At 54.4% G+C, this 84,779-nt stretch carries 76 protein-coding genes and 1 pseudogene (1 of these 77 cut by a window edge); 18 read left to right on the top strand and 59 right to left on the bottom strand.

The window, feature by feature from the left end:
* Together WBG83_RS04570 and WBG83_RS04565 are read right to left on the bottom strand one after the other, a co-directional pair.
* Nucleotides 1-671 (bottom strand): NTTRR-F1 domain (locus tag WBG83_RS04570; RefSeq protein WP_336743099.1); only part of this gene is annotated, 671 nt, incomplete at its 3' end.
* A 347-nt stretch (nucleotides 672-1,018) separates the two neighbouring features.
* On the bottom strand, nucleotides 1,019-2,314 hold the full coding sequence (locus tag WBG83_RS04565; RefSeq protein ID WP_336743097.1) for an NTTRR-F1 domain: 1,296 nt from the start codon (nucleotides 2,312-2,314) through the stop codon (nucleotides 1,019-1,021).
* Between the two features lie 322 nt (nucleotides 2,315-2,636).
* Here WBG83_RS04565 and WBG83_RS04560 point away from each other — a divergent pair, with 322 nt between their 5' ends.
* From WBG83_RS04560 to pseG, 5 genes are all read left to right on the top strand, one after another.
* On the top strand, nucleotides 2,637-3,641 hold the full coding sequence (locus WBG83_RS04560) for a polysaccharide biosynthesis protein (protein ID WP_336743095.1): 1,005 nt from the start codon (nucleotides 2,637-2,639) through the stop codon (nucleotides 3,639-3,641).
* The gene (locus WBG83_RS04555) at nucleotides 3,641-5,095 is read left to right on the top strand and encodes a CDP-glycerol glycerophosphotransferase family protein (RefSeq protein WP_336743093.1); all 1,455 of its coding nucleotides are present in this window, start codon (nucleotides 3,641-3,643) and stop codon (nucleotides 5,093-5,095) included. The genes WBG83_RS04560 and WBG83_RS04555 overlap by 1 nt, the downstream gene beginning before the upstream one ends.
* Before the next feature lie 61 nt (nucleotides 5,096-5,156).
* Nucleotides 5,157-6,299 carry a UDP-4-amino-4,6-dideoxy-N-acetyl-beta-L-altrosamine transaminase gene (pseC, locus tag WBG83_RS04550; protein ID WP_336743091.1) on the top strand — a complete coding sequence of 381 codons (1,143 nt, stop codon included), beginning with the start codon at nucleotides 5,157-5,159 and terminating at the stop codon, nucleotides 6,297-6,299.
* A 6-nt stretch (nucleotides 6,300-6,305) separates the two neighbouring features.
* A complete protein-coding gene (locus WBG83_RS04545) occupies nucleotides 6,306-7,013 on the top strand; it encodes a glycosyltransferase family protein (protein WP_336743089.1) in 708 nt (235 codons plus the stop codon).
* The gene (pseG, locus tag WBG83_RS04540) at nucleotides 7,010-8,053 is read left to right on the top strand and encodes a UDP-2,4-diacetamido-2,4,6-trideoxy-beta-L-altropyranose hydrolase (protein WP_336743087.1); all 1,044 of its coding nucleotides are present in this window, start codon (nucleotides 7,010-7,012) and stop codon (nucleotides 8,051-8,053) included. Before WBG83_RS04545 ends, pseG begins: the two co-directional genes overlap by 4 nt.
* Before the next feature lie 142 nt (nucleotides 8,054-8,195).
* On the opposite strand, the gene WBG83_RS04535 is transcribed toward pseG, so the two are convergent.
* From WBG83_RS04535 to WBG83_RS04510, 6 genes are read right to left on the bottom strand one after another with little or no spacing between them, the layout of a single operon-like run.
* Nucleotides 8,196-8,858 carry a class I SAM-dependent methyltransferase gene (locus tag WBG83_RS04535; RefSeq protein WP_336743085.1) on the bottom strand — a complete coding sequence of 221 codons (663 nt, stop codon included), beginning with the start codon at nucleotides 8,856-8,858 and terminating at the stop codon, nucleotides 8,196-8,198.
* A gap of 26 nt (nucleotides 8,859-8,884) precedes the next feature.
* Nucleotides 8,885-9,544: a class I SAM-dependent methyltransferase gene (locus WBG83_RS04530; RefSeq protein ID WP_336743083.1), complete on the bottom strand. Its 660-nt coding sequence runs from the start codon at nucleotides 9,542-9,544 to the stop codon at nucleotides 8,885-8,887.
* A 26-nt stretch (nucleotides 9,545-9,570) separates the two neighbouring features.
* Nucleotides 9,571-10,620, bottom strand: coding sequence for a pseudaminic acid synthase (gene pseI, locus WBG83_RS04525; RefSeq protein WP_336743081.1), 1,050 nt, complete (start codon nucleotides 10,618-10,620; stop codon nucleotides 9,571-9,573).
* 32 nt (nucleotides 10,621-10,652) lie between these two features.
* Nucleotides 10,653-11,345 carry a WbqC family protein gene (locus WBG83_RS04520; RefSeq protein ID WP_336743079.1) on the bottom strand — a complete coding sequence of 231 codons (693 nt, stop codon included), beginning with the start codon at nucleotides 11,343-11,345 and terminating at the stop codon, nucleotides 10,653-10,655.
* 15 nt (nucleotides 11,346-11,360) lie between these two features.
* Entirely contained in the window at nucleotides 11,361-12,533 is a 1,173-nt protein-coding gene (locus WBG83_RS04515; protein WP_336743077.1) for a glycosyltransferase, read from the bottom strand.
* 29 nt (nucleotides 12,534-12,562) lie between these two features.
* The gene (locus WBG83_RS04510) at nucleotides 12,563-12,964 is read right to left on the bottom strand and encodes a fascin domain-containing protein (RefSeq protein WP_336743075.1); all 402 of its coding nucleotides are present in this window, start codon (nucleotides 12,962-12,964) and stop codon (nucleotides 12,563-12,565) included.
* 184 nt (nucleotides 12,965-13,148) lie between these two features.
* Here WBG83_RS04510 and WBG83_RS04505 point away from each other — a divergent pair, with 184 nt between their 5' ends.
* A complete protein-coding gene (locus WBG83_RS04505; RefSeq protein WP_336743073.1) occupies nucleotides 13,149-13,844 on the top strand; it encodes a class I SAM-dependent methyltransferase in 696 nt (231 codons plus the stop codon).
* Between the two features lie 87 nt (nucleotides 13,845-13,931).
* Here the strand turns inward: WBG83_RS04505 and WBG83_RS04500 are convergent, their stop codons facing one another.
* On the bottom strand, nucleotides 13,932-14,654 hold the full coding sequence (locus WBG83_RS04500) for a protein kinase domain-containing protein (RefSeq protein WP_336743071.1): 723 nt from the start codon (nucleotides 14,652-14,654) through the stop codon (nucleotides 13,932-13,934).
* A 207-nt stretch (nucleotides 14,655-14,861) separates the two neighbouring features.
* Between WBG83_RS04500 and WBG83_RS04495 the strand changes: the two genes are divergently transcribed.
* From WBG83_RS04495 to WBG83_RS04475, 5 genes are all read left to right on the top strand, one after another.
* Nucleotides 14,862-15,548, top strand: coding sequence for a glycosyltransferase family 2 protein (locus tag WBG83_RS04495; RefSeq protein WP_336743069.1), 687 nt, complete (start codon nucleotides 14,862-14,864; stop codon nucleotides 15,546-15,548).
* 5 nt (nucleotides 15,549-15,553) lie between these two features.
* Nucleotides 15,554-16,294, top strand: a complete 741-nt coding sequence (locus WBG83_RS04490) for a hypothetical protein (RefSeq protein ID WP_336743067.1) — start codon at nucleotides 15,554-15,556, stop codon at nucleotides 16,292-16,294.
* A 203-nt stretch (nucleotides 16,295-16,497) separates the two neighbouring features.
* Nucleotides 16,498-17,400 (top strand): UTP--glucose-1-phosphate uridylyltransferase GalU, encoded by a 903-nt coding sequence (gene galU, locus WBG83_RS04485; protein ID WP_336743065.1) that lies wholly within the window; start codon nucleotides 16,498-16,500, stop codon nucleotides 17,398-17,400.
* Between the two features lie 2 nt (nucleotides 17,401-17,402).
* Nucleotides 17,403-18,362 carry an NAD-dependent epimerase/dehydratase family protein gene (locus WBG83_RS04480; protein WP_336743063.1) on the top strand — a complete coding sequence of 320 codons (960 nt, stop codon included), beginning with the start codon at nucleotides 17,403-17,405 and terminating at the stop codon, nucleotides 18,360-18,362.
* Nucleotides 18,363-18,404: 42 nt separating this feature from the next.
* Nucleotides 18,405-19,787, top strand: coding sequence for a UDP-glucose dehydrogenase family protein (locus WBG83_RS04475; protein WP_336743061.1), 1,383 nt, complete (start codon nucleotides 18,405-18,407; stop codon nucleotides 19,785-19,787).
* Here WBG83_RS04475 and WBG83_RS04470 read toward each other — a convergent pair whose 3' ends face one another.
* From WBG83_RS04470 to WBG83_RS04395, 16 genes are all read right to left on the bottom strand, one after another.
* Complete coding sequence (locus tag WBG83_RS04470; protein ID WP_336743059.1) at nucleotides 19,788-20,933, bottom strand: glycosyltransferase family 61 protein; 1,146 nt, start codon at nucleotides 20,931-20,933, stop codon at nucleotides 19,788-19,790.
* Between the two features lie 262 nt (nucleotides 20,934-21,195).
* Complete coding sequence (locus tag WBG83_RS04465; protein ID WP_336743057.1) at nucleotides 21,196-22,683, bottom strand: glycosyltransferase family 61 protein; 1,488 nt, start codon at nucleotides 22,681-22,683, stop codon at nucleotides 21,196-21,198.
* A 35-nt stretch (nucleotides 22,684-22,718) separates the two neighbouring features.
* Nucleotides 22,719-23,975: a glycosyltransferase gene (locus WBG83_RS04460; RefSeq protein ID WP_336743054.1), complete on the bottom strand. Its 1,257-nt coding sequence runs from the start codon at nucleotides 23,973-23,975 to the stop codon at nucleotides 22,719-22,721.
* Nucleotides 23,976-23,993: 18 nt separating this feature from the next.
* The gene (locus tag WBG83_RS04455; RefSeq protein WP_336743052.1) at nucleotides 23,994-25,019 is read right to left on the bottom strand and encodes a mannose-1-phosphate guanylyltransferase; all 1,026 of its coding nucleotides are present in this window, start codon (nucleotides 25,017-25,019) and stop codon (nucleotides 23,994-23,996) included.
* On the bottom strand, nucleotides 25,016-26,479 hold the full coding sequence (locus WBG83_RS04450; RefSeq protein ID WP_336743049.1) for a glycosyltransferase: 1,464 nt from the start codon (nucleotides 26,477-26,479) through the stop codon (nucleotides 25,016-25,018). The genes WBG83_RS04455 and WBG83_RS04450 overlap by 4 nt, the downstream gene beginning before the upstream one ends.
* Nucleotides 26,480-26,570: 91 nt before the next feature.
* Nucleotides 26,571-27,812: a glycosyltransferase gene (locus WBG83_RS04445; RefSeq protein WP_336743047.1), complete on the bottom strand. Its 1,242-nt coding sequence runs from the start codon at nucleotides 27,810-27,812 to the stop codon at nucleotides 26,571-26,573.
* Between the two features lie 194 nt (nucleotides 27,813-28,006).
* Nucleotides 28,007-28,312 (bottom strand): hypothetical protein, encoded by a 306-nt coding sequence (locus tag WBG83_RS04440; protein ID WP_336743045.1) that lies wholly within the window; start codon nucleotides 28,310-28,312, stop codon nucleotides 28,007-28,009.
* A gap of 20 nt (nucleotides 28,313-28,332) precedes the next feature.
* A complete protein-coding gene (locus WBG83_RS04435; protein ID WP_336743043.1) occupies nucleotides 28,333-29,505 on the bottom strand; it encodes a CgeB family protein in 1,173 nt (390 codons plus the stop codon).
* Between the two features lie 100 nt (nucleotides 29,506-29,605).
* Complete coding sequence (locus WBG83_RS04430) at nucleotides 29,606-30,712, bottom strand: CgeB family protein (protein ID WP_336743041.1); 1,107 nt, start codon at nucleotides 30,710-30,712, stop codon at nucleotides 29,606-29,608.
* On the bottom strand, nucleotides 30,684-31,817 hold the full coding sequence (locus WBG83_RS04425; RefSeq protein ID WP_336743039.1) for a CgeB family protein: 1,134 nt from the start codon (nucleotides 31,815-31,817) through the stop codon (nucleotides 30,684-30,686). Before WBG83_RS04425 ends, WBG83_RS04430 begins: the two co-directional genes overlap by 29 nt.
* 45 nt (nucleotides 31,818-31,862) lie before the next feature.
* A complete protein-coding gene (locus WBG83_RS04420) occupies nucleotides 31,863-32,591 on the bottom strand; it encodes a sugar phosphate nucleotidyltransferase (RefSeq protein ID WP_336743037.1) in 729 nt (242 codons plus the stop codon).
* 38 nt (nucleotides 32,592-32,629) lie between these two features.
* Nucleotides 32,630-33,355 (bottom strand): glycosyltransferase family 2 protein, encoded by a 726-nt coding sequence (locus WBG83_RS04415; RefSeq protein ID WP_336743034.1) that lies wholly within the window; start codon nucleotides 33,353-33,355, stop codon nucleotides 32,630-32,632.
* 14 nt (nucleotides 33,356-33,369) lie between these two features.
* Nucleotides 33,370-34,551, bottom strand: a complete 1,182-nt coding sequence (locus tag WBG83_RS04410) for a glycosyltransferase family 2 protein (protein ID WP_336743032.1) — start codon at nucleotides 34,549-34,551, stop codon at nucleotides 33,370-33,372.
* Nucleotides 34,551-35,432 carry a glycosyltransferase family 2 protein gene (locus WBG83_RS04405; protein WP_336743030.1) on the bottom strand — a complete coding sequence of 294 codons (882 nt, stop codon included), beginning with the start codon at nucleotides 35,430-35,432 and terminating at the stop codon, nucleotides 34,551-34,553. Before WBG83_RS04405 ends, WBG83_RS04410 begins: the two co-directional genes overlap by 1 nt.
* 230 nt (nucleotides 35,433-35,662) lie before the next feature.
* Nucleotides 35,663-41,572: a WIAG-tail domain gene (locus WBG83_RS04400; protein WP_336743028.1), complete on the bottom strand. Its 5,910-nt coding sequence runs from the start codon at nucleotides 41,570-41,572 to the stop codon at nucleotides 35,663-35,665.
* A gap of 375 nt (nucleotides 41,573-41,947) precedes the next feature.
* Complete coding sequence (locus tag WBG83_RS04395) at nucleotides 41,948-43,279, bottom strand: glycosyltransferase family 4 protein (protein ID WP_336743027.1); 1,332 nt, start codon at nucleotides 43,277-43,279, stop codon at nucleotides 41,948-41,950.
* Nucleotides 43,280-43,787: 508 nt separating this feature from the next.
* On the opposite strand from WBG83_RS04395, the gene WBG83_RS04390 reads away from it, so the two are divergent.
* From WBG83_RS04390 to WBG83_RS04380, 3 genes are all read left to right on the top strand, one after another.
* Nucleotides 43,788-45,008, top strand: a complete 1,221-nt coding sequence (locus tag WBG83_RS04390; RefSeq protein WP_336743025.1) for a YheC/YheD family endospore coat-associated protein — start codon at nucleotides 43,788-43,790, stop codon at nucleotides 45,006-45,008.
* A 412-nt stretch (nucleotides 45,009-45,420) separates the two neighbouring features.
* On the top strand, nucleotides 45,421-45,981 hold the full coding sequence (locus WBG83_RS04385; RefSeq protein ID WP_336743023.1) for a GNAT family N-acetyltransferase: 561 nt from the start codon (nucleotides 45,421-45,423) through the stop codon (nucleotides 45,979-45,981).
* 393 nt (nucleotides 45,982-46,374) lie between these two features.
* Nucleotides 46,375-48,081 carry a proline--tRNA ligase gene (locus WBG83_RS04380; protein WP_336743021.1) on the top strand — a complete coding sequence of 569 codons (1,707 nt, stop codon included), beginning with the start codon at nucleotides 46,375-46,377 and terminating at the stop codon, nucleotides 48,079-48,081.
* A gap of 235 nt (nucleotides 48,082-48,316) precedes the next feature.
* On the opposite strand, the gene WBG83_RS04375 is transcribed toward WBG83_RS04380, so the two are convergent.
* The 4 genes from WBG83_RS04375 to WBG83_RS04360 all read right to left on the bottom strand — a co-directional run bounded on the left by WBG83_RS04375 (nucleotide 48,317) and on the right by WBG83_RS04360 (nucleotide 51,428).
* On the bottom strand, nucleotides 48,317-49,414 hold the full coding sequence (locus WBG83_RS04375) for an MraY family glycosyltransferase (RefSeq protein WP_336743019.1): 1,098 nt from the start codon (nucleotides 49,412-49,414) through the stop codon (nucleotides 48,317-48,319).
* Nucleotides 49,415-49,647: 233 nt separating this feature from the next.
* Complete coding sequence (locus WBG83_RS04370; RefSeq protein ID WP_336743017.1) at nucleotides 49,648-50,778, bottom strand: hypothetical protein; 1,131 nt, start codon at nucleotides 50,776-50,778, stop codon at nucleotides 49,648-49,650.
* A gap of 118 nt (nucleotides 50,779-50,896) precedes the next feature.
* Nucleotides 50,897-51,124: a DUF1450 domain-containing protein gene (locus tag WBG83_RS04365; protein ID WP_336743015.1), complete on the bottom strand. Its 228-nt coding sequence runs from the start codon at nucleotides 51,122-51,124 to the stop codon at nucleotides 50,897-50,899.
* A gap of 4 nt (nucleotides 51,125-51,128) precedes the next feature.
* Entirely contained in the window at nucleotides 51,129-51,428 is a 300-nt protein-coding gene (locus tag WBG83_RS04360) for a HesB/IscA family protein (protein ID WP_336743013.1), read from the bottom strand.
* Nucleotides 51,429-51,566: 138 nt separating this feature from the next.
* Between WBG83_RS04360 and WBG83_RS04355 the strand changes: the two genes are divergently transcribed.
* Complete coding sequence (locus tag WBG83_RS04355) at nucleotides 51,567-52,658, top strand: AI-2E family transporter (protein WP_336743011.1); 1,092 nt, start codon at nucleotides 51,567-51,569, stop codon at nucleotides 52,656-52,658.
* 292 nt (nucleotides 52,659-52,950) lie between these two features.
* Here WBG83_RS04355 and WBG83_RS04350 read toward each other — a convergent pair whose 3' ends face one another.
* From WBG83_RS04350 to WBG83_RS04305, 10 genes and pseudogenes are all read right to left on the bottom strand, one after another.
* The gene (locus tag WBG83_RS04350; RefSeq protein ID WP_336743009.1) at nucleotides 52,951-53,667 is read right to left on the bottom strand and encodes a SanA/YdcF family protein; all 717 of its coding nucleotides are present in this window, start codon (nucleotides 53,665-53,667) and stop codon (nucleotides 52,951-52,953) included.
* A gap of 17 nt (nucleotides 53,668-53,684) precedes the next feature.
* Complete coding sequence (locus WBG83_RS04345) at nucleotides 53,685-54,911, bottom strand: FAD-dependent monooxygenase (RefSeq protein WP_336743007.1); 1,227 nt, start codon at nucleotides 54,909-54,911, stop codon at nucleotides 53,685-53,687.
* Between the two features lie 173 nt (nucleotides 54,912-55,084).
* Nucleotides 55,085-55,348 (bottom strand): annotated as a pseudogene (locus WBG83_RS04340) (GNAT family N-acetyltransferase); the annotation flags it as partial.
* A 33-nt stretch (nucleotides 55,349-55,381) separates the two neighbouring features.
* Nucleotides 55,382-56,074, bottom strand: a complete 693-nt coding sequence (locus tag WBG83_RS04335; protein ID WP_336743005.1) for a prolyl oligopeptidase family serine peptidase — start codon at nucleotides 56,072-56,074, stop codon at nucleotides 55,382-55,384.
* 161 nt (nucleotides 56,075-56,235) lie between these two features.
* The gene (locus WBG83_RS04330) at nucleotides 56,236-57,162 is read right to left on the bottom strand and encodes an aminoglycoside phosphotransferase family protein (RefSeq protein ID WP_336743003.1); all 927 of its coding nucleotides are present in this window, start codon (nucleotides 57,160-57,162) and stop codon (nucleotides 56,236-56,238) included.
* Nucleotides 57,163-57,338: 176 nt separating this feature from the next.
* Entirely contained in the window at nucleotides 57,339-58,433 is a 1,095-nt protein-coding gene (locus tag WBG83_RS04325; protein WP_336743002.1) for a saccharopine dehydrogenase family protein, read from the bottom strand.
* Between the two features lie 33 nt (nucleotides 58,434-58,466).
* A complete protein-coding gene (locus tag WBG83_RS04320) occupies nucleotides 58,467-59,177 on the bottom strand; it encodes a class I SAM-dependent methyltransferase (RefSeq protein WP_336743001.1) in 711 nt (236 codons plus the stop codon).
* Nucleotides 59,178-59,196: 19 nt separating this feature from the next.
* Nucleotides 59,197-59,898, bottom strand: coding sequence for an ABC transporter ATP-binding protein (locus WBG83_RS04315; protein WP_336743000.1), 702 nt, complete (start codon nucleotides 59,896-59,898; stop codon nucleotides 59,197-59,199).
* The gene (locus WBG83_RS04310) at nucleotides 59,874-60,650 is read right to left on the bottom strand and encodes an ABC transporter permease (protein ID WP_336742998.1); all 777 of its coding nucleotides are present in this window, start codon (nucleotides 60,648-60,650) and stop codon (nucleotides 59,874-59,876) included. The genes WBG83_RS04315 and WBG83_RS04310 overlap by 25 nt, the downstream gene beginning before the upstream one ends.
* On the bottom strand, nucleotides 60,625-61,566 hold the full coding sequence (locus tag WBG83_RS04305; protein WP_336743120.1) for an ABC transporter substrate-binding protein: 942 nt from the start codon (nucleotides 61,564-61,566) through the stop codon (nucleotides 60,625-60,627). The genes WBG83_RS04310 and WBG83_RS04305 overlap by 26 nt, the downstream gene beginning before the upstream one ends.
* A gap of 211 nt (nucleotides 61,567-61,777) precedes the next feature.
* On the opposite strand from WBG83_RS04305, the gene WBG83_RS04300 reads away from it, so the two are divergent.
* The gene (locus WBG83_RS04300) at nucleotides 61,778-62,869 is read left to right on the top strand and encodes a helix-turn-helix transcriptional regulator (RefSeq protein WP_442955789.1); all 1,092 of its coding nucleotides are present in this window, start codon (nucleotides 61,778-61,780) and stop codon (nucleotides 62,867-62,869) included.
* A gap of 241 nt (nucleotides 62,870-63,110) precedes the next feature.
* On the opposite strand, the gene WBG83_RS04295 is transcribed toward WBG83_RS04300, so the two are convergent.
* From WBG83_RS04295 to pyk, 16 genes are all read right to left on the bottom strand, one after another.
* On the bottom strand, nucleotides 63,111-63,662 hold the full coding sequence (locus WBG83_RS04295) for a DUF420 domain-containing protein (RefSeq protein WP_336742994.1): 552 nt from the start codon (nucleotides 63,660-63,662) through the stop codon (nucleotides 63,111-63,113).
* Between the two features lie 103 nt (nucleotides 63,663-63,765).
* Entirely contained in the window at nucleotides 63,766-64,086 is a 321-nt protein-coding gene (locus tag WBG83_RS04290) for a hypothetical protein (protein WP_336742992.1), read from the bottom strand.
* A gap of 360 nt (nucleotides 64,087-64,446) precedes the next feature.
* Nucleotides 64,447-64,989: a hypothetical protein gene (locus tag WBG83_RS04285; RefSeq protein WP_336742991.1), complete on the bottom strand. Its 543-nt coding sequence runs from the start codon at nucleotides 64,987-64,989 to the stop codon at nucleotides 64,447-64,449.
* A 40-nt stretch (nucleotides 64,990-65,029) separates the two neighbouring features.
* The gene (locus WBG83_RS04280; protein WP_336742989.1) at nucleotides 65,030-65,482 is read right to left on the bottom strand and encodes a GNAT family N-acetyltransferase; all 453 of its coding nucleotides are present in this window, start codon (nucleotides 65,480-65,482) and stop codon (nucleotides 65,030-65,032) included.
* A 581-nt stretch (nucleotides 65,483-66,063) separates the two neighbouring features.
* Complete coding sequence (locus tag WBG83_RS04275) at nucleotides 66,064-66,873, bottom strand: phosphodiester glycosidase family protein (RefSeq protein ID WP_336742987.1); 810 nt, start codon at nucleotides 66,871-66,873, stop codon at nucleotides 66,064-66,066.
* Nucleotides 66,874-67,004: 131 nt separating this feature from the next.
* The gene (locus WBG83_RS04270; RefSeq protein ID WP_336742985.1) at nucleotides 67,005-67,514 is read right to left on the bottom strand and encodes a DUF6886 family protein; all 510 of its coding nucleotides are present in this window, start codon (nucleotides 67,512-67,514) and stop codon (nucleotides 67,005-67,007) included.
* 13 nt (nucleotides 67,515-67,527) lie between these two features.
* Nucleotides 67,528-67,866, bottom strand: a complete 339-nt coding sequence (locus tag WBG83_RS04265) for a hypothetical protein (protein WP_336742982.1) — start codon at nucleotides 67,864-67,866, stop codon at nucleotides 67,528-67,530.
* 65 nt (nucleotides 67,867-67,931) lie between these two features.
* Nucleotides 67,932-68,372: an NUDIX hydrolase gene (locus WBG83_RS04260; RefSeq protein WP_336742980.1), complete on the bottom strand. Its 441-nt coding sequence runs from the start codon at nucleotides 68,370-68,372 to the stop codon at nucleotides 67,932-67,934.
* 102 nt (nucleotides 68,373-68,474) lie between these two features.
* Nucleotides 68,475-68,993, bottom strand: a complete 519-nt coding sequence (locus tag WBG83_RS04255; RefSeq protein WP_336742979.1) for a hypothetical protein — start codon at nucleotides 68,991-68,993, stop codon at nucleotides 68,475-68,477.
* A gap of 396 nt (nucleotides 68,994-69,389) precedes the next feature.
* Nucleotides 69,390-70,217 carry a LutC/YkgG family protein gene (locus WBG83_RS04250; RefSeq protein WP_336742977.1) on the bottom strand — a complete coding sequence of 276 codons (828 nt, stop codon included), beginning with the start codon at nucleotides 70,215-70,217 and terminating at the stop codon, nucleotides 69,390-69,392.
* Nucleotides 70,214-71,710, bottom strand: coding sequence for a LutB/LldF family L-lactate oxidation iron-sulfur protein (locus WBG83_RS04245; RefSeq protein ID WP_336743118.1), 1,497 nt, complete (start codon nucleotides 71,708-71,710; stop codon nucleotides 70,214-70,216). Before WBG83_RS04245 ends, WBG83_RS04250 begins: the two co-directional genes overlap by 4 nt.
* 19 nt (nucleotides 71,711-71,729) lie before the next feature.
* Entirely contained in the window at nucleotides 71,730-72,473 is a 744-nt protein-coding gene (locus WBG83_RS04240) for a (Fe-S)-binding protein (RefSeq protein ID WP_336742975.1), read from the bottom strand.
* A 242-nt stretch (nucleotides 72,474-72,715) separates the two neighbouring features.
* Nucleotides 72,716-73,426, bottom strand: a complete 711-nt coding sequence (locus tag WBG83_RS04235; RefSeq protein WP_336742973.1) for a FadR/GntR family transcriptional regulator — start codon at nucleotides 73,424-73,426, stop codon at nucleotides 72,716-72,718.
* Nucleotides 73,426-73,683 carry a hypothetical protein gene (locus WBG83_RS04230; RefSeq protein ID WP_336742971.1) on the bottom strand — a complete coding sequence of 86 codons (258 nt, stop codon included), beginning with the start codon at nucleotides 73,681-73,683 and terminating at the stop codon, nucleotides 73,426-73,428. Before WBG83_RS04230 ends, WBG83_RS04235 begins: the two co-directional genes overlap by 1 nt.
* Before the next feature lie 305 nt (nucleotides 73,684-73,988).
* Nucleotides 73,989-75,191, bottom strand: coding sequence for a M14 family zinc carboxypeptidase (locus WBG83_RS04225; RefSeq protein WP_336742969.1), 1,203 nt, complete (start codon nucleotides 75,189-75,191; stop codon nucleotides 73,989-73,991).
* 349 nt (nucleotides 75,192-75,540) lie between these two features.
* Nucleotides 75,541-76,956, bottom strand: coding sequence for a pyruvate kinase (pyk, locus tag WBG83_RS04220; protein WP_336742967.1), 1,416 nt, complete (start codon nucleotides 76,954-76,956; stop codon nucleotides 75,541-75,543).
* A 136-nt stretch (nucleotides 76,957-77,092) separates the two neighbouring features.
* Here pyk and WBG83_RS04215 point away from each other — a divergent pair, with 136 nt between their 5' ends.
* A complete protein-coding gene (locus WBG83_RS04215; RefSeq protein ID WP_336742965.1) occupies nucleotides 77,093-78,055 on the top strand; it encodes a helix-turn-helix domain-containing protein in 963 nt (320 codons plus the stop codon).
* Between the two features lie 321 nt (nucleotides 78,056-78,376).
* On the opposite strand, the gene racE is transcribed toward WBG83_RS04215, so the two are convergent.
* A complete protein-coding gene (racE, locus tag WBG83_RS04210) occupies nucleotides 78,377-79,186 on the bottom strand; it encodes a glutamate racemase (protein WP_336742963.1) in 810 nt (269 codons plus the stop codon).
* A gap of 87 nt (nucleotides 79,187-79,273) precedes the next feature.
* The gene (locus WBG83_RS04205; protein ID WP_336742961.1) at nucleotides 79,274-80,266 is read right to left on the bottom strand and encodes a polysaccharide deacetylase family protein; all 993 of its coding nucleotides are present in this window, start codon (nucleotides 80,264-80,266) and stop codon (nucleotides 79,274-79,276) included.
* 205 nt (nucleotides 80,267-80,471) lie between these two features.
* On the opposite strand from WBG83_RS04205, the gene WBG83_RS04200 reads away from it, so the two are divergent.
* Nucleotides 80,472-80,762: a DUF3817 domain-containing protein gene (locus WBG83_RS04200; RefSeq protein ID WP_336742959.1), complete on the top strand. Its 291-nt coding sequence runs from the start codon at nucleotides 80,472-80,474 to the stop codon at nucleotides 80,760-80,762.
* A 264-nt stretch (nucleotides 80,763-81,026) separates the two neighbouring features.
* Here the strand turns inward: WBG83_RS04200 and WBG83_RS04195 are convergent, their stop codons facing one another.
* Together WBG83_RS04195 and WBG83_RS04190 are read right to left on the bottom strand one after the other, a co-directional pair.
* Nucleotides 81,027-81,692: a pectate lyase gene (locus WBG83_RS04195; protein WP_442955787.1), complete on the bottom strand. Its 666-nt coding sequence runs from the start codon at nucleotides 81,690-81,692 to the stop codon at nucleotides 81,027-81,029.
* Between the two features lie 660 nt (nucleotides 81,693-82,352).
* Nucleotides 82,353-84,779, bottom strand: the 3' portion of a protein-coding gene (locus tag WBG83_RS04190) for a bacterial Ig-like domain-containing protein (protein ID WP_336742957.1). The gene runs 3,612 nt beyond the window's last position; only the last 2,427 of its 6,039 coding nucleotides appear in the window; its start codon lies off the right edge, out of view — the gene reads right to left on this strand; the stop codon is at nucleotides 82,353-82,355.

Below are 84,779 nucleotides of genomic sequence, written 5' to 3'. Positions count from 1 at the left end.
CCGGTCGAGCCTACCGCGCCAGTCGCACCTGTGGCTCCGGTTGCTCCCGTCGAGCCTACTGCGCCCGTGGCTCCGGTGGAACCTGCCACTCCAGTCGCTCCTCTCGCGCCCGTGGCTCCTGTTGCTCCCGTGGCTCCCGTCGAACCAGTAGCCCCGAAAGATCCAGTTGCCCCTGTAGCACCTGTGGCGCCTCCGCCTGCTGCCTGTACAACAACAACCGAGTCCAAAACCGCCGCCGCTCCGCCAGAAACCGGAAATGCACCAATGAACAAATACCCGAAAACCGCCCCTGCGGGAGCCGCTTCTGTTACATCAAACACAGACAACCATGCTCCGTCATTTCCATTAGGCAATTCATTAACAGAACCGACCAAGCCGTAGCTAAGAAAATTATTGCTGCCATCGTAATATTGAATTGAAAAGGCAACGGGTGATGTGGCCGCCCCTGAATCCTTGCTCACCGAAAAGCTCAACTGGTAGCTTTCACCAGGCGAGACAAGAAACTGCTGGGATACAATAGAACGGTTTGTAATTGGTTTCAACAGACAAGCATACGTATCCGTGTTGACAATGGTTGTAATCACCGTTGCCGCGTTGCCTGAATTTACCCAAGGCGACAAGGTGCCCGTTTCGAAGCCTCCGTTTTGGATTAAATTCTTAAACACAATCACTACATGGTTCCTCCCCACTATATACGGATATCTAAAGAAGCATTCGTTTTTTTGATACTGGATTTGCTCTATCTCTATTTATATGAAACTTTTACCGATCCGCTTGTTTCTTGGCCTATAGGAAACAAAAAAATCCAATTCCCCTCCTTTTCCCATGCAAGCTGCACCTTCACACGCCTTGATGGAGCCAAGCGTTTGGAATTTTGACCCCTCACCGGGTAGTGCCACCGAGTCAGGCCGTCTATGGGACGATCTTCAATACAAATAACCAGAACCCGGTTAGAAACCAGACCCTGGCCATAAGCTTTTTGTCAAACGTCTGATTCCTGGAGACGGCTAGCGCTGTATTACGTCAAACGGTGTACAGACCAGACAATGCCTTCAGAATCAGCGCCTCCTAAATTCAGACCAAGGGTTAAACCGTCCGCCAAATAGAAAAGACCGATTGTATTTCCTGCAGTCAGTTGAACATCTCCAGCCAGAGTAACCGTTCCATCCCCCAATATAACCCTTAAGTTCAAGACGATTGCGTTGACGTTCAGAATAGGGAACAACCCGGTAATCAAATTTGTGTTAGGGGGAGTAGCATTAATGATCTGAACAGCAAATGATGGCGAAGCCGAAGGGATAGCTGCATTAATAACTGCTGTAGTAGAGTAATTGATTGTAGCCGCGATGGCATATTTTCCGGTAGCCGGGACGGTAAATGTGCCTGTCATAGCATTAAAGCCTAGCGATCCATAGTACGGGCTGGTTACAGTCCAGTTTGCAATTTGGGTTGATTCGGTAACCCCCGTTGCGTTGGTGAAAGCCGAGAAGCCTTGATCAGCCAGACTATTAGCCGGTCCTGTAGCACCTGTTGCCCCGGCAGCGCCCGCGGCTCCCGTTGCGCCTGTCGCTCCGGTTGCCCCGGCAGCGCCCGCGGCTCCCGCTGCGCCTGTCGCTCCGGTTGCCCCGGCAGCGCCTGCGGCTCCCGCTGCGCCTGTCGCTCCGGTTGGCCCATCATTACCTTGAATCCCTTGAATCCCCTGTGGACCTTGCGGGCCTGTCGGGCCTTGAATCCCTTGGATGCCCTGAATCCCTTGAATCCCCTGCGGACCGGTTGCGCCCGTCGCCCCTGTCTCGCCAGGAGGTCCTCCAGCTGGTCCGGTTGCGCCGATACCCTCAGCCTGCACCACGACAACAGAATCCAGCACGACTGCCGATACTCCCGCTGCCGGGAATGCCCCAATATACAAGTACCCGAAGGCAGCCCCCGGAGGTGCAATCCCAGTAACATCGAATACTGACAGCCAGGAGCCTTCATTGCCGTCTGGCAAATCATTGGCGCCACCGACTAAGCCATAGCTGAGGAAATTGTTGCTAATGTCGTAGAATTGAATGGAATAGGCAAATGGCGCGCTCGGCAGCGCAGCAGAGAACTTGCTTACGGAAAAGCTTAATTGATAGCTTTCGCCAGGGATGACTGCAAACTGCTGTGACACGATTGATTTGGTTACAGTGGGTGTCAGCAGGCAGGCATAGGCACCGGTGTTCACCACAGAATCAATGACGGCTGCGGCAGCTCCTAGATTCACCCACGGCGACAAGCTCCCTGTTTCAAAACCACCGTTTTGAAGAATGTTATTAAAACTGATGACCACATGAATTCCTCCTTTCTACCTCTATTTATATGAAACTTTCAACCCGTTGCTTGTTTGGTGGCCTATCGGAACAAAGAAAACGGATAGCTTGACTTCGTTCAGGCTTATCCGGCCTCAAGCGGGACCCTTCAAATTCCCGCTGTTCCCGTACCGGACAGGAGTCTAATTTTTGCTATATAGCCGAGTGCCTACGTGTATACGGGATAACTCGAATATGATAAATAACCCCTACAAGACACCGCGACAATAATTACAGCGGTTAGCGGATTCCCCCGGGGATCTATGGAAAGCAAGATATTATTTGATCAGGGAGGGCTCCATCATGTTTCAAGGCCGTACCATCCTGGTTACAGGAGGAACCGGCTCGTGGGGCCAGGAGCTTGTGAAGAAGCTGCTGGAATATAACCCGGCCGAGATTCGCATTTTTTCCAGGAACGAGTTTGCCCAGGTGAATATGCAGCAGCAATTCAGGCAGCATCCGCAGCTGCAGTTTATAATAGGCGACGTCCGGGACTATTCGGCTGTAGCGGATGCATGCAGAAATGCGGATATTGTATTCCATCTGGCCGCATTAAAGCATGTGCCCATCTGTGAATTACAGCCCGGAGAAGCAATCAAAACGAACATTCAAGGCACGGAAAATATCATTCGGGCCAGTATTGCCCAAGGCGTATCCAAGGTGATCGACGTCTCCACCGACAAAGCGGTAGATCCGATTAATTTGTACGGCATGACCAAGGCCATTGGCGAGAAATTAATGATCCGGGCCAACGAGCATAGCGAAAAAACCCGCTTCATTTGTGTACGGGGCGGCAACGTGCTTGGCACCAATGGGAGCATCGTCCCGCTGTTCAAAAAACTGATTAAACAGCAGCAGCCTGTTCCGCTCACCTCTCATCACATGACCCGTTTTTTCCAAACGCTGCCGAAAACGATTGACCTGCTTCTGAAAGCGGCGGAAGAAGCGATTGGCGGGGAAACATTCGTCATCAAAATGAAATCGTGCCGCATTGCGGATTTAGCCCATGTGATGAAAAATGTATTATCCGCACAGCAAGTCAGTATGAAGGAAATCGGCATCCGGCCGGGGGAAAAGCTGCATGAGGTGCTTGTTTCGGTTTATGAAACGCCGCATACGTATCATTTTCAGGAGCAATATCTGGTCATTCTTCCCTCGCATCCGGGTCCCTTGCTGCTGAGCCGCTACGAGCACCTGCAGCGTGTCGAGTTTGACAGCTACGCTTCTCAGCATTATTTGATGACGCAGGAGGAGATCACAGAAATGCTGCTGGAAAGCAAAATGCTGCTTGAGGAAGAGGCGCCCTGATGGATCGCTATCTGCGCAATTATTGGTCGTTATTTCTGGAATTCATCGATTTGTTCGACGGCCTGAAATTCCATGGCATCCCTCTGCCGCTTGTCACCACATTTCATCATTATTTAAGCGAGCAAGCGATCGAATGTATGAAGCAGCCTCAGTTTGAGACGTTATTACGATCCCCTGTCCGCTCCAAACAGGAGCTGCAGCCTGCCTTCGACCGGTATTTGGAGCCGCTTCGGGCGCCTCTGGAGCCTAAGCCGCAGCATGGAGCGATTCTGGTTTATGACGGCGAGCTCAGGTTTAGCACGGAAACCTATAGCAGCTTTTTTGCTCAGGATACGTTGTTGTATATACCCAGCCATAATCCGGGCTTTCTAAACCTGTTCGATATGCACGATTTAACCGAACCTGTCACCCGGTTTACCGCACGCGCCAGACGTACCCTGCATGCTTTACGCGGGCATCCTATTTTTGGAGACGTGTATTTTCAGGCGATGTTTCTGCAGCAGATCCCCCACATCATGGACATATTGAACAAGGCGTTTCTCTGCTTCTCGGCTATACCGGTGCGCTGTGTACTGCTTGGGCATACCGAATATGCAATCAGCCGCTGTCTGGCGGCAGCCGCTGCAGCCAACGGAATTCCCAGCATTTGCATGCAGCACGGCCTTATCGGAATGGAGGAAGGCTATTTTCCGATATTCGCCGCCAAGCAAGCGGTATACGGGAGCTATGAGCAGGACTGGTTCTTAGAAAGAGGGGCGAGCAGACAGCAAATTGAAATCGTCGGACATCCCCAATTCGATGCTATCTTCACGACCTCTTTTATGAATAACAGGACGTTCAGACAATCCCTCGGGATTCGCTCCGATCAACACATCGTACTTATTGGCTGCTCAAACTATATGGACCTCTGCCTGCTCCAGAGCGTCGTTGCGGAGCTGGCGCAAGACCCGTCCATCTATGTACTGATTAAAGCCCATCCCTCCGAGCCGGCGGAGCGGTACACCATGCTCACGGTTTATTACGATAACGTTCAAATGCTGAAAGGGACCCATGATTGGTCTTACGAAAGCCTGCTATCCGATGCGCTTGCCAACGCAGACGCCGTCATTGTGGATTATTCGACGGTTGGCCTTGCCGCCATGCTGCACGACAAGCCCGTGTTTATCTGGAAAATGAGCTATTACGATCCGAAGGGGTGCTATAGAGGCTCTACAGCCTATATGGATCGTCTGAAGGAGCTGCTGAATAGAGACTACGATTACTTCGACAGCCTGCAGGGAATGGTGCATACGGACCCGGAATCGCTCGCTCATGCCGTCAAGGAATACCTTCGCGGCTGCGCAATGACGGCTGCAGATGCAGATCTGCTCCGCCGGCAGTTTGTAGCTCGCAATTATCCGGAGCATTCCTCCGGGAACAAGCTGCACGATCTGCTGCGCCAGCTATCCGGATAATTCCGCCCAGGTCCCTGTCCAGAAGGAAGCAGCGTAATCCAGCAAAAAGTGAGGGAAGTTTATGGAGCATCTTCCGTACGGAACGCAGTGGCTGGATGAGGAGGACATCCAGGCATTAGTTGAAACAGCCCGATCCCCCCGAATCACTTCCGGTCCGAAAACAAAGGAATTCGAACAGCGGCTCTGTGAGCGGACCGGCGCCAAATTCGCGGTCGTCATGAATTCCGGCACCTCCGCGCTGCACGGCTCCTACTTCGCTGCGGGAGTACGGCCCGGGGATGAGGTTATTACCTCTCCGATGACATTTGCCGCTACGGCAAATGCAGCCTTGTACTTGGGGGCTAGGCCTGTATTCACGGATATACACTACATCTCCGGCAATATGAATCCGAATTTGCTGGACAAAGCCATTACGAACAAAACAAGAGCGATCGTGCCGGTAGATTATGCCGGCAGACCCGCGGACCTCGAACCGATCATCGAGCTTGCACGAAATTACGGCCTGCCGGTCATTGAGGATGCGGCTCATTCGCTGGGTGCGACCTACAAGGGCAAAGCCGTCGGCGCTATCGCCGACATGACGATTCTTAGCTTTCATCCGGTCAAGCATATTACCACAGGCGAAGGCGGGGCTGTTCTGACGGACAATGAGCATTTCTACCGGAAGCTGCTTGCCTTTCGCAGCCATGGAATTGTAAAGGACCCCGCCGTAATGACCGAAAATCATGGGCCGTGGTATTACGAGATGCATTCACTCGGCTACAATTACCGGATGACCGATTTGCAGTGCGCCCTCGGAATCAGCCAGCTCGGCAAGCTGGACTCCTTCCTCGACAAGCGGCGGGCGCTAGCCCGGGAGTATCATCAACAGCTCTCCATGCTTCGGGATTTCATCGATCTTCCCGATATGAGCCAGCTATCCGCCTCATCGTGGCACTTGTTCGTCATTAAAGTGAAGAAGGGGGCCCGGGAGCGGAAGCGGCTATTCGAAGCGCTGCAAGCGGAGCGCATCGGCGTTCAGGTTCACTATATTCCGGTGTATTGGCATCCCTTTTACAGACACATGAATTATCAGAAAGGCATATGTCCCGTGGCTGAAGCATTGTATGAGCGGGCCATCAGCCTGCCCCTCTTCCCGAAAATGACCGCACGGGATCTGGAGCGTGTCGTGTCCGTCCTGGTCAACTTTTTTTCAGGAGGGTAATTCCGCATGACCATACACAAGGGGAAAAAAATAGCCGTGATCCAGTCCAGGATCTCCTCCTCCCGCTTGCCGGGCAAAGCGCTTCTGGACCTGGGAGGCAAGCCGCTCATCGAATGGGTGATCGAGCGTTCAAGCATGTCCCGGCTGGCCGATGAGGTGTGGCTTGCTACCTCCACGGAGCCGGAGGATGACATTCTGGAGTGGATTGGCAAGCAATGCGGCATTCGCGTATACCGGGGCAGCCTGAAGGATGTGCTGAACCGGTTTTGCGGTGTTGTGGAGGCCTCCGGGGCGGACATTGTCGTCCGGATTACAGCCGACAATCCTTTGTCCGAGCCCCGCTTCATCGATGACTGCATCGAAGCACTGGCAAGCGGAGCATACGATTATGTTTACAACGACAGCATTCCGCATGGAACCGGAGTCGAGGGTGTCCGGGCGGAGCAGCTGCTCGCGCTGCAGAAGCGAACCGCAGACCCTGCCGAGCGGGAGCACGTCACGCTTCATTTCTATAACCATCCGGAGCTGTTCAGCGTAAAAGCCCTTCCGCCTTCCGGTATGCTACACCGTCCGGAAATCCGGGTAACGGTTGATACGCTGGAGGATTACGTCCGGTTATACCGGATTCTGCGTCAATGCGGCGAAGCCGACAGCCGCTGCCTGACGCTGGAGCAGATCATCTCCTGCTATGATCAGGGGCACTGGCGCGGATGAACATCCTGATCCGGGCCGACGCTTCGCTGCAAATCGGTACAGGGCACGTGATGCGCTGCCTGACACTTGCCGACGCCCTGCGTCTTGGCGGCTGCGGCGTTTCCTTTATTTCCCGCGAATGTCCCGGGAGCCTGTGCGACTGGCTGGAGGAAAAAGGATATGCTGTGAAGCGCATTTCCGAACCGGCTGAAGGGGAAATCGAGGCCGCGGCTCGTATCCTGAGCGAGGCCGATAAGCCCGTGGATTGGCTTGTCACCGATCATTACGGGCTGGACGCGCGATGGGAGGAGGCCATGAGAGGTCTGGTCCGCCGTATGATGGTTATTGATGATTTGGCGAATCGCCCGCATGATTGCGATGTGCTGTTAAATCAGAACCTGCTTCACCCTGCAATGGCCCGGAGGTATGAACAGCTCACCCCGGCCAGGTGCATCCGGCTGCTCGGACCCGAATACGCGCTATTGCGGCAGCAATTTACAGCCGAACGCCGGAACAGCCGGTACAGAACGCGAGACGGCCGAATCGGCCGCATTCTACTTTTTTTCGGCGGTACGGACTGGACGAATGAAACGGCAAAGGCATTGCAAGCCGTACGGCCGCTGCTTGATGCCCGTCCCGGGGTCAACGTGGACGTCGTGGTCGGCCAGGCAAATCCGCACCGGGAGCATATATACGGGCTGTGCCGGGCCATGCCGGGCGCGACCTGCCATACTCAGCTTGACAATATGGCCGAATGTATGGCGCAGGCCGATCTTTTCCTCGGCGCAGCCGGATCAACGACCTGGGAGCGCTGGTGCATGAGGCTGCCGGGCATTCTGATCGCTGTGGCGGGCAATCAAATTGCAACGGCTCAAATGGCTCAAAGCGCCGGTGTGGATATGTATCTCGGCATGTCCGAAGACGTGACGCCTGAAGCGATAGCCCTTGCCCTTGACCGGGCTTTCCATCACCCGGATGCGCTGCTGAACGCAGGAGCCATCGCCGGAGAATATGTTGACGGCCAAGGGGCTGCGCGCGTTGCCGCTGTCCTTAGGCGATAAAAGAAGCCTCCAGCCTCACGCTTTGCGGCTGACGCGGCTCCCGCAGGCTCGTAGAGGAATCTGCAAGCGGAGCAGAGCCAGCGCTTCACGCGGCGTGCTGGAAGCTTGTTTTTGCAGCAGCTTCGCTGTGCATTAGCGGTCTTTATTTGATCAGTGTAATCAAATAATCGGAATTGAATGCCGTGAGCGAGTTCATGCTTTCCTCTTCAAAGCCAATCTCGATCGCGGTGAAGGCGGAGAACAGCTCCCGGATACGACCCGGGTCCATGAAATGTATCACCATATCCTTCTCGTTCGTCCGATTGTCCGTCATCCGGAATGTATGCGGCGCCACCTCTTCGCCCCGGCCATACCGTTTATCATGAACGCTGCGGACCACAAGGAACGCTGTGCCCCCTGGTTTGAGACAGCGGTAGATTTCCTGCGCCGCCGTTGTTAAGTCAGCCGGGACAAGATAACACAGGACCCCGTAGGAGATTATGCCGTCAAATGCAGCAGCGCCGAACGGCAGCTCAAGAATTGACCCTTGCACCAAGGCCGCTTCAAGCCCTTCCTCCGCGAGCCGCTGCCGGGTATGCGCAAGCCCTTCCCCCGACAGATCGATTCCCGTTACATCAAAGCCTTCCCGGGCCAAGCACACCGTGTGCCGTCCCGACCCGCACCCCAAATCGAGTATATGCCTGTCCTGCGGTACAGGGAAATGCTTGCGGATAAAGCGGATGATCGACTCACTTGGAAACCGGGGTCTGAACGTGTTCAATTGATGAAGCTCATTCCATCTGTCCTGATGCTTGTCAATATACACCGGTTGTCTCCTTCCCGCAGCCGATTTTATTTCATCAGCGTAACTAAGTAGTTCGAATTGTACGCAGTAAGCGAGCCCAAATCGTCGTTGGCAAACCCGATTTGTATACCGGCAAATTCGCTGAACAAGCCGGTCGAAATTTCCTCGGCGGTAAAATAATGCACAACGAAATTTTCTTCATTTAAATTATTCATCCGGAAGGTGTGCGCCTCGATTTCCTCGCCTAATCCGTACCGTTTATCATCTGTGCTGCGCACGACAATGAATGCTTTACCGCCCGGCTTCAGCACCCTGTGCATCTCTTTAGCGGCGGCTCGAATATCGTCCGGCATGAAATAGATCAGGACACCGTAGGCTATAATGCCGTCAAATGACGCATCCTCAAATGGAAGCGGCAGAATGGAGCTATGCACGAGCTTGGCGTGCAGCCGCTCTTGGGCAAGCTTGGCCCGGGTCAGCTCCAGGCCCTCCAGCGAGAAATCGATTCCCGTCACCTGATACCCTTCCTTCGCGAGAAAAACAACATGACGGCCCGCTCCGCAGCCCAGATCCAGAAGATGTGTCCGCTCCGGCTCGGAGAAAGCCGATTTCACAAACCGGACGACCGATTCCGTCGGGTAAAGGGGATTAAATACACTCATCTGGTGCAATTCGTCCCACTTCTCCTTATGGTTCTCCATGTACATGGGAACAGCTCCGTTCTATCTTCATATTAATCAAGCAAGCTCCACCGCACGGGTGTTCCAGGCGATACGTCACAGCCAACCTTCCTGCCTAGGAGCAGGTCGTAGAACTTCGGCGGCAATCCCGCTCCCGGCCGAATCGCCCGCAAATTGTCCTTGGTGAAGACGTCTCCCCGTTTCATCTCCTTGCTCACATAGAGAGAACGCCGGTATTGTAACGATGCTTTCTCGTCTTCATCGGTCCCGTAGCGGATTTGACCGATCGCCTGCGAGGCGATGCGGCATTCGGTTACGAGACTGCGCAGCTCGTCAGGCTCCAGCGAAAAAGCCGCATCGACTCCGCCGTCGCTGCGCGACAGTGTCAAATGCTTTTCAATCACGGAGGCTCCAAGTGCGACGCCAGCCACAGCCGCCCCGATCCCTAACGTATGATCGGATAAGCCTGCTTCACAGTGAAACAGCTCCCTCATATGCGGAATCGTCAGCAAATTGCTATTGGCCGGGGAAGCCGGATAGGTGCTTGTGCATTTGAGCAGGATTAACTGCCGGCAGCCGGCCTCTCTGGCGGCGCGCACGGTGTCATCCAGCTCCGCCAGGCTCGCCATGCCGGTCGAAATAATAAGCGGCTTGCCTGTTGCGGCGGCCATGCGGATGAGCGGAAGGTCCGTATTTTCAAACGAAGCGATTTTATAGCAGGGCACATCGAGTGACTCCAGGAACGCTACCGCCGTTTCGTCAAAGGGGGTGCTGAAGCCGATGATGCCGAGCTCCCGGCAGCGGTCAAAAATCGGTTTATGCCACTCCCAGGGCGTGTAGGCCTGCTGATACAGCTTATACAGCGTGTTGCCCTGCCATAGACTGGCCGGATCGCTAATCAGGAAATCGCCATGCTCCAGATTCAGCGTCATCGTATCCGCCGTGTACGTTTGGATTTTGATCGCATCCGCCCCGGCCCGGGCAGCTGCTTCTACAATGGCCAGCGCTCTGTCCAGCGATTGATTGTGATTGCCGGACATTTCCGCAATGATGAAGGGCCGGCTGTTGTTCCCAATCGTCCTGTCCTCAATCGAAATATGCATGTTGGCCTTCCTCTCGGCATTATGCCGGTTTTTTAAGCCAGACCAATATAGCTCCTGGTCTTGTCGAGCCCTATATTGGCGATTACGTCCACAATGGACAGATGTGAAATGTAATGCGGCGTATGCTTTTGCGGGTATGGTGCCGGGGTGAAGGCTTGATATTCCACCTTGACCCGGCTTTGTTGAAACACGGCTTCCGCCTCAATATACGCCCGGGCGCCCGGCGGGCTGAGATACGTATCGGCTCCTACGAAGTGACACAGCTTCAGCAAATAATCGGATTTCCTCCCCTGTACCGGGATTTCGCTTGATTTGTATATCGGGGTATCCAGGCCAAGCCTGTGCCGGATGCCGTGAATCATTGCCATGTTCAATGCAGCCAGGCTGGAATCGCTGCCTTCTATACAATTCGTAACAAATGGAATAATCTCAGAGCCGAATTCATGCTTCCCATAAGCATGCAGAAGCGTCCGGCGATGGCTTTTGCGCCATGGCTGGCTGTCGTCGGTTTGAGCCTCATGAAGCAGTTGGCCGCGTTTATTTTTGGTCCGGACAGGAACCGTCAGGAAGCGCTCCGAGCCGTCCAGCACAATCCGGTTTCTTTGCTGCCATGACCGGCTGTCGAATTGCACATCGTCCAAAAACAAAAAAACATCGGCCCTCGCCATTAACTGAAAATACCCGGACCATGGCAAAAAAGTCGGCTGCATGATCACACATTTCATAACCGGTCCCCTTCACTAACCACGGCTGGAGAACGACAAAACGGATCTTGCGATTTCTCTGGCTCTGTTCAGCCAGGTATGCTGCTGCTTCACAATCTCTTTTCCCTGATTCGAGATATATTCCAGTTTATCTGTATCTGTTAATAACAGCTCTACCTTCTCGGCCAAATCCGGATCGGAAGCATCATACATCACTAAATGCTCTTCCTGGATGAAATGCTCCTCCAGAAACAAATTCCTTTCCGTCAACGCAACCGCTCCCGACATCATGGAATTAAACAACCGGTCATGGCCGCCATAGATGACATAAGGAAATACATTTAATGCAAGCTTCGTATCTCCGTACAGTTGGAATAGCTTCGAATAATCGACCGCAGGACAGAAACGGATGTGCTTTCCCGCTATCTTGCGGTTGCGGCAATCAGAGTAAACCTGTATGGGGAAATCAGCCAGGCGCTCCAGCACTTCATTTCGCCGTCGGCCCCGCAAATAAAACTCCAGCTGCACCAAGAGTTCCCTTACTCTTTTATTCCTGCGGTAGTCAAAAGAAATTCCTTGCCGGTGAAATACGTTCTCCGCGATCGTCAACAGGGATTCCTTGTATTGGTAAAGACCGGCTTCCATAATCTCTTCCATCAGCGGCTTATAGTACGGGTCCGCTAACCACTCGTTCCGGCATGCCTCGACATCCGTATAACTGCCCGCGAATAAAATAGCGGTCTTCCGGTCCGCCACCCGGCAAGGCTGAAGGAATGGATGCGTATTGTGCGAGGCCGCATGAGGAATAAATGCCGTACGATGCGCTGGATTGAAAAACTTGGCCAAATCGCTTGCATGGGTTTGGTCTACACAAGAAACGATTAAATTGGGGAAGCTGGAGAAGAAATTGAAAAACTTGACATGGTGCATCGGATGATCGACCAAATACGCGAAAAAGGGAGCCGGCATATGGCCGAAGTACAGCCTTTCATACAGCTGCTCTATCCCCATTCCATTCATCCCGACGAGAAAGGACAGGACGTTCTGGTCCAGAAGCTGTTCCAGCTTCTCCCTCGCCTCCGCCTGAACATAGTCAATCGTATGCACAACAAAGCCTAGGCTGCGGAAGGCGCTCACCAGATCGAGGGAAAAGTTGCGGATAGCGCTGTAGGAGCCCCCGGCATTATAAATCACGGCAATATGCTGCATACACATCCCCCCGGCCCGGACAGCGTTCCTTACACAATCTCAATCATGAACGTCTCCCAAGGTCCCGGCTGATCCCGATTTGCAATGACCCGCCCCCCGCCGCCGCCATCGGCACAAACATACATCCCGTTATGTGCTCGCAGCGTAAATTGCCGGTGGCCGACATTCGTTATTTTAAATTGCTCCCACGCCCCGAATTCCTTCCGATCTGCTGTCAGGATACCGTTTTGGCTGGCATCCGCACATAAATAGTAGCCTCCGTCTAACGTCTGGATCGCGATAATGCTGTCCGAAGGATGGATGAAGGTCAGCCAGAACGTTTCCCATGGACCGCGAGTTTCGCGATTGGCAACGAGCTCTCTGCCTCCGCCGTTTTCTGCGCATACATAATATTTTTCGTTCAAGGTTTTCATGGCCACCTGAATCGGCAATGACATCTCCTCATTTCATTCAAATGAAATCCTGATTACCGCCATTACCAATTTATGTTTCGCTCACCTGAAAGGTGCGGAATCGTTCTTTGCAATCTCCGGTTCGGCAGCTTCCGTAAATTAGGTTTGCGTGTATACCGCAAGCTATTGATATAGAATAGATTGTTCTATGGAGGTGTAGCTGATGTTTGTTTTTTTCGATAAAGTCATCCTGCCCTTGCTTAAATGGGCTAAGCCCCAACAAATTATTGAGATCGGCTCCGATACGGGAAAAAACACGTTTCAGCTGCTCCAGTACTGCCAAGCTTCAGGCGCCCGCTTAATTGCTATCGATCCGGCTCCAAGCTTCGATGTAACGGATTATCGCCACCTGTTCCAGCATCATTTCCACATGATTTGCGATTACAGCCTGAACGCGCTTCCTTTTATTGGAGCATCTGATTTTATTCTGATCGATGGCGATCATAATTGGTACACCGTCTACCACGAGCTCAAAATGATTGAGAGCATGGCTTTGGCGAAGGGAAGATTCCCTGTTATTATCCTGCATGATACGAGCTGGCCTTACGGACGGCGGGATATGTATTACTTCCCGAAGTCGATTCCGCCGAAATATACGAAGCCGTTCGAAATAAAAGGGGTTGCTCCCGGAGTATCCGGGCTGGTGAACGGCGGGTTTAACAATGACTATTGTCATGCCGTATATGAGTATGGGGAACGTAACGGGGTGCTCACCGCAGTGGAAGACTTCTTGCAGGAATCGGAAATCAAGCTTGAATTTCTTCAGCTTTATACCCATCATGGCATCGGCATCCTCTTCCCGTATCATGAGTCCGGCAGCAGAGAAGTCAAGGAGATACTTCTTGCGTCGAGCATGTAGAGGGATGGGGGAGCGCATAAAGCATACAAGGACGAGGGACCGGGGCATTAGCATTTCCCCGTTTCTTTCTGCTGTTACACCGAGGTCCTACGTGTGGCTATAACGGAATGTATTGAGCTGCGACAGCAGCTTGGCGTATTTGTCAGGGGAGCGCCAGTAGCAGTCGGCATCGATCATGTGTGCGATAATCAGGAAGGAGTAGGCATCATCCCAGGTGAGATCATCCGGCTTATAGCCGTCACCCAATGTGGGCAGCAGCTCACCGGCTATAAGAAAAGGCAGCTCCGGCAGATCAAGCGGTGCAAGCCCTAACGAAAATCCAAAATCGATTAAGGTCAGCTGCAGCTTCCCCGCTTCGCCGGATTGAAACATGATATTTGCCGGCCGGATATCCCGGTGAATGACATTGGCTTGACGCAGAATGGTTGAAATCTCAGCCATTTGCCGCACCATCTCCTGCTTTTGCTTCGAAGGAAGCGACCGCCTCTGCGCCATCAGCTGTGCCAGCGAGATGCCCTCGATGAATTCAAGCGCGACAAAGGGATACCGTCCTTCAGCATCGTATGCAATCAGATTGGGGAAATACCCGCTTCCGGTATGGGGCTGAAGCAGCTGGAGCAAGGCCGCCTCCCGAGCGCTGGCCTCTCCGCCGGTCCGATCCAGTTTTACAAAAACAAGCTTCTTCCTGGCAGCTTCCATGCCGATAAAAAAATAATTCGAGATTCTATCGAAAGGCTTATAGGCGAAGAAAACGGTAATGCCATAGTTCTCCTTCAAGTGCTCATAAATCAGGCGCTCCTTCCGGCTCATTCCGCTCCCCCTTCATTCATGCAGCCAATACTGCCTTGAGCTTCCTGCTGCATTTGTAATGGTTAATTTATTCTATGAACTCTCTTACAAAAAGGCATAGACCAATATCTCCGAAACGATAATCTTGATCCGCCCACGGCGGTGCATCGCTTTTTTTGGGTACACCAACAACGCCAATCTGAAATAAATTATAGGGGGGGTGATGGAATGAAATACATGATTGGGACAGGATATGCTGCACGTCCCGACCTGCTCTACAGAGCAATGTACAGCATAAAGCCCTACTGGAGCAGCACAGTTATTATTGATAATTCCGAGAGCGATTTTTTGACAAAAGAGCCTTTTGGGGCCGATTCCGTTACGATTTATACCCCGCCGGTTCCACTGAGATATCCGCAAATGATGAATCTGATGCAGAAATTCGGCATGGAAGCTGGCTGCGATATCATCCTGTTTATGCACAGTGATGCAGAGATTCATCCGGGCACGATGGATCAATTGCTCTCTAAGGTGGAGTTATTGAACCGGCACAATGTCCGCTGGGGAGCCGCTTTTACCAATTACGATGTGCTGGTTGCATATCCTATGGAGGCCATACGGGAGATTGGTCCGTGGGATACGGTTTTTTATGATTATCATTCCGATATGGATTATTACCGGCGATTGCAGCTCGCGGAATATGAGCTGATTTATACCAATCTTGGGGTCACTCATTTGGGAGGCGGTTCGAATACGGGCAAATCGAGCCGTTTTCTGCAGCACTTGACATTCGAGGTGACCTTCCCCTTGTTTTTGACGTACTACGAAAAAAAATGGGGCGGTCCGATCGGAAAGGAACTGTATGACAAGCCCTTTGACAAATTCCCTTTGAACCCGAAAAAGGCCCGGTGGTGACTGCAATGGACCTCGCACAATTCGTGTCGGGCATCCGATTCCGGCACATTCAGCCGGATACTCCTATCCCGATGGTGATGAAGCCATATCCCCATGTCCATCATTACGTCCAGCAGCTGCTGCAGGAGATGGAAAACGCCCAGCTGCCGGACGATCAAGACAGGCTGTATACCAATATGGCAGCCATCTGGAGCGTTCCCAGGCGATCCTCTTTCGTCAATGGCGCCATCATAAACTATATCGTTTCCCGGCTGCGCCCCGGTGAAGCGTTCGTCCATGCAGGTACGCTGAACTCCTTTATGGTCAACAGCTACCACTTTTTTGCCGGTCTCATTAACAATCCGGATAAGCGGTGTATCGGCGTCGATCATTTCAGCCGTTTCGGCAACTGCTGCGACAAGTTTTTTACTTTTTTTATGCTGCTGAAAAGCCCCCATCATCATTTCTACGATCTGGACTACACGACCTATTTCTCCGATGTTCACGACGGGCCGATTGGATGCTATGTGCTGGATGGCATTCATGATTATAAGCTGCTCATGGACGGCTTACAGCAGGCAGAGCCGCATTTCGCCAAAGGCTGTGCCATTGTCGTCCCGGATATAAACTGGCCGGAAACAAGGCAGGCCGCCCTGGACTTCATTCATAGGAATCAAGGGGCCTACACCCTCCTGCTGAACAGCACCACTTCTAGCAACTTCCATCCGACATTTGGAAACGGACTGCTCCTTTTTCAAAAAAAATAGGTATCGCAGGGCCTGCTTGTCAGGGCTCTGTTTTCTTTCATGCCGCAAGGCCCGACGAACTCCCGTTCCAGCAGCTAGTCATGTACCTCTTTGATGGCAGGTAATGAATTCGTTTAGTCCGTCCCCTACTCTTCAACATATAGTATTCCATGAGTAGACACGAGAGGATAACCTACAGTCTAGCAAGAGAGGGGCGTTTGCGAATGAAGGCTGGCAAAGTCAAAAAGGCAATCATCCCGGCCGCAGGTCTGGGAACCCGCTTCCTTCCCGCTACCAAAGCGGTACCAAAGGAAATGTTCCCGCTGCTGGATAAACCGGCCATTCAATATATTGTCGAGGAAGCGGTGGATGCCGGCATTGAATCGATTCTTATCGTGACCGGCAAGCATAAACGGGCGATTGAGGACCATTTCGACAAAAACAATGAGCTCGAATGGAGTCTGCAGGAAAAGCAAAAAGAAGCCGCCCTGCGAACGCTGCAGGAGACAAACCGGTTCGTCAATATTCATTTCGTGCGCCAGCAGGAATTGCTGGGGCTCGGCCACGCCATCCATTGCGGCAGTCCATTCGTCGGCGGCGATCCGTTTGCCGTTCTGCTGGGGGATATTGTAACGGATGCTGAACGGCCGGCGTTAAAGCAGTTAATCGCGTGCTACGAAGCGGAACAATCGCCCGTTTTGTCCGTCAAGCCCGTCGCTTGGCAGGAGGTCAGCCGATATGGCGTTGTCAGCGGCCCGCTCCTTGACCGGAATATGCTGGAAATCCGGAAGCTGATTGAGAAGCCGCAATTTCGCCCGGAGAGCAATTTGGCGATTATGGGCCGGTATATTTTGGACCCCGGCATTTTTAACGTTTTACAGCAAACCGGGCCGGGCGCCGGAGGCGAAATTCAGCTGACGGACGCTCTGCAGGTGTTATCCGTACAGCAGCGTCTGCTCGCTTGCATTTATGACGGGCCTATGTATGATGTCGGAGACAAGCTGGGTTATTTAAAAGCCTCCATTCAACTGGCATTAAAGCATGAAGGCTTGAAGGAGCCGTTATCCGAATTTCTTCGGGATGTGTTGACTGAGCAAGATACTGACTCCGCCAAAGAAGGTGAGTAGGTTTGTCTACCAAAACCGTGATTACGGGAGCTGCAGGTTTTTTAGGCAGCCACCTGGCCCGTAGGCTGATAGATCTGGGACATCGTGTCATTGGCATCGACAACTGGGCAACGGGAACAAGGGAAAATGTGGCGTATTGCCTTACCAAGCCGAGCTTCACGATGCTTACGATGGATGTAAGCGCGCAGGACATCATCTCCCATCCCCTGCTGAGCGATGCAAATGAGCTATATCATCTTGCCTCCCCTGCTTCTCCGAAATTTTATCAGGCGGCCGCGCTGGACACCATTGCCGTGAATACGATCGGGACGCGCCATATGCTGGAGCTGGCCAGAAGGACCGGCGCCAAGCTGTTATTCACCAGCACAAGCGAAGTATACGGCGACCCGGAAATTCACCCCCAGAGCGAGTCATACCGCGGCAATGTCAACACGTGGGGCCCTCGGGCTTGCTACGATGAAGCCAAACGGCTCGGGGAAGTGTACTGCTATGAATATTGGCAGCGTTATGGCGTTCCCGTACGGGTAGCGCGGCTGTTTAATACGTATTCCGCAGGACTTCGCAGTGACGATGGCCGGGTTATTTCCAATTTCGTCACCCAGGCTTTATCGGGCGCCGATCTGACAGTGTACGGGGACGGCAGCCAAACCCGCTCGTTCTGCTACGTGGATGATACGATAAGGGCGTTAATGATGATGATGGAGAAGGAAGCAGCAGCCGGAGAAATTATAAATATCGGCAATCCCGCCGAATATACCGTTCTGGAAGTCGCGCAAAAGGTAATCCGGCTGTCCGGCGCAGCAAGCCGAATTACGTTTCACCCCCTCCCGGCCGATGATCCGAAGCAGCGCCGGCCGGTCATCCGCAAAGCTCAGGAGCTGTTAGGCTGGGTGCCGGAGATCCACTTGGATGAAGGCCTGAAGCGTACCATTGAAGTATACAGCGAACAACGTAAGCGGTAACCGTGTGTAATCCGGGTACACATACTGAAAGGAGACCTGGACATGAGAATTGTGTGTATTGGGGCCGGTTATGTCGGAACGGTCACAGCCGCTGCCTTTGCGGCGCTGGGACATGAAACGATCCTAGTGGATGTGGATGAGCGGAAGCTGCAGGCCATTCAGCAGGGGCGCAGTCCCATCTATGAGCCCGGACTGGATCAGCTGCTGGAATATGTCGTCACCCGCCATTTGACCGCCACCGCTTCCATGGAAGGAGTAGCCGAAGCAGACGCCGTTTTCATTTGTGTAGGCACACCGGAAAATGCGGACCACTCTGTCAATTTAAGCTACATCAAGCAGGCGGCCATTCAAATCGGGAACCACCTCAACCCCCGCCGTTTCACCGTAATTGTAACCAAATCAACCGTTCCGGTAGGCTCCGCGGATTTGGTCTCTTCCCTGATCGAAGCTCATTCCCGCACCAAATCCGGGAGCTGCTTCACCGTCGTCAGCAATCCGGAGTTTCTAAGAGAAGGCAGTGCGCTAACCGATGTGTTCTTCCCCGACCGCATCGTTATCGGCTCTGCCCATCCGAGAGGAAGCACGGTGATGAAGCAGCTGTACCGTAATTTTATGAAGCGGACCTTCGATCCTCTCGTCATGGACATGATCAAGGGCAAGGAGTATAGGCTGAAGCCGAAGCCGGTTTATTTGGAAACGGACCCGAAGAGCGCGGAGCTAATTAAATACGCCTCCAACGCTTTTTTGGCCGTCAAAATCAGTTATATCAACGAGATTGCCAGGTTATGCGAGGCACTCGGAAGCAACGTGTCCGAGGTGGCCAAAGGCATGGGGCTGGATCATCGTATCGGAAGCCAGTTTCTGGAGGTTTCCAGCGGCTGGGGCGGGAGCTGCTTCCCCAAGGATACTGCGGAGCTGCTCGCTACCAGCACCAAATACGACCGGGAGCTGACAATTGTGCGGGCAGCGGTAGAAGCCAATCAGCGAATGATGGAGCATGTAGTATCCAAGCTCAAGCAGCGCATGAAGACACTTCAGGGGAAAACCATTGCGGTGCTCGGACTTACCTTCAAGCCGAATACAGATGATATCCGGAACAGCCAGGCCATTGTCATCATTCGCATGCTGGAGGAGCTCGGGGCATTCGTGCAGGCCCATGACCCAAAAGGGATGCCTGGCTTCCGCAAGCTGCATCCGGAGTTATCCGTCCGGTATTGCGAGCATGCGGAAGAGGCGGCTGCACATGCAGACGCCTTGCTGCTGCTAACGCATTGGGAGGAATATCGCACATTGCCCTGGGAGCGCATTCGGGCCAGCATGAGACGGCCGTATATATTGGATACGAGGCGGCTGTGGTCCGGTGTAGGGCTGCCCCGGCTTGGCTTCCGTTACGAGACCCTCGGCGCGGACCACGATGCCGGATAACTAGGCAAGCCCCGCATTCTTCAGGATGGCCAGCAAATCCGTCTCGGATATGTTATAATCCGGAGCTTCATTCGGCAAGCCGAGCAGCTCATAATAATCCAGTCCCGCATAACCGGCGATTCTCCAGAAGTAATCCGGCGTGTAGCCATTCTCAAACAACTCAATAACCTTGGTGCCGGGAGCGCAAAATGTTAGATTCGTGAGCCCGGCACCGTGCGGGGCAACAATTGCTTTTGCACAGGCAAACATTTGAACCTGCTGAAGGAAGCTCATGTTTTCGAGCCGGACGGCAGTGAACCCGTGGTCCTTGAGAAGCTGGAGCACGGCCTCTTCATTTATTACGCCCCTGTGGGTTCTGCGAATATAGATTCGTTCAGGCACGTGAAACGACTCATCCCGAAGCGGCAGGAAGGAATTACGGAGAAAATTAAAGGAGCACTTCGGAAATCCGGAGCGCCAGGTATGAGACGGCACGACGAGCCGGGCGGCTTGCAAATGGAACTGCTCATGCGTTTCAATCCGTTTCTCGGGAGGAATTCCAAGCAGCTGCAGCGTTTCCTCCTGAAACGGCTTTCTGCCGTTCCGGTTGACGATGTATTTGTCAATGGCCACACCGCTCTCTTTGAGCCAGCCCAGGCGGGCAATGACGTCATAGAGCCAGTGGTAGTAGTTTTCACTATAGTTCAGCGTGAGCACGGCAACCGTTTCTTCCGTGACGCTTAGCGGATGAGATTCCCAGCGGTGAAAAACGGAATGCTGCGCATCGTCAACAATATCGGCCGAAACGTCCATCAGCAGCCGGTTGTCGTTCGTAATGACAAATCCGTATTTCCCCCACACTCTTCCCGCCGGAATGACCGCCACCGAAACCGTATGCTGAGGGATCGTCCTCTCCGGGAAGCTCGCTTTTCCATGAATGCTTTTGCTTTGCGGCAGATGGAAGGGCGGGTCAAAATAAAACTCCGTATATTCCGCGCCCGGGACTTTCCCGGCCTCTGTCTCCGACCATTCCTTCGCTGTAACGTATTTTCCAACGGGCTGAGCCGAGGTCGGAAGGAATGCCGGGAGCTTTTCCTTCTCCGGCTTCGCTGGCTCAGGCGGCTCGACAACGGAAAGCTTCGCTGTTTGCAGATCCTTATCGCTCATAGATGCAGGCTGCTCCGGCTGCGCCGCTCGAGGCCGCGCCCGACGAGCTTTCTTCTTGCGGAGGCGCCTCGTTTTTTTAGACAGCCTGATCGTGGTTTGGCCTCTTCCGCCCTTCCCGCCCTTTCCGCGCCTTCTTTGCGCCCGTTTGCGTTTTGCCGCGCTTCCGGTGAGCAACCGGCGTCTTTTAACGAGTCTTTTTTTGATTTTTGCTTTTTTTCTCAATTGTAGCACCTCTCCCATCTGAATCTGCTCATCGTCTAAATCAGGTTAACCCGGCTCGCTCAAGCAGGGCGAGCAGCAGGTCAGGAGCAATCAGCATATCATCCTCTTTGGCCTGACGGCTTCCCGGACCCGAATAAGACGCGCCTAGCAAGTAATAATAATCCAGCTCCGCATAATTACTGATCGTCCAGAAATATTCGGGAATATAGCTGTCGGCAAACAGCTCGATCACCGTAGTACCAGGAGAACAAAAGGTCAAATTGGTCAGTCCCGCGCCGTGCGGTGCCACAATCGCCCGTGCGCCCGCAAACAGCTGAATTTGCTGCCTGACGGTCATCGTTTCCAACCGGAACACCTGGAATCCGTATTTCTCCAGGAACAGAAGAATTTGCTCTTCATTTAACAGTCTGCGCACGGAGCCGGCTCTGCTTATATAAATCCGTTCGGCGGATGCAAATGACCGGTCGCGCAAAGGCAGAAATGACCGGCGAATAAAATCAAATGCGCATTTCGGATTATCCGAGCGCCAGGTATGGGAAGGAACAATGAGGCGGGAGGCCTGTAAATGAAAGCGCTCATCCGTCTCGATCCGCCGCTCGGGAGGAAGGCCCAGCAGCTGCAGCGTTTCTTCCTGAAACGGCTTCTGACCGTTCCGGTTTACAATGTACCGATCGATAGCTGCACCGCTTTGCTCCAGCCAAGCCAGCCTGGCCAATATATCGTACATCCAGTGATAATAATTCTCACTATAATTTAACGTAAGCACTGCAACCTTCTCATCGGTCCTCATGAGCGGATACGATTCCCAGCGATGGAACACGGCATGCTGCGCATCCTCCACGATGTCGGCGGAGACCTCCATCAGCAGCCGATTGTCTTCCGTGAGGACGAAGCCGTATTTCCCCCATGCCCTCCCGTTCGGAATAACCGATACGGAGACAGGATGCTGCGGGTGTTCTCTTGCTGGAAAATAATCGCCCTCCCCCAAGGTCTTGCCCTGCCTGAAACGGACTTCCGGGTGGTAAAACAGAGGGATGAATTCGGCGCCCGGCACCGTGCCGATCGCCGTCTCGGCCCAATCTGCAGCCGTGTTATACTTTCCTTCCGGCTGGGGGAATTCGGCTTCAACCTGGACCAAATGCTCCTCTACAAATGGCGGAGGGGGCTCAGGAGGGTCCGGTGCAGGCACGGCCTCCGGCTCAACCGGGCTTTCGGCGGAAGGCTCGCTTGCCGGGACGGTGCCATGCTCTGCGGCATGATTTCCTTCCTTCAACTCCAGCGGCTTCTGAAGATCTGCTTCCCCGATGTGAGGGGCTGCTGTTTCCGGCGCGGTTCGTTTTTTGTTCCTGCTTTTTTTGCGCTCCACGAGCCGGCTTTGTTTCATGTTCCGTTTCTTGTTGCCTGCTTTCCTGAACAGCCCTGACTTGTTCAATCCGGAAGCGCGTTTCCTTCTCCTGATCCGGATCGTCTTGAGCCTTGCGGCGGTCGGTGAACGGGAGGATGCCGCACGCTTGATTTTTTTGAGCATATCCGATCCCTTCCTTGTTCAAAGTTGAAGCTCCTCTAAGCGATGACTCCGATTCGTTTCAGACGGTTCACGGCTATCCGGCCGCAGGCTTCCGGAGAATAGTTTATCCGAATCGTTTCCTGCCCTTTGGCGGCAATTTGCTTGCGCCAGCCGTCATCCTGCAGCAGTCTGCGCATATAATAAGCCGCATGCTCAATATCCGGATTCGCCCACATCTGATGGGCCTCGTATGGCCCGATGTCTTGACCGACCTGGACCCTATTGTAATGGACAGGACAGCTGTTCATCTGGTCCATAAAATCTCTTGTGGAAGACCAATCTGTTCCAATGACCGGCTTGCCGAGGAACATGCCCTCCGCCAGCGGAAGACCAAAGCCCTCCGAACGATGAAGAGATACCACGGAATCACAGACTTGCAGCAGGCCGTTTACCTCCGCCCTGCTTAACGTCTTTTCAATCAGATAAATATTGGGCCAGCCCTCGATTTGCTGCTTCAGCTTCTCCCTCTCCTGCGGCGCATGGTCAATTCCATTCACTTTCACGACCAGGCCCGCCGACTTGTCGGATGCCGAATAGGCCTTCTGAAACGCCGCTACTGCCCCCATCGGGTTTTTACGGGCTTGCTGGCTGCGCATGTCGTACATGGTCAGGAACAAGAACGTATGGTCCGGCAAGGAAAAGAAGCTGCGGGTAAAGGGGACGGACGTGTCCACGAACACCGGCGTAGGAATACGCACAACCGGTACAGGGGAACACCGGGAAACCGAGTCCAGCACGAAGTTGGACGGTACCCAAATCTCCTGCAGGACTTCGAATCCGGAGTAAAATTGCGCCGGGAATTCCGGCAGCTCCCAATGCCAGTAGCCGATATTGTACCTGCCTTGAAAAACCTCCGGACCAAGCTGCTTCACGGCATATGGCATCATGTCGGGATTAAATACAAACAGATTGGTGCCGTATTGGGGATGCATAATTTCCTTATGCGCCCAGCTTGTATCCTCCATGCGGCCCGGATTTCCTTCATGCACGTGAATGAGCCCGAACGGCACCTGGGCCGACTGAAGCCCGCGGGCAATTTGCCGGCAGGATTCACCGAGCCCCATCTCGGCACGGGGGAAGCCGATCAGGTTCATCCCGTGCAGCTGCAGCACCGGCGATGCGGGCAGGCTAGGGACAAGCTGCCTTTTTCGCAGTCCCCGACGTGAAAAAAGACGCTTAGCGCCGCTCTTACGGCGCTTTGGCCGAATTTTGGATGAGAATACCAGGATTCGTTTTCTCTTTTTTATCTTCATCGGACGCTCCTTTTTCGTCTACGCTTCCAAGGTGTGTATGTCCTTAATCGCGTTTTTTAACTGCTGCTCCTCCGCTTTGCGGCAAATCAGCAGACCATGATCGGTGGACACGACGATTAAATCTTCAACTCCAATTACCACAGTCTGGTTATGCCCGGAGACGATAATGTTATTGCTTGCCTGCCTGGCCAGCACACGGCCCTGAATCAAATTCCCGTCGGCGTCCGGCTGAAGCACCCGTTCCAGAGCTGACCAGGAGCCGACATCATCCCAAACGAAATTCACCGGAATCGTATAAATTTCATCGGCCTTCTCCAGAATGGCATAATCGACAGAAATGCTGGGCAGCCGCGCATACGCTTCAGCGAGATCCGGACCGCTGTCCAGCAGCGCCTGCCACATCTGAGGCTGATGCTTCTCGACATAGTACGCGATCGTGGACGGCTTCCAAATAAACGTTCCGCTATTCCAATACACGCCCGGCTGGCACAGCAGCTCTTTGGCCGCTGCAGCCGAGGGCTTCTCGATAAAAGAATGCACCGGCCGGATGCCGGGAAGCTCCGGCTGCTCAGTGCCTGACCGGATATACCCGTACCCTGTCTCAGGACGTGTCGGAACAATGCCCAGCGTCACGATGGCCCGCCCCCGCATGGCCGCCTGCTCCGCTTGCAGAAGGGCTGCTTGCAGGGAAGCACTATCCGGCATATAATGATCCGACGGCGTCATGACCAGCACCTCGTCGTCGTTCCTTTTCAGGAAATGCATCGCTGTCAGAGCAATACAAGGACCTGTATCCTTCTGCTCCGGTTCTATAATGATATGATCCGGCAATAGCTCAGGTAGCTGCTCCTGAACCAAAAGACGGTATTCGGCGGAAGTGACAACATACATGGCGGATGCCGGAAGCCAGCGTGCAAACCGTTCATACGTCAGCTGCAGCATGGTTCGCTCTGAAATGATAGGAAGAAATTGCTTCGGCAGTTCGGTGGTGCTCTTAGGCCAGAAGCGGGTTCCTTTTCCTCCGGCCATAATTACAATCTTCAAACGGCAACACCTGCTTTCCTGGCACGCGCGCTGCGCCGAAGCCCGCTGATTTTCCTCGCCTTTCGAAGCCGCCCGCTGATTTTGCCGGGCCGGACGCGCAGTTTGGACGCCCTTCGGGAGCCTGCCAATTTCGCGGCTTTTCGCCGTTTGCCCGCAAGCACCCTTATTCCATCACGCGCCACTCTTTTGCGGCGGCGCCATCCTCTGCGGCGCTTAAGACGGGCGCGGCGGCGCAGGCGGCGGGAAAGCCTGGCGGCTTGAAGCGGCGGCGCAGGCGACGATAACGCCGGCTGAGGGTTCAACGAATCGAGCAATGCCTGATAATCATGCAAATTATCGTTAATGATCATTTCGTAGTAGGTGCGTCCGACTTGGGGCCATGTGTACGAGGCGGTTTTATTTTTGACCGCTTGACCGAGCTGGTTTCGGAGATCGTCGTTGCGGATTAATTCGTTCAGCTGCTTCGTTAGAGCAGGCACATCATGGAAGGGAAACAGCATGCCGCATCCATCGGAGAGCAGCTCTTCCGCATAGTAATAAGGGGAGGATAGTAACGCTTTGCCCTGATGAGCGGCAAGTGTCAAGGTTGCGCTGGAGATCTGTTCTTTGTATAAATAAGGGGTAATATAAATGTCGCAGGCCATGATATATTCCAGCAGCTCTTCATTGGATAAGAAGTAGGGGATGAATCGCACATTGTTCTCCAGGCCGTGCGTCTGGACAATTTCAATGAGCTGGTTGCGGTAATCCTCGCCGTGATGCCTGCGCTCTTCCGGGTGGGTTGCCCCCAGAATGTAGTACATGAATTGGGGCGAATGCTTGATTACCTCCGGCAGCGAGTTAAGCACCGTTTCAATTCCTTTATTGGGTGAAATCAGCCCGAAGGTAACGGCCACGGTATAATTGGCAAGGCCGAGCTTTTGCTTCACAGTGGCTTGCTGCTGTTCTTCCGAAGCAGCGGCGACGCCCAGCGGGATATGAACCAGCTTGCTTTCCGGCATGTTGTAGGTCGACTGGAGAAAGCGAATCCCGCTTTGGGAAAGAGTTATGACCCGTCTGCTGTAATTGCCGATGGCGATGGCCGTTTGGCTTAATGCTTCGGGCGGGTCGTTAATCACCGTATGAAAGGTGGTGTAGACTGGCTTGCGCAGACGGGAAAGCAGCTCCACAATGTAATTTCCGAATATGCCGCCAAACAAACCGAATTCATGCTGCAGGGAAACAGCTTGAATGTTCGGAGCACGATTAATAAATTCGGCAGCTTGAATGTAGTCCTCGAGCCGGTCCTGCTGCACACTAAATACCACTTCAGAGCCGTAGTTATCGGCCTTATCCCGGGTAAGCGCGATAATCGGCACTTCGCTTTCACCGCTTGAAAGAATTGCATGGCGTAAATCGTACGTAAATTCGGCAATGCCACATCGTCGTGGCGGATAAGAGCTGATAATGGCGATTCCCATGACAGCCACTCACCTCACTTTTTTAGTCATGCGTGTTTTAAATAACGGCTTTACGAGGCTGGAGACAGCTCCAGCGATTCCGGACGCCCGGCTACCACAGGCCCAGCCGCACCAGCCGGTTCATGGCCAGCAGGCCGCACACCTCCGGAGAATAACGGGTGCGTATCGTGATCTGCCCTTTGGCTGCAATTTCTTTGCGCCATTCCGTTTCCCTTTGCAGCCGACGCATGAAATGGGCCGCATGCTCAATGTCCGGGTCGGCCCAACGCTGATGCGCCTGATAAGGCCCGATATCCTGACCGACCGGTATTTCTTCATAATGAACCGGGCAGGAGTTGCTGTTGTTCATAAAATCCGTATTGGCCGACCAGTTCGTTCCGATGACCGGCTTACCGATATACATCGCCTCGGCCAGCGTCAACCCGACGCTCTCAGAGCGGTGAAGGGAAATAACGGCATTGCAAACATGCAAAAGCGCATTAAATTCCGAACGGCCCAGCGTTTTATCCAAAACATAAATATTCGGCCATCCCTTCAAATGCTGCTTGATTTGGTCCCGCTCGCCCGTACCGGCATCCAGACCATTCATTTTTACGACCAGACCGACATTGCTGTCATGGGGCGAGAAGGCTTGCTGAAACGCGCGAATGGCGCCTTGCGGATTCAAGCGGGCCTTCTCGCTGCTCCGTATGTCGGACGTGCACAGGAATAAAAATGACTTCTCCGGCAATCTGAAATACGTCCGATCCTGAGTAAACGGAATGCCGACATGCACAGGAACAGGAATCCGCACAACAGGCACCGGGGACGAACGACTGACGGCATCAAGCGCAAAATGGGACGGGACCCACACCTCATGCAAATGCTTGAAATGGGGGTGAATATGATCGGGCAGGTCCGGCAGGTCCCAGTGCCAATAGCCGATATTAAACCGCCCCTGAAGCACTTCCGTGCCCAGCTGCCTGATAGCGAAATGGAACGAATCGGGCTGAAGATGGAATACATTCATTCGAAATAACGGGTGAGGCGCTTCCTTATGATCCCATCTCCTGTCACTCATCCGGGCGCTATTTCCTTCCTGGACATGAAGCATGGCAAACGGAATCGGTGTCGTCTGCAGACCTTGCGCCAGCATGCGGCACGACTCTCCCAGCCCTGTCTCCGCCCGGTGATAGCCGATGATGTTCATGCCCGGCGCTCCCGGCCAAGTATCCGCAGCGGCTGCACCGCCCGGTAATGCGCAAAACGGTTTTGCCAGGCGAAGCCTTCTGCGCAGCCGCAGCTTCTTCGTGCGGTGTAGACGGCGGCGTTTACCGCCTGATCTCACCTTCATGGTCCGTTTCGCCCTGACTCTGAATTTCATTCTGACCTTAGCCACCACCGCTCACCTGCCTTCTTTTGCGTAAGGCCACACGTTACAGGAGCACCTGCAAAGTTAGATTAATGTATGAAGTTTATGGCCCATACGCATGGACGAACATCACCCTGCAGCCGAAAAATCATAAAATGGTCACTTTCCCATCCCGCTTAGCTTTCCAGATTTTTGGCCGGCTGGCCCGGGGATGTCATGCCATCCTCAAGGCCTTTTGCATAGCCTGCATCAAAGCCTTCGTTATACCCCAGGTCGAATGCCTTATTGTATTCCTTGCCGTAATGGGGGCCATGCGCCGGATTCGGATTCGGATTTGGTCTGGCCGAACGATGCCGCCGGCGGATTAATTTGACCGGGCGGCTGCTGCTTTTGGAGCCGGGCGCACGCTTTTTCCGAACGACCCGCCCTTCGTTCGCTCCGGCGGCTAAGGAGTTAACAGCATTTTTTTTCTTGCTTACCATCGTACAAAGCACCTCCTGAATTATTGAAACACTAGGGTCAACAATTGATACAGCCGCCGGCGGTACGTGTGCTCCCGCAAGGTTCTTTCCAGTGCGGCGAACGCAATGTTGCGGCGATCTTCTTCATGATTTAAATAATATTCCATTTTTTTTACCAAATCAGAGGGACTGGAATAGGTTACAATTTCCTTCCCCGGTTCGTAAAAGTTTTGCAAGTCGCTTCTCATATCGGACAACTGCAGCGTACCGCAGCCCGCAATCTCGAAGGTGCGCGGATTCAGCGACAGCGCATGGATTTTGCGGCTGTTTTGGTTAAAGGTTTGATCATCGAATGCCCGGTGCAGGTTGATGACGATTTTGGCACCGTTGTAATATTGAACCGTCTCCTCCGGGCTAAGCCAGGTATTCAGACGAATGCGGCTGGACATCTGGTTATACTGTTTCAGCCGGTCCCACCACAGGCCGATGAACCTATATTTTTTCGTCTGCAAATAATCCGACAGCTGGTCAAAAAAAGCCACGCGGTTCCAAAACGCCGTGCCGATAAAGCAAATGTCGGTTTTGTAGGCCGGACCCACATGCTGCGGCGTGAACACCTTCGGATTCACCGCAAACGGCAAATAATACACGTTCTTGCAGCCCAATTGCTTGTAAAGCGCCACACATTGGAGCTCCAGCGTAAAGACATAATCGTAATGAGGCACAATTCCGATCGTAATATCGGTATAGTACGGATCGTCGGACAGCCAAATCGCTGTCTTAATGCCCATTTCACGAAGCAGCTTGATTTTCTCCGCTTTGAAATTGTGGATGCCCTCCAGAGTCAGGACCAAATCCGGCCTCATATGACGAGCCTGCTCGGTCATATCGTCGTTCGGCGTTACGACATTGATTTCCCGCACAAGTCGGCTTAGTGATTCGATAATGGCTGCATCCAGCGGAGCGTAGGGCACGCTGAGACCGGAGGTGACATACAGCACTTTCTTGTCAAACAAGATTTGATCCGGCTGTGGATTATTGTTAATAATGGCCTGGCAGCGTCCGAAGCGGTAGCCCTGATCCCAGCCTGAAGCAGCACCGGCCATACGCCCTTGCTCCGCAAGCCGGACGGCAGCAGCGTCAGACTTCCGATGTCTGCGAGCTTTTCCTGTCTTCATCGTGCGGCGCCGCGTTTCGCCCACAGCTCTTCTCATCCTTCCTCTCCTCCTTGCTGTAAAATAGCTTCAACCGCAGCTCCGCCTTCGTACAGCGATTCCATTCACGGCCGTACCCGCGTTCCTGCGATTCCCGCTGTTACATTGCTTCCATAACTGTACGAAGCAGCACCGCCATGCGCTTATCGAAGGTATGATCCCGCAGCGTACGCGCCAGACCCTGCATCGCGATATCGATCCGCTCCTTTTCATGCCGCAGATAGTATTCCATGATCTGCATCAAATGCTCCGCGCTGTCATACGTGACCAGCTCCCGGCCCGGTGTGTATTGATCCGGCAGCTCTTCCCGGGCATCGGTCAGCTGAAGTGTTCCGCATGCGCTAATTTCATACGTCCGCGGGTTAATCGAGAGCGAGGGCAGCCTCCGGCTATTCATATTAATGGATTCGTCATCGTGGCGCCGATGCAGATTAATGACCAGCTTAGCGCCGTTGTAGTACCGGGCCGTTTCTTCAAAATGCATCCATGCCCCGCTCCGGATCATTTTGGACAGCTTCGTGTAGTGATCCAGCCGCTGCCACCATAAACCGGCGATCATCACCCGTTTTCCCGCTAAATAAGGAGCCAGCTTATCAAACAGCTCCACCCGGTTCCAAAAAGCATTGCCGATAAAGCAGATGTCCGTCTCGTACATCGGGGGCACTTGCTTGGGCGTGAACACACGGGGATTCATCCCCAGCGGCAAATGAAACACTCTCGGACAGCCCGCCTCCCGGTAAGCCGGTACACAGCTTTTCTCGTGTGTAAACACCACATCGTAATGAATCGAGCGTTCCAGCGATACATCCGAATAGTACGGATCGTCACAATGCCATATGGCCGTCCGGATTCCCATGCTCCGGATGTCATCCATCTGGCGGGCAACACCGTCATCCATGCTGTTTAAGACCAAAACAACATCCGGACGGCGTTCTCTGCAGATCTCCGCCAGAGGCTGCTCTACATTCGCGGTGATCAGCTCGCGCACCATTCCTTGCAATGACTCTATGATTCCGTTGTCAATCGCGTTATAGCACACGCCGAACTCCGCCGTCACATACAGAAGCTTGATATTCCAAAACGGTTTGGGCTCCGGGCTGCCGGCTACCCGCGCCAAGGCGGCGACGCATCGCCCTTGCCGGTACCCGGCCGACTGTCCGCGCCGGAAGCCCTCCGCCTTACCCGCTTGTGACGCCGCCGGATGCATGGACCGTCCCCCCTAACGATAAATTGAGAAGCTGTACCAGACGCTTCGCATACGTGTGCTCCCTGCGGGTTCGCTCTAAACCGGACAATGCAATACACTCCCGTTCGGCTTCATTGCGCAAATAATAATCCAGCTTGTGAAGCAGCTCCTCGGCAGTATGAAAGGTAGCAACATCCACACCCGGCGTATAAAAAGCAGGCAGATCCTCCCGTACGTCCGTTAGCTGAAAAGCGCCCGCCGAGCAAATATCAAAGGTCCGCGGATTGACCGACCGGGCCGGTATTTTACGGCTGTTTGGATTATCCATCGTATCGTGCCCCCGGTGAATATTAATCACGATTTTCGTACCGCTGTAGAACCGCGCCGTCTCTGCAGGCTGAATGCCCTGGAGTCGGATACTGTTCTTCAGCAGCGAGAACCGCGCCAGCCGGCTATCCCAATAGGCCCCGGCAATGAGCGTCTTTTTTTCCGCCAAAAACGGGGCGATGGCATCGATCAGAATGGCCCGGTTCCAAAACGGCATCCCGACAAAGCAAATATCGGTCCGGTAGGGCAGCCCGACGGCTGTAGGCGTAAACACCTCCGGCGAACCGGCAAACGGCAAATAGTGTACACTGCGGCAGCCCACCTCTTTGTAAAACTCTACACAGCTCGCCTCATGTGTAAAGACCGCATCAAATTCCGGCGCAATACCGGATGTCATATCCGTAAAGTACGGATCATCGGCAAACCAGACCAGACAGGGCACTCCGCTGGAACGGATACTCGCGATATGCGGCTGCAGTGCGGTCCAGGAATGAATCGCGTTTAAGACCAGCACCGCATCGGGCCGGGTTTCCTTCACGATAGCCGTCAGATCGTCATACGGTCCGGCAATCTGCCATTCCTTACAGACGAGAGGCAGAGCGGACGCTATCCCCCGATCAATGGAGTGAAAGCCCGGCGAATTCTCCAGTACAAACAAGAGTTTGTAGGGAAGCCGGGGCGTTAACTCGCTGGCCGTCGAGCGGAGAACGGCTTCGCGGCGGCCAAATGCATATCCATGCGCGTAACCCGCTTCAGCCCCCCGCTTCCGGCCGTGTGAAGCTTGCAAACGTTTTTTCAACGATACGGCTCCTTTCTTTCGTACTAGTTGTCAAGCGGAGCTGAGTCAATGCAGCTCCTCATCCTTCAGCAGCTTTCCCGCCGCCTCGTGCATGGACCCGAACGTCCCTGCATCCGTCCACCATCCCGTAAGCACGTCAAAGGACAGCTTGCCTTGCGCAGCGTATACATTATTCACGTCCGTAATCTCCAGCTCGCCCCTTGCCGATAGCTGTATAGTAGTAATAACCTCAAACACGGAGCTATCGTACATATAGATGCCCGTCACACAATAATTGGATTTCGGCACCTGCGGCTTCTCCTCAATCCGCACAATACGGCCGGCATTTAATTCCGGAACACCATACCGCTCGGGATCGTCCACCTCGGTAAGCAGAACAGACGCCAGCCCGGGTTCGCTTGCGGCGAACTGCTGTACATGAGCTGCAAGGGAGTCCGAGAACAGATTGTCGCCCAGCAGCACAACAAACTTCTCTCCCTTCCCGATGAAGGGCTTTGCCAGCAGAAGAGCCTCTGCAATGCCGCCGGGGTTTTCCTGTATCCGGTAGGTGAGGTCCACCCCGAACTCCTGGCCGCTGCCAAGCATGGTTGTGAAGCCGCCGCTGACAGACCGCCCCGTTATGAGCAGCTGATTGTCAATCCCGGCTTCCTTCAGCTTTTGCACGGCATAATAAATCATAGGCTGCCTGCCAACGGGAAGCAGATGCTTGTTTTGAAAGCGGGTCAAGGGAGACAGTCTCGTGCCGGAGCCGCCCGCGAGTATAACACCTTTCATGATATTCCTCCTTGCCGGATCGCCTTACGAAATGAATGCTACATGAAATGGGCAGGATCGACGCCCCATTTATCAATAAATTTCTGTTTATTTATGCGGATGAGCTCCGTGATCGTATGCGGTTCCTTTCGCCCGAAGCTTGCGCTGCCATGATGATACAGAAATACGTCGCCCGCAATCATAAGCCGGTAGCCGGCCTGACGCACCCGGTAGCAGTAGTCGTCGTCCTCATAGTGTCCGGGAGTAAAACGTTCGTCAAGCGGCCCGATTTGCTCCAGCACTTCCCGTCTGAAAAGCAGGCACAGCCCGACAAGGCGGTTCACCTCCTTCCATTTGCCCGGATTCGGCACATTCCACCGCCTGGACATGTCTTCAATATTCGTAAACGGCTCCTGAATTTGTTGACGTCCGCTGGCATAGTTGCTCATGGGTCCGACCAGCCCAATCCGGGGATCGGATAAAAGGCATTGCTTCATATTATCCAGCCAGCCCCGTGTTGCAAGAACATCGTTGTTCAGCAGCATAAGCGCATCGCCGCCAGCGATGCGCAAACCGGCGTTACAGGCAGCCGGGAAGCCCCGATTTTCCGGCAAGGAGAGGAAGGGTACCCGTTCCTCCCGGCACATAGTAAGCGTTTCGTCCGTCGAGCCGTTGTCCACAACCAAAATTTCATACGGAGGTGGAGTAAATACGCGGATCGAGCGGATGCAATCACGCAGGACAGCTGCACCGTTATAGCTCGGGATGATGATGCTCGTTTTCATTCCATATCGCCTCCTTACGAAATTCGGTTACGAATCGTATCCGGGAAGCCCAGACGCGCCCCCGAGCGCTCCATAGCTGCGTTTAAAGCTTCCAGATGATCTCCGATAATGAAGTCGTGCATCTTGTTGCCGGGACCGGAGTTCGTATCCCGGACCTTGTTGCTGGAGATGACATCCACACTGCACGGGGCGCCGACCTTCAGTCCGTGCTGCCGCGCCAGCGCCTGCGCCTTCGGCGGCACCATCAGCTCGCGGGTGCCAAGCGTTTCAATCGCCCGGCGGCTTACAGCATGAGGAATTGCCGTCATGGAACTGACGCCCAAATCGCTTCCGCATACAGTCCGGTTCAAAAACTGTTTCATCTTGGAAACATGATCCCGGCGGCTGAACACCGGCAAAAACGGTGAAATATCGTTCAAGGCGATATCCATCCCTTGTTCCACTGCATGAATAAAAGGAAGCAGCTTTTCCGCCAAAATGGGGATATCCCCGTCCAAAAACAGCAGGATGTCCGCTTGAGATAACTTGGCCCCCAGCGCCCGTCCCACATCATGTCCAAGCGGCTCAGGGTAGTGTAGAATCATCGTTTTCGGACATTGCCGAATGCTCCTGAAGCTTCCGTCCGTCGAGCCGTTTACGATAAAGATGAGCTCATGGAACGGGATTCGGAGCAATTCCTTCAGCACCATCGAAATCGTTTCCTCTTCGTTCTTCACACACACAATTGCAGCAACGGATTTGGCGGTCGGCAGCAAAATCCGCTCCTTGTCGGCTTGGCTGTGTTCCGGAGCGAAGCCGGAGGCGAACCGGGAGGAGGCCTTCGTGTAAGCCAGCCATGACATTCCCGGCGGCTTATGGGCGCTGAACCATTCCGTCCAGCTTTGCTGCAATGCGGCATCTATGACCGCCTGATGACCGCCTGACTCTGCCCCCAGGCGCTGCTTGGCCGCCAGTTGGCCTGCGGCATACGCCTGACCCGCCCAGGCCAGCTCTTGCCCGGCAGGCTGACGCAGGCTTGCCGCCTGGCGCAGCAGTCTGGAATGGGCAATGGCTCTGTGTGTGCCATACTTACGTTGATTTCGCTGCCTTTTGGCGGGCTTACGGCTTAAGATCCGCCGCTTCCCGGTCTGCTTCTTAGATCGCCTGGGCTTTGCTTTTTTTTTGTACCCTGACAGTTTCCTCTTGGTTACAGCCACTATTTCACCGCCTCTCTTTGGCGTGCCAGGTCTGTTCGGAATCCGCGTGCATTGCTGGCTGACAAATACCAGTGCAGCGCCTCCAGATGGTCGCCGACAATCAGCTGCTCCAGCGGATCGCCGTCCTTGCCGCCCCGCCCCCGTTTCCGGTTGGTTGTGCCCACTTCGATATAGTGCACTCGCCGAACCTTCAATCCGTGGACAATCGCCATCGCCATCGCCAAGGGAGGGACGGATAAATGCTCGGTGCCGATCACCTGAAGCGCCCTGCGGCTTATCGCATGGGGGATTGTAGTCATGGAAGCTCCCAGAAGATCCGGACGATGGAGCGCAATATTCAAAACGTGCTTCACCAGCACGACGCTGTGTACATCCTGCTTGCTTACCGTACCCAGGTATCCATTCAACGCAACGTCCGTTCCAGACTGGATCGCCTGAACGAGCTTAGCCAGATGGCCGGAACGAATCACGATATCTCCGTCTGTAAACAGCAAAATTTGCCCTTTGGCTTCCCGTGCCCCGACACTGCGCCCAACATCATGTCCCAACGGTTCAGGGAATGATATGATGTTGGCCCCGGCTTTTCTTGCGATCTGCTCCGTCCCGTCCGTAGAACCATTGACAACGACAATCACTTCCGTATAAGGGTGAACCCGAAACGCTTCGGCGATGACTTGCGCGATGGTGCTTCGCTCATTTTTGGCCGGAATAATGACCGATACGACCGGCTCTGCTGGCGTGGTTCGTCTATAGGCTAATCGTCCGTTTCCAATTTCGCCCCGCCTCCGTATGAAAGCCTTAGCCCCTGCAGTCCGGCCTAAACCGTTACCCGCCGTTTTGGCAGCCCACCGTTGTCTTCGAATCTTACCTCGATGCGGCAACCCTAGCACCTCCCGTGACAGGTATTCACGTATATGACTCATTGTATGTATAGGTAAAAGAGCGGCAACGGCACTTGTACTGCCGTCGTACCGGGACAAGTGTAATTAGGGAAACCGTCTATGCGTTGCATTTATTCCGTTCTCCAAGCATACGAAAAGCCGGGTGCTTCACTGGACTATGCTAAACATAAAAAAAGTCTGCCCCTGGGGACAGACTTTGAAGTGAAGCGCTACGCCCGTGCACTGCCAATTGCAATCCAGGTCAGGACCCCTTCCGGCTGCGGAATGAATTTGGTGCGGACCACGGTAATGATCGCCTTATTACCGTTCTTTTCTTTCAACACGGCATAGCATGCCGGATTATTGGTCAAGGCGACAATCGCATAGTCGCTGGTGGCATAGCTGCCTGGCAGTTGTATTTCTACTTCGACCATCTCATCCTGCGTCATAAAACGGAACGGGGTAAATCCGAATTGCATGAAGGCATCCTGCTTATCCGCCGCCGCACGAACCGGAACAAATGAAAGCTTTTCCGCGCCGATCAAGCCGTTCGGCAAATGCTCGGTACGCACTGCGCCCGGAGCCAGGTGCCGGGACTGAATGCTCTGCTCTTGCACATGCTCCGTGTTAATTGCGCCAAAGGCGATTTTCTCGGAGGTTACCGCACCCGCAAGCAACTTTTCTTCCGTCACAGCTTCGTCCTGCAAGGCCGCACTACTTACAGCCCCTTCTTGGATATGCTCTTCAGCTATCGCATTGTCAGAAATATGCCTGGAATCAACCGCCTCATTGGACAAATGCTCACCGCGGATGGAACACCAAGCCAGCTTCTCTCCGTTAATCGCGCTGTCAGCTACATGAGCCGTTTCAATAATTCCGTGTTGCAGCTTGCTGGCATCCACACTGGCCGGCGCCAGCTTATCCGCTGTAACCGATGACGGCTGAAGCGATAGAGTGCTAATAATTTGGGGCTGTAAATGGGATGAGGTGATGGCGCCGAGAGACAAATGAATGCTATTTACAGCGCCTTCCGCGATATGCTCCTTGCGGATGGCCCCGGAGACCACATGCTGGGACGAGACAGCCCCATCGACAAGATGGCTTGCATGGATCGACTGCTCGGCGAGGTGCTGAGCACATACCGCTCCATCGGCCACATGAACACTTTGAATGATGCTCTCCGTTAAATGGCGCGTCTCTAGAATTCCATCCGACACATGCCTGGTTTCAATAGACTGCTCGGCGAGGTGCAAGCAATTGACAGCGCCGGCAGCCAGATTCCGGCTTGCAACAGCACCGTCGGTCAAATGGCGAGTCGTCACTGCGTGATCGGTCAGATGTACGGCTTGAACCGATTGCTCGGCGAGATGACGCGCTTCTACCGACGCATTGTCCAGCTTGGCGGCGGTGACGCTGTGATCCGCCAGCTGATCGGCGTTGAAGGCTCCCGGCTCCAGGTGGTACGGCTTGATGGCTCCCTGCTTGATATGGTAGCCCTGCACCGCTTCGCTTTGAAGATGCTTATGCGAAACGGAGGCTGCTCCGAGCTGCTCGCTTCCGACCGCGCCTTCGGCAAGATTCACTGCAGACACGGCTTGTGCCGTAATGTGACGGCCGCTCACCGAGCTCTCCGCAAGCTTGGATCCGTCGACGGCGTCATTCTCCAGATGCCTGCGGCCCACAATCGTTTCGGCCAAATGCTGGCCCTGAATTGCACTGCCGCCTATATGCCGGGACGTGACCGACTGCTCGGCAAGATGACGCGCTTCTACCGACGCATTGTCCAGCTTGGCGGCGGTGACGCTGTGATCCGCCAGCTGATCGGCGTTGAAGGCTCCCGGCTCCAGGTGGTACGGCTTGATGGCTCCCTGCTTGATATGGTAGCCCTGCACCGCTTCGCTCTGAATATGCTTCGCGTTAATTGATTCTTCCGCCAACTGCTCGCTGCCCACCGCACTGTCGGCAAGATTCACCGCGGATACAGCCCGGGATGACAAGTGTCTGCCGCTTACAGCGCCTTCCGCAAGCTTGGCGCCGTCAACCGCTCCATCGGCCAAGTGCTGCTGCTGTATCGCTCCGTCTGTCAAATGCCGGCGCTGTACGATTTGACCAGCAAGATGCTCGGCTTGAATCGATTGCGGTGCCACGTGCCGGCCTTCCACGGCTTTTGCCGTCAGCTTGGTGCTTGATACGCTTTCATCCGCCAGCTGCTCGACACCGATGCTTCCGGCCTGCAGGTGAACGCCTTTCAACGTACCGGGCTTCACATGATAGCCATGCACATGCTCTGCCTGGATGTGCTTCGAGCTAATGCTTTCATATGCGAGCTTCTCGCTCTTCACCGCTCCGTCGGCAAGATGCGCAGCACCTATGGAACGAGCCGCCAAATGGCGCTCCGATACTGCATTCTCGGCCAGCTTGGAGCCGTCAACTGTGCCGTTTTCAAGATGATGACGGCCAATAATGCCTTCTGAAAGGTGGCGTCCTTGAACGGCCCCATTGTTAATGTGCTCGGAATAAACGGACTGTTCTGCGATATGCCGGCCTTCCACGGCCTGCTCGGCGATTTTGGCGCTAGTCACACTGTCGTCGCCAAACTGCTCCGTGCCGATAGAGCCGGTTTCCAAATGATACGGCTTAATTGCGCCTTGTTTAATATGGTAGCCGTGTACATTTTCGCTCAGTATGTGTTTAGCGGTAATGGCTCCATGAGCAATCTTATCGCTGTTGACCGCGCCTTCGGCAAGCTGCGGCGTACCGACGGACTGCTTCGCCAAGTGCTGGCTTCCTACCGCCTCTTCAGACAGCTTCGTCCCATCAATAATTCCATCGGCAATGTGCTTGCGCTGCACACTGCTTGCAGCAAGGTGATCCGCATGGATGACACCTTCGCGCAGGTGCTCTTCGTGAACGGCCTGCTCCGACAAGTGGTGAGCTTCAACCGTACCGGAAGCAAGCTTGGCGCCGATGACACTTTCATCCGCCAATTGATCCGTGCCGATGGCATTACGCTCCAAATGATGTGTGCGCAGCGTAAACGGCTTAATATGGAACCCTTGGATCGCCTCATTCTGAACATGCTTAGCGGCAATGGATTCAACGGCAAGATGGTCGGCTTGCACTGCGCCGGAAGCGAGCTTCTCCGAAACAATGGCACCCTCGGAAATTTGCAGTGCACCGACAGACCCGATGGCAAGCTTGCTTCGATCCACACTCTCCGGCGCCAGCTTGTTTGCCGTGACCGCGCCATCGGCCAGCTTTTCTTCCGTTATCGCCTGATTCCGCAGCGTGCTGCTGCCGACAGAGTCATCCTGCAGATGTCCTGCATGAACCGCACCCTGGGCCAAATGCGAGCTGCCGATGCTTTGAGGGGAAACATGGGCGCTGCCAATGGCCAGCTCCGCTATTTTTTCTGAAGTGACTGCGTAATCCGCCAAATGGCTGGACATGATCGCGCCGGTCTGCAGCTTGCTGGACCCAACGCTTCCCTCAGCGAGCTTATCTGCTGTAAAAACAGCGCCGTCCAAATGGATGGCTTTGACCGCGCCGGAACGAATATGATAACCATGGACCGCCTCCGGCTGCAAATGCCTTCCGTTCACTGCTTCCGGAGCGATAATCTGCTCCGTGACCGCGCCGGGGGCCAGCTTGCTGGAGGTTACCGCATCATCCGCGAGCTTGTCGGCGCCGATAGACTGGGACCGAATATGCTCGTTGCTGATGCTTTCCTCGCTTATATGCTCGCTGGTCACACTTCCGGGAGCCAGCTGCTCGCTGCCGACAGCGGAAAGCGCCAGCTTCTCGCTGGTAATCGCTTCAGCTGCAATATGGTGTGACTTCACCACATCTGCAGCCAGCTTGCGGGAGGTTACGCTGCCGTCTCCAATTTTGGCTGTAATGACGGATTGATCGGCCAATTTGTCGGTGGACACCGACTCTCCTGCCAATTTTACTGTCGTAATTACATGATCCGCCAGCTGATACGTCCCTATCGCGCCTTCCGTAATATGAGTTGCTTGTATCGAACCGTGGGCCAGCTTCTCTGCCGTAACGGATCGGTTCTGCAATGCATTCTGGGAAACGCTGTTCGGCTGCAGATGATGGCTCGCTACACTTTGATCCTGCAGATGGTGACTGCCTACGCTGCCGACCGACAGCTTCTCGCTGCTTACCGCTCCGCTGGCCAAATGCAAATTTTGAACCGCTGAAATAGCTATACGGCTTGAAGTAACGCTCTCAGGAGCAATCTTCTCCTCAGTAATACTGAGATCCGCCACATGTGCCGTTACAATTGCGTTTTCTTCAATATTCCAGCTGCATACTGCCCCCGACGCCAGCTGCTCCGTTCCTACAGCCCCCGGACGAAGATGGCGGCTAAGAACGGCTTCCGGAGCCAGGTGAAGCTCCCCAATCGAATCTGCAAGGATGTGCCGGCTATCTACGGCGCCATCGGCCAATTTTTCCTCTGTAACTGCGCCGTTCTGCAGATGATGCCCTGTAACCGCCCCTTCGGCAAGATGCTCCGAAGTAACCGATCCCGATGCGATATTCTCCCTCCGGACAGCATTCGCAGCCAAATGCTCCGGCTGTACGGACGAGAATTGCAGATGCCGCGACTGTACGGCCTGTATGCCTAATTTAGACGTATTCACAGCACCGTCAGCCAATTTCTCCGTTGTGACCGCACCGTCGCGAAGCTTTTCTGTTTGTACCGCGCCGTTCGTAATTTTGGCTGAATTAACTGCATAGTTGGCCAGGTTCCCCGGACCGACCGCGCCGCTTTTTAGCTTTTCCGAGGAAATTGCCTGATCTTGAATGTGTTCACTCGTTATGGACTGAAGCTCAATATGTCTCGTGCTAATAGAGCCGTCGGCAATTTTAATCGCATCAATGGTATGATCGGCCAGCTTGTCGGAGGTAATGCTGTTATCCACCAGCTTCGTGCCGGTAATGGATCGGTCGATTAATTTGTCCCCCGAGATGGACTGCGCCGACAAATGCTCGTTATCAACAGCGCCAATAGCGATTTTCTGCGAGGTTACACAATGATCGGCCAGCTTGGAGGTGGAGATGATGAAATCCTTCAGCACCGTTCCGTCCAGCGTGCCGTGCTTAAGCTTGCTCCCGTCGATGGTGCGGTTGGCGATTTTCTCGTTAGTCACCGCTTCGTTGGCCACGTCATCGGTATAAATGAACGGGGCATTGGGCAGCTCATTTTTACGATCAAGCAGCGAAAGGCCGTTACGTACAAATACAGGGTGTTCCGTGGCATCAGCCGGAGCGGAGGACGGCTTCCCTGGACCTTGGCCGTTCGAAACGGCCTTGGCTCCGGCCTGAGGAACCGCTGCACCTGCGGCTCCCGGCGCTGCGCTCGTATTACTGCCCCTGGCCCCGCCGGCGCCGGTCCTGGCTGCTCCTGTACCTGCAGCACTCCCCGCAGGAGGGGCAGCATTCGTCCTCGCGCCGTTCTGCGGCACCTGGCCGCTCCCTGTACTGCTGCTGCCTGTGCTCGTTCGGGCGCCGCTTGGCAGTATCGGGGCTGCTCCCGATCCGCTGCCCAGGGTTACCCGCGTGCCGCTTCGCGGAGCAGCGGCTGCTCCCAAGCCTGTGTCCGCGTCTTCCTGCGCGCCGCCCTGCGGTATCCGCCCCGTGCTTAATCCTCCGCCTGCTCCGGCCCCGGGTCTGGCTTGAGCAGCAGGGACAGATACGCCGTTCTGACCGCCGATCCCCGCTCGCCCTTCCGCGGCCTTCTGCCCTTGCTCCGCCCTAGCCGCTCCGGCAGTGCTGCCAGCTTTGCTGCCTGTTGTTCCTGCTGCGGCCGCAGGAGGAATTTGTTTTCTGGCTTGATCCGCCGTCCTCGTCTTCGGCTGGTTCGCGGCCATCGGTTGTTCAGGCTCCTTACCAGCGGGCCGAATTCCTTTCTCCATATCGGATGAAGACCCGATTCCTTGCAGAACCGACTTCCCCTCCGCCTCCTGAAGCCCCGTCTGGCTTACTTGCACTTTATCGGCTGTGGCCTTGGCTCTGGTCTGGCGCTCCTCGTCCTCATCCAGCCAGTCGAGCTCATTGATGCTTGCCGAGTACTTCGGCTTTGGGCGTTTTTTGCTGCTGTCCTTGGACCATACCTTCCTGTTCTTCATCGCCAAACTCCTCTCTCATCATCCTCCTGGTCTCTTGTAACATATGCATTCACCCAGATCCGGGACACCTATCCCGTTAAAATATGCATTCACCCAATTTCCATGCAGGGATTGAAGGGAGTCCCTGCGGAAGCATTTAGCGCCATGTATATGCGGTAAATGAGGGAATAGACCTGCAAACGCCGATGCAGGCCGCTCGAAGCCCCCGTCCTCCGCCCTGCATGAAGACGATCAGCCATATCATCATAAAAGCCGCAGCATTCGTGAATAGGACGGAATACAAACGGGGACCTGCTTCCGCTGCAAAATCAAAAACGAGCAGCAGGAAAAAGGCTTCAGCGGCGGCGGCCCTCTTCCTCCTATCACAGTACCGGCTTAAGCTTGCCCTCCGGCAGTAATGATTTGATAAAAATCAAGCCAGCGCCTCCCGTAAGCTTCCCAGGTAAATCGCTGCTCTACCCTGCTCCTCCCCGCTTCTCCATAGGTCCGACATAAAGAAGCGTTCCGCAGCAGCTCTACAAGAGCAGGACCAAGCTCCCGCTGCGGCTCTATCGGATCGATGAGACGGCCGGTTATCCGATCCTCAATAATCTCTGTCATTCCCCCGCTGCGAGTGGCAACCACCGGCAGCCCTGTCGCCATCGCTTCCACATTAACAAGGCCAAAGGCCTCCTTGCCGAATGAAGGAACCGCCAGGACATCAGCCAGACAGAACCATTCCGGAATCTGTTCATGCGGAACAAAGGGAATAAAATGGACCTTGCCGGGCGTCTTCTGCGCCAGCAGCCGAAGCCTGCGGACATACCGGGTCATCCGCCGCGATCCGTAATAGGCGCTGCCTACAATGACCAGCACAGCTTCCGGCACCTCCGCAGCAATTCGCGGCATAGCCTCCAGGATATGATGGACGCCCTTCATAGGCAGCAGCCGGCCGACGTATAGAATGACCCGTTTATCCGTGAACTCGAACGCGCTCCGAAGCTGCTCCCGCAAACGAAGCTGCTCTTCCTCCCATACCGGTCGGAAGACGGTCGTATCCACGCCCAAATGATTTACATGCACCTTGCTTTGATTCCACAGTACGGGAGACTGCTCCGCCACCTTTTGCTGCAGAAAGCGGCTGTTCGTCATAATATGATCAACCTGTCCGAGGCAATTGCGCAAGGATTGCTTCCGGATATGAGGAGGGCTCATGAACATGACGGAATGCAGGGAAAGCACAACCGGCACGCCGGGGAAGCTCCGTTTTAACGCCCTGGCGAGCCGCGGACGATTCTCCACTTGAATCACATCCGGCTTCCATCTCCGCAGGCTCTCCGCTACAACCCGAGCGTAGCTGCGGTGCCGGCAGGACAGCCGGACATAGTCCACCCCGTCCCTTCGTTCCCGGGCGGCGAAGCCCGCGCGCTTTCGGCCAATGATGCGGAAATCTGCTGCTTGCTGCAAGATGCGCGTCAAATGGCCAACAACCTGTTCCACGGAGCTTTTGCGGGCGGAACGGACCTCGAACGAGCCCGGTGTTACTATGGCGATACGCAGCAGCCTCGCCATCTTACCAGCCGGCGCCCCGGCTTCGCCAGCCGGCCGCCCGACGGGAAATCCAATATCCGGATGCAGTGCATCCTCCATAGATTCCGCTGCCGGCTGCGCTTGCCCCGCCTCCTGCCCCGTAAGGCTGGCCGGGCTCTCCGCCTGCCACTCTTCCACTACGCACCGCCTCCAAGGAATCGATTTTTCTTAGCGAATAGCATGTAATGCCGCAGTCCGAGTTCGCCTTTATTTTTTACCTGCTGCAAGGAGAAGTGATGATTCGCAGCCGCCTCTTCCGGGATAAGCGCCGTTCACAGTCTACGAATATTTTCCTATGACAATCGAGGGGCAGTTGTGAGGTATGAAGGCAGAGCTACAGCACCTTGCGCTATCAGCTCCTAGTCTATGCGGCCTTCTGGCGGTCTTTCTTCCGGAAATAGTTAAGCGCACACGACTCTCGTCCATGCACGGCCGTCACCCCCCACATACATTGAATCAGCAGACGATGATACAGCCGCAGAGCTAGAATGGCCTTCTCTTTTTTCGAAAAACCGTCCTGTCTGATAACAGAATAGAGCCGTCATATAAACCCGCCCCGGGACAGAGGCTCGGCGCCTTGAGCCTCTGTCCCGTATACGAAGCGCAACCACTATCAGCGTCCAATCGCTAGAAGGAGTGTCAGCCTGTGCAGAACCGGTGGATCGGCGTGCTTTTGAACAATGCCCAGTACTCTGGTATACCCCGGGGAAGAACCCGGCACGAAGCGATTCGGTTCTATGACCAAGCCGGTCAAAAATACGGTGTCACCCCCTGCTACTTCCGCCTGCAGGACATACGTCCGGGGCAGCAGCGTATTAAGGCCTACGTGCGTGACACCCTCGGTTACCGGCTGCGCCGTATTCCGGCGCCCACGGCCATTCATAACCGGGCCTTGTACCATCATTCATCCGCGCAGCGTAAAATATCGGCGCTGGTCCGCGGAGGAAAGCTCATTTACAATCAATGGAACCGTTACGGCAAGCTGCACATCCATGAGCTGTTAGCCTGCGTTCCTGCCCTTCGTCCTCATTTGCCTGCAACGAAGCCAGCCCATCGCGAGACAATACAGCAAATGATGCAGGAGCATGCTTCCCTGATCATTAAGCCGAACAGCAGCAGTATCGGGCGGGGCATCATGAAGCTGCAGCGCCATGGAAGCATGTGGGAGCTCAATCTCCCCGCCAGCCGCAGCGGCCGCAGACGCAGCCGCCTGCTGTTTGCAGACGGCGCCCGTCTGCCAGCCTCTCTGCTGCAGCGAATCAGAGCGCGCGCTTATCTAGTGCAGCAGTGCTTGCCGCTTGCCACCTTCCAGGGCCGGACCTTTGATTTGCGCGTATCCGTCCAGCGGGGCCATGCCGGTCATTGGCAGATAACCGGTATGAATGCCAAGGTAGCGCAGAACGGCGTATTCCTAACCAATGTCGCGCAGGGGGCAAACGTTTATTCCATGGATATTTTGTTGGGCGACTTCCCCCATCTGCAGCCGGATCAGGTCGTGTCTGATATCGAGCGTTTTGCGCTGGCTGTTGCCCAGCAGCTCAGCCGGCATCTGCCGCATATGGCCGATCTCGGACTGGATATCGGGCTCACGCGCGAAGGCTTTCCAATGTTTATTGAATGCAACGGCCGGGACTTGCGCTACAGCTTTCAGGAAGCTTCCATGCCGGACATATGGCGGGCCACCTACGACAATCCCATGGGCTACGGGGCATATCTGCTGAAGCGGATCAGCCGTCCGGCCTTTGCCTTCGGGACCGGAGGCAGTATTCCGACAACGGCGATTCTTGGCTGCCCTCCCGCAGCCCCGTCCGAAATTGGAGTGTGTTCACTGCCGGACGACCCATGCCTAATGATTAATCCTCAATAGCGGTTACGGCGTTAGAACAAAAAGCCCCCGCCCCGTTCATACGCAGCATATGCGTTTGAAACAGGCGGGGGCTCTACATTTCTTTTTTTTGGGCTGTCGTCCGCCCCTCAGCCAGTACGAAACGTCCTACTTGCCTTGTTCGTAATAAAGTATTATTCAATATGCACCTCACCTGCTGCAGCGGGTAAATGAAATAGCGGCTGGACCGCCTCCGCCTGCGTCATCAGGCCATGCGGCTCGAGCCTCCCCGCCGCGCGGCTTTGAAATGAAATCCGGCGCCACAGCCTGCCGGACAGCTTCAAGGCATCAATCCTTTACAGGGACAAGCCACTTCCGTATAGCATGTGTTATGCTAGACATAGAGTGATATCCGGTACGAATCTTATTTTATATAGTAAAGGAGGCTCCACACATGTCCACCGCGATTTGGCAAAGCGGCCCGCTTCGGCTAAGGCCTGTTCAGGCCGCTGACTTGCCTTTGTTTGAGCTGATGGGCGACGACATCGCCCGGTTTTGTGATGAGCTGCAATTTCCGCAAACAACGGAACGCCGGCAAGCCTGGCTGGAACGGGAATGCAAAACCCAGTTTGGCGATACATTCCGCTGGGTCGCCGACACCGATGCCTCCCTTGAGGCCGTCGGCACCATTAACACCTTCGCTTGCAGCCGCAGGCACGGCACCTTCAAATACGGGCTGGCCCTCGCCCGTCCTTACTGGGGGCAGGGGTACGCCAGGCATCTGATCCTGCCAGTGCTGCGCTTCTTTTTCCTGGAGCTCGGCTACCAAAAGGCCACGCCGCATGTGTATGCCTTTAATGAGCGATCCCTGCTGCTTCACCGGAAGCTCGGCTTCCAGGAGGAAGGACGACTGCGCAGCATGATTTACACCGGCGGAGAATATCATGATGAAATTCATTTCGGCATGACCCGGGCGGAATTTATTACCCGGTATGGAACAGCGTCCATTGAGTAACCCCGGAAAGTTCTACTTCCGTTCTGATATTTTCTTGACGTTTTTTGGAAATGAGTGTATGTTAAGTAAAATCATTTTTTTTCATAGCTTACATGCATTTACCAAGGATATGAGTCTGCTCCGCTTGTGTACAGAGAGGAAGCCATTCCCGCTGCAAGGCTTCTCACAGACGGCAGATCACTCCCCGCCTTGCAGCTGCTGCGATGAACCGCCAAGCGCGAAGTATTCGCAGCCGGGTAACTCCGTTACCGGTAATGAGCGTTACGATTGAATATAATCGTAGCGGAATTTGGGTGGTACCACGAACGCAATCGTCCCAGCACGGGAGGAGTGCGTTTTTTTGTGTTTCACTTAAGTCACACACTATCATTTGGAAGAAGGAGATGTGGTTTCATGCGACAAAGCAACCTGCTGCTGCCTACGCTTCGTGAAACACCGGCCGATGCGGAAGCCGTCAGCCATCAGCTGCTGCTTCGAGCCGGATTTATCCGCCAGCTCGCCTCGGGAGTATACACCTATCTGCCTCTGGGACTCAAGGTGCTTCATCACATTCAAGCCGTAATCCGGGAGGAAATGGACGCTATCGGCGGCCAGCAGGTACTGCTGCCTGCGCTGCAGCCCCTTGATTTGTGGGAGCAATCCGGGCGGATGCATGCCTATGGTCCGGAGTTAATCCGTCTGACTGACCGGAACAGCCGCGAGTTCGTGCTTGGTCCGACGCATGAAGAGGTAATTACGCATCTAGCCGCGCAGGAGTTAACCTCCTACCGCAAGCTTCCGGTGCTGCTTTATCAGATGCAGACCAAGTTCCGGGATGAACGCCGGCCGCGCTTCGGCCTGCTGCGCTGCCGTGAGTTTCTGATGAAGGATGCTTATTCGTTCCATGATCAGCCGGACAGTCTGCAGCAAACCTACGCGGCGGTTTTCGAGGCATACCGCCGTATTTTCACAAGATTGGGGCTGCGGTTTCAAGCGGTCGAAGCCGATGCCGGAGCGATTGGCGGCAAGGGCGGATCCCATGAATTTATGGCTCTGGCCGACTCCGGCGAAGATACGGTTGTAGTTTGCTCCGGCTGCGATTATGCCGCCAATCTGGAAAAAGCGGAATTCGCCTTCTCCGGCTCATCGGACCTGCTTCCGGAGCAAACGCCGCAGCCCCGCCAAGTGCATACGCCTGACATGAAGAGCATTGAGGAGCTGGAGCGGTTTCTGGGCATCTCAGCCGGCCAAATCATCAAAACCATGATCTACCTGGCGGATGAAAAGCCGGTAGCCGTTTGCGTACGGGGCGACCATGAGGTGAATGAGACAAAGGTTAAAAGCGCACTAGGCGCGGCCCGCCTCGAGCTTGCCGATCCGGGCGCCATCGAAAGCCTTGTCGGTATCGGTGCAGGCTTCCTCGGTCCGGCAGGACTTTCCATTCCGGTTTTGCTTGATCGTCACGCCGCCGCTATGCCCGAAGCGGTAACCGGAGGCAACGCGGTTGATACCCATTTGGAGCATGTCGTGCCCGGCCGGGATTTTACCGCGGCATCCACCGGGGATTTCATCATGGCTAGAGCCAATGATCCTTGTCCGCGCTGCGGCGCTCCACTGACCACCACCACGGGAATCGAAATCGGGCATATTTTCAAGCTGGGCACAAAATACAGCCATGTTATGAAAGCCCTCGCTGTAACAGAGCACGGTCATTCGGAGCCGGTAATAATGGGCTGCTATGGCATCGGAGTCTCCCGGCTGCTGGCCGCTATTATCGAGCAGCATCATGATGAGCTGGGCATGGTTTGGCCGAAGCAGGCTTCTCCTTATCAGGTACATCTGATTGCCGTAAGCACCCGGGACACCCTGCAGCGGCAAGCTGCGGAAGCCCTCTATGAGCAGATGAGGCAGTCCGGTATCGATGTATTGTTTGACGACAGGGAGGAACGGCCCGGGGTCAAATTCAAGGACGCCGATCTTATCGGCATTCCTTATCAGGTTATCATCGGCAAGGCCGCTCAGGAAGGGCTCGTGGAATGGAAGGAACGGGAGGGCTTCCGTTCACATGTAACGGTAGACGGACTCCTTGCACATGTAAAGGAGAAGCTGTCGCAGCCATAAGACTGCACCTTGTTGAACAGCACTCTTGAAACAAGCTTGGGGCTTCCATTTAAGTTGAACGAAGAACCATCAGTGATCGGAAGACCATATCGCCCGACAGCCCTTTCTAAAATCAATTGTTCGACTTCAATAGACAAAATCAAACTCAGCCGGGTTATCCCCGGCTGAGTTTGATTTTGAGCCTGATTCAACAGCTATGTACTTGCTTCCAAAAGCCTCCGGCAGCGGGCGGCGTTTAACTCCCCCCGTGAGGCTTGCTTCGCCCGAACAAGCGCAGCAACATGTTGAGCACCGGCTTGCCCCCCTTCACTGCGCCGACCAGCTCCGCGCCGGCCTGAACAACCAGCACCACGAGGAGTAAAATAAGCAGCTTCCCAATGAGCGGCGCTTTGGCGAGTACGATGGCGCTCACGCCGAAAAATAAAGCGACGGCATACATGATGAGCACCGTGCTGCGCATACTGAAGCCGAGGTTCATCAAATTATGATGGATATGCCCTTTATCCGCGCGGAAAATCGGCACCTTGTTCATCCAGCGGCGTATCGTCGCCAGCAGCGTGTCCGAGAGCGGCACGCCCAGAATGACCATCGGAGCGATAAACGAAAGCAGCGTAATTTGCTTGAAGCCGAACACCGATAGGGAAGCCAGCATAAACCCGAGAAACAACGAGCCCGAATCACCCATAAACAGCTTGGCCGGATAAAAGTTAAACGGCAGAAAGCCAAGAATGCTGCCGAGCAGTATCGCGCACACCAGCACGACTACCCAATTGCCCATAAAAAGCGCCATGACCAGAATAGAGCCTGTAGCAATAGCCGAAACGCCGGCTGCCAGCCCGTCCAGGCCGTCAATATAATTCATTGCGTTAGATACGCCCACAATCCAAACAACAGTCAGCGGGACAGCAAGCCACTCCGTCCAGCCTTCCAAACCGAACCAGCTGCTTCCGAACGGGTTGGTGAACACCTCAATCCTGACGTCAAACAGGACAACAATACCCGCCGCCACCATTTGACCGAGCAGCTTCCGGCTTGGCTTTAGCGCAAAGCGGTCATCCAGCACTCCGACCAGCTCCACTACGGCCGCCCCGAGCACAATGCCGACAAAGGGCTTTATCGGCAGCTCCACAAACGGAGCCATTGCCGCGAACACCGCGACAAAGGAAATGAACATCGCCAGCCCGCCCATTTGCGGCATCACGGTACGATGCATTGAACGGTGATTGGGCACCGCTACGGACCCAAACCAGAGGGAGATGCGTTTGACCCAGGGCGTGATGAGCAGCGCGAGCAGCAAGCTGGCGATGAAACCGATAACGACCAACTTCATCATAATAGGGCCTCCTGTGCAGAAAAAATAAGAACCTTGTCAAGCCGCTGCTTGACAACAAGTGCCAGATTTTTCTGTCATTTTCCCTATCATACCATAATTCACCACGAGATTCATAGAATCGCCCTGTTCCCGCAATCTGATAATCCAGTGATAGCCGGGTGATAAAACTTCTCGCCGCGCAGCCTGTACTTCGATGAAATCGAAGCGGACAACGCCCTTCGGCCAATCCGGGACTAGTCTCCGCCGCCCCCGCATCCGCTGCTGCAGGAGGAGCCTCCACCGCAGCTGGAGCCGGAGGAATCCGATCCCCCACCACTGTCCGATCCGCCGCTTCCCCCGCCGTCCTCGCTGCGGTGCCATGGCTCCTGCTCTCCGCCGGAGCAGGCGGTGCCTGAGGAGCATCCGCTGTTATTCTTTTCCCGCTGCTGCTCTTCCTCAGGCAGCATCTGCCCCATCTCTTCCTCAAACTCAGAGGCATTCCCGTTACTCCATAAGGAATACATCAGAAAAGGTGCCGTAAGCAGCGCATATTGCCCGATCGGGCTTGTAGAGCCGGTATCCCCGGCTCCGGCTTCCTGCCGGTACGGCCTGCTGTTGAAGCTGTCGCGGCCGCGCCGCCCCTCGGCAATCTGGGCCTTCGCCGCAGAGATTATGCGGCCAATCGACAGGCCGACCTCCGGCAGCAGCTTCGGCGTCTGGCTGTTAAACAGCTCCGCCCGCAGCTCCTCTTCACTAAGCTCCTCCAGCATCGACAGCTGCTCCGGCGGCAGCGGGTATCGGAAGAAGCCTCCCCATATCCAGGAGCTGTAAGGCGTCGGTTCAAAAAGCTGACAGTACATCCAGTCGAACCAGGCCCGCGCGCCCGGCATCGGCACAGTCTCCGCTCCGGCTTCCGGCGCATGGTGAATCAGATGACCGGTAAAGCTCTCGCAAAACCGCTGGTATTCCCGGGTAAACATCAGCATTTCGTGCCACGCCCGGTCCACCTGCTCACTGAACATGGGCACGCGGCGCAGCACTGCGGTCATCAGCAAATACCGCTGCAGCTCCAGCCAGGTCCAGTCCCACTGGGCATCATTCATCCCCGGGTGCTCCCGCATCACGCGCAGCTTTATTTGCTCCGCGTAGCCCGCTCCCAGCGCCGCAGACAGCCGTTCCGCCAACCGCTCAAGGCCGAATTCCGTCCGTAATCCGAGCGAAGGCGGCAGCGCTCCTGCTTCCCATACGGGCGGAGCCGGCCGGCCTGCTCTCGAGCCAGGTACAGGCTGCCCGCTCCGGGAGCGGCCTGATCTGGAGCCGGAGGCTTTTCCGATACTAATTCCTACGATGATGATTAGCAAAATCAGGATAATCATCCCTTCCATCGATTCCCCTCCTTTTTGACCATTATATTCCATCATGAGCGGATTCCGCCAGGCTGCCTTCCATAAACGTGCAGTAAAAAACAAGCCCTCTGTACCCGGACAAGGCACAAAGAGCTTCCTATTTCTTAATATACTTCCGGGCTTTCTCGATCGCTTCCTCTTCCGTCGGGGCTGTTACATAACGGCCGTTAATAAAAATAAAAGCCCCCCGCGCGCAAGGGCCGCAGTACGATTTGCATCCAACCTTAATTTCCGTTCCTGGCACAAGGCTCTCCAGCTTCGGCAGCATCGTCTTCAGTCGGATATGCTTGCATTTATCGCAAATGCGAATGTCATTGGTAGCCATTGGCTTAGTGGTCGCCGTGGTTGCCTTTGCTTGCGTTGGTGATAACAAAGCCTTCCTCCGGTCCATACAAGTAATCGATTTTTACGCCGTCCAGAAGCGGCTCGTTTTTGTCCAGAAGCACTTCGATGTCTCTTTCTGTAACGACAATATCATTTTCGTTCTGATCGTCCAGCCCGATGGTATAGTGGGCGTGATCCCCATGCACGTGGCCGATGCCTACCCGCACCTTCAGGCCTTTGTTCTCTTCATTATTAATTTCCGCCAGCAGCACCTTTGCCGCGTTGCGCGTAATTCTTATGTTCATCTGGATTCATCTCCTGTTCATACTTGCTTACGTTATTTTACAATGCAGGCTGTATGCACGTCAAATGCTTGTCTTTCCTCTTCCATTTCATTAGTATGGAAAGTAGTGCCACTATTTTTCTGAAACAGGGGGACCTCGATGCTTTCTTTCTACAAGAAGTATTACAAAACCGTGTTCGACATCGCGCTCATGGTGCTGACGGTATACTTGTTTATGCTGCTGTTCAGCTATCTGTACCGCATCGCGACACCGATATTTTTGGCGTTCGTCATCTTCGCCATTATTGAACCGCTCGCCAAGTTCCTGCACCGCCGCGGCATGAAGAAATCCATTGCAACGGGACTGTCTACCCTGCTCTTTATTCTCGTGATAAGCGGCATTTTTGTCGGGGCCGGCGTTATATTCGCCGTACAGATTCAGCAGCTGGCGCTGCGCATTCCGGAGTATGCCCATTTGTTCTCCGAGAAAATCTTGGAGCTGTCCCCGCTGGTCCTGAGCAAGATCGAAACGCTGGACCCGGGACTGATGGAAAAAGCCCAGGAATACACCACGCTCATCACACAAAAAGCAACCGCCCTTGTAACCGGGTTTCTCGGGTACGTATTTACGATGCTCAGCTCGTTCTCCACGTTTGTCGTCAACTTCGTCATCGGGATTATTCTGGCTTATTTTCTAAGCATCGAAATTGATACCTGGAAGCGGCTGGCCGAGGGCAAGACGCCCCGGACGTTCAAAACCGCCTTCTACTTCCTGCGGGACAACGTCCTGATCGGAATCGTCAGCTACCTGAAAGCCCAGGCGAAGCTGGTCAGCCTCACCTTTATGCTGATTTTCGTCACGCTTGTGCTGCTTGGTGTCAAAAATGCTTTTGCGGTCGCGCTGCTCTCCGCCGTGTTTGATGTCCTGCCGCTGCTTGGCGTATCCACGGTATTCATTCCGTGGATTGTGTACCTGTTCATCGTCAAGCAGACGTACCTGGCGATTTGGCTGACTGTGCTCCTCGGCGTCGTTATTTTGACCCGGCAAATTATGGAGCCCAAAATTACCGGCGACTCCCTCGGCGTATCGGCCTTCACGATGCTTGCCTTCATGATCGTTTCGCTTTCCTTGTTCGGCGTGGCGGGACTGATCTTGTCCCCAATCCTCATCATCCTCATCAAGGCGCTGTATGAGCAGGGCTATCTCGAAAGATGGATACGCAAGCCGGAGGATGAGTACACGGATACCTGAGCCGTCATCGGCGACAACCCTTCAAAGCCCTGCACCGGACAAACACGCTGCCAATGAAGCTGCTGTGTCCCGGATGCAGGGCTTTATTCGGATCGTTCATCGGCGATCGGCGAGCAATCAGCCGCCTAAACCGTATCCGCCCCTTTGGGCGGAAAGCTTGGCGGTTGGCGGAACACACTGAAGGGCCTCCCGCCATGCATTCCGGCGGCGGCTTTCACGGTTCACCGGCCTTGCAAGCATCATGCCGTACACGGGGCCTAACAAAAGCACGGTATGAACCAGGCAAGCCATGCTAGTCCCGGGTCAGTCTGCCGTCTCCGGTAATCGGAATCGGGTCCCCCAGAAATTGGGGCTTCGGCCGAAGTACGGAGGCAAGCAGCAAATCCTTGTTTCTCGCCGCGATTTCCCGCAGCTCATATTTCTGCATGACGATACCGTAATCATGCCGATCGGCAGCGACACCGTATGCCTCAATCCCGAGCTGGCGGGCGATGAACAGAGCGCGCAGCAGATGATATTCCTGCGTAACGATAATCGCTTTTTTGACCCGAAACACCTCCCGGGCCCGGTACATGCTGTCATAGGTATTAAACCCGGCATGATCCATAAACACATGCGCGCTCTCTACCCCCTGCTGCTCGGCGTATTCCCGCATCGTATTGACCTCATCGTACTCCTTGCGGCCGTGATCCCCGCTCATGAGAAGCCTTTTGGCCTTGCCGAGGCCGTACAGCTGTACCGCCGTATCGACCCGGTCCTGCAGCATCATGGACATGCTCCCGTCCGGACGCACATACGCGCCGAGCACAATAATCGCATCTGCTTGGGGGGCCTGATCCAGCCCGACTACATAGCTTTTTCCCGTGGAACGGACAAGCCCGTCATTCGTCAAAACAAGGCACAGCCCCAGAAGCACTGTCAGCAGTGACGCAAGCAGCCTTTTTCGTATTCTCTTCCGCTTGCAGGGCTGGGCCAGCTCTTCCCTTACGCCCAAAATTCGTCTCTCCATCCTTCCCGTTCCCCCCGTTAAACCTCATAACCCAGCAGCCAATCCAGCGCCTTGATAGACATTTGTGAAGGCAGCAGACGAAGCAGGCTGTTCCGGGCATATAGAGCCGCCGGATGCTCCAGCTGCACCATTCTGGCCATTCTTCTGGACCGTTCGGCTACCTTGGCGGTACGGGCACGCCGTCTATGTTCATACTCCGCCAGCGCGGCTGGCAAATTCCCGGGGAGCGCCAATAGCAGGTCCGCCAGCACCCACGCATCCTCCAGCGCCTGTGCGCCGCCCTGTCCCAAATTCGGGAGCATCGGATGAGCCGCATCGCCAAGCAGCACGACCCGTCCTGCGGAGCAATACGGCAGAGGCTTCATATCAAAAATATCGTGAGCCAGCACGGCCTCCTCCGGCGTACTTTCCACTACAGCCTCAATCGGCTCGCACCAGCCGCGAAAATGGCGGAGCGTCTCGGCTTTACGCCCTTCTGGCGCAGCCTGCAGCCCTTGAGGGGCATTGATTGCCGCAAACCAGAAGATGCGGTCGTTGCCCAGATGGGAAAAGCCAAACCGTTTGCCTGGGCCCCAGGCTTCAAAGCCCCCGCCAAGCTCCACCGGATAACGCGAATCCCGGAAATGGGCAATGCCTCTTCGCGCCGTGTAACCGGAATACCGCAGGGGAGGATCGCCTGCAAGCTGTGAACGAACCTTGGAATGAATCCCGTCCGCCCCGACCAGCAGCGCCCCCTCGGCTTGTTCTCCGCCAGCAAACGAAGCCGTGACAGCGTCAGGCCCTTCCTGATAATGAAGGAATCGTTTATCGAGCCGGATTGTCCCTGGCTCCAGCCCCTTCAGCAGAATGCGGTGGAGCTCGGCGCGGTGGATGAGATAGCTGTAGGTGCCGTAACGGTCCGCCTGCTCGTGAACAGGCAGCCGCATCACCGGCTTGCCGTCCCATGAGCGAATCTCTGCGCTGCGCACGGCCGCCCCGGAAGCGCGGACCTGCCCCGCCAGGCCCAGCTTCTCCAGCACCTTCAGCGCATTGGCGGCCAGTACAATGCCCGCGCCCCGTTCTTCATGCACAGCGGACCGCTCATATATCGTTACTTGCCGCCCTCCCCGCTGCAGGGCGTTAGCCAACGCCAGCCCGGCGATTCCCCCGCCGACAATCATAATTTGACCGGAAGAAGCACCCGAGCTGCCCTGCTCCGGCTGCCCGCTTTTCATCGAAAGTTGTTTCTGCTGAACTGGATGCATTTCGATTCCTCCGTATGTATACGACTCACGTTCATTGCTCAGCGGTAACAAACACATCCCCTTGTTGCCTAAGCCCGGTTCCCGTTCTTGAACCGCTTTCATCCGGTCGGTCACAGCGTCGATTTCGGCGCGCTCAATCCGGCGGGCTAAATCAGGGCTTAGCAGCGGATGCATCATTTGGAATTGTCCTTTCCTGTGTGCAGCCGCAGGTGCCTAGCTTCGCTTTTCAGTAAAGCATACACCCCGGCATCCACGAAACGGTGTTTTTCATAAAAATAGCTGCGAAGCAATCCTTCTTCTGTAAAATTCAGACGAAGAAGTACGTTCCGGGAGCGACTGTGCCCCGGATCAATCAGCGCCTCGATGCGGTTAAGCGCGAGCTCTTCGAACCCATATTGTATCATTTCCTGAAGCGCCTCGGTCATCATGCCCTGTCCCCAGCCTGCCGCTTTGCAGACAGACCCTCTTGTCTACTCGCTATGACCCTCCGGCCGATGAGAAGAGCACTCCGGTTTCACCTGTTCCAAAAACCATTCAAACAGAGCCGGATCGCGGTAAACCGCATCCATGATCGGATGTTTCAACTCAGGCAGCAGGGTACAACGGACATTTTTCCCTGCGAGCTGTAATGCCGCCACCACGTCTTGTGTCCGCTGAACCGGCACCACATCATCCGCTTCTCCGTGAAAAGTCCAGATCGGCATATCGCCAAATAAAGACGCTCGATCGGCGTCATAATAACCGGCTAGCGGCGCCGCCGCGGCAAACCGGTCGGAAGCATAGTCCGCTAGATCCCACACGCCGTTTCCGCCCATGCTGAACCCGGTAAGCAGCACTTGCTTGGCATCTGTCCTGTAGTGCTGCTGCACACTATCCAGCAGAGCCAGCACGGAGGCCCGCTCCTTCGGCCAGGAGGACTCCGCCGGGCATTGCGGAACGATGACGACAAAGCCGAAGCCCGGGGTTTCCTCCGCGATACCGAGTAATCCGTATCCGTCTAAATCACCCAGATTAGACCCCCGTTTTTTGATGCCGTGTAAAAATAAAATAACCGGCCATCGTTTCTCCGGCTCCGCTTCATAGTCTATCGGCAAAAACAGCTGATAGCCCAAGGCTCCCTGTCCATCAGCTTCTTGCCTCCCGTAAACCTTCCGTACCGGCATCCCGCGTCCTCCTCCAGCCCCTAATCAATGGAGCCATACTCGTTTTCGCTATAGCTTCGTCTCTCACAAAACTTCTGTCCGGCGAAGCAGCGCCTTCCTCCTCCAGCCCATTCAAGCCTGTCGTTAAATTCTCATTCAAGCTTGACCAAAAGGCAGGCGCATTACATTTGCTGCTGGTACCAGTCCGGCCGAATACGCTCGAAGCCATGATGATCGTCCAGCATCCGGTCGACTTTTGCCATCATCATATCCGTTTCCTCAGGCTTCACCTCGGAAATCCAAACTGCTGAGGAAATCGTACTCATTGCCAAATAAAGCGAATACAGCATCCAGAACTGCTCATCCGGATCCCGTCCCTGATGGTAGCCGCGGATTTGGCCGATGCTGAACGGGACACTGACCTCCGCGCTGAACATTCCCGCCTTCAGAAACTCATGGACCGGATCCCCCCAATCCATCCGGTTGAAATCAATCACTCCGGTAAGACTGCCGTCCCGGACGATCAAATTTCCGACATGAAAATCGTCATGCTGGAACAAATTGGGCCGCCCCTTCATTAATGGAAGATGCCGTTCGATAAACGCGATGACCCGCTCTTCCTGTGTTACTTTGGCGCCGCACATCGGATACCGTTCCATATACCTCCGGTGCTTGCGAAGCTTTCTGTCCTCCCAGGGTGCAATCGATGGAGGCGCTTCGTATTGATGCATGGCAAGCAGCAGCTGCCCGGCCTCCAGGCCGATACGGTACTGCTCCTCCTCGGAGTATAACGGCAGCTGATCAGCTGCATCCTCCCCCTCCAAATAAGTCAGCACCTGATAACCGAAGCCCATATCAGGAACGTGCCCGAGCTCGACGGGTCTGGAGCATTTTACGCCGATTTCGGTCATTTTTTGCAGGATGTCATATTCATTCCGCTTGGCTTGAAGATGGGAGGAAGCAAACGTTTTAAGCAGGTATGGCTCATTATTGACGATAACCTTGTACTTTTTGTCGCTGGAGTACCCTTTATCAATCGGAATAATATCCGTAGCCGCTTGTAAAAAAGGAATGTGCTCTCTGACTGGAAAAATGGTTGTCGGTTCCATAAAAGTCTCCTTTCTGAAAGCTTGCCGGCAGCAAGCAGACGCAGGTTAATTTTACCATAAACCTCCGCGCTCTGCGCAGGGCGTTTCCGAATGTTTGTTGGCAGCCTGCCAGTGTACACAAAGAAGCCGCCAGATTCCTTCTGGCGGCCCGGACCTGCTACTTTATCTCAACATGCCTATATTTCCTTCCCCAGCACTTGCCCATTCAGGCAGATTTCCAGCGTTGTTCCTTCCTGAACGGCAGGGCGGAGCGAATGCAGATCAAAGAGCTGCTCGATATGATGCACTCCCGCCGGGAAGGATCGCCGGTACACCGAATCCGCCACAGAACCGGCAGCTCTGGCGGTCAGCTCCGCTTCGTTGTTGCCATGGAAGAAGCATTCCGCCAAGGCCGGCTTCTGTCCGGATCGGCCCCGGGCCTCCACCTTAACCGCAAACAGCTCTTCCCCAAATCGTACAGCGCCGAAGCTCTGAACCATCAACCGGCGGACAGCCCGGAAGCGAAGCAGCCGGAACACCCCGATGCTTTGAAGCCCGCTGACGAGAGCCGTCGTCAGGCTGGAATCAAAGCAAAGACGGGTGGATACAGAAGGCACGGACAAGGTCCGGGCCAATGTTTGCTGGTCGGAGAACGGAAAGCGGTAGGCCGTGCTTTGCCCGAGAGCGCCGCCAAAATCTGCGGTTTTCCTGTCCGTGAAGCTCTGTACCCGCTTCGTCCGGCCGCCTTCCGTTACGTCAAAGCTGGAATTCAAATGGTCGATCGTCCATTCCATCGCTGCTTTCCCATGCTGATCCCCGAGCCCGAGCATAATGAAGATATCGATTGCCTCCGTCTCATCCAGCAGCTTCGAGGCCTGAGCGGCCATCAGATTCGTCATACCCGGCGCTAGACCAACACTAAGCACCGCCGTCGCGCCGTTAGCCCGTGCTGCAGATTGCAGGCCTTCGACCCGGGCCAAAAAATCGCCCTTCGCTGAAATATCCACATAATGCGTTCCCCGCTCCAGGCAGGCCTGAACGAACGCCGTGTCGTGCTGATCCAGGCACATGACCACCAGCTTGGCGCTGTCCAGCACCTGCAGCCCGGACGGTTCGGTAATGTCCACCTGCAGCGGCAGGACCCGCCCTTCTGTTTCCCCGCAAAATCGGACGGCCCGCTCCAGACTTCTTCCGGCCGCATATACCTTCCCGGGATAACGGTCGCCCAGGAACCGGCAAATCGTTTGGCCCACGCGGCCATAGCCGCCAACAACAAGAATATGGTCCTTCATCACCGCGCCTGCTTCCTTCCTGCCTTCCTTCCGCTAGGCCTTCACGGCAAACCAGGCGTCAATTAAATAAGCGCCGAAAAAGCACGAGATTTGTGAGAATCCCGCCTCCGTCAACAAATCAACCACAACGGCGGGAGGAACCGGATCGGATTCATTTCCGATGGATGCGGCAAACCGCTCCCAATCCTGCAGCGGAATGCCATTGTCCAGCATGTGGCTTTTCCAGGCTTGCATCTGGCTTGAGAAGGCCGGGGATTCGGGGTCCCCGTTAATCGACGCGACAAAGACAGGCGCACCCGGCTTCAAGCGTTCGGCGATTCCGCGCAGCAGCTTTTGTTTGGCCTCCGTCCCCTTTACAAAATGAAGCACCAGCAGGCAGGTGGCAGCATCATATGAAGGCTGCTCAGGCAAACGATCGACGGTTCCCTCGATATAGGTTACCCGATCCCCGGGCAGTGCCTGCTCCACACGCTGCTTGGCCAGGTCCAGCATCCGGGAGGATGGATCAAGCCCCGTAAACGTCCAATGCGCATGCCTTCTCCCCAGTGTGACCAGCTCCTGTCCGCCGCCTGCGCCCACCACCAGCACGCGGGCAGACTCTCCAGTATGCTTTAGCAGCGAGGTAAGCAGCCGAGCGGTCATATCATACAGCAGCAGATATCCGGGTATTTTGCGTGAAATCGTCTGTTCATACCGGCTGACATCCGGATGGTCCCAGCTCATACGTGAATTCGGTTGATTCATAGCTGATTGCTCCATTCTTTTAAAAAGTGGCCGTTCCCCTGGTCATCTGCGCCAGCCGCAGACGATCCGCTTCGCTGAAATAAGGTCCGCCTTCCTCCCTCGCCGCTGCCACATCGAGCACAACTTCAACAGGGGAGCCGCCCAGGACAACAATACGGGTCCCCAGCGTCAGCGCCTCCTCCAGATCGTGGGTGACCAGCAGCACTGTCGGCCTGCCGCTATGATGCAAACGCAGCAGCAGCGCATACATCTCCTGACGCGAAGCCATATCCAGGCTTTGAAAAGGCTCATCCATCACGAGCAGATCCGGCTCGGCGGCAAAAGCGCGGACAACCGCGGCCCGCTGCCGCATGCCGCCGCTCAGCTGCTGCGGGTAATCGCCCGCTGCCTGCGCCAGGCCTGCTGCATCTAATAGTGCGCGGGCCTGCTGCTGCGCTTCCCTGCGTTTGGGCTGATCCAGCACCCAGAGGATGTTGTCCAGCACGGTTTTCCCGGGGAGCAGCCTGGGCTCCTGAAATACCATGCCGGTCCGTGCAGCGCCGGGCCGCCGGATTATGCCTGATGACGGCCGTTCCAGCCCTGCCGCCATACGGAGCATTGTCGTTTTGCCAATACCTGATGCCCCCATGACACACGTGATTTGACCGGGATCCAGGGCGAATGAGAACTCTTTGAATATTTGCCGGCTCCCATACGCTATGGAGATATGTTCGAATCGCATACGTTCCTCGCTCTCTTCCTTGCCAGCCATCCCCGTGCCGCTGCTTCAAGCCCCATGCCCAAAACAGCCACAAGCAGCGTCCATGCCATGACTTCATCCGTCTTCAAATAAATTCTGGCTGTATTCATTGCGGCTCCAATGCCAGTCTGCCCGCTAATCAGCTCGGACATAACGACCGTCTTCCAGCCAGTGCCGAGGTTGACGGTTAAAGCGGCGGACCAAAAGGGCGCGAGGGCAGGAAAATAAATGTCCCGCATTTGCTTGCTTCGGGGCACGCGGAACACCTGGGCCATCTCCAGCATCTCCCGGGAAACCTGCCGTATTCCCTGCACAGAGTTAAAGAAAAATACGGGAAATAACGCCACCGTGACCACCAGCACCTGTGCACCCCCATGGACACCGAACCAAAGAATCGCGAGCAAAATCCAGGAAACCGGAGGAATTGCCTGAAGCAAGCCTACGACGGGCCGGATAAAAGCATAAAGCCTGTCGTAGATACCGCAGCCGATGCCAAGCAAAGTCCCCAGCAGGAAGGACAGCCCGAATCCCGCCGCAAAGCGGAGAAACGAAAGCTCCAGCGGCTTCCATATCCGGCCTTCCGCAAACAGCTTAGCCAGGGTATGCAGCGTTTCAAGAGGGCCCGGAAGAACAACCGAGGGGTAAATTCTCGCTGTTCCCTCCCAAGCGACAATCAGCACCAGATACGTGATCCAGCCGGGCGCCTGCTTACGAGCCGTAGTAGAAGCCGTCATCCGGTAAAGCTCCTCCAATGGAATCAGGGGCGGCTTGCAGCAGAATGTTAAAATAGCGCTCCACTTCCGGCCTTGCCTCTCGGGCATCTTTGAATATCAAGCTAATCTTGGGCATTGCCTCGGCCAGCACCGCTTCAGGAATGCCGAATGCCCCCGCCGCCTGCTTGAGCGCCGCGTCCGGCTGCCGCACCGTTTCCTGCAGCGCCGACCGGTAAAGCTCCTGGAACCGGGCGATTTCGTTCGGATGCGCCTGAGCCCATTTTCGGTTGACGAAAATACCGGTTTGCGGCAAATCCTGTCCGTACATCGTCCGCCATACTTGCTGGAAGTCGGCCACCTCCTTCACACGGCCTTGCTGCTGCAGACGCAGCCCGCTTAATACAGGCTCCGGCAAAACGGCGTGCTTGATCGTCCCCGCAGCCAGCTGCTGAACGATGTCAGGTACCGTGCCGTATGCCAGCTTCACCTTGGCGTCAAGGCTGTTTTCCTTCAGCACAAATTTCGTTATTATTTCCGGCGGGCCGCTTTGGCCGGGAATATGGACCGTTTCATTCGCCAAATCCGCCAGGCTTGCCGTCCCCGGGTCCATAGTGACCAAATACATAGATCCCCATGTATTGACATGAATCAGTTGAAGCGGCAGACCTTTCGCCGCCATATTCGCCCCCACATTCAGTGGCGCGGCAATAAACAGTGCATCCGGGCTTTGAACGCGGGCCAGCAGCTGCTCAATGGTATCCCACGTCTCCACCTTCAGCGATATACCGCTATCCTGCTTCGTCTCCGCCAGCAATGCCGGAATGAGGGAAGGCGCTTTGGGCGACAGCAGCGTTACCTCCTGCAGGCTCTGTTCCTTATTCGCAGCGGCCGCAGGTGCAGCAGCCTCCTTTGTATTTGCAGCACAACCGGTTAACACGGCCAAAGCCATAACACTTATAATTGAGATATAAAGCAAGCAGCGGTGTCCCCATCCCATATTTCCCTTTCCAACTCCTCATCAATCTTATAAAATATCATTAAGAATCATTATCAATTATAAGGATGAGGCACAATAATCAGCCATCCCACAAATATGGGATTTTCATGCCTGAAGCTGCAAAAGAACCTTTGCACGGGAGACGAATATGATCCAATTACAACAGGAAATGCTCAGAAAAAAAGTCACTGCACTCGGGGAGGCCGCCGTCTCTTCGCAGGCGTACCGGACTTCACTCATTGAACTGCTTCGGGAAGGAGTGCCCTTTGCTGCGGCGTGCTGCACAGCCATAGACCCGAACACGCTGCTGTCGACAGGGGCCGCTACAGAAGAAGGAGTCGAAGCGATCCATGCAAAGCTGTTTGAATATGAATACCTTCGTGAGGATTATAATGCCTACGACGATCTGACCCGGAAAGCCGATACCCTAGCGACATTAAGTGCCGCAACGGGAGGATCACTGGAATTAAGCGGCCGGTACCGGGATGTTTTGCAGCCTGCGGGGTTTAAGGATGAATTGCGGGCGGCGCTGGTCATTGAGGGGGCCTGCTGGGGATATCTCACCTTATTCCGCAGGGCGGACCAGCCGTTATTTGATGAGCAAGAGCGCAGCTTTCTGTCCTCGCTTATCCCATGCATCGCCCGCTGCTTACGCAAAACAAGCCTGGCCCTGCCCTTGGAGAAGGCGGACTGGCTTGAGGATGAGCCTGGGATTCTCATGCTTACCGGGCAGCTGGAGATTAGCTCATTCAATGCTACGGCCGAGCAGTGGCTGGCCCGGCTCCGCAAGGCCGAGGGCATCGAAAGCGCCGTTCTTCCGCGTCCGATCCGGGCAGTCTGCTCCCGCGCGTTGTCTGAATCAGCAGAGGGAAAAGACTCCCCTCTGGCTAAGGTTTGTATCCGAATGCCGGAAGGACCGTTTTTGACCATCCGGGCCAGTCTCTTAAACGGATCTGAGCATGGCGTCCAGCTTGCAGTATGGCTTGAGCCGGCCAAGCCGGCCGATATGCTGCCTATCATTACGGAGGCCTATGCCTTGTCGGTTCGCGAGAAGCAAGTGTTAGAGGGGATTATGCGGGGATATTCCACGAAAGAGCTGGCCCGGTCGCTCCATATTACGGCCTACACCGTACAGGATCATCTCAAATCAATCTTTGCCAAAACCGGGGTATCCAGCCGGAGAGATCTCATTTGGCAGCTGCTGTCCAGATTTAGCCTGGAGGCGGAAAGCAAGGGCGTCTAGCCCCCCTCCTAGCCTTGTTATGTAGGTGAACAAATATGGTAAGCCGGAGGCGCTATCCTTAAAAAGTGTGTATCCTGCTTACGCCTATAGGATGACGCAGGACGGGATTAGCCGGGGCAGCTGCAGGCGTGCAGCGGAGGGAAATTTTCAGAAGTATCGCAACCTTCAAATGGAAAAAAAATCGGCCGGGACAGTGAGTGAACACCATCCCGGCCGCAAGCCTTATTTTCACCGCAGCATCTTAGTAGTACGGCGAGATCATAATATACACAAGCACACCGGTGAGACTGACATAAAGCCAAATCGGCATCGTCCACCGGGCAATCCGGCGGTGGCGCTCCACCTGCTTCGTGAAGCCTCGTGTCACCGTAAACAGAGCGAGCGGCACATTCACAGCCGCAAGAACGATGTGGGTAAGCAGAATAAACAAATAGACGCCTTTCCAAAAAGGGTCGCCGCCGAACCGCGTCGGCTCCGTCAGCGAATGATAAATGACATACGACACGAGAAATAACGCCGTCGAACAGAACGCTGCGAGAATAAAGTTCCGGTGCAGCGTTATTTTTTTCTTTTTCACAAAAATGAGCGCCAGCAGCAGGCTAATAAACGTAAAGCAGTTGAAAATGGCATTCAGCAGGGGAAAAATCGTCACATCGAAGCCCAGTGTCCCTTTGTATCCGGGGAGAAAAAACAAAGCTGAAATCAGGCCGATCAGCACGATGGAAAGAATCGTGATTAACGGCGTAAAATTGCGGGGATTGTTCCCTTCCTGATTGCTATGACTTGATTGCATATGTACTCCTCCTGACTTCTCGATCCTTATTGTGCCGTTCCAAGGCTGCTGCATTCATCTTTCTTACGATCATTACCAATGTGCAAGCTTCGTCTATCAATGATTAACCGATAAACACGACAATGCCCTCATCGGTAAATATTTCTGTTAGCCGCTGCGTCAGATTTTGAATCCGCCGCTCCATATGCCCGCTGTCTTCCTCAGCCAAATGAATCTTTGCCCACATCTTTACCCGATCCAGCTCCTCCAGCAGCAGCGGCAATTCATCCTTGCATATATCTACCCCAGGGTCAAACATGGAAATCACCTGCAATTGCAAAGCCTGAATGGCCGGAATCCAGCATCGCATAAAAAAAGACTCCGTTGCAATAGGAACGTACCAGCCGGAGTTCTCCGGCTCCACGATCAATGCTGCGACCGACAATACGACTCCCCCTGTCATAAATCCTGCGGTGTGTATATCGTAACACCCGTCTGTGTTCGGTGCTCAGGCCTGTCAGGTGCCAACGGGGCACCCGCTAGAACGAGTACGTTTCGTCGCTGCATGACTTGATCCGGCCCGTGATTAGAGAGCCGTCACAATCATTCCGCCTTGCACTGGCACGCCTGCATTTCTCCAGTTTGTCCCCTTCAATCCAAGCGTAAACGATTTGTTTTCAAAAGCAAACCCTTCCATATGTCGTTTCTATGAACTCCGCAGTTTGGCCGCCTTCACAGTCCTGGCACGGTTGATATCCTGGTATCTTGTGTAGCATTCATTTCGCTTCAAATGCTGCCTATTCCCTTAATTTAACGGTGTTATCTTCACTTCGGCGGGATTGCCCAGCACATACTCTTTAATAAAATATTGATCCCGCTCGAATACGTCCTGAATGACGGTCTGCCCTGACCTAATCTCATAGGTATCCGGCTCCCCGTCACGGACGATGCCGCATACAATCCAATAGCCGTCACTCAAAATATAGTGTAAGCCTGCATTCGTCTGATTATCGCTCACCGCTGCCGCCAACCGGTTTTCCAGCTTCACCTTATATTTCCCATCACGCTCTTCATACATCACGTAACCGCTGGCTTCCCCCGCGTTTGTAAAATGATAGGAATAAAGCAGCACCTTATTGTGCCCGATGCTTTGCTGTACCTGCAGCTGCACATCCCGTACGTGGCCTTTGCCGCCTGCGTTCTGGACGATCCGGCGAGTAGCATCTGCAGCAAGCTCCTGCTCCGTATACGTCCTGGTCATCCGGTTATAGGCATTATAGGTGAACAAGAGAGTTATCCCGGTCACGATCAAAATAACACCCACGCCTACCCTTAGCTTTGCATGCATACGCTTATTTTCCTCCGTTTTCCTCGCCTTGCGGACCGCTTCAAATCAATTTCTTACTAAATCCGGTTTTGAGCCCTTTGACGAATCCGCTCTTTTCATAAAATGAATGAACCTCGTCCCGCTTCGACCCGGTCATCAGCATAACCTTATAGCAGCCATGTTCCATCGCAATTTCATTTGCTTTGTCCAGAGCCATACGGGCATATCCTCGTTGCCGGAAATCCCGATGTGTGACCACATTCTCGATCAGCCCATATGGTCTTGCACCCCGGGTCAAATTTTTAATGATGGTGAGTACACAAGTAGAGATGACTGCCCCATCTCTCTCCACAACAATAATGTTCATATACTTATCATGGAGAATTTCATCCCAAAGCACTTCAAGATTGGCATCAAAAATCAATTCAGGATCACGCGCATGCAGATGCTTGTACAAATTCAACAATTCACTTAATTCCGACCGACGAATGGTTCGAGCAAAAGCGTTATTCATAAGCTCTCCTTTCTTAGGCATGGCTATAATGGTACGGCTACGAACTTCATTCTTAATCCGCCACTGCTAAAAGAGAGCCGCGCCCGCCATTAAAATTCCGAATCCGGCCATCATTCCCGTTCCTTCTTTGCGATTTTTCAAGGAAAAAGCCTGCAGCAGCACGTCATCCACTTATCATCGTTTACAGCATGTGGTCGACCGACCGCCAGTGCCCGTTCTCGATTCCCGTAACAAGCTCAACGCCCTGTTCCTTCATAAAGGTGCAGGCTTTATGAATATCACGGACAGGAAGATGCCCCTAACGTTACGATGAATTACATTGACACTCACTTGGCACACACTCCCTAGGACAGTATGAATTTCTCCTGTAAAAGAACAAGCACCCTTCCATATATTAACACAAAATCTAGCGGTAAAAATAAAAGAATGGAGATAACGTCGTATCTCCATCTAATAAGTCAACTATATATTCCTTCCCCTTATCGATATTGTCCGGGGTCATATTGCCGGATATCCTCCCCGATTTCCAGCTTACGCCTGTTTACAGCCGATTGGTTCGGAAACCCGCGGCTAACGGCCCGCTATTTCGTAACGGCAAGCATCTGGAACACCTGCCGGCGATCACCGGCCAGCCGGACCTGCTTGGTTTGTAATTGGGACGAGCCGTCCCCATCGAGAAAAATCCCGTCCACCAGCTTACGGTCCCCGAGCTGCTCAACAATAGCCGAACGAAACTGCTCCACCGTACAGCTCGTAGGAGAAACAATCATATACAGCCGATTGGCGCTGTCATATACTAGTCCGGTGCGCATATGTCCGTTGTCATAGCCAGGCATCTCCTGGGCGATCATTTCCTGCCGCCATACCGCCTCATTTCCAAGACTCATACTTACCCCGCCTTGGGCCCAATATTGCTGCTTGTCCCTTACGGCAAGCTCGTCCGCACTTGTTACGATTTGCACGGAGAACCGCCGGTCGCTGCCATCCCACACCAGCGTTCCGCGCGGCAAATGATTCGTAATGCCCGTATTGTACCAGCCTGATCCGTAATCCCCCGGCTCTCCCTTTAACGGCCGGCCGTTGACTACCGCAACACTGAGCAGCGCCCCTTCCCAGAAGAAGCCCCCGTTCACCCCGTAAAATGGAGTCGCGGTTACGTTCGTATCGATTGCCTGGAGACCGACGTGATCGGGGGTCGTTTCAATCGTGTGCAGTTCAACGCCGTTTGAGCTTACCCGTTTGTCATAACGATAATGCTTGGCAATATCATTTTTATCCGCCATCATAGCCGGAATCAGGAACAGCAGCACGATAAAAAGAATTGCAGCCGCACACGCCAGCTTGTACCATAATCGGATCGGACGAAGACGAACGACGATAATCCGCACCATGTCACTCCTCGTAAGCGGGATTTTGGATAACCTACTATACAATACGAAACGTCAGCCGAGATCATTCCTCAAAAGCGAGACTTTGAGATGCAGGATAAAGATAAGGCTAATCATTACGCCGGTCTATTCAGTTATTTTCTTGCATTACTAAACCGGTGTATTCCAAATTCCTCATAACCGGAGGAAACGATCGCTTCACGCAGCGGATAGAGACTCGATGTAAAACGTAATTCAATATTTTTGCCCAGCAGTCGCCCGATTAAGTTATCCATCGCCTCCACCGCGGCCGGCCTGACGGTCTGAACGGAAATGTAGTACCCTGCCGTCCGGTCAAAAAGCTCAAAGCCCGCCTCAGCGAAATGGTATTTATATATCCTTTGCTTGGCGATTGCGGGATACCATTCATTTTCGACGGTGACAATGATGTCCGCGTCCGTATTTTTGAAAAATAATTCGCGGTGCTCCTCACTCGTATTCCGTGTTCTCCGGCACACAATCCGCGGACACTCTCTCGGGAAGTAATAGGTGAATTCCTGCTCCTCATCAATGGCCCACACAACAGCCGGAAAACCAGGCCGGCTCTGAATTTGTTTCGGCACAAAAACCTCAATATCCGGATTCTCGCTAAAATGAAACAGCATTGGCGCACCTCGTTTAAATTGGATCAAGTTCCATCCGGTAGCGGACCTGAACCAATTCCTTTCCTCTTGTAATCACCTTCTCCGTCCCATCACATAGAAGACCAAGGTGTTCATAAAATCTTCTAGCATTTGTATTGTCTTGGAGCACCCACAATGAGACTCTAGCATACCCAATTCTTTCAAACGGGCTATCATGATCTCGGCATGCTCCGATTGCAATACAGCCAGCAACTTGCTTCCCCACCAATAACAATGCGATTTGATGTTGGCCCTCGTATAAAGCACGTTGATAATACTCCTTGCGATTTTCCAGTGTGAATGGATCAGCCCAACGAATCTCAACATCACTCATGTTCTGCATTCATAACCCCGTTTTTTTAAAATAAGTGGACATGATTTGGTCACGCCTTCTCCTCTTTACCAGCCCAAGCTTTCAAACCAGACCGGTTTTTGATGGCTGAACAGAGCGGACTTCATGTAAGAAATCATGTTTTCAGGAAGCTCGTGAAGGGAAAACCACCTGATTTCCTCACATTTATGAGGCTCGGCATTAAACAGCTCCCCTTCCCATTCGTGAACCAGAAGGAAGAAATCCATCCATTCCGTGTGGTACCTGGGATCCCTGCGATGCATAATTCCCGCCACTTCCAGGCCGTTCGGAGGGATCCGAACACCGGCTTCTTCCAAAGCTTCCCGGATGGCCGCTGCCTTCACCTCTTCATTCCCGTCAATCCGTCCCGCCACCAAGCTCCACATACCGTCTTCGAAGCCGGTATTTTGTCTTTTTAATAACAGCACCTGATCTGGCTCCTGCTTAAAAATAAGATTGACCGAGCCGTAAAATATAGGTTTGCTCACGGTATTCTCCTTTTCCTGCTCCATTTAAGTCAGGTACAAGATAATAAAACGCCCTCTCCAGTTAACAGGTTATACTCATACCTTCTAATCACCCGCATCCGCTTACGTTTGTATTAATTTAATGTATCTTTTACCCCGGCCATTGTTCTGCTCTGTGTTCGTATCCTCTTGTCCATCGTGCTCCTCAGCAGCTTGCTGCTCTTCTATTATGGTGATTCCATCAAAATAGGCGTTTTCCTTATACCACTCTATTAATTGCTCTAAATCTACATTCCCAACCAACTGTTCTTCTCCGTGATATGAAACTAACGTCAAGGCGAACGCCGGAATGGCGGTATCTGCAGGGATATACAGTACAAACGATTTGTTCTTGTAGTGATTTTGCAAATAAGACTCGAGTTCCCTCTCTAAAAACATAAAGCTATAAAAAATACGCTCTGTCGTTATACGGCCGCGTTTAAGCAATCGGTTAAACCCGGTTATGTACTGATAATTATAGCGGTATTCGTCGCTTACTAAAGCGGGATCGTTAGAAAATAGAAAACGAGGCTGCCCGGCTATGGAACAGATTTGTTCATATGCTTTCGCAGCATGCTGCTTTATGTATTCGATGATCTTCATTCCTTTATTTTCAAATATTGATTCAGTGAATCAATCTCATTTGTCACGAGTTTGACGTTTTTTCTTGAAAACTTATCTTTTCTGGAATTGTGTACCAACAGGTCTTCGACATCTAAGGCTATGAAGCAGCAGAGCCAATGTCTACTAGGCTTCTCTATGTATTTTGAAGGTTCTTCCAGTCGATTGCAATCAAAAGCTTGCCGCCGGTGCGGCAGTAGGTGCAGCAGCTCATCCCGCATTCTGCGCGAGGCTGTCGCTCACTTTCCGGGAGTGAAATACAAAAAGACAGCCCTTCCAGCAGGCTGTCCCCAGTTACAATCAGATTGCTTTATTTACGAACCCATCACTAGCTATGCCTCAACTATGTCTTCGGCACGCCGGATAAACGGTCCTTCCTTATTCATCATGTAAAATAACAGCGTACACCTTACCCGGACCGTGGATACCGATCGTCAGGTCGTTCTCGATGTCCGCGCTCCGGCTCGGGCCGGTGATCAGGTTAATCGAGGACGGCACATCGGTGACATGAGGGTAACGGCGGCGCAGCGCCTCCAGTGCCTCTCCCATGCGGAAGACAAGCTGCTCCTTGTCAAATACGGCCACCAGAATGCTGGTCAGCAGGCTGACCGAGCGGCCGCGGCCGCCGTATGCGGGCAGCACGAGCGTGCTGGTCCCGGCTACGGCATAATCCGGCCATACAAGCCCGAGCTGGCAGCGCTCGGTTTCACGGAGCAGCTTGCTGCGCTTGGCCCAGTTCGGTCCTGACCCGGTTTCCCCGGCGCTGCCGGACAAGGGCTCGGCGAGGTCCTCTTGACCTGCCTGCTCTGCCCCGGCCGGGGCTTCGTCCTCATCCTCACGCCAGGGAACAACCTTGATGCCTGCGGCTTGCAGCGTATCATCCAGCCCCAGCTCAAGCAGACGCTCATGCTCCCAACGGCTAATTTGCGTCACGCCAAGCTCCGCCGAAATTTCCTTTATATAAGCCCCGATCGCTTCACGCGCCTCGGAACGCTTCACCAGCAGCACCTTGCCGGTGAGCGCCGTCCAGTTGCGGACGAACAGCTCCACCAGCTCATCGGGGTTGTAGGACATCGCTTTGTAATGCTCCGGCACGCCGCGCAGCGGATGCGCCGGTGCCTCGCGTAGCGGCTCTTTGCGGCCAAGGCGGGAAGCAATGTTCTGGATGAAAGCATCCCGGCCGCGCATCGTCGTCGATTTTGTCATGAATGCCCGCCTCCTTTGGCTGATGATCCGTTCTTGCCGTCCTTAGGGCCGGCAACCGGCTCTGCCGGCGGTGTTTGTGCAAGCTCACGCTGCAGGGCCGTCCACCGGTCCCGGAACGACTGCTTCGGCATCATCGGCAAGAAACGGGACTGTGTCCAGCCCGCAGCCGGTCCCGGCGCCTTGCGGATAATTCCTCCGCGTGCCAGCGGCTTCATGCCGAAATAGGCTGCGCTCATCGCCATTTTGTACAGCCGCACATTGCCGAAGGTCGTCTGGAACGCCTTGAAGGCCAGACGCTCCGCAAGCGGCGTCAGCTTCAGCTTCACCTTCCGGTGGCGCAGGTGGACGAGCATGTCGTGCAGCGGGATTTTGACCGGGCATGCCTCATAGCAGGCCCCGCACAGGCTCGACGCATAGGCGAGCTGGCCGGCTTCCTTCATATCCTGCTTCAATAGCGGCGTCAGCACCGCTCCAATCGGACCACTGTATACGTCGCCGTAGGTGTGGCCGCCGACCTGGCGGTATACCGGGCAAACGTTCAGACAGGCCGCGCAGCGGATACAATTGAGCACTTCCTGGAAGATCGGGTCCCCCAGCTGTGCCGATCGGCCGTTATCCAGAATAATAACGTGCAGCTCCTCAGGACCGTCCATGTCACCCTGATGGCGCGGACCGGTAATGAAGGACGTGTAGGTGGTCAGCTTTTGCCCCGTAGCACTGCGGGCCAGCATGTTCAGCATCACTTCCACATCGTCGAAGGTCGGAACCAGGCGTTCCATCCCCATGACAACAACGTGTGTTTTGGGAATGCTGGAAACCATCCGGCCATTGCCTTCATTGGATACAAGCGTTATAGACCCGGTCTCGGCCACACCGAAGTTACAGCCGGTCAAGCCGATATCCGCTTCGAGAAAGTAATTGCGAAGCTTCTGTCTGGCGTAAGCAGCCAAAATTTTCGTCTCCGGCTCAAAGGGCCGCCCCGCGTCCTCTTCGAACAGGTTCGCGATTTGCTGCTTGTTCTTGTGAATCGCCGGGATAATCAAGTGCGAAGGCGTTTCCTTCGCCAGCTGCAAAATGTACTCCCCCAGGTCGGTTTCAATCGCCTCGATGCCGTGATCCTCCAGATGATGGTTCAGATGCATCTCCTCGGACACCATCGATTTGCCCTTCGCAACCAGCTTCGCCTGCTTGGCTCTTGCAATCTCCATAAACGTCTGAACCGCTTCATCCCCATTGGAGCAAAAATAAACGTGTCCGCCCCCGGCGTGGACATTCTCGGCAAACTGGTTCAGGTAGTAGTCCAGATGCGCAATCGTGTGCGAGCGGATCGCGCTGGCGCGCTCACGCCAAATTTCCCAGCTGCCCATTTCATCAATGGCGCCAAGCCGCCCGTTCTTCAGTTTATCTGTAGTGAAGGCGACCGCTTTACGCAGAAAATGATCGGCAAGCGCCTTCTCCGTCCGTTTTTTCAAGCCGGTTCCGATCAGAGCCATTTCCTCCTGCTCGGCTGTTTTATACTGAACGCTCACGGGCCTTCACTCCTTCCTCCAGCAGCTGAGCCAGATGCATCACGCGCACCGGCTTGCCTTCCTTATTCAACCGGCCGCCGATATTCATCAGGCAGCCCAAATCCGTGCCGACGAGAATTTCCGCGCCCGTTTCGCATACATGGGACGCCTTCTCGCAGACCATCGCCTCGGACATATCCGACATCTTGACGGCGAACGTGCCGCCGAAGCCGCAGCAGTCTTCTTTTTTAGGCAAACTGACGAAATCAATGCCCTTCACAGAAGTGAGCAGCTGCATCGGCTCCTCCTTCACCCCGAGCAGCCGCGTAGCATGGCACGACGGATGATAGGTTACTTTGGCTCCGAATTCAGCGCCGAGATCGGTAATGCCCAGTACCTGCACCAGAAACTGGGAGAACTCATACGTCCGCTCTACAATCCGCTCGGCCTTAGCCTTCCATTCCGGCTCATTTTCGAACAAATAAGGGTAAAAGTGATGCACCATGCCTGTACAGGAGCCGGACGGGGACACCACATAATCGCTGTGCTCAAACGCCCGGATCAGATTCCGCGCCACCTCGCGGGCCTCATCCTGATATCCGCTGTTAAAAGCCGGCTGGCCGCAGCACGTCTGCAGCTCCGGGAAATCCACTTCACAGCCGTAACGGTGCAGAAGCCGCACAACACTTTCCGCAACCTCGGGATACATCTGATCGGCAATACAGGTAACAAAGAGCGAAACTCGCATCGCTAGCCCTCTTTTCCACAAGTCGTGATTAAAACGCTTTCCTACTTATCAGGTTATCAGATCACTGTCGAAAAAGGAAGAGGGAAATTAACAAATATCACACCTTGCCTGTAATCGGAGTGAATTGGTTATCCCCTCACGGCTCCATTTGAAGCCCGTTGCACAAAACAGGCCGCAGCAATCCGCAGATGTAGTCTTGCGGTTCACAGCGGCCCGGTCATTAGCTTCATTGGCTCCGGCTGCTATTTCAAAAACTGTATTAACACACGTTCCACATGGAACAGATGCAGCTGCATCGCCTCTTGCGCGGCTGCGGAATCTCGAGCCAGAACCGCATGGTATACAGCCTCATGCTCCCGCCACAGCTGCTCGGATACCGATTTGCTGGCGTACATTTCCAGACGGCGGGTTTCGTGAATCGCCGCCTCCATCTGGCCGGAGATCGTCTCCAGCAGCCGGACCATGATGGAGTTGCGGGTCGCCTTGGCCAGCGCCAGATGGAACTGCATATCTGCCTGTTCCCCGACCGACTCGTCGCCCAGGTGCTGCTCCATAAGCGTCAGCAGGGCTTTCATCTCCCGCAGATTGTCCTCCGTGCGCTTCTGAGCGGCGATTCCGGCGTTGGACACCTCCAGCGCCTTGCGCGCCTCAATCAATTCCAGCACCGTATCCTTGCTGAGCAGCAGTGTATCGATTTGGGGCATCACCAGCGAGCTGGAATCCAGCTCCCGCACAAAGCTTCCCTCGCCGTGATGAATTTCCACCAGACCCATGGCCTTCAGAGCGCTCAGCGCCTCACGGACCGTAGATCGGCCGACCTGATACACCTCGGACAGCTCACGAGCGGACGGAAGCTTTTGTCCGGGCTGCAGACGGCCTTCTGTAATTTGCTGTCTAATCCGTTCAGCAACCTGCTCATATATTTTTCGGGAAGTAATATGGGTGGTTTCCATTAATTTGTTCCTCTTTTCGCCGGACCCAGGTATTTGTTTTCAAGCCGCTGGCTGAACCAGTTCGCCAGGAACATCGTCACTGCGATGTCATCCACCGGCAGGTATGGCAGAACGTCCGGCAGCACCCAATACAGCATGACCGGCACGACAAACAGCAGCTTCTCCCAAAATGGCACATTCGATGAACCAAGAAGCTTAAACACTCGTATAAAAACATGCCGCCAGTGGCGAAGCGATAACAAACGCCGCAGTCTCATTTTCCGTCCCCCTTGACACCTGTAGCAATTGTTCCTGCACCAGCCTTGGTTGGCACGCGTGCAAGTGCCGATTGCAGCTTGCGGCTCTCTTCCGGCATACAGCTAGGAAAGAGAGCTGGCGTGAAATTCCGAATGGAAGCATTGTCCATACGCCCCGAGGCGAATCAGATCACAATTTCCCATTCGGCGTTTTTCTTATTTTACCCCAAAATTTGCTTTCAAAAAAGGGCTGCCGGTAAGCAGCGGCGGAAATAAGATTGAATGTGGCGCTAATCCTATCCGGTTTGATAAAAAAAGACGCAAGGCTATGCCTTGAGTCCTTCGAGGAGAATTCCGATTACATCATCGTACATGCCGTTAAACTGGCTGACCGGCAGCGGATTAATGCCTAATCCCGCTTCCACGGTGAAGCCGGGGCGGCGGAGCTCCTGAATAAACCAGTCCTTGTATCCGGCATCGCTGCCCGTCAGCTTCACAGCCCGATACCCGCTGACAGCAGCGAAGCGGTCGGCAATCCCTTTCGATTCGGGCGGCTCCAAATCCCGATAATTCCAATAAATTTCCTGCCCCTGGGTATGGAACGCGATAACGAGCCGAAAGGAATGCTGATTCGTAAAATTCGCCATGGCCTGTGACTCCGGCTCTGACAGCGGAAACGGCCCTACATAATCCCGGGGACCCGGCCCCTCCACCGCCCGCCGATCCCGTTCAATTTCCCAATGGGCCGGAAACTGGTCGTTTAAGTCGACACCGCGGATGTTGGCCTTCCAGCGGCGGAAATCCGCCGAGCCGTTATTCCATTCCAGCAGCTGGCTGTAGTATGGATTGCCAGGCTGCGCCCCTTCCTGCACAAGCTCCACGCCGTCCGGATTTACCATCGGCACCACCCACAGGGAGGCTTCCGCATACAGCTGGGCCATGTCCCGGCCGCGCAGCCTCGTCTGATTCTGGTAGCTGTCCGCATACTCTTCAATAAATCGCATCAGCAGCGGCGTTGTAATCCATTCATTGGCGTGGAACGCGCCGTTATAATGCACCTGCTTCTCCCCGTTTCCGATGCGGATGACCGGAATCGGCTTGCCGAGCACACTTTGGCCGATCATGCCGGCCTGCAGGAACGGGTACTTTTGCAGCAGCAGTCGAATATCCTCATTCATCTCCGCATAGCCATATTCATTGCCGATGTCGACAATACGCTCCCCGCGGGCAGGCGGCAACACAATTGTCTGTCCGATACGCAGCCGGACGGGATCGATTCCCGGGTTAGCAGCCTGCAGAGCGGCAAGAGAAATCGTAAACCGCCTGGCGATGTCATACAGCGTATCCCCGGCCTGAATGACATAAGTGCTTCCATGCGAAGCCGGAACGGTAAGGACTTGGCCCGGCTGTAAATACACATTCTCCTGAAGCGACGGATTTGCCGCCAAAATCGACGGAACGTTCAGGCCATACCGCCGCGCAATCCGGTATAAGGTGTCCCCGGGCTGGACTACATAGGAAAATGCCATCGTCCTCCCCCTCCTCGAAAAATCACACCTTTTAAGCCATATGCCGGATTGCCGGGACACATGCCGAATTTGCGTAGACGGAGGCGAAATAGAAACGAAAGGAGGAAACGATAGAGCCGCCCCCTGTACCCGCTGTATGTTCAAAATAAAATCGGACACAGAATACGCCAAACGGATAAAAACTAAAACAGCCCCCGCGGAACGCTTCGTTCCGCAAAGGGCTGCTATCTGAATTGGATTCCTGCGAAAAACCGGCTGTCTCCTGTAAGTATCGGTCTCTATCTGCGATTCCACTCCATACCGACTTCTCCGGCAGCCTCTAGCACCGGCCTTCCGTCAGGGCTGTCCATTACAGCTGCTCGATTTTAATCATATTGGTCGCACCGGCTTGCCCCATCGGGATGCCCGCGCATACGACAACGAGGTCCCCGTCGCCAACGAGTCCGCTGTTGCGGCCATTCATGATCGCCGATTCAACAACATCGTCAATTAACGGCGCATTGTCGCCCAGCACAGGGATAACGCCCCACAGCATAGACAAGCGGCCCAGTGTTTTCGGGTGCTTCGTAATCGCCACAATCGGCGCTTTCGGGCGGTACTTCGCCACCATCCGTGCGGTAAAGCCGGTTTCCGTCGGTGTAATAATCGCTTTGGCATCCAAATCCAGCGATGCGCCTACGGCCGCTTGGCTGATGACCTCTGTGATGTTGGTGGAATGCTGCGCGCGCTTACGGGCAAGCAGCTCCGTATGATTCAGCGTCGACTCGGTTTTCTCCGCAATCGTCGCCATCATCGCCACGGATTGTACCGGATATTTCCCTGCAGCCGTTTCACCGGACAGCATGATGCAATCGGAGCCGTCGAGCACGGCATTGGCAACGTCGCTTGCTTCCGCACGGCTTGGACGCGGGTTGTACTGCATGGAATCGAGCATGTGAGTAGCCGTAATAACCGGCTTGCCTGCCAGATTACATTTTTTGATCATTTCTTTTTGCACAATCGGCACGTCCTCAGCCGGAATCTCTACGCCAAGGTCGCCGCGCGCTACCATCAGGCCGTCCGACGCTTCCAGAATTTCGTCCAGGTTGTCGACGCCTTCCATATTCTCGATTTTGGATACGATTTGAACATGGTCCGCTCCAAGCTCTTCCAGCAAACGGCGGACCTCCAGCACGTCCGCAGCCTTGCGCACGAAGGAAGCGGCGATAATGTCTACGCCCTGCTCCACACCGAATTTGATGTGCATTACGTCACGTTCCGTCACGCCCGGCAGCGAGGTTTTTACGCCCGGCAGGTTGACGCCCTTGCGGGGTTTAATGATACCGCCGTTCAGGATGCGGCACACCATTTCCGTATTCTCGATGTTTTCCACTTCCAGCTCAATCAAGCCGTCATCAAGCAGGATGCGGGAGCCGATCTGTACATCCTCGGTCAGCTTCGGATACGACACGGAGATGCGCTCGCCCGTCCCGTCCACCTGCTCTGTGGTCAGGGTCAAAATCCCGCCGGTCTTCAGCTCGTAGGAAGCTTCCTTCAGCAGGCCGATACGAATTTCCGGTCCTTTAATATCCATCAAAATCGAGACAGGCGTTCCTGTTTCCGCTACCGCCTGGCGGACGTTGCGAATGCGGCCGGCATGCTGATCCAAATCGCCATGCGCCATGTTCATCCGCGCCACACTCATGCCGGCATGAATCAAATCCTTCAGAATCGGTACAGAGTCACAGGCCGGGCCCATGGTGCAAATAATTTTTGTCTTTCTCATCAGTTGGTGTTCCTCCTGGTTGTCCGGAATGGTTACTTATATGCTCTATTTTAACGAGGATTGTCGAATTGTGCTATGAATTATAGTACGATATATGTATAATAGTCCTATTAATTTTTGTGGAGTGTGAACCAACATGCTGGAAGTACTGTCCGTCCGTCATGATAAAGAGATTAATTGGCATAACGAGGCCAACCCCGCACAGCCGGTCTGGTCGTTCGTTCTCGTCAGCTACGGCCAATGTGTATACTGGATAAACGGGGAGAAAATTTTGCTCGAAAAAGGGGACACGCTGCTTCTTTCAGACAAGCTGCATTTTTACGGTAAAAGCGTACCCGGCCAGCTTCATGAGAAAATCGTCGTCACCTTCAGGCTCACCGGCGCGGATGCATCCGGCGCAGCTGCTGAATCCGGAGTCGTTTCCTCTAATTCGCGCATCGGGCAGCCTAATGGCGAAGCTGCGTCGCCCTGCACCGATCCGCGCCTGTCCCCGTCTGAAATCGCCGCTTCCAGCGCTTCCGGCGCTGCCCGAGGACATGACAAGCCTGCCGCTGACGCGTCCGGGCTTTCGGTGTTCCTGCTGCCGATTTTGGCCACCCAAAGCTACACCACATTCAAAACCGGCAAATATGAGCTGCTTCACTACCGCCTTCGTCTCATACATCAGGAATGGCAGGAAGGACTCCCGTACAAGGAAGCCATGTGCGCGGCTCTGCTGCTGGAGACATTGACGCACTGGAACCGCGAGCTGGATGCCGGACGATTGCAGGGAACCAAGCAGCGGATGATAGAGCTGATGAAAAGCCATATTCAGACTCACATCCGGGAAAAAATTACGAAGGATACCCTGGCCGCCGTCATCGGCAAAAGCCCCGGCTACACAGCTGCGCTGTTCAAGGCTTCCACCGGGCAGACGATCAGCACCTATGTCCATGCCCAGCGGATGAAGACCGCCGTCTATTTGCTGAGCCATTCTTTGCTGACCGTTGCCGATATTGCCGAACAGCTCGGCTACTGTGATCCGTCTTATTTTCACAAGCAGTTTAAGGCTATTGTCGGCCGGACCCCCTCCGAAATCGTCAAGGAGCCGGTCAGGTAAGCCCGCTGCTCCCGGCAGATGCGCAAATATGACCGACCGGGCCCAGCGTCATATGGGCAAAACACCGCGAAGGGGCGATTACAGGCAGCGCGTGGTTACCGGTGATATCGATTATTCTGGTATTCCCCGGACTGCAGACGCCCGTCACTGAAATACCTCCTTGATCGTGCAGTTGCCAGCACCAATGTCCCCTATCGATCATAACGGTCAACAGGCCGCAATAAAAAACCCCGTCTCCCGCTTCAACGGACCTTCGGCAGGCCGCGATAGAAGCTGAAAAACGGGGCTATGGCAACGATGTGCTGCGACCTCGGCCGCGGTTTAGAAATAATGCGGGACTTGCCACACAACAGGAGAAACATTAATTTGCTCATCCAGCCACAGCTGGGCGATTCGCTTGAACATTTGCGGCTCGCCGCTGCAAAAAAACTGATGAATCGGAATTTCATTCGCCTGCGCCAGTTGATTGTGGAAATTCAGAATGGCGCTGATGTCCCGCGCTGTTTCGTCGGCTGAGCTGATGATGGTCACATCCGGTCCCATCACCTCGCTGATTAACGGGGCGAGGAACGGATAGTGGGTGCAGCCCAGAATCAGACAGTCAAGTCCCCGGCCCATAAGCGGCTCCAAGGATTCCTGGACAATTCGTCCCGTTTCGTCGCCATCGAACTGGCCCCGCTCCACCAGCGGCACCAGCAGCGGACAGGCTTGACTGTGTACCTGGACGGTCGGCGAGATTTCAGCCAGGGCTTTTTGGTAGGCCTCGCTTTTGATCGTGCCTTCCGTACCAATAACGCCAACGACCTGATGCCGTGTCTCCTTAATCGCCGCACGCGCCCCGGGATGAATCACGCCGATGACGGGAATATTGACGCGCGCGCGTATATCGTTCAGTGCTACCGCTGTCGCCGTATTGCAGGCAATAACAAGCATCTTCGGGTCAAATTGAATTAAATAATCCACGATTTGCCGGGTAAACAGCTGCACTTCGTCATAAGGCCTTGGGCCATATGGCGTACGGGCCGTATCCCCGAAATAAATGATTTTCTCCTGCGGAAGCTGGCGCATAACCTCCTTGACCACCGTCAAGCCGCCTACCCCTGAATCCAGGATCGCTATCGCTTGCTGCACGTGCTCTACGCTTCTTTCTATGTTGGAATGGGAGAAACACAGCTACCATGTTAGCATATGTCCGGCTGTATGAAAACGTACCCCCGCCTATTTCTCCGTGTTCGACTTCAGATCGCTGACAAGCCCAAATTCATAGCCGGCCTTCTTCACCTCGCGAACAATCCGGTCCAGCGCCTCGATATTTTCCTTGGACCCCTCATGCATCAAAATCACGTTGCCGTCATGGAGGCCGTTCATAATATCGTTGTACGGGTCCTCTGCGCCATTCTTGCGCGGCTCCCAGTCTCGCATGGCGGTCGACCAGAATACCGACGTATAGCCCATATCCGATACGAGACCGAGCTGATGCGGCGTATATTTCCCGTACGGGAAACGGAAATATTTGACGACATCCTGACCGGTAATGTCCTTAAACAGCGCTTCGAAATCCGTAATTTCTTTCTTTATTTTCTCATCCGACATTTGGGTAAAATCACCGTGCGTCATCGTATGATTCGCCACAAGATGCCCGTCCGCCACCAGCTGGCGAATGTAATCGGGATTGGCCTTCATGTTGTAGCCAGCAATGAAGAAATTCGCTTTGACCCCATTATCCTTGAGCGCTTCAAGCAGCGTCGCTGTATCGCCCAAGTCGCCTCCGGCATCGATGGTCAAATACACCTTCTTGCCTTCCCCCACCCAAATGGCTTTGTAGCGCTCCGGGAACGACTTGGTTTCATTCGGGAATGTAGGCACGATGCCCTTCCCTTTCTTCACGTAGTACCAGGATAATGCCTTGTTCTCCGGTAAAGCGGATGCCGTTTGCGGCTGCTTCGTCGCGGCCGGCGTTGCCGCCGGTGTCGGCGATGGGGGAGGCACCGGTGTCGATGAAGGCGACGGTGCTGGCGTAGGAGAAGCTGTTGCTGCCGGCGTGCTTTGCGCTGTTGCCGTCGGCTGCGGCGTCGGGCCCGGACTCGGAGCGGCCCCTTCGGAAGCCCCCTGCAGCGGCTTGTCAGGCGGTGATCCGGTTGCAGCCGAGCAGCCGGCAGCGAGCATCATTGCCAGCGTAAGAGAAACCAGCGTTGCTGTTGATTTGTTCATCCTGTTCACCTCTGCATCATTAATTCGACGCGCTCCGGCGAATTCCTTGCCGTCCAGCGACAAATCAGGCGTTTATCAGCCGGTTATCACCCTTGTCGAAAAGTGAACGTATTGCGAACAATTCTCAAAGTCGATCCTTGTCCGGGGGTTTTCGTATATAATGGGTGTGATCAAACAGATTGACATTGGGGGAGGAACTTCGTATATGCTTAAAGGTTCATTGGGAAGCTTTCGCGCCATCGCCTTGCTGGAAGGAATTTCATTTCTAGTGCTGCTTTTTATCGCGATGCCGCTGAAATACTGGGCTGATTGGCCGTACGCGGTGAAGTACGTCGGTATGGCTCACGGGGTGCTGTTTGTATTATATCTGGCAGCCCTGCTCGTGGTGAGCGTAGCCCACCGCTGGCACATTTTCAGAATTACGGGCGCTTTTATCGCTTCCTTCCTGCCCTTCGGAACCTTCGTCTTCGATGCCCGTCTGCGCAAAAGCAGCTAGTTGAACCGGCAGCCCGACAGCTTCCGCGAAGCCAGGCGCTTCTGCTGCTTAGAGGAGTAAAGCCGGAGTAAGCACCGGCCTCGGTATCATCTATGTGTATTAAACACAAAACGTCCCCATGCCCGAATCGGACAAGGAGACGTTTTTAGTTTTCCCGTGGCATCCCGGCGCTTGGGAATACGAAACCGGTTCAGCCGGTTTGTTCTTGCAGCGCCTGCGTGTACGCGGCCTTATGCTGCGCAGGCATCGTATAGGCGGATTACATCAGTAAGCGGTATTCCCGGACTGGCTTGTTTTGCCGGAAGCAAAGCCCTTGAACAGCGTTGGCACATTGTGATAACGGGTGTTCGTAATTTTGCCCTGGCTGGTGCTGCTGTCCGTCCGGAAAATGGAGTCCTTCACATCCGAGATATCCGAATTGTCGAGTGTCATATTGACCGTGTAGCTTGTTCCGCCGTTTTGGCGAACCAGCTTGCCGATATCGTTGGCTTTGAAGTTTTTGATGTTGATGGTGCCAGCGGCATTCATTTGGAACACCTTATCGTATGCTTTGTATGCTCCGCCGCCGGTAATATTAACCGTACCTGCGGATTTGAGGGTCAGCGCATCCTCGCCCACATCCTGCCAAGTGACATTAGAAATCGTGCAGTTTCCGTAACAGTGTACGCCGTCGGCCGCAGGAGCCCCCAGAATAACGTTCTTCAGCGTTGCGCCCGCCTCCAGCTTGAACACCGGCTTCTGATTCTCGGCCTGGCTGCCGTCGCCAAGCGTGCTCGGGTTAGCGACAAAGGTAGCGCCTTTTCCGTCATATGTCTCCCCGGCCTTGACGACAATGGTCGAATTTACTGTGGTGGCAGCATGTACGGGAAGCACGGCAAACGTTGTCAAAACCAAGCCTGTGGATAAAACAAAACCCAACATTTTTTTCATTTTCACGATTCATCCATCCTTTTCAAATGAAATTTGTTTTGGCTGCGGACTGCAAACGAATAAAGCTGCTGAATCCCCCCCCCTTTCGCTGCCGCTTATTTTGCGCCTGCTTCGGCGGCTTGCGCCGGACGTTTGCAGCCTGCGGGGCCAAGCGTACTCCCCGCTTCGCTTCTTGCGGTGGATACAACCGGCGAATTTCGTCTTTCGGCTGTACCTGAAACTAATGTACCCGACCCGGGGTGTGACCGAAATAATCATTTCGTCACATCGACCGCAGGCGGTCATGAAGATGAAGAAATGATTACTTTCATTGGTAATTTGAAGTTATATCCAATTCTTCAATATACATGACAATTGATTTGGCAACGCAACTCGGCCCCGGCCCAGTGTTTCACTGCAGAACGGCGTTCGGTCGATTGCATAATCTTATAAGATCCCCGCTGCAAAGTGCATTCGACCAGGCAAACAGAACCACATAAAAGTCCCTTTTCTCGATAATCCATTTCTTGAAAGTCCGGACCGCTAAGAAGCTGCATAAGAACGGCCTTGTCCCCGCGGGATCGCAGCAGCCGTCTGCTTCTATGCGAAAAAAAGGAGCCCCTCCTTCATTGCGAAGGAAGTGGCTCCTACTCTTTGCTCGCCTTGTTCGGCAGAACGCACTTAATTTATCAACTGCTCCACCTGCAAAAAGCGTTTCAGCATCACTGCCGCCTCAGCGCGGGTTGCATTCGCTCCCGGCACAAAGGTAGTATCCGTTACACCATTAATAATTCCGGCTGCCGCCGCCTGAGCAGCAGCATCCTTGGACCACGTGCGCAGCAGGTGACTGTCGCTGAACTTATCCAGCTGCTTCGCATCGATTGGCACGGTTTTGCCGGCAAATTTCATTGCACGCACTGTCATCACCGCAATTTGCTCTCTTGTAATGCTCTCATTCGGCTGGAACGTTCCGTCTTCAAAGCCGTCTACAAGCCCAGCCTTGACCGCTGTTCCGACAGCGCCAGCAAACCAATCCTGAGAAGCAACGTCAGAGAACCGGGACGAAGCTTCTTCATTCAAGCCCAGGCCTCTGACTAGCAGCGCTGCGAATTCCGCGCGTGTAATTCGGGCATCCGGGGCAAAGCTGCCGTCAGTAACCCCTTGAACGACCAGCTTGGAAGCGAGCAGCTCGACATCCTTTTGAGCCCAGTGGCTTTGTAGATCCTCAAACGTTCTGGAAGAACGAATAATGGCATAGGTACTGTTACCCGGACGCTTGATTGTCGCCTCCGTCTTACCGTTCACATTGGCGAAAACAGCAGGTACGAAGGTCAATTCTCCTGTAACCGGATGGTACCATACCGCCGTCAGCCGGTCATAGTCCGCCGTCTCGTTCACAAGTATCGTCCGTGCCACATAGGTCGTACCGAAATCGCGAACCGGAACGGCAGCCCCTCCGCTCTCCGCTGTAACGGTGAAATCAACCGGTGCAGAAAGCAGCGTTCCTCCGGCTGCCTGCGCCTTCTCTGCGATGGCATCGCGGATTGAACCGGATACCTGCTCGAAGGTCACGGTAATCGTCATATTGGCGATATCCGCCCCAAGCTGTCCGCTCAGTGCCGGAATATCCAGTACATGAAGCGGCAATTGATACGACGCTCCGCTGCTTACGATGGACAGTACGGTCCCTGAAACAGCTGCGGTTCCATCCACCATTGCCTGGGCCGGAAGCTCTACCTTCGTCACAGCTTCACTGCCGCTGACTTCGACCGTAATGTGGCGTCCGCTTCCCTGATGATTTTGAATGGCGTCAAATGCCTTTTTCAGCGAATCTGCGGTCACAATGACTTTAACACCTGTTTTGCCATCCAGGGTTTCTTTAACTTCATTGCCGGAAATGATCGCCCCTTCATTGGACGTATCTACCGATTGGCCGCTGTCCGGAGCAGACGTTCCTCCGCCGCCGCTGCTTCCGCTGCTGCCAGAGGAGCTTTCTCTCGCTTTTGTCACGGCTGTAGCTGCTGTAGAGTACTCGCTTTCCCCGTGCTCATTCACTGCCGTAACCACATAATAATACCTTGCGCTGTTACCCAAACCGATGTCGTTGTAAGCACCTGCCGCAATTTGGCTTGCGATTTCTGTATACGGGCCGCTTTCGGCTTCACTGCGGTAGACATTATAGCTGTCCGCATCCGCTGAAGCCGTCCATGTCAGACTGATTGCATTTTTCCCGCCTGCAGCCGTTACAGCGGCCGGGGCGGCCGGGGCTTCTTCCGTCGGCTCAACACCGCCTTGCGGAGCAATATATTTCAGGAAGCTCCCCCAGATAATATTGCCCTCTGCATCACGCGAATACGGGATGACCGGAGTCAGGCTTTCAAAGTTAGCGTCTGTCAGTTGAACACCGGACTTGTTGACGGATGCCGTCCCGTTAAACATAAAGTTGTTGTCGGATTTCAGTGCCGCCGGGTACGAATCTGCCGCCGTATAGTCCTTTTGGTACGAAACAAAGCCGTCAATCGTGAAATCGGTCGGAATCGCACCGTAGGTGGTGAAGCTGATATTCCCTCGCTCATTGTTGAAGCCGATATTATCCTGGGCAATCACGCCCGGATTGCTGTTGCTTGTGAAGCCATAAGCGCCGTTGCCGAACGCCACGCTATTGCGAATGATGTGGGGCACATGAATTCCCTCACCGCCGAGCTTAAAGCCGTTTTTATCCCCGGCGCCTACCGTGCCGTTCGTCAGGAAGCCGTTGTTATACGCGATGCTGTCCTCAATCAGGACTGCGCCGATTGCGCCTGTTCCTGCTTTGGTGTACAAATCCCAGCCATCGTCAATGTTATTGTGAGAGATGGTGCCCCGGAAAATGTTGCCCACCCCAACCGTGAGCTTCGCGGCAAAGCCGTCGGCATTATTATCGGACGGGTCGCGGTTGTCAAAGGAATCGCTGTTCAAAATCAGGTTATAGGACGGCCAAAGCGCTTTGTCAGAGGCATCATCCGTACGGCTGATTTGGAGACCCGTATCCCCGTTCTCATAAAATCTGCTCAATTCCACAATGTTATAATTTCCGCCGACTGTAAAGCCCTTCGTATTGGCTGCGGA

The organism is Paenibacillus sp. y28 (genome assembly GCF_037137075.1).
Taxonomy (GTDB): Bacteria; Bacillota; Bacilli; order Paenibacillales; family NBRC-103111; genus JBBBNV01.
Note: the sequence above shows the minus strand (reverse complement) of the source record. Positions and strands in the feature narration are given on the sequence as shown.

Coding starts and splice junctions, on each gene's coding strand:
- WBG83_RS04560 (WP_336743095.1), top strand. CDS start 2,637: ATGTTTCAAGGCCGTACCATCCTGGTTACAGGAGGAACCGGCTCGTGG.
- WBG83_RS04555 (WP_336743093.1), top strand. CDS start 3,641: ATGGATCGCTATCTGCGCAATTATTGGTCGTTATTTCTGGAATTCATC.
- pseC (WP_336743091.1), top strand. CDS start 5,157: ATGGAGCATCTTCCGTACGGAACGCAGTGGCTGGATGAGGAGGACATC.
- WBG83_RS04545 (WP_336743089.1), top strand. CDS start 6,306: ATGACCATACACAAGGGGAAAAAAATAGCCGTGATCCAGTCCAGGATC.
- pseG (WP_336743087.1), top strand. CDS start 7,010: ATGAACATCCTGATCCGGGCCGACGCTTCGCTGCAAATCGGTACAGGG.
- WBG83_RS04530 (WP_336743083.1), bottom strand. CDS start 9,544: ATGTACATGGAGAACCATAAGGAGAAGTGGGACGAATTGCACCAGATG.
- pseI (WP_336743081.1), bottom strand. CDS start 10,620: ATGCATATTTCGATTGAGGACAGGACGATTGGGAACAACAGCCGGCCC.
- WBG83_RS04520 (WP_336743079.1), bottom strand. CDS start 11,345: ATGAAATGTGTGATCATGCAGCCGACTTTTTTGCCATGGTCCGGGTAT.
- WBG83_RS04515 (WP_336743077.1), bottom strand. CDS start 12,533: ATGCAGCATATTGCCGTGATTTATAATGCCGGGGGCTCCTACAGCGCT.
- WBG83_RS04505 (WP_336743073.1), top strand. CDS start 13,149: ATGTTTGTTTTTTTCGATAAAGTCATCCTGCCCTTGCTTAAATGGGCT.
- WBG83_RS04500 (WP_336743071.1), bottom strand. CDS start 14,654: ATGAGCCGGAAGGAGCGCCTGATTTATGAGCACTTGAAGGAGAACTAT.
- WBG83_RS04495 (WP_336743069.1), top strand. CDS start 14,862: ATGAAATACATGATTGGGACAGGATATGCTGCACGTCCCGACCTGCTC.
- WBG83_RS04490 (WP_336743067.1), top strand. CDS start 15,554: ATGGACCTCGCACAATTCGTGTCGGGCATCCGATTCCGGCACATTCAG.
- galU (WP_336743065.1), top strand. CDS start 16,498: ATGAAGGCTGGCAAAGTCAAAAAGGCAATCATCCCGGCCGCAGGTCTG.
- WBG83_RS04475 (WP_336743061.1), top strand. CDS start 18,405: ATGAGAATTGTGTGTATTGGGGCCGGTTATGTCGGAACGGTCACAGCC.
- WBG83_RS04470 (WP_336743059.1), bottom strand. CDS start 20,933: ATGAGCGATAAGGATCTGCAAACAGCGAAGCTTTCCGTTGTCGAGCCG.
- WBG83_RS04465 (WP_336743057.1), bottom strand. CDS start 22,683: ATGCTCAAAAAAATCAAGCGTGCGGCATCCTCCCGTTCACCGACCGCC.
- WBG83_RS04460 (WP_336743054.1), bottom strand. CDS start 23,975: ATGAAGATAAAAAAGAGAAAACGAATCCTGGTATTCTCATCCAAAATT.
- WBG83_RS04450 (WP_336743049.1), bottom strand. CDS start 26,479: ATGGGAATCGCCATTATCAGCTCTTATCCGCCACGACGATGTGGCATT.
- WBG83_RS04445 (WP_336743047.1), bottom strand. CDS start 27,812: ATGAAGGTGAGATCAGGCGGTAAACGCCGCCGTCTACACCGCACGAAG.
- WBG83_RS04440 (WP_336743045.1), bottom strand. CDS start 28,312: ATGGTAAGCAAGAAAAAAAATGCTGTTAACTCCTTAGCCGCCGGAGCG.
- WBG83_RS04435 (WP_336743043.1), bottom strand. CDS start 29,505: ATGAGAAGAGCTGTGGGCGAAACGCGGCGCCGCACGATGAAGACAGGA.
- WBG83_RS04430 (WP_336743041.1), bottom strand. CDS start 30,712: ATGCATCCGGCGGCGTCACAAGCGGGTAAGGCGGAGGGCTTCCGGCGC.
- WBG83_RS04420 (WP_336743037.1), bottom strand. CDS start 32,591: ATGAAAGGTGTTATACTCGCGGGCGGCTCCGGCACGAGACTGTCTCCC.
- WBG83_RS04415 (WP_336743034.1), bottom strand. CDS start 33,355: ATGAAAACGAGCATCATCATCCCGAGCTATAACGGTGCAGCTGTCCTG.
- WBG83_RS04400 (WP_336743028.1), bottom strand. CDS start 41,572: ATGAAGAACAGGAAGGTATGGTCCAAGGACAGCAGCAAAAAACGCCCA.
- WBG83_RS04385 (WP_336743023.1), top strand. CDS start 45,421: ATGTCCACCGCGATTTGGCAAAGCGGCCCGCTTCGGCTAAGGCCTGTT.
- WBG83_RS04380 (WP_336743021.1), top strand. CDS start 46,375: ATGCGACAAAGCAACCTGCTGCTGCCTACGCTTCGTGAAACACCGGCC.
- WBG83_RS04375 (WP_336743019.1), bottom strand. CDS start 49,414: ATGATGAAGTTGGTCGTTATCGGTTTCATCGCCAGCTTGCTGCTCGCG.
- WBG83_RS04370 (WP_336743017.1), bottom strand. CDS start 50,778: ATGGAAGGGATGATTATCCTGATTTTGCTAATCATCATCGTAGGAATT.
- WBG83_RS04365 (WP_336743015.1), bottom strand. CDS start 51,124: ATGGCTACCAATGACATTCGCATTTGCGATAAATGCAAGCATATCCGA.
- WBG83_RS04360 (WP_336743013.1), bottom strand. CDS start 51,428: ATGAACATAAGAATTACGCGCAACGCGGCAAAGGTGCTGCTGGCGGAA.
- WBG83_RS04355 (WP_336743011.1), top strand. CDS start 51,567: ATGCTTTCTTTCTACAAGAAGTATTACAAAACCGTGTTCGACATCGCG.
- WBG83_RS04350 (WP_336743009.1), bottom strand. CDS start 53,667: ATGGAGAGACGAATTTTGGGCGTAAGGGAAGAGCTGGCCCAGCCCTGC.
- WBG83_RS04345 (WP_336743007.1), bottom strand. CDS start 54,911: ATGCATCCAGTTCAGCAGAAACAACTTTCGATGAAAAGCGGGCAGCCG.
- WBG83_RS04335 (WP_336743005.1), bottom strand. CDS start 56,074: ATGCCGGTACGGAAGGTTTACGGGAGGCAAGAAGCTGATGGACAGGGA.
- WBG83_RS04330 (WP_336743003.1), bottom strand. CDS start 57,162: ATGGAACCGACAACCATTTTTCCAGTCAGAGAGCACATTCCTTTTTTA.
- WBG83_RS04325 (WP_336743002.1), bottom strand. CDS start 58,433: ATGAAGGACCATATTCTTGTTGTTGGCGGCTATGGCCGCGTGGGCCAA.
- WBG83_RS04320 (WP_336743001.1), bottom strand. CDS start 59,177: ATGAATCAACCGAATTCACGTATGAGCTGGGACCATCCGGATGTCAGC.
- WBG83_RS04315 (WP_336743000.1), bottom strand. CDS start 59,898: ATGCGATTCGAACATATCTCCATAGCGTATGGGAGCCGGCAAATATTC.
- WBG83_RS04310 (WP_336742998.1), bottom strand. CDS start 60,650: ATGACGGCTTCTACTACGGCTCGTAAGCAGGCGCCCGGCTGGATCACG.
- WBG83_RS04295 (WP_336742994.1), bottom strand. CDS start 63,662: ATGCAATCAAGTCATAGCAATCAGGAAGGGAACAATCCCCGCAATTTT.
- WBG83_RS04285 (WP_336742991.1), bottom strand. CDS start 64,989: ATGCATGCAAAGCTAAGGGTAGGCGTGGGTGTTATTTTGATCGTGACC.
- WBG83_RS04280 (WP_336742989.1), bottom strand. CDS start 65,482: ATGAATAACGCTTTTGCTCGAACCATTCGTCGGTCGGAATTAAGTGAA.
- WBG83_RS04275 (WP_336742987.1), bottom strand. CDS start 66,873: ATGGTGCGGATTATCGTCGTTCGTCTTCGTCCGATCCGATTATGGTAC.
- WBG83_RS04270 (WP_336742985.1), bottom strand. CDS start 67,514: ATGCTGTTTCATTTTAGCGAGAATCCGGATATTGAGGTTTTTGTGCCG.
- WBG83_RS04265 (WP_336742982.1), bottom strand. CDS start 67,866: ATGAGTGATGTTGAGATTCGTTGGGCTGATCCATTCACACTGGAAAAT.
- WBG83_RS04255 (WP_336742979.1), bottom strand. CDS start 68,993: ATGAAGATCATCGAATACATAAAGCAGCATGCTGCGAAAGCATATGAA.
- WBG83_RS04250 (WP_336742977.1), bottom strand. CDS start 70,217: ATGACAAAATCGACGACGATGCGCGGCCGGGATGCTTTCATCCAGAAC.
- WBG83_RS04245 (WP_336743118.1), bottom strand. CDS start 71,710: ATGGCTCTGATCGGAACCGGCTTGAAAAAACGGACGGAGAAGGCGCTT.
- WBG83_RS04240 (WP_336742975.1), bottom strand. CDS start 72,473: ATGCGAGTTTCGCTCTTTGTTACCTGTATTGCCGATCAGATGTATCCC.
- WBG83_RS04235 (WP_336742973.1), bottom strand. CDS start 73,426: ATGGAAACCACCCATATTACTTCCCGAAAAATATATGAGCAGGTTGCT.
- WBG83_RS04230 (WP_336742971.1), bottom strand. CDS start 73,683: ATGAGACTGCGGCGTTTGTTATCGCTTCGCCACTGGCGGCATGTTTTT.
- WBG83_RS04225 (WP_336742969.1), bottom strand. CDS start 75,191: ATGGCATTTTCCTATGTAGTCCAGCCCGGGGACACCTTATACCGGATT.
- pyk (WP_336742967.1), bottom strand. CDS start 76,956: ATGAGAAAGACAAAAATTATTTGCACCATGGGCCCGGCCTGTGACTCT.
- WBG83_RS04215 (WP_336742965.1), top strand. CDS start 77,093: ATGCTGGAAGTACTGTCCGTCCGTCATGATAAAGAGATTAATTGGCAT.
- WBG83_RS04205 (WP_336742961.1), bottom strand. CDS start 80,266: ATGAACAAATCAACAGCAACGCTGGTTTCTCTTACGCTGGCAATGATG.
- WBG83_RS04200 (WP_336742959.1), top strand. CDS start 80,472: ATGCTTAAAGGTTCATTGGGAAGCTTTCGCGCCATCGCCTTGCTGGAA.
- WBG83_RS04195 (WP_442955787.1), bottom strand. CDS start 81,692: ATGAAAAAAATGTTGGGTTTTGTTTTATCCACAGGCTTGGTTTTGACA.